The organism is Wolbachia endosymbiont (group B) of Horisme vitalbata (assembly GCF_964028625.1).
In the GTDB taxonomy this organism is placed as follows: domain Bacteria; phylum Pseudomonadota; class Alphaproteobacteria; order Rickettsiales; family Anaplasmataceae; genus Wolbachia.
In genome coordinates, this window is record NZ_OZ034797.1 from 115343 (window position 1) to 230685 (window position 115343).

At 33.6% G+C, this 115343-nt stretch carries 118 protein-coding genes, 3 tRNA genes, 1 rRNA gene and 4 pseudogenes (1 of these 126 cut by a window edge); 64 read left to right on the top strand and 62 right to left on the bottom strand.

Translation table 11 applies throughout. The features are described 5' to 3' along the window. A protein-coding gene (locus ABWU56_RS00645; RefSeq protein ID WP_353281591.1) for a TrbC/VirB2 family protein crosses the window boundary here: on the bottom strand, nucleotides 1-97 show its 5' portion. It extends 209 nt beyond the left edge of the window; 97 of the gene's 306 nt are visible here — the first part of the coding sequence; the start codon lies at nucleotides 95-97; the stop codon falls past the left edge of the window. Nucleotides 98-225: 128 nt separating this feature from the next. On the opposite strand from ABWU56_RS00645, the gene ABWU56_RS00650 reads away from it, so the two are divergent. The 4 genes from ABWU56_RS00650 to ABWU56_RS00665 all read left to right on the top strand — a co-directional run bounded on the left by ABWU56_RS00650 (nucleotide 226) and on the right by ABWU56_RS00665 (nucleotide 5808). After that, the gene (locus tag ABWU56_RS00650; RefSeq protein ID WP_007302309.1) at nucleotides 226-1041 is read left to right on the top strand and encodes a YihY/virulence factor BrkB family protein; all 816 of its coding nucleotides are present in this window, start codon (nucleotides 226-228) and stop codon (nucleotides 1039-1041) included. Continuing rightward, on the top strand, nucleotides 1028-1792 hold the full coding sequence (locus ABWU56_RS00655; protein ID WP_353281592.1) for an SDR family NAD(P)-dependent oxidoreductase: 765 nt from the start codon (nucleotides 1028-1030) through the stop codon (nucleotides 1790-1792). Before ABWU56_RS00650 ends, ABWU56_RS00655 begins: the two co-directional genes overlap by 14 nt. 109 nt (nucleotides 1793-1901) lie before the next feature. Continuing rightward, complete coding sequence (gene carB / locus ABWU56_RS00660) at nucleotides 1902-5189, top strand: carbamoyl-phosphate synthase large subunit (protein WP_353281593.1); 3288 nt, start codon at nucleotides 1902-1904, stop codon at nucleotides 5187-5189. Between the two features lie 271 nt (nucleotides 5190-5460). Beyond that, on the top strand, nucleotides 5461-5808 hold the full coding sequence (locus ABWU56_RS00665; protein WP_064085518.1) for a diacylglycerol kinase: 348 nt from the start codon (nucleotides 5461-5463) through the stop codon (nucleotides 5806-5808). 6 nt (nucleotides 5809-5814) lie between these two features. Here ABWU56_RS00665 and ABWU56_RS00670 read toward each other — a convergent pair whose 3' ends face one another. The 3 genes from ABWU56_RS00670 to ABWU56_RS00680 are packed head-to-tail and all read right to left on the bottom strand — an operon-like array spanning nucleotide 5815 to nucleotide 10640. Then, nucleotides 5815-6768 (bottom strand): RluA family pseudouridine synthase, encoded by a 954-nt coding sequence (locus tag ABWU56_RS00670; protein WP_395460862.1) that lies wholly within the window; start codon nucleotides 6766-6768, stop codon nucleotides 5815-5817. After that, the gene (locus ABWU56_RS00675; protein WP_353281594.1) at nucleotides 6768-8576 is read right to left on the bottom strand and encodes a coiled-coil domain-containing protein; all 1809 of its coding nucleotides are present in this window, start codon (nucleotides 8574-8576) and stop codon (nucleotides 6768-6770) included. Before ABWU56_RS00675 ends, ABWU56_RS00670 begins: the two co-directional genes overlap by 1 nt. 45 nt (nucleotides 8577-8621) lie before the next feature. After that, nucleotides 8622-10640 carry a ComEC/Rec2 family competence protein gene (locus ABWU56_RS00680; protein ID WP_353281595.1) on the bottom strand — a complete coding sequence of 673 codons (2019 nt, stop codon included), beginning with the start codon at nucleotides 10638-10640 and terminating at the stop codon, nucleotides 8622-8624. A 96-nt stretch (nucleotides 10641-10736) separates the two neighbouring features. On the opposite strand from ABWU56_RS00680, the gene ABWU56_RS00685 reads away from it, so the two are divergent. Together ABWU56_RS00685 and ABWU56_RS00690 are read left to right on the top strand one after the other, a co-directional pair. Then, nucleotides 10737-10813, top strand: a tRNA-Met gene (locus tag ABWU56_RS00685). Nucleotides 10814-11177: 364 nt separating this feature from the next. Then, nucleotides 11178-11441 (top strand): hypothetical protein, encoded by a 264-nt coding sequence (locus ABWU56_RS00690; protein WP_264375198.1) that lies wholly within the window; start codon nucleotides 11178-11180, stop codon nucleotides 11439-11441. A gap of 426 nt (nucleotides 11442-11867) precedes the next feature. Here ABWU56_RS00690 and tmk read toward each other — a convergent pair whose 3' ends face one another. Further along, on the bottom strand, nucleotides 11868-12461 hold the full coding sequence (gene tmk / locus ABWU56_RS00695; protein WP_010403811.1) for a dTMP kinase: 594 nt from the start codon (nucleotides 12459-12461) through the stop codon (nucleotides 11868-11870). 102 nt (nucleotides 12462-12563) lie between these two features. Between tmk and ABWU56_RS00700 the strand changes: the two genes are divergently transcribed. The 3 genes from ABWU56_RS00700 (at nucleotide 12564) to ABWU56_RS00710 (ending at nucleotide 16113) form a co-directional block, all read left to right on the top strand. Continuing rightward, nucleotides 12564-13136 carry a thioredoxin family protein gene (locus tag ABWU56_RS00700; RefSeq protein WP_064085908.1) on the top strand — a complete coding sequence of 191 codons (573 nt, stop codon included), beginning with the start codon at nucleotides 12564-12566 and terminating at the stop codon, nucleotides 13134-13136. 5 nt (nucleotides 13137-13141) lie between these two features. Continuing rightward, nucleotides 13142-14860 (top strand): monovalent cation:proton antiporter-2 (CPA2) family protein, encoded by a 1719-nt coding sequence (locus ABWU56_RS00705; RefSeq protein ID WP_353281596.1) that lies wholly within the window; start codon nucleotides 13142-13144, stop codon nucleotides 14858-14860. A 92-nt stretch (nucleotides 14861-14952) separates the two neighbouring features. After that, nucleotides 14953-16113: an aspartate kinase gene (locus ABWU56_RS00710; protein WP_264686885.1), complete on the top strand. Its 1161-nt coding sequence runs from the start codon at nucleotides 14953-14955 to the stop codon at nucleotides 16111-16113. 15 nt (nucleotides 16114-16128) lie between these two features. Here ABWU56_RS00710 and recF read toward each other — a convergent pair whose 3' ends face one another. Then, nucleotides 16129-17208 (bottom strand): DNA replication/repair protein RecF, encoded by a 1080-nt coding sequence (gene recF, locus ABWU56_RS00715; RefSeq protein WP_353281597.1) that lies wholly within the window; start codon nucleotides 17206-17208, stop codon nucleotides 16129-16131. 8 nt (nucleotides 17209-17216) lie between these two features. Continuing rightward, nucleotides 17217-17684: a thioredoxin-dependent thiol peroxidase gene (gene bcp, locus ABWU56_RS00720; protein WP_010403789.1), complete on the bottom strand. Its 468-nt coding sequence runs from the start codon at nucleotides 17682-17684 to the stop codon at nucleotides 17217-17219. A gap of 63 nt (nucleotides 17685-17747) precedes the next feature. On the opposite strand from bcp, the gene gshB reads away from it, so the two are divergent. After that, complete coding sequence (gene gshB / locus ABWU56_RS00725) at nucleotides 17748-18674, top strand: glutathione synthase (protein ID WP_353281598.1); 927 nt, start codon at nucleotides 17748-17750, stop codon at nucleotides 18672-18674. Here gshB and ABWU56_RS00730 read toward each other — a convergent pair. Further along, the gene (locus ABWU56_RS00730) at nucleotides 18659-19681 is read right to left on the bottom strand and encodes a UDP-N-acetylglucosamine--N-acetylmuramyl-(pentapeptide) pyrophosphoryl-undecaprenol N-acetylglucosamine transferase (protein ID WP_353281599.1); all 1023 of its coding nucleotides are present in this window, start codon (nucleotides 19679-19681) and stop codon (nucleotides 18659-18661) included. The two genes, gshB and ABWU56_RS00730, sit on opposite strands and share 16 nt — an antisense overlap. Nucleotides 19682-19754: 73 nt before the next feature. Here ABWU56_RS00730 and ABWU56_RS00735 point away from each other — a divergent pair, with 73 nt between their 5' ends. Then, a complete protein-coding gene (locus ABWU56_RS00735; protein ID WP_214303140.1) occupies nucleotides 19755-20114 on the top strand; it encodes a hypothetical protein in 360 nt (119 codons plus the stop codon). 1 nt (nucleotide 20115) lies between these two features. Here the strand turns inward: ABWU56_RS00735 and lpdA are convergent, their stop codons facing one another. The 5 genes from lpdA to der form a co-directional block, all read right to left on the bottom strand. Further along, on the bottom strand, nucleotides 20116-21501 hold the full coding sequence (gene lpdA / locus ABWU56_RS00740) for a dihydrolipoyl dehydrogenase (RefSeq protein ID WP_353281600.1): 1386 nt from the start codon (nucleotides 21499-21501) through the stop codon (nucleotides 20116-20118). A 612-nt stretch (nucleotides 21502-22113) separates the two neighbouring features. Then, entirely contained in the window at nucleotides 22114-22992 is an 879-nt protein-coding gene (locus ABWU56_RS00745; protein WP_264376007.1) for an aminoglycoside phosphotransferase family protein, read from the bottom strand. Next, a complete protein-coding gene (locus tag ABWU56_RS00750; RefSeq protein WP_264376006.1) occupies nucleotides 22980-23471 on the bottom strand; it encodes a disulfide bond formation protein B in 492 nt (163 codons plus the stop codon). Before ABWU56_RS00750 ends, ABWU56_RS00745 begins: the two co-directional genes overlap by 13 nt. A gap of 93 nt (nucleotides 23472-23564) precedes the next feature. After that, nucleotides 23565-24605: a hypothetical protein gene (locus ABWU56_RS00755; RefSeq protein ID WP_264730083.1), complete on the bottom strand. Its 1041-nt coding sequence runs from the start codon at nucleotides 24603-24605 to the stop codon at nucleotides 23565-23567. A gap of 132 nt (nucleotides 24606-24737) precedes the next feature. Then, on the bottom strand, nucleotides 24738-26063 hold the full coding sequence (gene der / locus ABWU56_RS00760) for a ribosome biogenesis GTPase Der (RefSeq protein WP_264376004.1): 1326 nt from the start codon (nucleotides 26061-26063) through the stop codon (nucleotides 24738-24740). Between the two features lie 135 nt (nucleotides 26064-26198). Between der and ABWU56_RS00765 the strand changes: the two genes are divergently transcribed. The 3 genes from ABWU56_RS00765 to ABWU56_RS00775 all read left to right on the top strand — a co-directional run bounded on the left by ABWU56_RS00765 (nucleotide 26199) and on the right by ABWU56_RS00775 (nucleotide 29672). Further along, entirely contained in the window at nucleotides 26199-27023 is an 825-nt protein-coding gene (locus ABWU56_RS00765) for a hypothetical protein (RefSeq protein WP_353281601.1), read from the top strand. Nucleotides 27024-27147: 124 nt separating this feature from the next. After that, nucleotides 27148-28674 carry an acyl-CoA carboxylase subunit beta gene (locus ABWU56_RS00770; protein WP_010403701.1) on the top strand — a complete coding sequence of 509 codons (1527 nt, stop codon included), beginning with the start codon at nucleotides 27148-27150 and terminating at the stop codon, nucleotides 28672-28674. A gap of 740 nt (nucleotides 28675-29414) precedes the next feature. Then, entirely contained in the window at nucleotides 29415-29672 is a 258-nt protein-coding gene (locus tag ABWU56_RS00775) for a hypothetical protein (RefSeq protein ID WP_264682518.1), read from the top strand. A gap of 15 nt (nucleotides 29673-29687) precedes the next feature. Here the strand turns inward: ABWU56_RS00775 and ABWU56_RS00780 are convergent. Continuing rightward, a protein-coding gene (locus ABWU56_RS00780) for an IS630 family transposase (RefSeq protein ID WP_265028085.1) occupies nucleotides 29688-30549 on the bottom strand; the annotation gives its coding sequence in 2 pieces (ribosomal slippage) (nucleotides 29688-30225 and nucleotides 30224-30549; 864 coding nt in all). Between the two features lie 47 nt (nucleotides 30550-30596). Here ABWU56_RS00780 and ABWU56_RS00785 point away from each other — a divergent pair. Next, nucleotides 30597-31010, top strand: coding sequence for a hypothetical protein (locus ABWU56_RS00785; protein ID WP_353281602.1), 414 nt, complete (start codon nucleotides 30597-30599; stop codon nucleotides 31008-31010). Here ABWU56_RS00785 and ABWU56_RS00790 read toward each other — a convergent pair. Beyond that, nucleotides 31007-31770 (bottom strand): IS5 family transposase gene (locus ABWU56_RS00790; RefSeq protein WP_353281091.1). Its coding sequence is split into 2 segments (ribosomal slippage): nucleotides 31007-31416 and nucleotides 31416-31770, totalling 765 coding nucleotides; the frame shifts between segments, so codons are not numbered across the junction. The two genes, ABWU56_RS00785 and ABWU56_RS00790, sit on opposite strands and share 4 nt — an antisense overlap. Nucleotides 31771-31786: 16 nt before the next feature. On the opposite strand from ABWU56_RS00790, the gene ABWU56_RS00795 reads away from it, so the two are divergent. From ABWU56_RS00795 to ABWU56_RS00805, 3 genes are all read left to right on the top strand, one after another. After that, nucleotides 31787-32356: a hypothetical protein gene (locus ABWU56_RS00795; protein WP_353281603.1), complete on the top strand. Its 570-nt coding sequence runs from the start codon at nucleotides 31787-31789 to the stop codon at nucleotides 32354-32356. Nucleotides 32357-32421: 65 nt separating this feature from the next. Further along, a complete protein-coding gene (locus tag ABWU56_RS00800) occupies nucleotides 32422-32676 on the top strand; it encodes a hypothetical protein (protein WP_353281604.1) in 255 nt (84 codons plus the stop codon). A 320-nt stretch (nucleotides 32677-32996) separates the two neighbouring features. Further along, nucleotides 32997-33170, top strand: a complete 174-nt coding sequence (locus ABWU56_RS00805; RefSeq protein ID WP_179943622.1) for a hypothetical protein — start codon at nucleotides 32997-32999, stop codon at nucleotides 33168-33170. 141 nt (nucleotides 33171-33311) lie between these two features. Here ABWU56_RS00805 and ABWU56_RS00810 read toward each other — a convergent pair. Next, a tRNA-Thr gene (locus ABWU56_RS00810) sits at nucleotides 33312-33384 on the bottom strand. A gap of 19 nt (nucleotides 33385-33403) precedes the next feature. On the opposite strand from ABWU56_RS00810, the gene ABWU56_RS00815 reads away from it, so the two are divergent. Genes ABWU56_RS00815 through pdxH form a run of 3 tightly spaced genes read left to right on the top strand, consistent with a single transcriptional unit; the run spans nucleotide 33404 to nucleotide 34937 of the window. Continuing rightward, a complete protein-coding gene (locus ABWU56_RS00815) occupies nucleotides 33404-33547 on the top strand; it encodes a hypothetical protein (RefSeq protein ID WP_264685792.1) in 144 nt (47 codons plus the stop codon). Next, entirely contained in the window at nucleotides 33513-34328 is an 816-nt protein-coding gene (mutM, locus tag ABWU56_RS00820) for a bifunctional DNA-formamidopyrimidine glycosylase/DNA-(apurinic or apyrimidinic site) lyase (RefSeq protein WP_353281605.1), read from the top strand. The genes ABWU56_RS00815 and mutM overlap by 35 nt, the downstream gene beginning before the upstream one ends. A gap of 15 nt (nucleotides 34329-34343) precedes the next feature. Beyond that, on the top strand, nucleotides 34344-34937 hold the full coding sequence (pdxH, locus tag ABWU56_RS00825) for a pyridoxamine 5'-phosphate oxidase (RefSeq protein ID WP_006014087.1): 594 nt from the start codon (nucleotides 34344-34346) through the stop codon (nucleotides 34935-34937). Between the two features lie 107 nt (nucleotides 34938-35044). On the opposite strand, the gene ABWU56_RS00830 is transcribed toward pdxH, so the two are convergent. The 4 genes from ABWU56_RS00830 to trmD all read right to left on the bottom strand — a co-directional run bounded on the left by ABWU56_RS00830 (nucleotide 35045) and on the right by trmD (nucleotide 38418). Further along, nucleotides 35045-35842: a phosphoribosylformylglycinamidine synthase subunit PurQ gene (locus tag ABWU56_RS00830; RefSeq protein WP_019236865.1), complete on the bottom strand. Its 798-nt coding sequence runs from the start codon at nucleotides 35840-35842 to the stop codon at nucleotides 35045-35047. After that, nucleotides 35839-37092: a PstA family ABC transporter permease gene (locus ABWU56_RS00835; protein WP_353281606.1), complete on the bottom strand. Its 1254-nt coding sequence runs from the start codon at nucleotides 37090-37092 to the stop codon at nucleotides 35839-35841. Before ABWU56_RS00835 ends, ABWU56_RS00830 begins: the two co-directional genes overlap by 4 nt. A gap of 253 nt (nucleotides 37093-37345) precedes the next feature. After that, the gene (gene rplS, locus ABWU56_RS00840) at nucleotides 37346-37723 is read right to left on the bottom strand and encodes a 50S ribosomal protein L19 (RefSeq protein ID WP_064085768.1); all 378 of its coding nucleotides are present in this window, start codon (nucleotides 37721-37723) and stop codon (nucleotides 37346-37348) included. Continuing rightward, complete coding sequence (trmD, locus tag ABWU56_RS00845) at nucleotides 37720-38418, bottom strand: tRNA (guanosine(37)-N1)-methyltransferase TrmD (protein ID WP_353281607.1); 699 nt, start codon at nucleotides 38416-38418, stop codon at nucleotides 37720-37722. Before trmD ends, rplS begins: the two co-directional genes overlap by 4 nt. Nucleotides 38419-38483: 65 nt before the next feature. Here trmD and purC point away from each other — a divergent pair, with 65 nt between their 5' ends. Then, a complete protein-coding gene (gene purC / locus ABWU56_RS00850; RefSeq protein ID WP_264377528.1) occupies nucleotides 38484-39206 on the top strand; it encodes a phosphoribosylaminoimidazolesuccinocarboxamide synthase in 723 nt (240 codons plus the stop codon). Here the strand turns inward: purC and purM are convergent. Next, a complete protein-coding gene (gene purM / locus ABWU56_RS00855; protein ID WP_353281608.1) occupies nucleotides 39203-40240 on the bottom strand; it encodes a phosphoribosylformylglycinamidine cyclo-ligase in 1038 nt (345 codons plus the stop codon). The genes purC and purM overlap by 4 nt on opposite strands. Before the next feature lie 137 nt (nucleotides 40241-40377). Here purM and ABWU56_RS00860 point away from each other — a divergent pair, with 137 nt between their 5' ends. From ABWU56_RS00860 to virB9, 3 genes are all read left to right on the top strand, one after another. Next, nucleotides 40378-40653, top strand: a complete 276-nt coding sequence (locus ABWU56_RS00860) for a hypothetical protein (protein WP_012481935.1) — start codon at nucleotides 40378-40380, stop codon at nucleotides 40651-40653. Next, complete coding sequence (locus tag ABWU56_RS00865; protein ID WP_264683417.1) at nucleotides 40638-41003, top strand: histidine phosphotransferase family protein; 366 nt, start codon at nucleotides 40638-40640, stop codon at nucleotides 41001-41003. Before ABWU56_RS00860 ends, ABWU56_RS00865 begins: the two co-directional genes overlap by 16 nt. A 240-nt stretch (nucleotides 41004-41243) precedes the next feature. Then, entirely contained in the window at nucleotides 41244-42029 is a 786-nt protein-coding gene (gene virB9 / locus ABWU56_RS00870; RefSeq protein ID WP_007302273.1) for a P-type conjugative transfer protein VirB9, read from the top strand. A 7-nt stretch (nucleotides 42030-42036) separates the two neighbouring features. Here virB9 and ABWU56_RS00875 read toward each other — a convergent pair whose 3' ends face one another. Both ABWU56_RS00875 and mraY read right to left on the bottom strand, forming a co-directional pair. Next, nucleotides 42037-42630, bottom strand: coding sequence for a ribonuclease HII (locus ABWU56_RS00875; protein WP_213863879.1), 594 nt, complete (start codon nucleotides 42628-42630; stop codon nucleotides 42037-42039). A gap of 5 nt (nucleotides 42631-42635) precedes the next feature. Continuing rightward, entirely contained in the window at nucleotides 42636-43616 is a 981-nt protein-coding gene (mraY, locus tag ABWU56_RS00880; RefSeq protein WP_264375220.1) for a phospho-N-acetylmuramoyl-pentapeptide-transferase, read from the bottom strand. Between the two features lie 157 nt (nucleotides 43617-43773). Between mraY and ABWU56_RS00885 the strand changes: the two genes are divergently transcribed. After that, on the top strand, nucleotides 43774-44760 hold the full coding sequence (locus ABWU56_RS00885; RefSeq protein WP_353281609.1) for a hypothetical protein: 987 nt from the start codon (nucleotides 43774-43776) through the stop codon (nucleotides 44758-44760). Between the two features lie 68 nt (nucleotides 44761-44828). Then, nucleotides 44829-45392 carry a DNA-3-methyladenine glycosylase gene (locus ABWU56_RS00890; protein WP_010403621.1) on the top strand — a complete coding sequence of 188 codons (564 nt, stop codon included), beginning with the start codon at nucleotides 44829-44831 and terminating at the stop codon, nucleotides 45390-45392. Between the two features lie 200 nt (nucleotides 45393-45592). Here the strand turns inward: ABWU56_RS00890 and ABWU56_RS00895 are convergent. After that, nucleotides 45593-45820, bottom strand: a pseudogene (locus ABWU56_RS00895) (IS5/IS1182 family transposase); the annotation flags it as partial. A 149-nt stretch (nucleotides 45821-45969) separates the two neighbouring features. Continuing rightward, a complete protein-coding gene (locus ABWU56_RS00900) occupies nucleotides 45970-46989 on the bottom strand; it encodes an Mrp/NBP35 family ATP-binding protein (protein ID WP_010403618.1) in 1020 nt (339 codons plus the stop codon). Between the two features lie 79 nt (nucleotides 46990-47068). Here ABWU56_RS00900 and ABWU56_RS00905 point away from each other — a divergent pair, with 79 nt between their 5' ends. Then, on the top strand, nucleotides 47069-47305 hold the full coding sequence (locus tag ABWU56_RS00905) for a hypothetical protein (RefSeq protein WP_353281610.1): 237 nt from the start codon (nucleotides 47069-47071) through the stop codon (nucleotides 47303-47305). A 74-nt stretch (nucleotides 47306-47379) separates the two neighbouring features. Beyond that, nucleotides 47380-47931, top strand: coding sequence for a hypothetical protein (locus ABWU56_RS00910; protein WP_353281611.1), 552 nt, complete (start codon nucleotides 47380-47382; stop codon nucleotides 47929-47931). Nucleotides 47932-48010: 79 nt separating this feature from the next. On the opposite strand, the pseudogene ABWU56_RS00915 reads toward ABWU56_RS00910, so the two are convergent. Beyond that, nucleotides 48011-48392, bottom strand: a pseudogene (locus ABWU56_RS00915) (IS4 family transposase); the annotation flags it as partial. A gap of 388 nt (nucleotides 48393-48780) precedes the next feature. On the opposite strand from ABWU56_RS00915, the pseudogene ABWU56_RS00920 reads away from it, so the two are divergent. Continuing rightward, a pseudogene (locus ABWU56_RS00920) lies at nucleotides 48781-49008 on the top strand (ankyrin repeat domain-containing protein); the annotation flags it as partial. Nucleotides 49009-49110: 102 nt separating this feature from the next. Here ABWU56_RS00920 and tyrS read toward each other — a convergent pair. Continuing rightward, the gene (tyrS, locus tag ABWU56_RS00925; protein WP_264336526.1) at nucleotides 49111-50373 is read right to left on the bottom strand and encodes a tyrosine--tRNA ligase; all 1263 of its coding nucleotides are present in this window, start codon (nucleotides 50371-50373) and stop codon (nucleotides 49111-49113) included. A 230-nt stretch (nucleotides 50374-50603) separates the two neighbouring features. After that, nucleotides 50604-50921, bottom strand: a complete 318-nt coding sequence (gene rsfS / locus ABWU56_RS00930; protein WP_353281612.1) for a ribosome silencing factor — start codon at nucleotides 50919-50921, stop codon at nucleotides 50604-50606. Nucleotides 50922-51049: 128 nt separating this feature from the next. Here rsfS and ABWU56_RS00935 point away from each other — a divergent pair, with 128 nt between their 5' ends. Genes ABWU56_RS00935 through ABWU56_RS00945 form a run of 3 tightly spaced genes read left to right on the top strand, consistent with a single transcriptional unit; the run spans nucleotide 51050 to nucleotide 52908 of the window. Beyond that, nucleotides 51050-51649 (top strand): hypothetical protein, encoded by a 600-nt coding sequence (locus ABWU56_RS00935; RefSeq protein ID WP_353281613.1) that lies wholly within the window; start codon nucleotides 51050-51052, stop codon nucleotides 51647-51649. After that, the gene (locus tag ABWU56_RS00940; RefSeq protein WP_264682555.1) at nucleotides 51642-52130 is read left to right on the top strand and encodes an RNA pyrophosphohydrolase; all 489 of its coding nucleotides are present in this window, start codon (nucleotides 51642-51644) and stop codon (nucleotides 52128-52130) included. Before ABWU56_RS00935 ends, ABWU56_RS00940 begins: the two co-directional genes overlap by 8 nt. Then, nucleotides 52120-52908, top strand: coding sequence for a TatD family hydrolase (locus ABWU56_RS00945; RefSeq protein WP_010403563.1), 789 nt, complete (start codon nucleotides 52120-52122; stop codon nucleotides 52906-52908). Before ABWU56_RS00940 ends, ABWU56_RS00945 begins: the two co-directional genes overlap by 11 nt. A 5-nt stretch (nucleotides 52909-52913) precedes the next feature. On the opposite strand, the gene mdh is transcribed toward ABWU56_RS00945, so the two are convergent. The 7 genes from mdh to ABWU56_RS00980 are packed head-to-tail and all read right to left on the bottom strand — an operon-like array spanning nucleotide 52914 to nucleotide 56698. Then, the gene (gene mdh / locus ABWU56_RS00950; RefSeq protein ID WP_353278833.1) at nucleotides 52914-53858 is read right to left on the bottom strand and encodes a malate dehydrogenase; all 945 of its coding nucleotides are present in this window, start codon (nucleotides 53856-53858) and stop codon (nucleotides 52914-52916) included. A gap of 3 nt (nucleotides 53859-53861) precedes the next feature. Beyond that, nucleotides 53862-54437 (bottom strand): NADH-quinone oxidoreductase subunit C, encoded by a 576-nt coding sequence (locus ABWU56_RS00955; protein WP_353281614.1) that lies wholly within the window; start codon nucleotides 54435-54437, stop codon nucleotides 53862-53864. Between the two features lies 1 nt (nucleotide 54438). Further along, complete coding sequence (locus ABWU56_RS00960; RefSeq protein WP_264330817.1) at nucleotides 54439-54942, bottom strand: NuoB/complex I 20 kDa subunit family protein; 504 nt, start codon at nucleotides 54940-54942, stop codon at nucleotides 54439-54441. Next, nucleotides 54933-55286 (bottom strand): NADH-quinone oxidoreductase subunit A, encoded by a 354-nt coding sequence (locus ABWU56_RS00965; protein ID WP_006014410.1) that lies wholly within the window; start codon nucleotides 55284-55286, stop codon nucleotides 54933-54935. Before ABWU56_RS00965 ends, ABWU56_RS00960 begins: the two co-directional genes overlap by 10 nt. Before the next feature lie 17 nt (nucleotides 55287-55303). Further along, complete coding sequence (locus ABWU56_RS00970) at nucleotides 55304-55672, bottom strand: HIT domain-containing protein (protein WP_006014413.1); 369 nt, start codon at nucleotides 55670-55672, stop codon at nucleotides 55304-55306. A 6-nt stretch (nucleotides 55673-55678) separates the two neighbouring features. Then, nucleotides 55679-55960 (bottom strand): hypothetical protein, encoded by a 282-nt coding sequence (locus ABWU56_RS00975; protein ID WP_010403548.1) that lies wholly within the window; start codon nucleotides 55958-55960, stop codon nucleotides 55679-55681. Nucleotides 55961-55963: 3 nt separating this feature from the next. Next, nucleotides 55964-56698 (bottom strand): hypothetical protein, encoded by a 735-nt coding sequence (locus ABWU56_RS00980; protein ID WP_353281615.1) that lies wholly within the window; start codon nucleotides 56696-56698, stop codon nucleotides 55964-55966. Between the two features lie 184 nt (nucleotides 56699-56882). Between ABWU56_RS00980 and ABWU56_RS00985 the strand changes: the two genes are divergently transcribed. Further along, nucleotides 56883-58259: a UDP-N-acetylmuramoyl-tripeptide--D-alanyl-D-alanine ligase gene (locus ABWU56_RS00985; RefSeq protein ID WP_264336529.1), complete on the top strand. Its 1377-nt coding sequence runs from the start codon at nucleotides 56883-56885 to the stop codon at nucleotides 58257-58259. A gap of 33 nt (nucleotides 58260-58292) precedes the next feature. After that, nucleotides 58293-59258: a complex I NDUFA9 subunit family protein gene (locus tag ABWU56_RS00990; RefSeq protein WP_064085471.1), complete on the top strand. Its 966-nt coding sequence runs from the start codon at nucleotides 58293-58295 to the stop codon at nucleotides 59256-59258. Nucleotides 59259-59266: 8 nt separating this feature from the next. On the opposite strand, the gene ABWU56_RS00995 is transcribed toward ABWU56_RS00990, so the two are convergent. From ABWU56_RS00995 to rpmF, 4 genes are all read right to left on the bottom strand, one after another. Then, a tRNA-Arg gene (locus ABWU56_RS00995) sits at nucleotides 59267-59340 on the bottom strand. Nucleotides 59341-59482: 142 nt separating this feature from the next. Continuing rightward, on the bottom strand, nucleotides 59483-60439 hold the full coding sequence (locus tag ABWU56_RS01000) for a beta-ketoacyl-ACP synthase III (protein WP_353281616.1): 957 nt from the start codon (nucleotides 60437-60439) through the stop codon (nucleotides 59483-59485). After that, nucleotides 60432-61469, bottom strand: coding sequence for a phosphate acyltransferase PlsX (plsX, locus tag ABWU56_RS01005; protein ID WP_264682563.1), 1038 nt, complete (start codon nucleotides 61467-61469; stop codon nucleotides 60432-60434). Before plsX ends, ABWU56_RS01000 begins: the two co-directional genes overlap by 8 nt. A gap of 8 nt (nucleotides 61470-61477) precedes the next feature. Then, nucleotides 61478-61660 carry a 50S ribosomal protein L32 gene (gene rpmF / locus ABWU56_RS01010; RefSeq protein WP_029237672.1) on the bottom strand — a complete coding sequence of 61 codons (183 nt, stop codon included), beginning with the start codon at nucleotides 61658-61660 and terminating at the stop codon, nucleotides 61478-61480. A gap of 234 nt (nucleotides 61661-61894) precedes the next feature. Between rpmF and ABWU56_RS01015 the strand changes: the two genes are divergently transcribed. Both ABWU56_RS01015 and ABWU56_RS01020 read left to right on the top strand, forming a co-directional pair. Beyond that, the gene (locus tag ABWU56_RS01015; RefSeq protein ID WP_029237671.1) at nucleotides 61895-62677 is read left to right on the top strand and encodes an MlaE family ABC transporter permease; all 783 of its coding nucleotides are present in this window, start codon (nucleotides 61895-61897) and stop codon (nucleotides 62675-62677) included. Continuing rightward, a complete protein-coding gene (locus ABWU56_RS01020; RefSeq protein WP_010405332.1) occupies nucleotides 62670-63371 on the top strand; it encodes an ABC transporter ATP-binding protein in 702 nt (233 codons plus the stop codon). The genes ABWU56_RS01015 and ABWU56_RS01020 overlap by 8 nt, the downstream gene beginning before the upstream one ends. 259 nt (nucleotides 63372-63630) lie before the next feature. Here ABWU56_RS01020 and ffh read toward each other — a convergent pair whose 3' ends face one another. The 8 genes from ffh to rseP all read right to left on the bottom strand — a co-directional run bounded on the left by ffh (nucleotide 63631) and on the right by rseP (nucleotide 74948). Then, on the bottom strand, nucleotides 63631-64974 hold the full coding sequence (gene ffh / locus ABWU56_RS01025) for a signal recognition particle protein (RefSeq protein WP_264374535.1): 1344 nt from the start codon (nucleotides 64972-64974) through the stop codon (nucleotides 63631-63633). After that, a complete protein-coding gene (locus tag ABWU56_RS01030; RefSeq protein WP_353281617.1) occupies nucleotides 64959-66518 on the bottom strand; it encodes a proton-conducting transporter membrane subunit in 1560 nt (519 codons plus the stop codon). Before ABWU56_RS01030 ends, ffh begins: the two co-directional genes overlap by 16 nt. Nucleotides 66519-67145: 627 nt before the next feature. Next, the gene (locus ABWU56_RS01035) at nucleotides 67146-67550 is read right to left on the bottom strand and encodes a hypothetical protein (RefSeq protein WP_353281618.1); all 405 of its coding nucleotides are present in this window, start codon (nucleotides 67548-67550) and stop codon (nucleotides 67146-67148) included. A gap of 85 nt (nucleotides 67551-67635) precedes the next feature. Then, nucleotides 67636-70449, bottom strand: coding sequence for an FAD-dependent oxidoreductase (locus tag ABWU56_RS01040; RefSeq protein WP_353281619.1), 2814 nt, complete (start codon nucleotides 70447-70449; stop codon nucleotides 67636-67638). 45 nt (nucleotides 70450-70494) lie between these two features. Next, on the bottom strand, nucleotides 70495-70926 hold the full coding sequence (gene fabZ / locus ABWU56_RS01045) for a 3-hydroxyacyl-ACP dehydratase FabZ (RefSeq protein WP_353281620.1): 432 nt from the start codon (nucleotides 70924-70926) through the stop codon (nucleotides 70495-70497). A gap of 4 nt (nucleotides 70927-70930) precedes the next feature. Further along, nucleotides 70931-71491 (bottom strand): OmpH family outer membrane protein, encoded by a 561-nt coding sequence (locus tag ABWU56_RS01050; protein ID WP_264682578.1) that lies wholly within the window; start codon nucleotides 71489-71491, stop codon nucleotides 70931-70933. Continuing rightward, on the bottom strand, nucleotides 71492-73825 hold the full coding sequence (gene bamA, locus ABWU56_RS01055) for an outer membrane protein assembly factor BamA (RefSeq protein ID WP_353281621.1): 2334 nt from the start codon (nucleotides 73823-73825) through the stop codon (nucleotides 71492-71494). It lies immediately after the preceding gene. A gap of 7 nt (nucleotides 73826-73832) precedes the next feature. After that, the gene (rseP, locus tag ABWU56_RS01060) at nucleotides 73833-74948 is read right to left on the bottom strand and encodes an RIP metalloprotease RseP (RefSeq protein ID WP_064085479.1); all 1116 of its coding nucleotides are present in this window, start codon (nucleotides 74946-74948) and stop codon (nucleotides 73833-73835) included. A gap of 99 nt (nucleotides 74949-75047) precedes the next feature. Between rseP and ABWU56_RS01065 the strand changes: the two genes are divergently transcribed. Continuing rightward, the gene (locus ABWU56_RS01065; protein ID WP_010404229.1) at nucleotides 75048-75314 is read left to right on the top strand and encodes a succinate dehydrogenase assembly factor 2; all 267 of its coding nucleotides are present in this window, start codon (nucleotides 75048-75050) and stop codon (nucleotides 75312-75314) included. Here the strand turns inward: ABWU56_RS01065 and ABWU56_RS01070 are convergent. From ABWU56_RS01070 to ABWU56_RS01080, 3 genes are read right to left on the bottom strand one after another with little or no spacing between them, the layout of a single operon-like run. Next, nucleotides 75292-75609, bottom strand: coding sequence for a cell division protein ZapA (locus tag ABWU56_RS01070; RefSeq protein WP_010404232.1), 318 nt, complete (start codon nucleotides 75607-75609; stop codon nucleotides 75292-75294). The two genes, ABWU56_RS01065 and ABWU56_RS01070, sit on opposite strands and share 23 nt — an antisense overlap. Nucleotides 75610-75652: 43 nt before the next feature. Then, complete coding sequence (locus ABWU56_RS01075) at nucleotides 75653-75931, bottom strand: HU family DNA-binding protein (protein ID WP_010404234.1); 279 nt, start codon at nucleotides 75929-75931, stop codon at nucleotides 75653-75655. Nucleotides 75932-75950: 19 nt separating this feature from the next. After that, the gene (locus ABWU56_RS01080) at nucleotides 75951-77603 is read right to left on the bottom strand and encodes a 30S ribosomal protein S1 (protein ID WP_264375979.1); all 1653 of its coding nucleotides are present in this window, start codon (nucleotides 77601-77603) and stop codon (nucleotides 75951-75953) included. Between the two features lie 103 nt (nucleotides 77604-77706). On the opposite strand from ABWU56_RS01080, the gene trmB reads away from it, so the two are divergent. Continuing rightward, a complete protein-coding gene (trmB, locus tag ABWU56_RS01085) occupies nucleotides 77707-78351 on the top strand; it encodes a tRNA (guanosine(46)-N7)-methyltransferase TrmB (protein ID WP_063631013.1) in 645 nt (214 codons plus the stop codon). Between the two features lie 208 nt (nucleotides 78352-78559). Here trmB and ABWU56_RS01090 read toward each other — a convergent pair whose 3' ends face one another. After that, nucleotides 78560-79081, bottom strand: coding sequence for a pyrimidine dimer DNA glycosylase/endonuclease V (locus tag ABWU56_RS01090; RefSeq protein WP_006013204.1), 522 nt, complete (start codon nucleotides 79079-79081; stop codon nucleotides 78560-78562). 130 nt (nucleotides 79082-79211) lie between these two features. Further along, complete coding sequence (terL, locus tag ABWU56_RS01095) at nucleotides 79212-80609, bottom strand: phage terminase large subunit (protein WP_264730039.1); 1398 nt, start codon at nucleotides 80607-80609, stop codon at nucleotides 79212-79214. A 68-nt stretch (nucleotides 80610-80677) separates the two neighbouring features. Here terL and ABWU56_RS01100 point away from each other — a divergent pair, with 68 nt between their 5' ends. Next, nucleotides 80678-81790 carry an alpha/beta hydrolase gene (locus ABWU56_RS01100; RefSeq protein WP_353281622.1) on the top strand — a complete coding sequence of 371 codons (1113 nt, stop codon included), beginning with the start codon at nucleotides 80678-80680 and terminating at the stop codon, nucleotides 81788-81790. 689 nt (nucleotides 81791-82479) lie between these two features. Here ABWU56_RS01100 and ABWU56_RS01105 read toward each other — a convergent pair. After that, nucleotides 82480-83799, bottom strand: coding sequence for a hypothetical protein (locus ABWU56_RS01105; RefSeq protein ID WP_353281623.1), 1320 nt, complete (start codon nucleotides 83797-83799; stop codon nucleotides 82480-82482). A gap of 12 nt (nucleotides 83800-83811) precedes the next feature. On the opposite strand from ABWU56_RS01105, the gene ABWU56_RS01110 reads away from it, so the two are divergent. Next, nucleotides 83812-85224 carry an IS4-like element ISWosp2 family transposase gene (locus ABWU56_RS01110; protein ID WP_264686125.1) on the top strand — a complete coding sequence of 471 codons (1413 nt, stop codon included), beginning with the start codon at nucleotides 83812-83814 and terminating at the stop codon, nucleotides 85222-85224. A gap of 91 nt (nucleotides 85225-85315) precedes the next feature. On the opposite strand, the gene ABWU56_RS01115 is transcribed toward ABWU56_RS01110, so the two are convergent. The 8 genes and pseudogenes from ABWU56_RS01115 to purE all read right to left on the bottom strand — a co-directional run bounded on the left by ABWU56_RS01115 (nucleotide 85316) and on the right by purE (nucleotide 94952). Beyond that, nucleotides 85316-85699, bottom strand: a complete 384-nt coding sequence (locus ABWU56_RS01115; RefSeq protein WP_353281624.1) for a hypothetical protein — start codon at nucleotides 85697-85699, stop codon at nucleotides 85316-85318. Nucleotides 85700-85904: 205 nt separating this feature from the next. Continuing rightward, a complete protein-coding gene (locus ABWU56_RS01120; protein WP_253307293.1) occupies nucleotides 85905-86852 on the bottom strand; it encodes an IS110 family transposase in 948 nt (315 codons plus the stop codon). A 204-nt stretch (nucleotides 86853-87056) separates the two neighbouring features. Next, nucleotides 87057-88469, bottom strand: coding sequence for a hypothetical protein (locus tag ABWU56_RS01125; protein WP_353281625.1), 1413 nt, complete (start codon nucleotides 88467-88469; stop codon nucleotides 87057-87059). A 372-nt stretch (nucleotides 88470-88841) separates the two neighbouring features. Next, a pseudogene (locus ABWU56_RS01130) lies at nucleotides 88842-90304 on the bottom strand (DegQ family serine endoprotease). Nucleotides 90305-90307: 3 nt separating this feature from the next. Further along, the gene (gene hflC / locus ABWU56_RS01135) at nucleotides 90308-91180 is read right to left on the bottom strand and encodes a protease modulator HflC (RefSeq protein WP_010407101.1); all 873 of its coding nucleotides are present in this window, start codon (nucleotides 91178-91180) and stop codon (nucleotides 90308-90310) included. A 2-nt stretch (nucleotides 91181-91182) separates the two neighbouring features. Beyond that, nucleotides 91183-92208 (bottom strand): FtsH protease activity modulator HflK, encoded by a 1026-nt coding sequence (hflK, locus tag ABWU56_RS01140; RefSeq protein WP_264375971.1) that lies wholly within the window; start codon nucleotides 92206-92208, stop codon nucleotides 91183-91185. A gap of 414 nt (nucleotides 92209-92622) precedes the next feature. Next, the gene (gene mutL / locus ABWU56_RS01145; protein WP_353281626.1) at nucleotides 92623-94452 is read right to left on the bottom strand and encodes a DNA mismatch repair endonuclease MutL; all 1830 of its coding nucleotides are present in this window, start codon (nucleotides 94450-94452) and stop codon (nucleotides 92623-92625) included. Further along, the gene (gene purE, locus ABWU56_RS01150) at nucleotides 94452-94952 is read right to left on the bottom strand and encodes a 5-(carboxyamino)imidazole ribonucleotide mutase (protein ID WP_007302433.1); all 501 of its coding nucleotides are present in this window, start codon (nucleotides 94950-94952) and stop codon (nucleotides 94452-94454) included. The genes mutL and purE overlap by 1 nt, the downstream gene beginning before the upstream one ends. An 862-nt stretch (nucleotides 94953-95814) precedes the next feature. Here purE and ABWU56_RS01155 point away from each other — a divergent pair. The 11 genes from ABWU56_RS01155 to ABWU56_RS01205 all read left to right on the top strand — a co-directional run bounded on the left by ABWU56_RS01155 (nucleotide 95815) and on the right by ABWU56_RS01205 (nucleotide 101500). After that, entirely contained in the window at nucleotides 95815-96111 is a 297-nt protein-coding gene (locus ABWU56_RS01155) for a helix-turn-helix domain-containing protein (RefSeq protein ID WP_064085421.1), read from the top strand. Between the two features lie 60 nt (nucleotides 96112-96171). Beyond that, a complete protein-coding gene (gene rpoZ, locus ABWU56_RS01160) occupies nucleotides 96172-96564 on the top strand; it encodes a DNA-directed RNA polymerase subunit omega (RefSeq protein WP_264682592.1) in 393 nt (130 codons plus the stop codon). Between the two features lie 29 nt (nucleotides 96565-96593). Further along, a complete protein-coding gene (locus ABWU56_RS01165; RefSeq protein ID WP_010404268.1) occupies nucleotides 96594-96839 on the top strand; it encodes a monovalent cation/H+ antiporter complex subunit F in 246 nt (81 codons plus the stop codon). Between the two features lie 6 nt (nucleotides 96840-96845). Next, nucleotides 96846-97118: a monovalent cation/H(+) antiporter subunit G gene (gene mnhG / locus ABWU56_RS01170; protein ID WP_012481981.1), complete on the top strand. Its 273-nt coding sequence runs from the start codon at nucleotides 96846-96848 to the stop codon at nucleotides 97116-97118. Nucleotides 97119-97129: 11 nt separating this feature from the next. Next, nucleotides 97130-97654: a DUF4040 domain-containing protein gene (locus tag ABWU56_RS01175; protein ID WP_010404272.1), complete on the top strand. Its 525-nt coding sequence runs from the start codon at nucleotides 97130-97132 to the stop codon at nucleotides 97652-97654. Next, nucleotides 97647-98066 carry a Na(+)/H(+) antiporter subunit B gene (locus ABWU56_RS01180; protein ID WP_010404274.1) on the top strand — a complete coding sequence of 140 codons (420 nt, stop codon included), beginning with the start codon at nucleotides 97647-97649 and terminating at the stop codon, nucleotides 98064-98066. Before ABWU56_RS01175 ends, ABWU56_RS01180 begins: the two co-directional genes overlap by 8 nt. Continuing rightward, entirely contained in the window at nucleotides 98063-98365 is a 303-nt protein-coding gene (locus ABWU56_RS01185; protein WP_010404276.1) for a cation:proton antiporter subunit C, read from the top strand. The genes ABWU56_RS01180 and ABWU56_RS01185 overlap by 4 nt, the downstream gene beginning before the upstream one ends. A 139-nt stretch (nucleotides 98366-98504) precedes the next feature. Next, nucleotides 98505-100403 carry an RNA polymerase sigma factor RpoD gene (rpoD, locus tag ABWU56_RS01190; RefSeq protein ID WP_264376177.1) on the top strand — a complete coding sequence of 633 codons (1899 nt, stop codon included), beginning with the start codon at nucleotides 98505-98507 and terminating at the stop codon, nucleotides 100401-100403. 616 nt (nucleotides 100404-101019) lie between these two features. Next, on the top strand, nucleotides 101020-101166 hold the full coding sequence (locus ABWU56_RS01195; protein WP_236607939.1) for a GDSL family lipase: 147 nt from the start codon (nucleotides 101020-101022) through the stop codon (nucleotides 101164-101166). Between the two features lie 13 nt (nucleotides 101167-101179). Continuing rightward, nucleotides 101180-101323 (top strand): hypothetical protein, encoded by a 144-nt coding sequence (locus ABWU56_RS01200; protein WP_029237693.1) that lies wholly within the window; start codon nucleotides 101180-101182, stop codon nucleotides 101321-101323. Nucleotides 101324-101347: 24 nt separating this feature from the next. Then, nucleotides 101348-101500, top strand: a complete 153-nt coding sequence (locus ABWU56_RS01205; protein WP_029237694.1) for a hypothetical protein — start codon at nucleotides 101348-101350, stop codon at nucleotides 101498-101500. Between the two features lie 532 nt (nucleotides 101501-102032). Here ABWU56_RS01205 and ABWU56_RS01210 read toward each other — a convergent pair. Beyond that, on the bottom strand, nucleotides 102033-102650 hold the full coding sequence (locus ABWU56_RS01210) for a hypothetical protein (protein WP_353281627.1): 618 nt from the start codon (nucleotides 102648-102650) through the stop codon (nucleotides 102033-102035). 153 nt (nucleotides 102651-102803) lie between these two features. Between ABWU56_RS01210 and ABWU56_RS01215 the strand changes: the two genes are divergently transcribed. From ABWU56_RS01215 to ABWU56_RS01270, 12 genes are all read left to right on the top strand, one after another. Then, nucleotides 102804-104306: ribosomal RNA gene (locus tag ABWU56_RS01215) — 16S ribosomal RNA — on the top strand. Between the two features lie 102 nt (nucleotides 104307-104408). After that, nucleotides 104409-104786: a succinate dehydrogenase, cytochrome b556 subunit gene (sdhC, locus tag ABWU56_RS01220; protein WP_010407125.1), complete on the top strand. Its 378-nt coding sequence runs from the start codon at nucleotides 104409-104411 to the stop codon at nucleotides 104784-104786. Then, nucleotides 104783-105148, top strand: coding sequence for a succinate dehydrogenase, hydrophobic membrane anchor protein (gene sdhD / locus ABWU56_RS01225; protein WP_064085698.1), 366 nt, complete (start codon nucleotides 104783-104785; stop codon nucleotides 105146-105148). Before sdhC ends, sdhD begins: the two co-directional genes overlap by 4 nt. 76 nt (nucleotides 105149-105224) lie before the next feature. After that, nucleotides 105225-106472 (top strand): hypothetical protein, encoded by a 1248-nt coding sequence (locus ABWU56_RS01230; RefSeq protein ID WP_139686622.1) that lies wholly within the window; start codon nucleotides 105225-105227, stop codon nucleotides 106470-106472. A gap of 109 nt (nucleotides 106473-106581) precedes the next feature. After that, entirely contained in the window at nucleotides 106582-107883 is a 1302-nt protein-coding gene (locus ABWU56_RS01235) for a sugar phosphate nucleotidyltransferase (protein WP_353281628.1), read from the top strand. 116 nt (nucleotides 107884-107999) lie between these two features. Beyond that, nucleotides 108000-109229, top strand: a complete 1230-nt coding sequence (locus ABWU56_RS01240) for a lipoprotein-releasing ABC transporter permease subunit (RefSeq protein WP_264686921.1) — start codon at nucleotides 108000-108002, stop codon at nucleotides 109227-109229. Further along, complete coding sequence (locus ABWU56_RS01245; protein ID WP_264686922.1) at nucleotides 109222-109953, top strand: hypothetical protein; 732 nt, start codon at nucleotides 109222-109224, stop codon at nucleotides 109951-109953. The genes ABWU56_RS01240 and ABWU56_RS01245 overlap by 8 nt, the downstream gene beginning before the upstream one ends. Beyond that, the gene (locus ABWU56_RS01250) at nucleotides 109950-111170 is read left to right on the top strand and encodes a tetratricopeptide repeat protein (RefSeq protein WP_353281629.1); all 1221 of its coding nucleotides are present in this window, start codon (nucleotides 109950-109952) and stop codon (nucleotides 111168-111170) included. Before ABWU56_RS01245 ends, ABWU56_RS01250 begins: the two co-directional genes overlap by 4 nt. Before the next feature lie 166 nt (nucleotides 111171-111336). Continuing rightward, nucleotides 111337-112209, top strand: coding sequence for an ATP synthase F1 subunit gamma (atpG, locus tag ABWU56_RS01255; protein ID WP_353281630.1), 873 nt, complete (start codon nucleotides 111337-111339; stop codon nucleotides 112207-112209). An 18-nt stretch (nucleotides 112210-112227) separates the two neighbouring features. Beyond that, the gene (locus tag ABWU56_RS01260; RefSeq protein ID WP_353281631.1) at nucleotides 112228-113562 is read left to right on the top strand and encodes a TldD/PmbA family protein; all 1335 of its coding nucleotides are present in this window, start codon (nucleotides 112228-112230) and stop codon (nucleotides 113560-113562) included. A gap of 174 nt (nucleotides 113563-113736) precedes the next feature. Beyond that, complete coding sequence (locus tag ABWU56_RS01265) at nucleotides 113737-113988, top strand: cold-shock protein (protein WP_064085705.1); 252 nt, start codon at nucleotides 113737-113739, stop codon at nucleotides 113986-113988. Between the two features lie 34 nt (nucleotides 113989-114022). Then, a complete protein-coding gene (locus tag ABWU56_RS01270; protein WP_010404320.1) occupies nucleotides 114023-115249 on the top strand; it encodes a DEAD/DEAH box helicase in 1227 nt (408 codons plus the stop codon). Nucleotides 115250-115343: the final 94 nt, after the last annotated feature.

Consider the following 115343-nt stretch of genomic DNA (forward strand, 5'->3'; position numbering starts at 1 on the left):
AGCTCACTATTTTACATATCACTGCTGATGTTTCATCAGCATGTACATCAAACGCAAAGGAAAGAATTAAAGCTACAAGTAGAAGAAAATTTTTCATTATGCCTCCGTATTTAACGCTGGATTATCTATCATTTTGATTAAATTTAAGTAAATGGTGAGGATTTTTTGCTTAAAAGTATGCTTTATTTCATTTAGAATACTTTTCTTAGTTTATTTATATTACAAGTGCTACAGAAATTTTATAGTATCGTTTATTGCCTTTATCGTGCTTTAATTGACACAATTTATAATGATGGAGTGGAGCACGCAGGGTATCTATCATTTTTAATCCTGTTATCAATATTTCCTTTTCTTATTGTTTTAATAGCCATGGCATCAACGTTCGCAAATTTCTTAGATCAATACAATGTCGGCTGGGCATTTATTATTGATAACATGCCACAGGATATTTTATCATCTTTGATGCCACGTATTAGGGAGATAATATCAGGCCCTCCGCAAAGCTTATTAACCTTGGCAATTGTAGGCGCTGTTTGGACTGCCTCATCGACAATTGAAGGATTTAGAACGATATTGAATAAGGCCTATAAAGTTCCGGTTTCATCGCCTTATATATGGAGAAGGGTGCTCAGTATATTACAATTTTTAGTAATTACGCTTGTTACAACTCTGACTATAGTATTTTTTACATTAGTGCCAATGTTAATTGATTTTTCTTACCAAGGGCTAAGTTATACTAGATATTTACTTATTGAGTTTGTGCTTTTTACTATAGTATCTTGGCTATATTTTACATTGCCAAACATAAAACAAAACTTATCAGACGTATTTCCCGGATCTTGTGTGGCTGTTATTCTTTGGACGATCTCTGCTTCAGCTTTCAAGCAATACTTAAAAGCTTCCTTTGACCAACTGAATTTGATATATGGAAGCTTAGGTGGTGTGGTAGTATCATTACTATTTTTTTATGTGCTAAGTTTGATTTTTATATATGGAGCAAAATTTAATTTTCAGCTAAAATATTTCAATGGATCTTGCTAAGGAGAAAGAAATGGGTGACTTAGAAGGTAAAATAGCTTTAATTACCGGAGCTTCAGGTGGAATAGGCTCTTCTGTTGCAAAAAGATTTGTAAAAGAAGGTGCATGTGTGATTCTAATTTCCAGATCTCTTGATAATCTCAAACCACTATATAATGAAATTGAAGAGCTTAAAGAAGGCTCTGTGAAACTAATTCAGCTTGATCTTTTGGACTTTGAGAGCGTAAAAGTACTGCCAAACATGATAGAAAGCCTGAAATTATCAGAATCTGGAGCACTTGATATATTAGTTGCGTGTACTGGAGTTTTAGGAAAACTGAACCCCATTCACGACTATGAAGTTGAAGAGCTACAGCACGTAATGAATACAAATTTTACTGCCAGTTGGTACTTACTAAAAAACTTAGATCCAATACTAAAAAAATCTAATGCTGGAAGAGTGATATTCATGACCTCAGAAGTGACACTTTCTCCTTCCTCTTATCCATACTGGATGCCGTATGCTGCAAGTAAAACTGCACTAGAAATAATGGTGCAGATATATGCATCTGAGACAAAACATACGAGTTTGTGCGTAAATGCTGTGTATTCGGAAGGGCCTGTCGATAGTGAAATGTACAAGCAAGCATTTCCTGGAAAAGATACATTCGAATTAGTGTCACCTGATAAATTAACAGACAAATTTGTGGAGCTTGCTTCTAACGATTGCAGCGTATCAGGAAAAATCTTGCCATTAAGTAAATCTCTTGAATAAGTTTGTACACTTTTTAATTACCTATAGTTCTTAGTCTGAACTCAATAAAAATTCACATATACAGGAAAGACTGGTAACATTACTTTGAATAGAAACTGTTATTGTAATTATGCCAAAACGCACAGATATAGAATCTATATTAGTAATAGGAGCAGGCCCAATAGTTATAGGTCAGGCATGCGAGTTTGATTATTCCGGAACGCAAAGCTGTAAAGTATTAAAAAGTGAAGGTTATAAAGTCATTTTGGTTAACTCCAATCCTGCAACTATAATGACAGATCCTGAATTCTCTGATGCAACTTATATTGAGCCGGTACTGCCTGAAATCATAGAGAAAATTATAATCAAAGAGATGCCAGATGCAATATTGCCAACAATGGGCGGGCAAACAGCACTCAATTGCGCAATAAAACTTGCAGATGATGGAGTGTTAGACAAATACAACGTAGAATTAATAGGGGTAAATAGAGAAGCAATAAAAAAAGCAGAGGATAGAGAGTTATTCCGTAAGTCCATGGATAGAATAGGACTGAAATACCCCAAAAGTATCATTATAAAAAATCAAGAACAAATAAAAGAGGCTTTGGACTACATTGGATTACCAGCAATCATCCGCTCATCGTTCACCCTTGGTGGTGCAGGTAGCGGCATAGCATACAATAAAGAGGAGTTTTTCAATATTGCAGAAAGTGCTCTCAAAATTTCGCCAATAAATGAAGTTCAGATAGATGAATCAATTATCGGCTGGAAGGAATATGAAATGGAAGTTATCCGTGACTGCAAGGATAACTGTATAATAGTGTGTTCAATAGAAAATGTTGATCCAATGGGAGTGCACACCGGAGATAGTATCACAGTTGCTCCTGCTTTGACTCTGCGTGATGCTGAATATCAACAAATGAGAAATGCATCTATAGCAGTGCTGAGGGAAATTGATGTTAGTGCCGGTGGTGCAAATGTTCAGTTTGCAGTGAATCCTAAAGAAGATGGAAGCCTCGTTGTAATTGAAATGAATCCAAGGGTTTCTCGCTCTTCTGCACTTGCCTCAAAAGCAACAGGCTATCCTATTGCAAAAGTTGTCACTAAACTTGCTATTGGCTATTCGCTCGATGAAATACGTAACGACTGTGCTCCAATAATACCAGCAGCATTCGAACCAGTGATTGATTATATCGTCACTAAAATTCCTCGATTTGAGTTTGAGAAATTTAAGGGGACAAATTGTGAATTATCAACCTCCATGAAATCAGTGGGAGAAGTGATGTCAATCGGCCGTACTTTTAATGAGTCACTGCAGAAAGCTTTTCGCTCACTTGAAACAGGGCTCACGGGACTTGATGAAGTGTTTTCTGAAGACACAGATATTAAATCTCAGTTAGCAAAATTGCTGCCAAACAGATTACTGATTGCTGCTGACGCAATGCGCCACGGAATTAGCATAGAAGAAATAAATTCGATTACAGGTTATGATTTATGGTTTTTGCAAAATATACAGCAAATTATATTAGCTGAACAAAAAATCAAGGAAAACGGCCTTCCTGAAACTGCATATGAAATATTAGAGCTGAAAAAAATGGGCTTCTCAGATGCAAGGCTCGCAAAGTTAAGTAATAGACCTACCTCTGTCATCCCAGCTGGGATCCAAGAAAAAAATAGGTGGATTCCAGTGTCACGCACTGGAATGACATCAGAGCAAATTGAAGCAATGAGGAAAAAATTTGGTGTTAATCCAGTTTATAAACGTGTAGATACCTGTGCAGCTGAATTTGAATCGAGCACTGCTTATATGTATGGATGTTATGAGGGAGACATTACAAACAGGACAGAATGCGAAGCGGACATTTCTGACCGAGAAAAGGTTGTCATTTTAGGAAGTGGTCCAAATCGCATTGGTCAAGGTATTGAGTTTGATTATGCATGCGTTCATGCAGTTTCTGCCACCAAAGAAATGGGATACGAAACAATAATGATTAACTGCAATCCCGAAACCGTTTCAACTGATTATGATACCGCTGATCGTTTATATTTTGCACCACTCATTGCAGAGGATGTGCTTGAAATACTAAGTAAAGAGCAAGAAAATGGCACACTAGTTGGTGTAATAGTTCAAATAGGTGGTCAAACGCCTTTAAAATTAGCCAAAGTGCTGAACGAAAGAGGTTTTAATATCTTGGGTACATCTTTTGATTCTATTGACCTTGCAGAAGATCGCATGAGATTTAAAAATCTTGCTTTGCAACTTAATTTAAAACAACCTGAAAATTCTATCTGTCATTCAGTGGAAGAAGCGTTAATCAACGCAGAAAAGGTGGGGTTTCCATTAGTAGTGAGGCCATCCTATGTCCTTGGTGGTCAGTCTATGTCAATTTTGCATGATATTGATAGCTTCAAAGAGTACGTCCTGAATCACACTAAAATCTTTGAGCATGGTTCGCTGCTTCTTGATAAATTTTTAGTCAATGCAGTTGAGGTTGACGTTGATGCTGTATGTGATGGGGAAAGAGTTTTCATTGCAGCGGTTATGGAGCATATTGAAGAAGCTGGTATCCACTCTGGCGATTCAACATGTTCAATACCGACAAATACATTGAGTGACGAAGTAATAAAAGAGATCGAGCTCCAAACTGAGAGAATAGCATTAGCATTAAAAGTGAAAGGTCTGATAAACATTCAGTTTGCTGTTCAAGAGAGTGATGTATACATACTTGAAGTGAATTTAAGGGCTAGCCGTACAGTTCCTTTTATTTCCAAGGTAATCAATATTCCTATTGCAAAGCTTGCCACTCAGGTTATTTTGGGTAAAAAATTGAATCAGGAAAACAAGCCTTTCAATCATTTTGCAGTTAAAGCTGCTGTTTTTCCATTTACGCGTTTTTCGGGAATTGACACTTTACTTGGTCCTGAAATGAAATCAACAGGAGAAGTGATGGGAATTGACTTATCTTTCGGAGCTGCACTTGCAAAAGTGCACATGGCTGCAGGATACAAGTTACCAACAGAAGGAACAGCTCTGGTTTCAGTAAAAGATGATGATAAAGAGTATATATTGCCTGTTGTACGAATGTTGAAAGAACTGAGTTTTGAAATATATGCCACCAAAGGCACAGCTTTGCATCTGAACAATAACGGCATTGCTGCAAAAGCTGTAAATAAAGTGAGAGAAGGCAGACCCCACATAGTTGATATGCTCAAAGATGGAAAAATAAATCTAGTAATCAATACTTCAAAAGGTGTGAAATCAGTCTCAGATAGCAAAGATATCAGGAGAACTGCTATTTTGCAAAATATAGCTTATAGCACCACAGCTTCTGGGAGTAAAGCGTTAGCGCTTGCAATTCAATATGTAAAGAATAGCAAATTGGAAGTGAAATCATTACAGCAGATACAAAATATTTAAATATCAAGACTATAATAAATTATTACTTATTTCAAAATGAGGATCGTGTAAGCTAAGGAGAGAGAAATTTAATTAAAGGATTTTTGTGTCAGTATCAATATATAACTGCCTTGAGCGTTTGTTGAAAGGCTTTGTACTAATTTTCTTGATTCAAACAATATGCTAGACTTTAACTTAAAAATCTTTGTAAGTGATCACGACTGAAAGGTGTTTTCATGCATTTTTTACCTGAGTGCAATAAGTGTAATTCATTGAGTTTCCAAAATTGATAATGAAGAAAAGCATTACTCGTCTAATAAAAGCAATTCAATACTCCTGTGAAGGAATAAAATCAGCTTTTGTATCAGAAGTTGCGTTCAGACAGGAGTTACTGCTTTTTATAATATGTGTTTCAACTTTGTTTGTTTTAGATGTAAGTAATTTAGAACGTGCAGTAATGGTAAGTAGCCTATTTTTGGTGTTAATTGTAGAAATTATTAACACTGCTTTTGAAACAATAATTGAGCGTATTTCCAGTGAACAACATATACTTTCAAAAAAAGTGAAAGATCTAGGTAGTGCAGCAGTTTTTCTCTCATTAATTAACTTCTTGATAACATGGATGATAATATTGATATGAATGTTGTTAAGATATATTTTCAAATTCACCGATTAAGACTTGCATGTCTTGTGGTAAATCAGAAACAAATTCTATATATTCTTTACTTTTTGGATGATATAAGCCTAGCGTGTGAGCATGTAGTGCCTGTCTATTGAAATTACGGATAAAGTCAGAGTTTTTAGCATGTTTTTCACTTTTACTACTATTTTTTCCGTAAACTTGATCACCAACTACAGAATGTCCTATGTGGCTCATGTGTACTCGAATTTGGTGTGTTCTGCCTGTCTCTAAAGTACATTTAACCAGGCTTGCTTGCCCTATAATTTTCTTCACTGAATAATGAGTGATTGCTAATTTACCTGCTGTTTTTGTGACACACATCATTTCTTTATTACTGCGTTTTGGAGCAATATGGGTTTTTACTGTTCCTTGCAGATTAGGTAATGCTCCCCAAATTACTGCTAAGTATTCCCGTTTTATTTTACGATTTGATAGCAGTTCAGACAAGAAGCTGTGGGATTGTTCATTTTTTGCAATTACCATGAGTCCACTAGTATCTTTATCAAGCCTGTGAACAATTCCTGGTCTTGTATTTATATATGGAATTTTGCCAAGGTGAGCGATCACTGCATTCAGGAGTGTATCATTGTTTGTTCCAGCACCTGGGTGTACTGTTAATCTACTTTGTTTACTCAGAACTATAATGTCCCCATCTTCGTAGATGATATCAAGCTTTATATTATAGTTAGGTTCAATTGATGTGGATATGTCAGGTTGAACGAGATGTACTATATACTCTTCACCTGGTTTTACTATGTGGTCATTATTAATTATCGGCGTGCCAAGTAATGTTACCCGCTCATCTTGTATCAATCTTTGTGCTTTACTGCGTGATATGTTACACTTTTTAGCTATGTAAGTATCTAGCCTTAATTTTTTTTCGTCACTATTAACATTTAAGGTTATATCTATGGTCACTACCCTGCGCAAGCTACTTTGAATGCTGCATGAACATCTGGATTCACAAAATCAACTTTTGTACTAGGTTGAATTTGAAGGCCGTCTTGTTTTTTAATATGGCAAATTGTTTGAGAGCCATCTTTCCAGTAAATTATTATTTTATTATCAAAATCCCGTAGCGTTAACTCCCTCTTTTCTTCTTTTTTATCTTTTTCTTCTAGCTTAATAGACTCTAATAAATAATATAGAAAGTCACTTGCTTTGCCGTTAACTTTTTTTCTCCATTCATCCATTTTTTCTTGTTCAGATAATTCTTTTTCCAATTTTGCATTTTCTTGCTCCAGCTCTTTCATCCTTTTTTTTGATTTTAATAATCTATGTTTTTCTATTGCTTTTTTCTCTTCATCTCGCTGTTTTTCAAGAGAAGTAGCAGTAATACTGCCTTCACTGCTATTAGGTTCATTTGATTGAGTCTGTTTATTCTTTAATTCTGCTAGCTCATCTTTTACTTTTTTTAGTTCTTCTTCTAATTCGTTCTTTATCTTTTCCGCTTCTTCTTTTTGTTTTTCCAATGTATCTATGAACTCACGATCATCGCTAATTGTTCTTTCTCCAGATTGAAAAAAGCCAACTAATCTGCTTGGTTCAAATCGCTCAACCTTATCTTCAGCGATTTTAATAGTATTCTCTAAACTAGAAAAAATGCTTTCAATTTTTAGTGAATTTGTTCTTTTTGCCAGCTCTTTAGCTTCGCTTAAAATGACCATCATTTCCTTACGCAACTTATCTAAATCTTTTTTGATGTCTCCTCTAATTCCTTGTAGATGAACAAGTGTTTCTTGAATTTCATCATTTGCAGGTTTTAGAAGTTTGCTATCAAGTAGATCTTTAGCTTCATCTAAGCGCTTATCAAATGAGTCAACAATTTTATCTGTAAAATTAGTCAAGTGCTTATCTAGTAATTTTATTAATCGAGATATTGGATCATTTTCTTCCTCATCTTTTGTCTTTTTTTCCATTACCGATACAAAACCACCTCTTCTGCATGGAAAGAGAATATCTAAATTATTAAATTTTTTAATAATATTATGATTATTGTTTATCTCATTGGTTTTTAGCTTGCTGAATGTTATACATATTCCAACGATAGCAATGATACTAGCCAGTACAACTGGAACCCATTCCAAAGCCTGAATATTGGCAAAGCTCAATCTATTTTGTATTAACGCACCAACTATAATTACAGCACTAATTACATATGGTATGGTAAGAAAAATGGCCTTATTTTTATTCTCTTGTATTTGATTATCTAATATTTTTTTCTGATTTTCAGAAATTGGCAAAACTATTGAAAAGTTTGCTTTTTTGGAATCTATAAGACTTAAATTTGGTTTTATCTCTATTTTCAGAGCATTTTCAGCGATTTCACTCATCTCGTTGTCTTTGCCACCTCTAATTTTATTATTTATTAATTCCTCTATCAACTTTTCTCCTTCTTTTATCTCCTGCTTATGCATATATCTCATAGCAGAAGAGGCTACAAAAGTTGTTAAAAGAATAATAGAAACCAAAGTGTAAATTGGCATGAATGTTGGGTTAAAAATATCTGTAATAAACCTTAGATCATTATGGGTTATTATTATTGCAGCTACATAAGCCAAAGAAAATTGAAGCCAAATATTTACAATCGCTATGGGTAGAGTGTTACTTACAGAATATTTCTTTGTTGCACGCCATAACCTAGGAAAAAAACCAATAGCATCATCTATTTTGGCAAAATTATGATCTACTTTAACATTGAAAGGATTTGTTGTATCTAAAGGCATAAATTTCCTTACATCCTAATTAAGTAATTATATATAAATGATACTTTAAAAACAAGTTTTTGGCTTATGCCAAGGACGATTAGAACGCACTTTACTAACGTTTACGCCACTATTTGTTAGCCAAATAGAATGTGTACCATATACTTCTAAATCAGAATACTTGATGATTTTAGTATTGCAAGCTGGGTGATTGAATTTGCTTAGCTGAATTACTAGATCGACATTGTTACAATTTTCTAAAATATCTTCTCTTTTGTGAGCTAGCAACACTGACTTATTATTTCCTTTATTATATATACAGCCATAATCATTACATTTTAGCCTTTTGTTTGAATTACTGAATTTAGTATGATTCACAATTTGATTCTGCCCGTTTTGCTTTGCCCACGTTTTGACAACAAAATTTCTGTTTTTTCTAGTAAGAGAATATAGTAAATTGTCACCTTCTTTTACAGCAAGATTATCAGCACTGACTAGAATATCAGGAGTTCTATACATAGCGCTAGAGAAAATACCTAGCAGAATAAAGAAAATTCCAAAGAAACGCCAATTCCTTTCCCACAGGCACAGCCACAATAACCCAAGCGTTATTATAATGATCGATGATGCAGGAAAAGTGCGAATAGGAATAACCAGATACTGAAGATTAGCTATTGCATTTGTTATATATAAAACGCTGTCAATTGGGCGTTCCATGAGAGGCGTTATAATCCACTGAGTACCTAAAGGAATCAATAAAACATAGATTATTCCAAGTGGAATAATAATGAGTGTAACTATTGGTATAGCAACTAAATTTGTGATAATGCCGCTGATTGAAAAATAATTAAAGTTGTATATTGTGTACGGAACCGTTGCTAAACTTGCTATTATTGAGCTGATCATTATCGACACAAAATATTTTATTATTTTTAAAAATTTGTTGGCATTGATCTGATAGCTGGCAACTAGTGCCAAAACAGCAGAAAATGACATTTGAAAACCTGGCTTTAAGATTGCTTCTGGCTCCACTATGAGTATCACCGAAGCAGCAAACGCAATTGCTATTAATCCTCGATATTTCCTTTCTATGATTATTGCAACAAGTACCAAGATCACCATGATGTAGGCACGCTGAGCAGAAATTTGCATACCGGTAATCAACAAATAAAAGGTAGTTGGCAAGATAGTAAAGAATGCAGATATTTTTTTAGTGTTATATTTAAGAGTCAAAGTTTCAGATATTGCAAATAAATTACGGAATACTATAAAAAATAGACCAGCAACAAACGATAAATGTAAACCAGATATAGCGAATAAATGTGCTATACCTGAATCTCGTATCGCATTCATAGTTTTTTGATCTATCCCGTCTTTTTTGCCAATTAATAATGCAGAGATTATGTCCGCGTGTGGCTTTTTGGTATTTTGCTGTAGGTTTTCATAGATATATTGACGGAAAGATTCTATATACTCTTGAAATTTTCTTGCTTCAGCCTTTTTGTACAGGACTATTTTGCTTGTTGCAAAGCCTGTTGCACTTATTTTCTGATAATATGCTATTCTTGCAAAATCATATGCATATTCCGAAGGCGCAATTTTTGGAGGAAAGAGTTTTGCTGATAATTTTACTTGATCCCCTATTTTAATGCCTTCTTCCGCTTTGGTTTTAACTGATATTCTGATGTTATCCAGCTTGAACTTCGTGTTTTTTATTTCATAAAGCAAAAATTGTTTATATGAGCCCCTATCGTTAATATCCTTCACTGTAGCAACAATATCTTTCACATACCTTTCCTTATCAAGAATGTGAGTATTAACTGAATCTGTTCTGAATTTGCTGGCTGTAAATCCTATGAGCACTGCAATTAAAGAAATGCATAATATTGCGTATTTCCTGTATAATATTGCAATCAGAATTAGTATAGGTGAAAGCAAGAGAAAAATAGATATAGTGAAAGCACAGCTTGGTTCAAAATTTAATGAGAAATAGGTTAAAATTCCTGCACACTGAAAAACAGGGAACCACAATATCAAGTTATATTTTTCATTGCACAGATTGTTATGTATATAATTTACTATCATGTTAAGAAAGGTTAATAGATATATAAATATATGTAATAGTGTGATTTTATTCTTTTATTTATTATTATTACGCATATAATAATAAATAAGCAACGACGCGGGATGGAGCAGCTCGGTAGCTCGTCAGGCTCATAACCTGAAGGTCGTAGGTTCAAATCCTACTCCCGCAACCATCTTTCAATTGTACAAAAATCGCGATTTCTCTTATTATAATAGCAATGGTATTTCTGACTCAAAGCTTGTTTTTGACCTGTAGGCTCAATCGCAACATTCAGTAAAAAACTTAAGGTATTTATTGGTGAATTACATTAAATTATAGTGGCTGCATGTCTTTTTTATTTTTTCTACATTTAGCCAAATCACGCTTGTTAGTACATTATCAATTTAAATTATTAAAACTCGCTATTCGGGACTTCTTTTGCCTTTTTTCTATTTGGTTGGATGATTTTATAAATTAATTAAAATATTCATAATATTGATTTCTTATCACAACAATGCTATTATTAAGCTAATATTACTTTTAGTGAGGTATGAGCAATGGTTGATGTGGCTTTTATTGGCGTAAATACGGTTATTGATAACGGATACAGAAGAAAAATAAAACTCGTTATGTCAGGGTTATTTTTAGCTGTATCAGCAGCAACTGCTATCTGGTTTATCTTTCCTGGATCGCAAAATGTACTTGCTCCATTCTTGCTTCCAGCTATATTCCTTCTCTTGACTCTGTCTATGGGATATTATACGTTTCTTTTTGGTTGTGAGAAAAAATCTGTAGTAGAAAATGTTCTAGGTATCTGCTGAGTCAGTTAAGAGAGTGCGTTGCCAAGACGAGATCGAATCTTTGCTAGCAAAAACAAGAGATATCACAAAAAATAAGTTTTGTAACATACTTTTGTTTTGAGGATCGTATCAAAGCGCACAAACTTGCTTTATATGTAAGAGAAATTGATAGCGTTGCATCCTCGATAAAAGACGAGGATCTGTTAAATCACTTTGATCAATTTTTTACCATAACTGAAGTAAGCAATAAGAATAGTAGAAATGAGCTAATTAATCGCGCAAGAATATATAGAACAATAAGTGAAAAACCTAAAAATGAAATACAAAGTTTTTTAGCTAATCAAAAAGAGAGTCTTTCGTATGAAATAACGTCACCTAAAATTGATAATTTTTTACCACAGGTTAATGCAGTAACTGTTTAGGTTAGCAAAAGTTCAATACGTATAGCTAAGTCTTTGCAATATCAATAATTTCATTGTGTACATGATTATCACTTTTTTTTTCAATTCCAGTAATAACATTACATCTATTAGATTCTTTTATAGCTATTTCTTGAAATCCTTTTCGAATTTTATGATAGAAATCAATGCTCATTTCTTCATACTTATTTTTATCCTTTGCTCTGCTGAGTCCAACTTGAACATCAATATCTAAAATAAATGTGATATCTGGATATTTAATTTCCACTAATTTGTGTAAGTCTCTTATTAGACTCAAGTCAACACCTAGTCCATACCCTTGATACGCAATAGTTGAATCGATAAATCGATCACAAATAACTGTCTTTCCCTCTTTAAGAGCTGGCAATATTAATTTTTTCATATGTTCGTGCCTCATCGAGATAAGCAGCAAGAGTTCAGAAATAGGATCAATATTATCCTTAAGTAGTAATCCTCTTATTTTTTCTGCAAAATCAGTACCACCTGGTTCTCTAGTCAATACGACATTATTTTCACCGTGAATTTGCTTGAAATAATTTGCAAGTAACTCAGACTGTGTTGTTTTACCAGAACCATCTATTCCTTCGAAGGTTATGAACATAAATTTTATAATTACAATGCTAAATGCAAACAGTGTACATAGAAACCATTTGACATTTAAGCAATAAGATCATAAATTATGGTATACAATTCTCTATGAGCTATGGTTACGCTAGACACTCCTAAGATAGATTTAGACTTTACTGCAAAGAATTTCAATCTCCTGGGAGTGGATAACAAATATTATACATTAAGTGACTGCTATGGGGAAAATGGTCTCATTGTAATGTTTATATGCAATCACTGTCCTTACGTTCAATCAATTATTAGCAATCTAGTAAGCGATGTTAATTTGTTGAAAAAAGATTATCAGGTAAACACCGTTGCAATCATGCCAAATGATGTAAATGAGTACCCAGAAGACTCCTTTGAAAACATGATTAATTTTGCCAAGGAAAATCAGTTTACATTTCCATATTTGATTGACAATAATCAAGAAGTAGCTAAAGAGTATGGTGCTGTTTGTACCCCTGATTTTTTTGGCTTTAATTCCAAACTAGCCCTCTGCTATCGCGGGCGTTTTAACAACACAAAAAAAGAGAAAGTTCAAAATTACGAAGTAGGAAGTAGTGATTTATTTCAAGCCATGAAATTTATTGCAGAAACTAGCAATCCTCCAGTTGACCAAAAATCAAGCATTGGTTGTTCAATAAAATGGTCTAATTCTACAGGTTAAATATTATGCACAGCGGCTCTCAGCATTTGTTTGATATTATAATTTTACTCTCTGCTGCTGTGTTTATAGTCATAGCGTTTTGGAAAATGAATATTAGCCCAGTACTTGGTTACTTTGTTGCAGGTGCATTGATTGGTTCTCATGGATTTAATCTGATACATTCAGTTGAAGTAATGGATAACTTTGCAGAGTTTGGCGTAGTTTTCCTATTGTTCATTATAGGTCTTGAATTGACATTTGAACGCCTTATCGCTATGCGTAGGCATGTGTTTGGGTTTGGTTCCCTTCAAGTTATAGTTACCATGATAGCAATATGGTTCATTGCTCTTGCCTTTGGAGTAAATACAAACATGGCAGCAGTTATTGGTGGTGGACTTGCACTATCCTCAACAGCAATAGTGTTGCAGGTTCTGCAAGAAAAGGGTTCTCAAGCAAGCCAAGTTGGTAGATTGTCAATAGCAGTGCTACTAATGCAGGACTTTGCAGTGGTACCTCTAATAGTATTAGTGCCCCTGCTTACTGGCAATTCTGAACACAGCTTAATAAGCTCGTTGGCAGGCTCATTAGTGCAAGCAGCTATTGCATTGGTGTTGATATTTGTAACTGGTAGGTTATTACTGAGGCCATTGTTTTCGGTTATTGCCAAAATGGAGAGTAATGAAATCTTTATATCAACAACACTTCTGATAATATTAGGATCAGCATTTATTACTGAACAATTTCATTTATCAATGGCATTAGGCGCATTTGTTGCTGGGTTACTAGTTGCAGAAACAGAACACAGGAATTCGGTAGAACATGCAGTATTGCCATTTAAAGACTTATTTCTTGGTTTATTCTTTATGACTGTTGGCATGTCTATTGATATTGACCTTTTACTCAATAAGTTACCACTCGTTACTTTATTATCAATTATCCTTATCGTTTTAAAGACGTCCATTATATATACATTGTGTAGATTTTTTGGATTTAGAAGTGCACCTGCAATACAAGCTGGATTACTGCTTGCACAAGGCGGTGAATTTGCATTTATTTTATTCCGTTTAGCAGATGAATTAGATGTACTATCAAGTGAAATCGCTCAAGTGCTTATGATGGTAACTACAGTAACTATGGCTTTTACTCCTCTTTTATCGGGAATTGGAGACTGGATAGCAAATTCATTTAGCACTGAAAAAATAATACTAGACGATGAAGCAATCGAAACAGACACACAAGACCTTTATAATCACGTAATAGTTGCTGGATTTGGTAGAGTGGGATATATGGTAACAAAAATGCTTACTGCAGAGCATTTAAGTTATGTTATTGTAGATATTCAATCAAAAATAGTAAAAGAAGGAAAAAATGACAGTTTTCCTATATATCTTGGAGATGCTACAAGATATGAAATTTTAAAATCAGTAGGAATAGAAAGAGCTCAAGCTCTTGTGGTTTCGATAAAGAACGAAGTTACTATAAAGAAAATAGTTTCTCTAGTTGCAGCAAATTTTCCGCATGTAAATATTATAATACGTTTGCCAGATTTGAATAATGTGGAGGTTTATAAAGATCTAGGGGCTAGTAAAATTATTCCCGAAACATCTGAAATTGGATTGCAGCTAGGTGGAGCAGCATTAAGTTTAAGTGGAATTAGCGAAAGTGGAGTTACATCTTTAAAAGGTAAATTTAGAAAAGGCAACTACAGTATGTTAAAAGAACTTGGTAATGATAAAGATGAATAGCCCTATATCACTTTAATTAGTGACCAGAAAAAACACATTTAATTAAACAACTGTACTCTCTAGAAAGGTGAAAAATTGACCTTATTGTAACTATGAACAAAATAATCATAAAAAAATTTGGTGGGACTTCACTAACTGACTTAAATCGAGTTGCAAACCTGATAAAAAATGATATTGAGAAAGGTTGTAATGTAATCGCTGTTGTATCTGCTGCTGCAGGATTCACTGACCAAATGGCTTTTCAAGCTAGGCAAATTTCAAATTTAAATTGTAGACAAGAGTTATCAGAGTATGATGTTCTCCTTTCAGCAGGAGAACAGATCTCTTGCGCATTATTAGCTATCACTCTTCAATCTATCGGAGTTAATGCTAAATCATGGCTCGCCTGGCAGTTACCAATTGTAACGGATAATTTTTATTCTGAGTCTAAAATAAAAAAGATAAAAATTGACCATGTAAAAAGATCTTTTGCTGAGGGTTATACTGCTGCAATCATTGCTGGTTTTCAGGGTATACACGATGATAGAATCACTACTTTTGGTAGAGGAGGATCTGATATCTCAGCAATTGCCTTTGCTGTAGTCTTTGGTATTAGGACTTGTGAAATTTTTACTGATATTGATGGAATATATACAGCAGACCCAAAAATTGTTCCAAGGGCACGCAAGCTTAAATCTATCTCTTACAATGAAATATTGGAGATGTCGTCATCTGGTGCTAAAATATTGCATAATCGTTCAGTACAACTTGCAATGAAGCATAATATTAAGGTGCAGGTGTTATCCACTTTTGAGGAAGTAGAAGGCACTACAGTACTACACGAAAAAGATGTACTGGAAAGATACTTAATTACTGGAATAACTTATAGCACTCACGAAGCTCTTGTAACTTTTACTAACTTTGCAAATACTCTGGATACTTTAAGAGATATAGCAGGAGCAAACGTTAAAGTTGACATGATACATGGGTCAAGCTTTTTGATTTCTAAATTTGATGTTGATTTAATGAAAAAGTTATTGAACAAAAATGAAAATTATGTCGTAAACAATAATATAGCTAAAATTTCAATAATTGGTATTGGTGTTATGTCTAACACTGAAGTGATGTACCGCACACTCAAGGTTTTAAGCGAAAAAAAGATAGAAATACTTGCTGTCACAATGTCCGAAATCAAGATCAGTATAGTTGTTCAAAAAAAACACGCTGAGGCTTTAATTAGAGATTTACATACCGAATATGAGCTTGATGTATGACAGCACGCTTGAAATTTATTTACTTGATAATTCAAAAAACTTGAAAGAGCAAAGATAGTTATTGAAATTATCTTGATTTACATCGGTTATCCAAGTTTGACATTGAATGCTTAACACCTCCTCCATTAACACCTTTCTGTAATCTTTATCCAGATGCGACATTATATCGTCAAGCAGAAGAAGAGGTGCTTTATTGTAGTAAATACACCTTGCTTTTACACTGGATAAGATGATAGAAAGCAGTAATAGCTTTTGCTCTCCAGTAGAACAAAGATTTATTGGCATGTCCCCTTTTTGGCAAAAAACCCGAAAATTATCATTATGTACAGAAAAGGTTACTCTACCAGTTAATGAGTCTTTTTCTCTGTTTTCCTTTAGACGATTCTGAAAATATTCTGCAGTATCGTTCAAAGTTAGCTGACTGCTAAATTTCAAACTTGCCTTTGGAAAAAACTCACAAGAATGGTTATCAATTGTGCCCTGTAGTATTTTTAAAACAGACAAACGCATACGTAAAATATCAACTGCATTGGTAGCCATGACATTTTCAAGGCTAGAGAGCCAATTTCCGTCTAAAATATTCTCTCTAAGCAGTTTACTTCGCTCATGTTTAGCTTTCCTGTATTTCATATAGCAATAAGTGTAATTTTCTTCAAACAGTGAGACGATACGGTCTAAAAATTTTAATCTGTCGCTCGGAGAATTAAGAAGAATATAGTCCATTTGTGGAATGAGCCATATTACATTGGATATTCTATACAGAGATGAATAACTTGATTGTGTTTTTCCATCAATTTGTATTAATTTCTTATTAAGATTCTTTCCTATACCAATTGAGTTAAGCTCTGCTCCATTGAAAAAATCATAATACACTACCCAACTTTCATTACTGCGCCTATTTTGCATCTCATTGATTTTTGCTTTTTTCATTCCGTTGCTTTTAGCAAGCAATGAGATTGCTTCAAGTATATTAGTTTTTCCAATACCATTTTTGCCAGTTACTACAACTGGTCTATCATCTAAATCCAGTTCAAAGTTTGAATGACTACGAAAGTTATATAATTTCAGTTTTTTTATATAGCAATGGGTAGTCATTCTTTAATTTATATTCTCCTTACTTCTTCTAGAACCTCATCAACATGTCCACTAACTTTTACGTTTTTCCAGATCTTCACTACTTTACCTTTTTTATCTATTAAAAAAGTAGTGCGCTCTATTCCCATATACTTTTTGCCAAACATGCTTTTTTCTACCCAAACACCATATTTTTCCAACATTTCAGCATTTTCATCAGAAACTAAAGAAAATGGCAAAGAATATTTTGCTTTGAAGTTAGCGTGGCACTTAACGCTATCTTTTGATACACCAATTATCACTGTGTCAAGAGAAGAGAAATTTTCTATTTTGTCTCTAAAGCCTTTTGCCTCCATTGTACAGCCCGGAGTATCGTCTTTAGGATAAAAATAAAGGACTACATTTTTTTTATCAAAAAATTCACTCAGCGATAAAATTTCGCCAGAATCTGTTGGCAAACTAAAATCAGGTGCATTATTTCCTACTGTTAATTCCATACTTTGCTCCATTATTAACACTTTTATGGTACTATAGTATATTGTAATAGGAAGGGAGGATAAATGAAAGTAGCTTTTCAAATGGATGAAAATATAAATTTTGAAACTGATACTACATTTGCATTAATAAAAGAAGCGCAGAGGAGAAAGCACGAAATTTTTGTCTATGTTCCTAATAATCTAGCACTCAAGTTAAATCAGTCAATTGCTCTTGCTCAGAAAGTCAGCGTTGATGATTTTGGTTTTACTTCTAAAGAAGATGTAACTATAGATTTGAATGAAATGGATATCATACTTATCAGGCAGGACCCACCTTTTGATATGCGGTACATTACAACAACCTATATCTTAGAAAAGACTACTGCGTTAGTAATAAATAATCCAACAGAAATAAGAAACTGTCCTGAAAAATTAATTACTTCACTATTTCCAGAGCTAATTCCTCCAACTTTGATCACTGAAAATATATCGATGATTAGAAATTTTTGTCACGACTATCAGGATATCATCTTGAAACCACTATATAGCTATGGAGGAAATGACGTAATAAGGATACAGGACAAAAATAGTATTCAAGTAGTAGCAGAGCTCATGGTTGCAAAATATGAATGTCCTGTAATTGCACAAGCATTTTGCAAGAATATAGACAGAGACAAGAGGATACTATTGCTAGATGGTAAACCAATAGGAGCAATGAAGCGAGTTCCAAAAGCTAGCGGAGAAATTAGAACAAATATGCGGCTTGGAGCAAGTTTTGAATCTATTGAAATGAATGATAGAGACACTGAAATATGTAATAAAATTGGTCCTGAGCTAAAGAAAAGAGGGCTAATATTTGTTGGTATTGATATTATAGATGACTTCCTGCTCGAAATTAATACTACCTCACCTACGGGAGTAGTTTATATCAATAAGTTGTATAGTAAATCACTAGAAAAAGAACTATGGGATGCATTTGAAAAAAAAGCAATTCGTCAACTAAGTTCTTGAGCTATTGCCTTAATAAATTCAGTAACTCCATTCCTTATTCTTGTTTTCTTAGTATTATTAGCCATATCACGCAATTTTTGACAATTTTGCAATAAATCAACTAGCAACTCTCCTAGATTCTTTTTCGCGTTACTATTTTGCTCAACTATTACAGCTGCTCCCGAATCTTCAATATGTTTTGCATTATAAAATTGATGGTTATCTTTTGAGTGAGGATAAGGAATATATACAGCAGGACGCTCAGCAAGAGTAATCTCTGCTATTGAAGTTGCCCCCGCTCTGCTAATTACCAAATGAGCATTGGCCAGTTTATTTTCCATATCATCGAAAAACTCACTTAACTCACAATCAATTCCTTCATTTTTGTATAGACTCTTGACCTTGTTTATATTTTTCTTCGTACATTGCTGCGTTACTCTAATCCTCTCTTTTACTTCAACAGGTAGATCACAAATTACGCTGCTCACTACATCATCAAAAAAATTTGCACCCTGACTGCCTGCTATTATTAACACGTTTAAAACTGTTTCAGCTCTAGAATAGCCTTGTGCTTCTATATCGACAAAATTTCCTGTAAAAACGCATTTACTACCTTCTGCATACTTAGTCTCTGGAAAGCTAGTTGCAATTAATTTTGCACTCTTGAAAAAGAATCTATTTACTCTCCCTAAAACTATATTTTGTTCATGTAAAATTATAGGTATAGAAAAAATCTTTGCTGCAAAAAGAGTTGGAAAAGAGGCGTAGCTACCAAAACCAATGATTAGCTTTGGTTTTAATTTTCTTGTTTGATACAGTGCTAATACACAACTATACATTAACAAAAAGAGAAACTTCAATTTGTTGCCACTTGGCTTGCACAATGGTAAAATATAACTTTCTATATTGATGGTTTTTTGATCAGTGAATAATATACAATTGTGCCCTTGTACCTTTAGTGCTTTTGCTAAGGTTATAGCTGGAAAAACATGCCCACCTGTACCGCCTGTTGCTAGAATAATAGTCATCTGTAAGTAGTAATTTGATAATAGATTGTTAATTATTTTTTAATACTTTGCATGTAAAATTTTATCAAGCTTTATGATAGTTGAGTTAAAAATGCCTAAAAGTAGTGACAGTAAAAAAGAATCTAACGTAAAAAATAAGCCTCAAGAGCAAAGCAGAAGCGGAGGTTTATTAAAAAACATAATAAAAGCTCTTTTTAACTCAGTTGTTGATCTACCTCAGCAAGAACAACTCAATAAAAATATTGATAGACAACAAGGTTTAGACAGTAAAAGAAAAAGCCCAGAGGATCTTAATCAGGAAAAAAAGCTTGAAGTGAAAGAAGCAGCTGAAGGGTTAAAAGAAAAGTTAGAAAAATCTGATATTGGTAATCAATCTATTAGAATTGAATCGCCTAATCAGGATAATTGTAGCTCTAAAACAATGGATCGTTAGCTTAACTATTTAACGATTCATCATCTGCAGCAAGTACTGATTCGTGTATAATTTCCGAAATAGTTGGATGAGGAAAAATCGTAGATTTTATGTCGCAGTCTGTTCCCTCTAGTTGCTTTGCAAGAGCGAAATTGCTAATTAACTCTGTTACTTCCGCTCCTATCATGTGAGCTCCAAGAAGTTCGCCTGTTTTTTTGTCTATAATTGTTTTCACTAAACCTTCAGTTTCACTTAGTGCAATAGATTTACCATTAAAGTTGGAGTGAAATTTTCCTACTTTTATATCGTATCCACTTTTTATTGCCTGTTCCTCAGTAAGGCCAACGCTTGCTACTTGCGGATGAGAGTAAGTGCAATTTGGTATGCACTCTTTTTTTAACTTATGAGCATTTTTACCGGCAATTTTCTCAACACAGATTACAGCTTCATGACTTGCTTTATGCGCTAAACATGGGGGACCAGCTACATCACCTATTGCATACACACTTGATTCACTTGTTTCATACCACTCATTCGTTTCAATGAAACCAGAAGGACTCAACTTAATTTTTGTATTTTCTAAACCTATATTTTCAGTGTTTGCTTGCACGCCAACTGCAACAATCACCCTATCAAATTCTTTGCTCTCACCACTACTTAGTAACACTTGAGCAAAGTCTTTATTTTTAGTCAAAGCTTTTACGCTACTGTTTGTATATATTTTTATCCTTTGTTTTGTGAATATTTCTTGTGCTAAATTTGAAATATCTTTATCTTCCAGCGGCAAAATAGTGTCTTTTACTTCTATAATTGTTACATCAACTCCCAAAGTACTATAAAAACTTGCAAACTCTATTCCTATCGCACCAGAACCTATGATTAGTAGAGATTTTGGTAACTTCTTTGGAGTCATAGCGTGCTGCGCATTCCATATTAAATCTCCATCTACTTCGATTCCAGGAAGATTTCTTGCCCTTACACCTGTTGCTAAAATGATATGCTTGGAAGAAATTTCCTCCTCCTTTTTGTCATTAAGAATTTTTATAGTACGATTACCTGCAAGTTTACCGAAGCCTTGATGGACTTTGATGTTATTTTTTTTCATCAAATACCCAACACCACTTGATAGCTTGCCAACAACGTTCCTTGAATATTTCACCATTGATTGTATATCAAAACTTGCATCCTTTACTTTTATGCCAAATTCTTCTGATCTTCTTATTAATCTATAAATTTCAGATGCTCTAAGTAGCGATTTTGTTGGTATACATCCCCAATTTAAGCATATACCACCCAAATTTTCCTCCTTTTCAACAATTGCAGTTTTAAGTCCAAGCTGCGCCGCTCTAATTGCTGCTATATAACCACCAGGACCGCTGCCTATAACTGTAATATCATACTCATTCATCAGTTTTCTTCGTATGCAAAAGACTATATATAACAGATGGAACCCGTATGATCAATGCTCAGGTGCATAGAAGCGGCTTGACAAACCTTCCCACTTTTCTTCTTATATCAATAAGAGTATTTATCCTTGTTTTTAATCTCTGCAGATTTAACAACAAAATTCAGTAAAAAACTCAGATATTTATTGGCAAATTACATAAAATTATAGCGGCTGCATGTTTTTTAAATTTTTTCTACTTCAGCCAAAACACGCTTGTTAGCACATTATCAATTTACATTATTAAAACTCACTACTGGGGGATTCTTTTGCCTTTTTTCTATTTGGTAAATTTCTTAATATTTGTAGCTAAAATTTCAGGATGTCATTCCAGCACTTCTTATTACCTGTTCTGGATCCCAGTATCTGGGCACTGGGATGACAAAAACATAAGATGACACCGAAGGGGCTACTCGCATCTTTTTAGCCCAAATCACAATGTTCGTACAGCTGTGACTAGTATGATACCTTCCTTATACAAAAAATTTTTTGATAAAAAAACTGGATTTCAATACTGAGATTACATCCTTTCTAGTGGAGATTGCTCTCAAATCACAATGTTCATACAAATATACTTTATGAATTGCGTTTATAATCTCTAAACACTTCATTAATAGTGTGCCAAGCTTCGACAGCGTTCGTGTTTGTGGTAATATCAGCAAGAGCCTTCCATAAAGCCCAGGCACGGCCACGAGTCCAAGTGCTAGCATCCAACGGAAGCATTGCACGGAAGATTTTTCGGCTTTCTCCTCTAAGCAGCGTCCAAGCAATCATTAGATCGCAAGCGGGATCGCCGATCCCCAATCCTCCAAAATCAATGACGGCACTCAATTTTCCTTCTTGCACCAATAGGTTGCCAGCGCTAACGTCACCATGGACCCACACTGGCAAACCTTTCCAAGCGCTTGCTAGCGCTGCTTCCCAGAGCTCGATTGCAGCATTGGCATCTATTCTATCTTTTAGAACGGCAATTGCTTGCTTTGTCTCAGCATTATAGGTTGTTAGTACCCCTCCACGATAGAAATTATGTGGTCCGGGAAGAGGCCCATCTGTAGTATCTATGCGTTGTAAAGCAGCGAGAAATTGAGCAAGGCTGGTTGCAAAGTCATTCAGATCTGCTATGTGCACAGATGCAGCGGTGTTGCCATCAATCCATTGGTAAATAGACCATTGCCACGGGTAACCCTCACACGACTCTCCCATTGCCAAAGGCTTTGGAATTGAAAGTGGCAGTAAAGGTGCCAACCTGGGTAACCACTTTTGTTCCTTTTCCACCTGCATTGCATACTTTGCAGCGCTTGGCATACGCACAAGCATGTGATCACCCAGACGAAATGTTCTATTGTCCCATCCACCGGGCACGATTTGGCAGATAGATAGATCTTTAAATTGCGGAAACTGGGTGACAACTAAGCGGTGTACAAATGCAGCATCTACTCTTGCTACTTTTTGCACCAATTGTGCCTTAAATTTCTTTCTTTACAATATATCCTACCTGATACAAACAGGGCTACTATAAGATAAATAAGATTCCATGTTGCTAACGAAACACCAAAAATATAATGAGGTCTGTCACAAGACGGAGAGTAGTTAGGGTTTAATAGATTATTTCTTAGCTCTTCTATGCTAACGTTACCACTTGCTTGCTCTGTACAGCCTAAAACATCATGAAATAAGTGGAGTTCAAGACCTACATGATAAAAAGATATTATTGCACCAATGAGATAGCTGCAAAACATCGCATAGATTAGGATTTTGTTGTCTTTGAACATATACGCAACTGCAAGTAGCCCTGTAACATAGTAAACTACTCGCTCGTATATGCATAACTTGCATGGTAGCATATTGAAGAAATACTCTAGCACATATGCAAAAATCAGAGCAGCGGCACTTGACAGCAAAAAGATTATAGAACTGTTATTTACATCTGACATAGTTAATGAATTACTACAATATCTGTGAAGAGTCAACTCTTGTTTGACAACGTTTCATGTAACGATAGAACACTAAGTACTATGTTACCACTTTTACACCCTATACATATGCTCGCCGTTGTATATTGGTTCAGTAATCAGCCCTTTCATATCAGTTGCAACTCTAGTATCACTATCTATTTTTGCAATCTCTTCTTTAGTATACAATTCATCCTTGTTTTTCGTCCAGCTATTGTCATATTGAATATCAACTTCTCCTCCATTGGTTTTAAACCCAAATGTTTCTTGCATAAGCAATCTTGCTTCTTCCAAACGTCTATTGTAACGTTTGTTAGAATCTTGATAGCTAGATATAAGAAGAAGAACGTCATTAGAAAGAGTGAAATATACTATCTCTTCCATAATTTTGTAAATCTCATGTTCTGATAACTTAAACAAAGGATAATCTTTTTGAAACTTATTCTTTACTTCATTGTAAATTTCCATAATTTTTACTCTACCAGCATCGCTTAGAGCAATGATAGCATTTTCAATACTTGCTATACCATCATAGTCATAACCTTTTCTGTCATTTTCAGCAACCAAAAAGCCATGCACAGCCTGAATCTCACCAACTTTCTTATCTTCTTTAGGTAAGATATCAAAATCAAAATAGATCATAGGAGACTTCAGTGCTAACAACATAAATATACGCATACTGTCTATCTCAACACCAAAAGATAATCTTTTACTTTCTGGAATAGAGTATAGATCTTTGAAATATTGAGATACATTGTATAAAGGACATTTAGATAGTTCTGTTTTCTTATTTGGTTGTAAGTGAAAGCTGAATTCATACTCTCCTAAATCCAGCTCATTAAAATCTATAAGTTCTATATTTTTGTTTGGGTTAAATTTTCTGTTTGATATTTTATTCTCCAACTCTTTACGTTGCGTAGGAGTAAAACCAGATCCATTTATTACTAACTTCACTACACGCGTATCTTCTCTTTTTGCCCATTCGCTCAATCTCTCCAAATATTTTTCTGGAATCAGGTATCCATATTGCCTTGGAAGCCACTGAAATACTAAAGGTGTATCAACCGTGAAAGTATGTGGAGATCCAGGCCTTAAATCTTGTCCTTTATAATTCATAGCAAAAGTACTAAACAAGTTAATACTTTACTATATAATATTAATTTATCAACTACTTATTTAAGTAATATTATTTACTTATTAAGAATATTAATAAGATAAAAAACTATATTATTAATAAAACAAGATTACCTACTTTACATAGGGATTCTTATTCTTTTTCAAAAGCAATCTGACTGGTACGCCTTCAACAAAGAAGTTTTTTCTAAGACCATTAGTCAAATAACGTTTATAACTCTCATCAACACTTTCCGGGACGTTGCATACCAAAGAAAAAGCTGGAGGTTTGGTGCCAATTTGAGCAATATACTTCATTTTAATCTCTCTACCTTTTATAAGTGGGTGAGAATGTTTTTCCACAGCATCTATTAGCCAATTATTCAGTTTTGCAGTGCTGATCTTCTTGTTTAAGGATTCACTCACTTCAAGACACTTATCTATCACATCACCACAGCGCATACCTTTCAATGCAGAAATTGTTACAGTTGGCACTTCCAAAAATAACCGAGTCACTTCCTGTTGTTTGACAAATTTTATTAACTTACTTCTGTCATCCTTACCTATTAAATCCCACTTATTTAAAACAATGATAATTCCCTTCCCCCCTTTAATTGCAGCTTCAGCAATTGATAAATCCTGCTGCTCAACGCCAAGCAAGGAATCTAGCATTAAAATCACTACATGAGAGCGCTTTATTGACTCTATACTTTTTTCAACAAATCTTGATTCTAAGTTATCAACAACATTTGCCTTTCTGCGGATTCCCGCAGTATCGATGAGAGTGATTAATTTCCCATTATGGTCGTATGAAATATCCACAGAGTCACGCGTGGTACCAGGTTTTGAGCTTACTATTAGTCTATTTTCTGCAAGTAAACTGTTTAAAAAAGTTGATTTTCCAACGTTTGGGCGACCGATGATTGCAATCCTCAGTCTAATGGACTCACTTTCAGGCAGCTCAGTTTTTTTGTTAAAATCTTCAATAACACCAGCTAATACATCATAAAGATCAATCATACCAAGATTATGTTCGGCTGAGATATACACCGGACCTATGAAGTTGAAGAACTGCAAATAATCAACATTTTCCGATTTATGACTTTCGCATTTGTTTGCTATTAGTATTACAGGTTTGTTCGTTTTTCTCTTCAGCCACTTTGCAAACTCTTTGTTCTGCTCGTTTTGCACTTTTGCATCAACAAGAAAAAAAATTACATCTGCGCTTAATAAAGAAAACTCTATTTGTTCAATAACTTGTAGTGAAAAACTGGTTTGGTCATTCCATCCTCCTGTATCTATAACTTTAAACTCTAAATCACTAATTCTTCCAATTCCTTCACGCCTATCTCTCGTTACTCCTGGAATGTCACTAACTACCGCTGCTTTTCTTCTTACTAGCCTATTAAATAGAGTTGACTTGCCTGCATTTGGAAGGCCTATTATGACTATTTTCAGCATAGTTTAAGAGCGTATTTTATACATAGTAAATTATAATCAAAATTTTTTAGTTTAACTATTGACTTGATAGATTATATACCTATCCTAAAATTAGCATATTTTATCTTAAGTTTATTATGTAAAATTGGAGGCGCTATGCATAATGCAAATGAAACTTTAATAATGAATTTCGATCAAGTTGCTCAATTAACTCCTAAAATTTATAAATTAGGGACACCTTATAACAACAGGACACGTATATATAACTATATAACTTTAGCTAAAGCATTGGAGAATCTCAATGATCCATCCTGGTCACATGAAAATAAGGAGCTTTTTTTGAGTGACAATGATGAAGAAACTAAGAAATTTCTGAGTGTAATTCGAAAAGGAATTGCTGAATATACAGGTAATGATTCTATAGATGTGAGGTTGAGAGGAAAAGAAGATAAATCATTTACTGCATGGGTATCGTTAAAAGAAGGCAGAGGTGAGTTAAAATTTGATAACTCATTTCCTGGTAAAGCCTTAAAGGATAGTAATCCAAAAATTGGAGCTTTTACATTTGTATCTCCAGAAGATAAAAGGTTGGTGCGTGTTTCACAAAGTGATGATGGTGTAAGGCTTTATCAAATACTAAATGAGTCTTGTATAATTAAATTTAACTGGAAAGTGGGTGATAGAGATTGCAGTATTGCTTTAAATATTAGTGAAAATGGTAACGTATTTTGTACTGATTTAAGTGATAATATAAGTCCTGAGGACTTCGAGGAAAACAAAGCTGTAAAAATAAAAATTGGCTATTATGAGAATAAGAAGATGGATAAATATAATGACATGACTCTAGCAAAATTGGTCTCATTGGCTTCAAACTTACAAGGAATTGAAAGAGAAGTTATAACAATTAATCCATCAACAGGTGTAACAAGTGCAAGTGCACAGAATGTTAGTGAGTCTCAGCATTCTCAAAATATTAAATAGAAATTGCTAGCGCATTAATTATCGTACACATACACCGTTGCATGCAGCAACGGTGTATGTGTATAATCAATAGGATTTGTAAGCTCAATAAAGTTTACAACCAATTTGAAAGTTATTTTACTACATGCAAGACTCTGAAATACTAGAAACTCTAAAGATCAAAACATTAGAAGCCGAAAAAGGAGGAGGTCCTGATAGAGTTAACAAGCAACATGAAAAAGGAAAGCTAACCGCTAGAGAAAGGCTGAGTATATTGCTCGATGAAAATTCATTTCAAGAGTATGATAAGTTTGTGAAGCATCACGCAACTGATTTTGGCATGCAAAATGCTGATTTTTTAGGTGATGGAGTTGTAATTGGCCATGGTACTATTTATGGCAGAAAAGTTTTTGTTTATTCTCAGGATTTCACTGTCTTTGGTGGATCACTTGGTGCATCACATGCAAAAAAAATATGCAAAATTATGGATATGGCAATTAATGCCAGAATTCCAATTATCGGACTAAACGATTCTGGTGGAGCCAGAATCCAAGAAGGAGTAAATTCCCTTGCTGGTTACGGAGAAATTTTTCAAAGGAATGTAAATGCATCAGGCGTTATACCACAAATCTCTCTAATCATGGGCCCATGTGCTGGCGGTGCAGTTTACTCTCCAGCGCTAACCGATTTTATTTTCATGGTAAAAAATAGCTCATACATGTTTATAACCGGACCAGATGTAGTGAAAAAAGTTACATACGAGAACGTAAGCCACGAAGATCTCGGTGGAGCAAAAATTCATACGAGCAAAACAGGAGTAGCAGATTTTGCATTCAATAATGAAGTTGAAATGCTACTAGAAATGCGAAAATTCTTCACCTTTTTGCCAGCAAATAATCAAGAGTTGCCAAAAACTGTACCAATCTGCGACTTAATTGATGATGTTGATGAATCTTTGAACACTCTAGTTCCTAGTAATCCTAATACTCCTTATGATATGTATGAACTCATTGAAAAGGTGTGTGATGAAAGGAAATTTTTTGAACTAAAACCCGATTTTGCTCGTAACATCATAATTGGCTTTGGCAGAATTGGAGGAAATACTATTGGTGTTGTTGCAAATCAACCTATGCACCTTGCAGGATGCTTGGATATTGACTCTTCAAGAAAAGCTGCAAGGTTTGTAAGATTTTGTGACGCATTTAACATTCCCATCATCACACTTATTGATGTTCCAGGGTTTTTACCTGGCACGAATCAAGAATACAATAATATAATACAACACGGAGCGAAACTGCTTTACGCTTACGCTGAAGCGACCGTGCCGAAAATTAGCCTTATCACTAGAAAAGCGTATGGTGGTGCATATATTGTTATGAACTCAAAGCATTTAAAAGGTGATATAAATTATGCTTGGCCAACCGCTGAGATAGCTGTAATGGGCCCTGAAAGTGCAGTTGAAATTATATTTAGGCATGAAAAAGAACAGCAAACGTTAATCAAAGAATATAAAGAGAAATTTGCTAATCCATTTTTTGCTGCATCACATGGATACATTGATGACATTATAGTGCCAAGTAAAACAAGGCATCACTTTCACAAAGCATTAGAGCTACTTAAAAACAAGAAAGTAGAAAGAATATGGAAGAAGCATGATAATCTTCCTTTGTAACTTTCCTCTCAGTCTTTATTGTAAGGTCTACAGTGCCGTTACACCAAGTTGGATTACCAATAACGCTAACTTTTGGGTTCCTTTTTTCTATAATATATTCTTATAGCTAAAAAATTACTTCCGCACATTTTAAATCTGATTATAACTACAATTAGAGATACTTTTAGAGCTCAAAAATTTATCTTTGTCTGCAGACTTTTTTTATTAAACTCATAAAAAAATGTAGCGTATCCTCTTCAGCGTATGTGGGTGCATACACACATACTTAATTTCTGTCGTATGTGCACTGCATTTTTTTCTAATCTTTTTTTCATAGGGGGATTTTATGTTCAGAATTCCAGATACTTGACCTTTACTTTAGCTAATAAAAACCAACTGGTACCTGCGGTTTTTATAGCCTCAAAATTTCAATCAAAATTCAACTATCATTCAAAGAAACTTATAGTTATTCTTAGTGTTATTACTGTAGTAACAGCGCTATGATGATAAGAATATGGAATCCTTTATAACTTTCTTCTCAGTCTTTATTATAAGGTGTTCAATAATATGGGAAGAGTAAAGTTTTAAAGAGATAATTAAAATTATCCTTATCACCTACTTAGCAATAAATTATATTTGCTTAATCGTAATTACTTACACTTCTTCAATGTCCTGTTTTATTTATGGCAAACATTAAGCTTAAAAATGTACACAGTCTATTAAATTATATTGTTTGTTTTTTCCTTATATACATTCAGTATATGCATTCTGCTATTGCTTTAGATAACTCTTCATCACATTTAAAAAACTTACCTGATTTTTTACCTTTTAGAAAACCTTTTGATAATATAGAAAAAATTATTAGAACTGACGATTTTAGAAGTTTTGATCTTGATAAAAGAAATAAGCTTTATACCAATGCTCATAATAGTATCAGTCTTGTAAATATTATTAATAAAATTATCTTAGCTCAAGATAACTTATTCATACTAGAAAGTAAGCCGTATAATATAGTATAGCTCTTCTCATAATAGTCAGAATAAAAAAGCAGAATCAACAGCTTGACGGAAAGACTTAAAAATAGGGATATTTTTTCTAGCTCTGTTCTTTATAGCAAACCACTGATGCTCAATTTTGTTAAAGTCTGGAGAATATGGAGGAAGATAAAGAATTTCAGCACCAACTCCTTTAGCAAGATTATCTATTTTTTTAGATTTATGAAAAGTAGCGTTATCAAGAATTACAGTTTGGCCAGACCTTAAAATTGGAGTTAAAAACTGCTCAAACCAAGCCTCGAAAACATCCTTATTGCAATATCCTTCAAAGGTCAATGGAGCAATGATTTTCTCTTTATTTAGAGCTGCAATCATACTGACCCGCTGAGCTTTTTTACCTGATTTTAGTGAATGAAACCTCTCTCCTTTTCTGCAGTATCCGTATGGGTAGTCTTCTGTATTATCTATTCCAGATTCGTCAATATATACAAGATTTTCATGACGTTTTGTTGCTATAACCTTTGAAAAGTGAGCTCGCTTCTCTTCATTTCTTTCTTTATATCCGTAGGTCTTTTTTTCTTGTAAATCCAATATTTTTAAGTGCACGGTGAATCGTTTGTCTACTGATATTGCCCCAGAGTTTAGCCATCTCTGACTGAGTTTTGCCACCATGGTTTTTTGCAAATTTGGTAAAAACATTCCAGTCAGTAATTTTATGGTTATATCCTACGCTTCCAGGCTTTTTTGACTGAAAATCTCCCGTTTCCTTACGTCTTTTCTGCCACTCATATAGAGTTGTTTTTCCAATTTTAAATCTCTCGGCAACATTTGCTCTACTTTCTCCTTCATCCAATGCTTCCATTGCTTTTTTCCTTAAGTCGTAACTATACGCTGCTGGCATACAAACCCCACTACCATAAATCCATATCTTAACTTGTTTGGATTATTATGAGAAGAGCTATACTTGTTGATAATCCCAATCTTAGTAGAACTACAGGTGCTGCAGGAAAGGACTATGTAATTATTGAGGGAAGCTTAAAAAAAAATATCAAAGATTATACTAGAGTGATATCACATGAATTAATTCACAGATATATAGGACATATAATAGAGCAAGACAGCGATAAGAAAAATGAAATAAAATATAAGTGGTTTTTTGAAGGATTTACGGAATTTTATGGAGTGAAAACCTTACTTGACACGAAACTTATTGATAAAGATGAGTACTTAAAAATAATTAATATTAGTTTAAAAGAGTATTTTAATTCTTTAATACCTAATATTGATTTCGAAAAAATAAATCAAAAACATTTACTTGATCAAAGCATAAGTATGCTAAGAACCTGTCTTGAAAGGAGTTAATTGGCTAATTTAGTAAGCATAGAAGTAATCATATTAAATAAGATATTGTTTTTTGAAGTAAGAGGAGAATGTTCGTAATCCTTGCTCATGCGTCTAAAATTGGAAAGCCAGGCAAAGGTTCGTTCTACAATCCAACGTTTAGGAATAACTTGAAATCCTGTATCAACCAATTTCTTGGTAATCGTTAGCAAACATCCAGTTTCCAACAAACATCGATTTTGTAATTTACCTTTATACCCTTGATCAGCAAAAAACCTACGTAATGTTGGAGCTTTGCATTTAGCTTGAACAAAAAGATTGGTAGCACCATCACGGTCCTGAATGCTTGCGCTGTGTACTTCTGCAGTAATTACAAGACCTAGTGTATCTACAATAATATGACGTTTTCTACCCTTTATTTTTTTACCGGCATCATATCCTCTTGATCCCCTTTTTGAGTCGTTTTCACTGATTGACTGTCAATTATACCTACTGAAGGTGTTTCATTTTTGCCAACCATTTTTCTTACCTCTTTTACTAGCATGTCATGTATTTTTTTCAATTTTCCATTATTACGCCACCTGAGAAAATAGTCATACACCGTTTTCCATGGAGGAAAATCTTTTGGTAGCATTCTCCACTGGCAACCACCCCTCATTATGTACCTTATTGCATTAATAATTGTTCTTATGTTATGTTTTCTTGGTCGTCCTATCGCTCCTTGTGCAACATAGGGCTCTAAAATTTCCCATTCCTTGTCACTTATATCACTTGGATACAACTTACCCTCCTATTTTTTGCTTACCTCATCATACTCTTTTCTTCATTACCTTTCAAGACAGGTTCTAAGCTATAACAAAGGTTTTATCCTTGCAACAATAATTGATGAGAAATTAAATGAGGTTAGTAATGGAAGGTATAACTTATTGACTACTATAAATAGTATAATAAGTGAAATAACTTCAAAGAAAGTTAATTTTAATGTTGACTTATTTGCAAGTCATTTAAAACATTACTTACCAGAGTCTTTTATAAAAGACATCATAGCCTCTATAAGAGATTCTAGCATACTTCTCAGTTTGTTACCTAGTAGATTACTCAATAAAAATTTAACTTTCCAAGATACTGATAAGTATAGTGATATATGCTTTAACTTAACCAGAAGTCTAGAGCTACAAAAAATACGTGGGGTTAAATTAGGTAGTGATTGCCATAATATGGGACTCAAGAATGGTCAAGAACTAAAGTGTTATAGTATTGACTTTAATAGTGGTAATATTAAGTTAAAAGTCCTTGAAAACAAGATACCGAAAGTTATACATTTGAAAGCAAATAAAATGACGAGTAGCATTCCAATATATAAATAGCTCAGATAAATGCTTGACAAAAGCTATAGTAAACCTAGACTTTGCTATTTTAAGGCAAAATAATTATGGTAAACAATAAAGAAAAACAAGTGGATTTATTATTAGAGCTTCTTAGCGCTAATATCGGTCAAGTTAGTAGTAGTGTCATACTTAAAAGAATAGAAAAGCTTTCAGATAATTTTCATGGTAGAAATAATCACAATAGCCATTGTCAGTTTGATAGAGATGGTGGAGGGCATGGTAATATATGCTGGGCAGATAAGATAAAAGAAGACTTAAGTAAAATTAATAGCGGAAAGGGTAAGGAAGTGTCCAGGTAATTTCCACGATAGAAGTAATTACTTTAAGCACAATAGTTACTGTCAATTTGAATGTGAGGTATGTTAGTGAAGGCTGGTGTTATACTTAAAACTATAGAAAGGTGTAATATTAATTGCACCTACTGCTATTATTTTAATAAAGCTGACCAATCGTGGCGCAATCGAAAGCCTCATATATCGATGGAAATGATTGATAAGTTCAATGATCTTATTTCTCAAGGAGAACATGTGTCCCTCATAAATTTGTCGAATATAACATCAGCAATACTAGTTGGGCTAAGTTCTTATCAGATAAATTTTTTAATAACTTTTTGAGTGATATGGAAAACAGGCCTGATGATTGTAAGCAGTGTTGTTATGAAAATATTTGTGGTGGGGGAAGTTATGGTAACAGGTTTAACCCTGCCAACGTAAGTTTTAATAATCCTTCAGTATATTGTGAGGGATTTTTGGCAAAGGATTATACAATTTCTTTTAATGCATGGATTTTCTAAAGAAAAATTACGGCAGGTATTATTGAATAGTGATACTGAAAAAGCAGCTTAATGGTAGTGTATAAAAGGTATTTACTAGACGTTTTTCTATAATCTAATTAGCATCTAGAGGATTGACTTTATGAATATCGTCCTCTAAACTGCCGTTACCAAGATTCGAACTTGGGACCTCGTCATTACCAATGACGTACTCTACCACCTGAGCTACAACGGCAAGTTCACGTATTATGATAATGAATAACATGAAAAAAAATAAGGAAAAAGAAGAAGAGAGAAAAAGATTGGCAAAAGCTTTAAAGCAAAATATTCTAAAAAGAAAAAAACAGCAACAGAGTAGACAAGATGCCAGAACTCCCAGAAGTGGAAGTCATCTCTAACTTCTTATTTGATAAAATCAAAAATAAGAAAATAAGTAATGTTACAGTCAATAATTGGAATTTGCGTGTACCAATAACGAAGAATATGGATGATTTGCTAAAGGGCAAAGTTATAAATGATATCAAGCGTAGAGGTAAATATATAATCTCGAATATAGATGCTAGTATGGCTGTAATCATACACCTTGGCATGAGCGGAAAGCTTATATATGCTGAAGACAATCAAGCACAGAACAAACATGATCATGTGATATTCTTATTTTCTGACAACACTTCACTAATCTTTAATGACCCAAGAAGGTTTGGATTAGTGATTGTTTTAAACAGAGAGCAAGAACTAAATTTTTTTAATAACCTAGGAATAGAACCCCTCACGAATGAATTTGACGGAAATTATTTACAGAAGTTGCTAAAGAACAGAAAAGCAAATATCAAATCAGTATTAATGAATAATAAGCTAATAGTTGGCGTAGGTAACATATATGCTTCTGAGAGCTTATTTAGAGCTCGCATATCACCACTTAGGCTAGCACAAGATTTAACATATATAGAGTGCGAAAAACTTGCTATCGAAATAAAAAATACTCTGAGTGATGCAATTGCTGCTGGTGGTTCAACACTGAAAGATTATGCACAACCATCTGGATCTGCTGGATACTTTCAAAATAACTTTTACGTATATGGTAAAGTGCAAAAACCTTGCAGAATCTGCAACAATATCATAACACTTATACGACAAAATGGTCGTAGCACTTATTTTTGCAATGCATGTCAGAATTAAATTTTATTTTTGCATATGACACTCTTACCTGAAAAAGATCCTTTTGATTTGTTCTCAAAGTGGTATCAAGAAGTACTTAATTTTCCGTGTAAAGAGTCAACTGCAATGACGCTAGCAACGTGTAGCAAAGACTGCATTCCATCTGCAAGAGTGGTATTACTAAAGGAATATAGTAAAGAAGGTTTTGTGTTCTTTACTAACGTAAACAGTAGAAAAGGAAAAGAATTGACTGAGAACCCCAAAGCTGCACTCGTATTTCATTGGACAGAATTTTCTAGACAAGTACGAATTGAAGGAGAAGTTAGGCTTCTAAGCGGCAAAAAGGCTGACGAATATTTCTCTTCTCGAGCACGTGATAGTCAAATTAGCGCGTGGTGCTCAAAACAATCAAGAGTTCTGAAAAATTGGCAAGATTTTGAGCAGGCTATAGAATTGAAAGAGAAAGAATTTCACAATACACAAGTTTCTCGTCCTGACTTTTGGGTGGGATTTTGCGTAATCCCAAAGGTAATTGAATTTTGGCAAGAAGGTGAATATAGGAGACACACTAGATTTAGATATACTCTTGTTGAGAAAAGCAATTGGAAAGTGGAACAATTATATCCCTAACGTTAGAGAAAGCTACTCTGCAGATCAAAGATAAGGATTTATTGTCATAACAAGGAAAGTAACTTTTTATGGCTTAAAAACTTGTTGTATGTAACGTATTGTAATACTTACGCAAAATATTTTAGTGCATTCTCAAATATGAGCATTCCATCACCATATTTTGGCATAGCCACTCCTGAACGTTTACATTTTTCTTTTTCAAGAGGCCAGTTGTCCTGCTGAGTAAAAAATATTCCTCTCTCTGGGTGAGGCATTAAAGCTAAAACTCTTCCACTTTTATCTGATAAAGCTGCCAGGTCGTATATAGATCCGTTTGGATTGTAAGGAAATTGTAAATTTGCATAGTCACCATTTTCATCAACGTAACGCAGTGCAACGGAATTATTTTCAATCAATTGATTCAAAGTATCTTGATCCATAAAAAATTTGCCTTCCCCATGAGCAATAGGGAGATATAGTTCACTCAGGCCCCGTAGCCAAACAGAATTACTCTGCGGATTAACTCTCACTCTAATCCAACGACATTGGTAATTACCTATATCATTAGAGGTTAAAGCTAGATTAGAGAATTCTGGAACTAATTTTACTAATATCTGGCAACCATTACATATCCCTATAATAAGCTTATCCTGAGATAAGAAATTTTGAAATTCGTCTAACAAGTTGTTTTTTATACGCAAAGCAAATGCATTACCAGCACCAGTATCATCACCATAGGAAAAACCTCCTGGAATTGCAAGTATATTGCTTAATTTCAGTTCACTTGGATTATCTATAATATCATTAATGTGAACGATTTTTACTTCAATATTATTAATACCAAGCTTTCTGCTGCATTCCATAAATGCAAATGCAGTTTCTTTTTCGCAATTTAAGCCATAACCAGATAGGATTGTAATTTTCATGAATCAAAAAACTCGAACTTTCTTTTTACAAAATTTGCTATTAAATTCAAAGCAAATAGCATTAACAATAAAGCTATAATTGCAATGGCAGCAAGCTCAATAAATGCAATTTCAGGACTACTTGACCATATGTATATTTGTACAGGTAAAACAGTTGCCGGATCGAAGAAGGATGTAGGTGTATCAGCAATAAATGCTACCATGCCTATCATAAGTAAAGGGGAAGATTCGCCTAAAATCCTTGCAATTGCAAGCACTGCACCATGTATTATCCGTGGCAACGCAATCGGTAAAGAGTGATCCAATATCACCTTGATGTGAGGTGCACCTAGCGCAAACGCTGCATCTTTTATTGCAATAGGAACGTTTGTAAAGGCATTTTTTGTTGCAATAATAATATTAGGCAGCATCATAAATGAAAGAGTCATCCCGCCAACAAGCGGTGAAGAACGGGGTAAACCAAATATGCCCAAGTAGAGAGTCAGTCCTACCACACCAAATATTATCGAAGGCACTGCAGCAAGGTTATTCATGCTAATTTCTACAATACTGGTTATTAGCCTATTTCTAGGCATAAATTCATAAAGACAGATACCTGACATAATTCCTATTGGCAATGCCAACGCTAAGCATACTATAATTGTCATTAATGAACCGATAAATGCCCCTAAAATCCCTGCATTCTCAGGCTCACAAGAATCAGACTTAAGAAACAGAGACTTATTAAAAAATTTTCTTACTCTTCCCTTCTCTTTTAACCAATCAAGTAATTTAGCATAATGATCATTCAAACATTTATTTTTATATAGTGAATTGATCACACTCGATGCGGTAAACCAAATCTCATATTCACCACTATCTTTTACTTTCTTACGAAAAAATTTCTCTAGTTCTTTGTAAGAATTACGACTTAAAATTTCGTCACTGTCTTTAAAGTCAATTCCTTCAAACACTTTATGTAAAGAGTTATTGAGTAGTCTAATGGACTTATATCGTAAATCACCAGGATTATTAGTTAAAATAAGATCAGCATTTATTTCAACTGGCAATAAAATTTTCGTTACTGTTAAAGCACTGTAAGAGTTAACTAATATACTTAGTAATATACATATAGGACACCCAATTGAGACAATCAGTGCTGTAAAAGAGCAAAAGCATAAAATGCTGTTCTTTTTATTTTTTCTTTTTACACGAGCATGTACGCGCTTAGATTGAAGTAACTTAAGGAAGTTTTTCTTTATTATACCCATTTACTTTTCTTTACATGAGGATTTGAAAAGACTTTCCCCTTTTTCCAGTGCTTGACACTGAGATCTAACAGGCTTTGCCTGCAAATAATTTTTATATTTTCCATGAAAGCACAAACCAAAAGGAGAATCTGGATCCCAGTGTCAAACATTGGGATGACACCACAGCAGGAGGCAAAGTACAGTTGTGCGCCACACACTGGGATAATAAGAGAGAGTTTTGAGATGATACAATTGACATCACTCCCTATTGTATCTACTTAGATTTTTTTTTAACATAAGTAGTACGTTCTTTGATCCTTGCAGCTTTCCCAAATAGCTTGCACAGATAATATAATTTTGCTCTACGGACCTTTCCCTTTCTTATCACTTGTACTGAAATTAATGCAGGAGAGTAAACAAAAAATTGTGATACTATACTTTCTCCATGACTTACCTTTCTAACTGAAAAAGAAGAGTGTAATCCACGATTTCTTTTTGATATACATACGCCCTCAAATATCTGTATACGCTCACCCGTACTATCAACTACCTTAAAAGTGACCTTCAAATCATCGCCAGGACAAAAAGCTGGCATCTCTTTGGCTAACCTTTGTATTTGTTGTTCGTTAAATTTTTCAAGTAAGTTTGTCATTTATCATCTCCATTCAACAATTCAGGTCGACGTTCCTTTGTTCTAACATATGACTGTTCCCTTCTCCAATCACTTATTTTTCTGTGATTGCCAGACAAGAGAACCTCAGGAACTTTGTACCTACTCCACTGCTCAGGCCTAGTATATTGAGGATATTCAAGCATACCACCACTATAACTAAAACTTTCTTCAGTAACGCTATCGGAATTACTTACTACACCTGGAAGAAGCCTAACGCATGTATCAAGAACTACCATTGCAGCTGGCTCACCTCCCGAAAGTATATAATCTCCAATACTTAACTCATAAGGAGTATACACATCAATTACTCTTTGGTCAACACCTTCAAATCGACCACACAATATTGTTACATGAGGAATTTCTGTTAACTCCTTTGCAATGCTCTGATTAAATTTTGTACCAGATGGAGTCATATAAATAAATCTAGTATTTTTATGAGCAGAAAGCACATTATCAACTGCATTACCAATCACATCTGGGCGCATAACCATCCCTGCTCCACCTCCGTATGGAACATCATCCACAGTTGAATGTTTATCTTTTGCAAAAGAACGAATATTTATTACTTCAAGGTTCCATATTTTTTTTTCTAACGCTTTTCCGGCAAGAGAATAGTTCAAAAACCCGGGGAACATTTCTGGAAATATGGTTAACACTGTAACACTAAACGTCATTAGCAAATTTGTAGTAAACTAAGCAGCAATTTGATATTATCTTATAGTATACAGCTAAATCAATCATGTCACTGAATAAAACGATATACGAAGGTAAAGCCAAAGTCATTATTGAAACTGAAGACTCATCAACTGTTATACAGTACTTTAAAGATGATGTTACAGCGTTCAACAAGGAAAAATATGAAATTATTGAGGGCAAAGGAATAATTAATAATCATGTTAGTGCTTTTATCATGGAAAAGCTTGAAGAAGCAGGAATTAGCACGCACTTTATAAACACTTTAAACGAAAGAGAACAGCTAGTCAAAAAACTCAAGATAATACCTCTTGAGATAGTGGTTAGAAACATTGCAGCTGGCAGCTTTTGCAAACGTTTTAATATCAAAGAAGGTGAGACACTTACATCTCCTATAATCGAGTTTTTTTACAAAAATGATGACCTAGCCGACCCAATGGTGAATGAAAATCACATACTATATTTTGGTTGGTTATCCCATAAAGAAATGGAAGAAGTTAAAACTACAACTTTAAAGATCAACAAAATCTTAGTCGACCTATTTTCAAATGCAAATATATATTTAGTTGATCTCAAGTTAGAATTTGGCAAATTGATAAACAACAGCACTAAAATCATTTTAGCCGATGAAATCAGCCCTGATAATTGTAGGCTATGGGATAAAAATACGCATAAAAAGCTAGACAAAGATGTTTTCCGTTTAAATCTAGGAAACTTAAAGGAAGCATACTCAGAAGTTGCAAAAAGACTGTCAGTAAAGTTAGACTAACTAAATACTACTCTATCAAGTGGAGGGTTACATGCCTCATCAAGTTTTCCAATAATCTCAATTTTTTCTCCACGCTTTTGGAAATGGCTTTCCACATCCTTGATATTATCGGGATCTACAATCAGTACTATACCTATGCCGCAATTAAATGTTTTTAACATTTCTCTCTTTTCTATTTTGCCTTCTTCTTTCAGCCATAAAAATATATCTGGCCATTTCCAAGAATTAATATTTATGTCTACAAATAAATTTCCTGAGAGAATTCTTGGAATATTGTCTATTAACCCGCCACCTGTTATATGCGCAATGCCTTTTACCTTTGGCATAATAGGCAACAAAGAATCAACATATATCTTTGTTGGCTTAAGTAATATTTCACCCCAAGATTTATTATTCCATGGAGATATATCATTATAATTTATACCTAAGCTTTTAAAAATATGGCGCACCAAAGAAAATCCATTTGAGTGAATTCCATTTGATTCTAAACCAACTACACAGTCACCTGCTTTCATTATACTACAATTTGGAAGAATTTGCTTTCGATCAACAACACCAACCACAAACCCTGCAAGGTCATAGTGATTATTACCATACATTCCAGGCATTTCTGCAGTTTCTCCACCAACTAATGCTATTTTAGATTCCTTGCACCCTTCTGCAATGCCCTGGATTACAGACAATAAAACGTTTTTGTTTAAAACGCCTGTTGCAAAGTAATCAAGGAAAAATAAAGGTGTTGCTCCTTGTGCAAGTAAATCATTTACACACATTGCAACTAAGTCTATACCTATAGTATCATGCTTATTCACCTCTTGAGCTATTAATAGTTTTGTGCCCACTCCATCAGTTGAGGAAACAAGTACTGGATGGTCGTATTTCTTACTCAGCGAAGAAAAGTCAAACAATGCAGAAAATGATCCTACTTCACTAATTACTTCTTCTCCTTTAGTCTTTTCAATAATAGGTTTAACTTTTTTTATTAGTTCATTATATAGTTTAAGGTCTATTCCAGATTTAGCATAAGTATTCATAACGCCTTCATAAATCTTATAATTATTAATACTACATTAATGCTTTGACACAAAAAGCGCAACGAAACTTTCTCTTAAATTGACTACTACATGCCTACCAATATAGGGTTAACTTAAATCATTTATACTTTTATCCAATGAATAAAAACATAATGTTAATAACAGAGTGCCTATCAGGACGAATTCTTCATGATTTTGCTAGTTCTATGCAAGGAATAGTGGGTGGATTGGAAGAGCTTGAAGAAAACAACCCTAATATGCAAAACGAAGCATTGTCATTGCTTAAAGAAAGCTCCGATGATTTAATATATAAATATAAAGTTATGAAGCAAGCGTATTCTCATTCATCAGATAATTGCAGCTTTGTTAAGACTAAATCCAATATAGAAAATTATTTATTAAAAAAAAAGTAAAGCTTCAGTGGAGAGTAAGTGAATGTCCTACAGAAAACTTAATTGAAAAAATAAATAAGATAATTTCCAATATGGTGATAACTATAATCAGTGCAGTGGCACAAATTGAATTAGTGTCTATTTTACTGACTAAAACAGAAGATAAAACACTACTCACTATAAAAGTAGTAAATGAACATAAATCAATAAGTACATTATTAGTGAGCAAATTAACAAAAAAAAATGATATTCGTTTGGATACAAAAGACATTATTATCTATATGACTTCTTTACTGTTAGAACAGTATAACACTCAAATCAATTGCACTTGTGAAAGTAATTCACTGAATATAGGCTTAACTATAACTTGAGGTGGCTTCATATTTCATAAAAAGGAATCGATACTATAAATTTGAATCTTGGATAAGGAAAGGAAAAATTTTGTGGAGTAACTTAGACATAAAATCTGTAGTTTATTTAACACTCCCCTTTTTCCTGCAGTAATGAATTATTATGAAGCTTGCATTTTCTGTCGCTTACTACTGGGATAGCTTAACAGTTGCAGTGCATGTCTATCAATGATAAAATGAAGATCAGTTTATTTTGATACTATGATTAGGGTACTCTTTGTTGCACTATTATTTTTTTGTGGTGGTTATGCACTTGCAAAACAGGAACCAAGACCAATAGCTGGTGATAACCACATAAAGGTAATGAATTATAATCCACAGGCTATACATAAGTACACGGGCTTTTATGGTTATCAATCCAGCATATTGTTTGAGCCAGGGGAGGTAATAGAGAGTCTTTCAATGGGTGATGCAACCGGTTGGCAACTCCTTCCTCAAGGTAATAGATTATTTATTAAGCCTATAGATGATATTGCCGATACTAATGCAACTATAATTACCAATAAAAGAGTTTATTATTTCGAATTTCATGCTGAAGAAGCAAACGGGCTAGATGATCCAAGGTTAGCATATGAAGTAAGGTTTCTTTATCCACTGTTCAACAGTGATGAAATTTATTCAACGAGTAACGGTGATATTCTAGAGCAAGCTAGTCATACCACTATCCCTGATATAAGTGATATTGAGGTTATAAAGAAAGGCTTGAATTTTAACTATTCCATCTCGCACGTTAAAGGCAGTCAATCAATAATACCAATTAAGGTTTTTGATGACGGAAAATTTACATATCTACAATTTAATAAAATAAACTCTGATTTCCCGGCAGTTTTTATGGTTGATTCTGCAGGATATGAATCCTTGATAAATTTTCGTACAGTTGATGACTACCTGATAATTGAAAGAGTAAGCTCGGTATTTACCTTAAGAAACGGATCAAGCACAGTCTGCCTGTTTAATGAAAACATACCTTTCAAAAAAGGTAAGTGATTAAAGGCTATAGTATTCTTATAGGTGCAAAATTCTTTCTATGGTGCTTCGTAATTCCATGAAGGCCAATAGCGCTGAGGTGTTCTTTTGTTCCATATCCCTTATTTTTATACCAATTATATTGAGGATGTTTATTATGCAATTCTTCCATAAGCCGATCTCTTGTAACTTTTGCAACGATTGAAGCAGCTGCGATTGATATACTTAAGCTATCACCATTCACTATAGATTTTACTTGCCATTTTACTTCAGGTGGTTGATTACCATCAACTAGCACATAATCTAGTTCTAGATTCAAGTTTGCCAACGCACGTTTCATTGAAAGCTTTGTTGCTTGCAAAATATTGTATGAGTTTATTTCTTCTACGCTTGCCATTCCTATACCAAATTTTGCAACAGACGTTATTTTTTCGTATAGAACTTGCCTACACTTAGGGGTTAGCTTTTTTGAGTCGTTTATTCCATCAATAACCGTATCTCTATCAGTAAATATTACAGCTGCAGATATCACTGGACCGGCAAGCGGACCTCTTCCAACTTCATCTACTCCTGCTATAATTCCTGATAATGTATCTTCTAATGTGAAATCTGGATATTTCATAATTCCTATAATAAGAAAGTTAAAGCAAAAATCGAACAAGCAATAGAAATTATCCAAAATTTTATAACTATTGTATTTTCTGACCACCCTTTCTTTTCAAAGTGATGATGTATTGGTGTCATAAGGAAAATTCTTCTTCCTGCTCCATATCTAAATTTTGTATATTTAAAATATGATACCTGAATAATCACAGATAAAGTCTCTATTACAAAGATTATTCCAATAACGGCAAAAAGCATTTCTTTTTTAATTAGAACACTAGTGAGTCCTAAAGCTGCACCGATTGATAGGCTTCCAACATCACCCATAAATATTTTTGCTGGATGTGTGTTAAACCACAAGAAACTTAAAATAGCTCCTATAAATGCAATGCAGAATAAAGTAATGTTTACATCTGTCTGAGTGATGTATGCAATTAGCCCCAAAAAAGCAAAGGAAGTAATGGCTTGAGTTGCAGCAAGGCCATCTAGGCCATCTGTAAGATTCACAGCATTAGAAGAGCCGACAATTACAAATGCAGCAAACGGAAGATATAGATAGCCAAGGTCGATTGCTACTTCTCTAAATAGAGAAATTTTTGTAAAACCTTCAGCAGATTGTAGCTTAAGTATAAACATACAGACCAGAGTAACGACAAACTGAATAAGTATTTTGGTTTTTGCACTTAAACCTCGGTGGTGATTTGTCTTCAATTTTAAATAGTCATCAATAAATCCAAGTAGAGCAAAAAATAGAGTTATAAATACCAGCAATGAAATTTCTGGTGTTAATTGAGTCCAAAGCAGGATTGGTAATAAAGCAGAAGTTAGTATTATTATTCCACCCATAGGTGGTATATTCTTTTTTGTTATTAAATGACTTTCTGGTCCATATGATCTGATTGGTTGTCCATCTTTACTTATCTTTTTTAGAAGTTTTATAAAATAGGGAAAGAGAATAAACCCAAAAATAAATGAGATAAAAAACGTCTTTGTAGATGAGATCACCTGCCTATTCAAAATTAACTAGATATTATACCAAAAGCTTTACCTAATCTCAATTTATACCTTTTTATCAGCTCATTTTATTTGGAGTAAATTTAGTTATTGATTAGTTATAGCAAAGTTTGCATACTGATATTTAGTTAATGGTAAGAGGTAGCATATGTTAGATTATATTAAAAAGCTTTTTTGGGCTACTACAGTACCTGATAATGAGAGTAGAGTTAAAAGTTCTTACACGCATATAGTAGAGAAACCTTCTTTTGGTGATGCAGCTTCAAAGTTGAGTAAGGAAGAAAGGTCAGAAGAGCATCTTGTTCTTCTAAAAGGTAAAGGCAATAGCTCTGGTACAACTGTAACAGAAGGATCGTCTAGTATTCAGAATGCAGTATCAGGCAAGAACAAGCGTGAATATATTAAATTAGACAGTGATGAAGAATGGGATAAATTCTTTAAGTTACAGAATGATCCAGACACTAATACTACGAACAAAGAGCCTTTTTCTCCGAAGAAAGGAGAATCTCACTATCATGGCAAAGAGATCATAGGTAAAATTGCTGACCAAATTAAAGCAGAGATATCTGAAGGTATGAAAAATCATACTATAGGGTCCATAATGATAAAAGAAGGCAAAAGGGAAGGGAATATTGTTTATCCTACCGTGAGAGTTGTGCTACATGCCAATAAAGAAGGAGTAGATATAGCTAAACTTCTAGGCGGTAGTATATGTAAAGAGTATGGTGTAAGAACAATTACATTTTGTCATCCTAATCAAGAAAAAAAGAGAGGGGCATGTTGCTATATTAATAATGATAGTGATAATGAGGAAAGAGTTTATGAAATAATTAGTGGGTTATATGAAATGACTTTAAAGTGGTATGTTGATGGAAGAGAATGCAAAGTTAAAGTTAACATTGATGGTAAGAATGGTGTAACTCTCCTTGAAGGCAACGGTGTTACTGCAGAGCAGTTGCGTGCAAATAAAGAAGTCAAAATAGGTAAGAGACGTGAGCCAAAATCTTTATATGAAGCGTTAGTACCGCAATTGCAACAAAAGAGCTCTGAATCAGTCAAGGTTTTACAGCAGCCTTCAACAGATGTAACAAATGTGACAACAACACCAACTTCTACTTCTCAGAGATGCTCTTGACTAAATAAATAAGAAAAAGCAAAAATAGTATAACTTGCTTACAAATGTAAGTAACTTGTACTTCTATGATGAATAACACAATATTACCAAGAAATTTCTATGAACGGCCAACTTTAACCGTAGCTGGGGAGCTGCTAGGGAAGATTCTGAAATTTTCTAATTTTAGTGGAATAATAACTGAAGTTGAAGCGTATATAGGAATGGATGACCCAGCTTGTCATGCAGCAAGAGGCTATACTAATCGAACCTCAGTAATGTTTGGTACGCCAGGGTTTTCGTACGTATATTTTATATATGGAATGTACTATTGTCTAAATATTGTAACAGAAGCAGAAGGATTCCCAGCAGCAGTGTTAATACGAGGATTAAAGCTCACTGAACCGCTTGAAGCAAATTTAGGCGGGCCAGGCATACTGTGCAAAAAATTAAACATTACAAAAGAACATAATAAACAAGACCTTACTATAAGTCATGAATTTTGTCTCTATGAATATCACCTCAAACCAGATTATGTGTGCACTCCAAGAATCGGAATTAGTAAAGGCAAGGAGAAATTTTGGCGATTTAAAAGTTGCGTTTTAGCAGAAATGCCTAAAATCACACTCAACAATAAATATAGACCTCCTGCATAAACTAGATAAAAAGGCAAATAGCCTTTTATGTTTACCAACAATAGACTTCTTGGATAACCTAAGGATATTTTTTGATCTTCTATGGGGGAGTTAAACATTCCCTTTTTATAAAACTTTTGCATACTCCTATTTAACTTTAATAGCTCTTTATCTTCCTGAAATCTGGATGTTTTATCAATGCATCTTCTATTCAGCCGTTAGCAAGAACTTTCACTTATTCCATAGCTTTGCACTATATGGAAATATGTACGGTATTTACACAAATATTCGAGTGCTATTAATAAATATATTTGGTTTTCCTCCTCTTGCCTTTTTCTTGGCCTCTTCCTCTATTAAAATTTCTATTATTTTTCCAATGTTTTTCTTTTTACTCCTCTTAGTCTTCGAAGCTTCTCTTCATCAAGTTTACTTACCTGCTCAAAATTTATACCTTCCCTAATATTGCTTCTACTACTTGTTTCTTAAGTTATCCAAGAAGTCTATTGTCTGTTCAGATACGAGGTAGCTGCTGCCATTTGAAATATTTTATTCACCTAAAATTACATTCTACCTATTTTAAAAGTAGTTTAAAAAAACTTTATAGACTGCATACAAAAGACCTAACATCTTTAGCAATGCCTTCATAAATCCTTACTAAATCCTCACTTAGTATTGAAGGATTTCCACAATCAGAAGCACTACATATTTGCGGATCTAGAGGAACTCTGCTCAAGAGTTTGACTCCCAGCTCTTCAGACATTTTTTTTGCACCACCTTTTCCAAATATGTGTATTTTTGAATTATCTTGAACAAAATAGCTCATATTTTCCACAATGCCGATAATTGGCACGCTGAGCTTTGTGAACATATCATAAATTTTTTGTGCATCGATTAAAGCAAGCTCCTGTGGAGTTGAAACTATTATTGCTCCAGTTAAACTAAAATTCTCCATCAGACTTAAATGTACATCGCCAGTGCCAGGCGGTGTATCAATGATTAAATATTCTATATCAGACCACCTTGTTCCCATTAGCAAATTGTAAAGTGCTTTTGTGATCATAGGTCCACGCCATATTACTGCGCGGTCCTTATCAATAAAATAGCCAATTGAAATAGTATAGAGACCATGTTTCTCTATAGGCATTGCTTTACCACTCTGTATTTCTGGTTTTAATTTCTCAGTGCCCAACATTTTAGGAATCGAAGGACCATATATATCTGCATCAACTAGCGCAACTTTATGTTTTAATTCTGCTAACGAAAGAGCTAGATTTAGTGCAACTGTCGACTTACCCACACCTCCTTTACCAGAAGCAACGACAATTATATTTTTCACTCCTTCGATATGAAGTTTAGCTTTTTGTTGCCTAGCTTGTTTTTGACCAGTAGCAACTACAGTAACCTTTCCTACTCCCGGTATCGCCTTAACAGCTTGCTCACAATTTTTTCTTAATTCTTCATTTGGCTCAGTAACTTCAAGAGCAAAAGCAACATCTTTACCCTTAATAACAATTGAGGATACTACACCAACATTCTTACCACTTTTCTTCTCTATAACCTTTTTTAGGCTCTCTCTTACGATTTCCTCATTAACCTGTGTAAATTTTTTCCAGAACATATGATGAAATTTTTTCTATTGGTGTATACTAACATAGAATAATTAAACTGCACTGACTTTAAAGCGAGGTTACAAGAATATGCTAAATGATAACAACTTAACACAAGCACAACGAAATTTGCATTTAAAGTTGAAAAAGGTAATATCAAATGGTGAGGAAATTGGTAATATCTTGAAAAGAGCCTCAGAGAATGATTTACTAAAAGTTCTTACAATAGGATATACTAAACGATTTCCAAGAGGTGGGGAACGCACTTTAATACTGCTTAGCCTAGCTATACATAGAGACAATAATGAATGTGTTAATTCTATTTAGAACAAGCTCAAAACAATGGTATACTACAAGATATTCTTACTGCTCCAAATATTATAAATTATCAAGATGGTTTGATGTACAACTTAACATCGCTTAGCTTTGCCATACATTACAACAAGGAAAGATATGTTGATGTTATTTTAACAAAAGCTCAGGAAAATGGTATATTACAAGATATCCTTGCTTCTAGAAATATTGTACAGTATTTAAATATTATAGCGTATACTTTAACGCCACTTAACTTTGCTATATATAAAGGCAATAACAAGTGTATCAATTCTATTTTTATACGAGTTCAAAATAGTGATACACTACGAAATATCCTTACTTCTAAAGATATTGTGCAGCTTCCAGGCGTGACGTATGTCATTAAACCATTTGCCTTTGCTATATATAAAGGTAATAATGAATGTATCAATTCTATTTTAATACGAGCTAAAAATAGTAGCATGCTACAAGATGCATTTACTGCAGTAAGTACTGTACTGTTTCCATATGGTAGATATACTTTGAATGCTTGTGAGCTAGCTGTAGTTGTTAATGAGAACAATGCTAGTATTAGGACTGCATTAGATAATGTATCTATTTCTTCTAGGTATGTTAGAGAAAATAGCAAAGTTAATTAATTTCTTAAGTAACTCTTTCTTGCAAGTACTACTTTTTTATGTATCTGTTCAGGCAATGGCGTTAACTTAAGAGAATAAATTAGCAAGCTCTCCTAAAGACATGATGGCGTTTAGGCTTATCTACTTTATTGCGGCTATACAATCTTCACGTTAACTTTAGTGCGTATTTTAAAAAGGGCTTGAAAGTTTTTTGGTGCTAATAAGCACCTGATAAAGTTTCTGTCTCATTACACCAAATAAAACTGAAAAATTTAAACAATACTCAGCAATTTGATCTGGGTTCCAAGGCTCTTGTGCATCACACATATGAAGTATTGCACATGACCAAGTTTGCACAAAATTCTTGTTTCTAAATTTATCCCAGAAAAATTCTCTAATTCTCCTTCTACTTTGAGTCGTTTATAGCACTCCTCTATGTGACACCTTAATAGATAAGCTTTACTGATATCTTCTTTATTGAAATAAAATAGAAACCAAAGGTCCTATTTTTCACAGTATTTTACTCCTTAACATCTTTCCTTAAGTTAACGCTATTGGGTTTTGTTGCATCGCTATCTACGATGAATAAAAGATAAAATGTAGAATATCAATAGCTTATTATTCTAGCATTTATAGTAAGGACAGTCAGTAAATATCTAAATTTAAGTAAAAGAAGTTTTACTATCATTCACTAATCTAGCTAGAATTCAAGAATTTCAATGCTTTAGCTATTTTAAGTAGAATTAAATTTACTAGTACAAACAATAAATTACTATTCTTAAATTTGATCAGATTGATTGCAAAAAATAAGATTTTCAATAAGCTGCTTGTATAGTTAACCTTTCATAGATAGTGATGCAACAAAGCCCCGGTGGAGTAACTGCATTATTAGGTACTGCTATATCTATAGCACTTTTTACAGCCGGAGCAATTACAGCTGAGTTAATACCTATAGTTATAGCAGTAGTTGCAATTACAGCAACAGCACTAATAGTTGGCAATGCTATATATAAATTGTCAAAGCCTGATACTCAAGTTGATAAACCAATCTTAGCAAATCGACAGCAAGAAACTGCTAGCGATAGTAGGATTGCCTAGCGATTCTGCCACAGTGTCAGCTGCTTCAATGATATCCATTTGTTCCTATAATTATCTTTTCTTGGCTACCTTATTTTGCTATTCTGCTGAACAGAGACAAATTTACTTTCTTACTTCACTCACTAAAATTTTAATATGGCGTTTCTTTCCTGCAGACAATTTTATGAATGACTGATCTTTGAAGCTCTCAGAATTTATTATATAGTTAACATCATTTATAGTATTATCATTAACTTTGCATCCATTGCCCTGTATTAAACGCTTTGCCGCGCCTTTTGAAGGTTCAAAACCGGTGTCATGAAGCAAGTCTATCAGGAGTATGCCATTTGCAACTTGTTCTCTTGTGATAGTGTAACCAGAAAGCAATGAACTGTCTTCATTTTCAAAAGCAGAGATTGCAGCAGATCGTGCAAGTTTCGCTTCTTTACAACCGTGACATATTTTTGTCACTTCTGTTGCCAAGACCTTTTTTGCTTCGTTTGTTTCTTGATCCTTCAAGGACTCTAGTTTTTTAATTTCATCAATTGATAAATCAGTGAAAAGTCTCAAAAAACGACCAACATCTTGATCATCAACATTGCGAAAATATTGCCAGTAGTCATAGGGCTTTAGCATGCTACCATCAAGCCATACTGCTCCACTTTCAGTTTTGCCCATCTTTTTTCCTTGTGCGTTTAATAAAAGAGGTGTGGTAAGACCAAACAGCTCAGGTAAATTTAACTTTTTGCCAAGTTCAATTCCGTTTACTATATTTCCCCATTGGTCTGACCCTCCAATCTGGAGACGACAGCCATACTTTTTATTCAACTCGACAAAATCATAGGCTTGTAACAACATGTAATTAAACTCGAGAAAGCTTAGATTTTGCTCCCTATCTAGCCTAATTTTCACACTATCAAAGCCTAACATGCGATTTACAGAAAAATGTGTCCCTATATCACGCAAAAAGTCTATATATTTTATGTTATCTAACCAATCTGCGTTGTTTACTATGATTGCACCAGTTTTTCCATAATCGAAAGATATCATCTTCTCGAGGGTTTTCTTTATACCAAGTATATTTTGATTGATATCTTCTATCGGCAAGACGCTTCTTGCTTTGTCTTTACCAGATGGGTCACCAATTTTTGTTGTGCCACCTCCAAGTAGAATTATTGGCTTATAACCGAATTTTTGTAGGTGACGGAGCATCATGATTTGAATGAGACTGCCAATATGCAAACTTGGTGCCGTACAATCAAACCCAATGTATGCAATTATATAATTATCTTGTGATAATAGCTGGTCTAACCTATCAATGTTTGTACATTGATATAGGTATCCTCTTTCTTGAATGAAGTTTAAAAACTCGGATTTATGTTTCATAATATGTTATTTTGTGTGTAAACGGTGTTGTTAACGATGGCGTCATTCCAGTGCTTGACGCTGGAATCCAGTTTATTATGAAATTTCATCAAAAATGTTGTATAGTGTGCTCGTTTATGATTAAGTTTTCTAGATTCCAGTGTCAAGCACTGGAATGACACCACCAACTTCATAAGGGTTGCCTTCAAAATTACAACATTTGAGCAAGTGTATACCAGCTACCTGGATAATCAATTCCATAACTCTTCTATCTTATAATATTCTCTTACTTCTGGCCTGAATAGGTGAACCATTATACCTTGAAAATTCACAATCACCCAGTTACCTTCATCCATACCTTCTACATCTATTTTATCATATTGCTTGAGATTTTTCATCACGTGCTCAGCTAATGATTTTACATGGCGGCTCGAATCACCGGATGCAATGATCATATATTTTGCAATGACAGTTTTATTCTGCACATCAAAAGTAACTATATCTTGACCTTTGTTTTGATCTATTATATCTACAATCTTACTTTTTATTGATTCTGTATCACCATTCATTATTCTAAATTATATAATTTATCTGTAATGATACACTCAAAATTTCTGAATATGAACTATTTTTGATATGTTTCTAGTGTAACGTTTATAATACATATATTTGTAATATATGATAGTTTTCTGATGGTATGGTCATTTACTTAATCGGATTTCCGGGTAGTGGCAAACTTACGATTGCAAAAGAGCTGTGTAATATTATTGATGGGGTGATAGTAGACAATAACCTGTTTAATAATATTATATTTGATATGATTGATTTCAGAAACGCTGAGGTTACAAGTGAAATATGGGAAGAAATTTTTGTGATTAGAGAGAATATGTTAGCAATATTGGAAAAATACCATATAGAATCAAAGCATTATATATTTACAAACGAATTGATAAAAGGTGATTCCTATGATCAAAAAGTATATAACTCAGTGGTGAATTTAAGTAAAAAAATGAACGTGGAGATTCTCCCTGTGGTGTTATATTGTAATAGTGGAGAACTAGTAAAGCGCGTTCAATTAAAGGAAAGAGAGCAGGAGAGAAAAATTACTGATTCAGATTTTGCTATGAGAAGAATTAAAGGAAAGAAACTATTTGTGCCTCAAGGTTCACTTGAAATTGATAACTCAAACTTAAGCGCAAAAGAAGTTGCAAAAAAAATTGTTGAAAAAATGAATAGTAAAAAAGTAGTTGGAACTTCTATGATAGATAATTTAGCAACAGAGAGTATTTGTGATTAGTGAGGAGAAAGAGTATCGCCCTTGTGTTGGCATAATGCTATTTAACAAACAGGGGAATATTTTTATTGGAAAACGCTTTGATAGTGACTCTTATTGGCAGATGCCGCAAGGGGGAGTTGACGATGGTGAAGAGCTAGAGCAGGCAGCGCTACGTGAGCTATTGGAAGAAGTTGGTACTGATAAAGCAGAAATTGTGGCTAAAAATAAAGAGTGGATACACTATAACTTACCTGAGGAAGTTATACCAACATGCTGGAATGGGAGATATTCTGGCCAAAAGCAAAGATGGTTCTTAATGAAATTTTGTGGGAAGGATAAGGATATTAATATTAACTATACTGATCATCCAGAGTTCAAAGAGTGGCGTTGGCAAAATGTGGATGATTTGGTAGCCAGTGCCATACCGTTCAAAAAAGAAGTTTATAAAAAAGTGATAGAAGAGTTTTCTTCTATCATAAAAGGATCTATTTATGATAGTTGATTCTCATTGTCATCTAATTTATTTTTCTGATGATGAAATACCAAAGGTAATTTCAAGAGCAGAGCAAAATGGTGTGAGAATTTTGCATAACATATGTATAAGCATTAATGATATCCCTAAATTATTAAAAATCTCTTCATCCTATGATCAAGTCTACTGCTCCGTTGGTATACATCCGCTTGATACTAATGTGGAAAAAGGTGAGTGTATAAATGCTGATGAATTGATTGAATTTACTAAGGGCAAAAAGGTAATTAGTATCGGTGAAACCGGATTAGATTTTTATAAATCTGATAACAAAAGCAATCAAAAAAAAAGTTTTGCATCACATATAGAAGCGGCAAAAGTAACAGGATTACCTTTAGTTATTCACACTAGAAATGCTGATAGTGAGATGATTGATATGTTAAATTCAGAAATGAAGAAGGACGCTTTTAGTGGAGTAATGCATTGCTTTGCTTCTTCTAAAGAGCTTGCTTATAAGGCTATGGACTTGGGATTATACATTTCATTTTCTGGAATTATTACTTTTAAAAATGCGAACTTACTAAGAGAAATTGCACAAAATGTGCCACGTGAGCGTGTTTTAGTTGAAACTGATGCACCTTATCTATCTCCTGAGCCTTACAGAGGAAGAAAAAATGAACCGGCAATGGTGAAATATGTTGTGAATTGTTTAGCAGAATTATGGAATGAATCGCCGGAACAAGTAGCAAAAATAACTACAAATAATTTTTTTAGACTGTTTTCGAAGCTTGAGCTCAAAGAAATTCTATAGGGCAATTAATTTAGCTGACAGAGCTCTTTTACTGCACTTACAGATTTATAAAACATCTCTTGTTCACTATCGTTCATTTTAACTTCTAGAATTTTCTCAACTCCATTTTTGCCAATAATAGTAGGAACACCAATGAATAAGTCTTTCACACCATATTCACCATTAAGATAAGCAGCGCATGGTAATATACGCCTTTTATCTTTTAAGTATGATTCTAGCATGCTTATGGCTGAAGATGCAGGAGCATAGTATGCAGATCCAGATTTAAGTAGATCAACTATTTCTTTTCCACCATTACGAGTGCGCTCAACTATTTCATCAACTTTTCCTCGCGTAATCAAACCCATCTCAATGATTTGGGTAAGTGGAATGCCAGCAATTGAAGCATAATTGATTAGTGGTACCATAGTGTCACCATGTCCTCCAAGCACAAAAGCAGATACATCTTCGACAGAAATATTTAACTCACTTGCAAGAAAATAACGAAAACGAGCAGAGTCAAGCACTCCTGCCATACCAATAATCATATTAGTTGGCAGGCTTGAAGATTTGTATACTACTGAAACCATAGCATCTAAAGGATTGGTAACCACTATTACAAATGCGTTTGGAGAATGTTTTTTAATATTTTCCCCAACCTCTTTCATTACTGCAGCATTAGTTTGCAGAAGGTCATCTCTGCTCATTCCAGGTTTTCTGGCAATGCCAGCAGTTATTATAATTGCGTCAGAGTTTTTTATATCTTCATACCTATTTGTACCAGTAATATTGACATTAGATCGATCAATAGGAGATGATTCTGTAATGTCAAGCGCTTTACCTTGTGGTATTCCATCGCTGACATCAAGCAAAATAACATCTCCTAGCTCTCTTAGTGCAATCATATGGGCAAGAGTCCCACCGATATTTCCTGCACCAATCAAAGATATTTTTTTTCTTTGTGCTGTCATTTTCTACTCCTTTATATTTACTTTTGTGGCTTTACTACCTTCCCAAGGGGATAAGCTGTCAAACATACGAAAATCTTGTGGTAAGTCTATAGGATTATATACAACCTTTTTTGCCTCTATATCGTATCTTACTTCCTCGTAGCCAGTGAGAGGAAAATCTTTTAACATTGGATGACCTTTGAATCCATAATCCGTTAAAATCCTACGTAAATCTGGGTGATCAGAAAACTCTATTCCATACATATCAAATACTTCACGCTCAAACCACGAAGCTGCGTTAAATATATTTGCTACACTTAGAGGTATATCACCTTCACATAACTGAAGCTTTATGTGCACTCTGATATTGTGTACAACGCTGAGCAAATTGTATATTAGCTCGAAACGTTTTTCTCTATCTGGGTAATCAACTCCAAAAACGTCAACTAATAATTCAAGCCTACACTTTTCATCATCACGTAGAAAGAGTAAGTGATTTTCAATGTCATTCAAAGCTGAATATATTACAATAGTGCCATCATTTTTCTGAATACATTCACATTTAGTCTTTTTTTGTATGTATTTTGCAGTTTTATCCATGCTATATATTTTTAGTTCGTTTTATTTTATTTTGTAGACATAGCATTCCATATAGCAACGCCTCAGCAGTTGGAGGGCATCCAGGAACATACACATCAACTGGCACAATTCTATCGCAACCACGGACTACTGAGTAAGAATAATGATAATAGCCACCGCCATTTGCACAACTTCCCATAGAAACGACGTATTTGGGATCTGCCATTTGATCATAAACTTTACGCAATGCTGCTGCCATTTTATTAGTTAACGTGCCAGCAACAATCATAACATCTGCTTGCCTTGGGCTTGCACGAAAGATTATGCCATATCTATCAAGATCATAACGACTGGATGCAGTGTGCATCATCTCTACTGCGCAACATGCAAGACCAAATGTCATTGGCCATAATGAACCAGACCTTGCCCAGTTCATTATATAATCTATTAAATCGCCAAATTTAGTGATAAGAAAACCTTCTTTTTTGTAACGATTCCAGTCGCCATTAGATAAATTTACTTCCATTCCAACGCACCTTTACACCACTCATAAATAAAGCCTATAGTAAGTATTGCAAGGAATATCATCATAGACCAAAATCCGCAATAGCTTATTTTAGATAAAGAAACGGCCCAAGGGAAAAGAAAAGCAATTTCTAAATCGAATATTATGAACAATATTGCAACTAAGTAAAATTTTATGTCGAAACTTTTTCTGGCTCTTGATAAAGGATTAAAGCCACACTCATATGTAGAAAGCTTTTCACCATCTGGGTTACTGACTGCAAGAAACATAGGTAATACACCTAAAGTAAAGGATACTACAATTGATACACAGATAAAAATTAATATGGTTAAATATTCACTCATTTAAAAAACATATAACACTATGAATTTACATGCTTTCCTAATCTTTTACCACCTAAAATATGTATGTGAAAGTGCGGTATAACTTGCTCTCCATCTTTACCGTGATTAGTAACTAATCTATATCCTGTTTTTTCTAAGTTATATTTATGTGCTATTTCTCTAACAGTTTTAAAAAAACTTACTATTTCCTCTTCGGAAGCTTTCAGAACAAAATCATCGTATGAAACGTATTGAGCTTTTGGTATAACTAGAATATGAACTGGTGCATCAGGATACTTATCACGAAAAGCTAGCACATTTTCATTTTTATGTATTTCCTCATAAGACAACTCACCTCTTAATATCTTAGCAAAAATATTAGTGTCATCATAAGCTGTACTACCCATACTTTATTAAATTCCTGGTCCTCTTCTATTTTGCTTATGATTTGGTGTAGAAGGTGGGCTTATTGCTGCTTCGCTAGAAGCATCTTCAAGACTTGAAACGTCTTTTAGCTGTATATCTTGTCCACGCAAAACTGACCCATAGTCCATTTGGTGTCTTTTTGAAAACGTTTCTATTCTTTTTGCCCTTCTTGCAGCAATAACTTCTGGTTGTAAATGATACATATCTCCAGGAACAGTTAGGCTATGATACCTTTCCTCTATTTTAACTTCTTTCATAACACTCTCCATAATTTATTTCCCCCTACCTCTTATGCTTTCGCAACTTTCAAAATCTTGTTTAATAGCTTTTTGCCAATTATTTAAAATTTTCTCTGATGACTTTTCTTTACCTATATACCTTATAACTTCTTGTGACTGTTGCTTTTTACTATCGTATCCACTATACAACTTTTCTGCAATATCATACAACAACTTTCGGTCTGTGTGAACTTTAAACTCTCCACCAGTAATTTTTGCCAAATTTTTGAGATCATAATCAATTTTATTATAAATTCCTTCAAGAGCGTACTTTTTCATTACTTTTTCGTCTATACCTGGATTTTTATCTTTTATTTCTTGGATAATCTTCTCAACATCAACTTCAATTACAATTTTGTTTTCTTCTCTAAAAATAGTTATATTTGGCAGATCTTTCCTTATTTTATCTAATTTCTCTGGACTCAAGTAAGGTATATCCCCCGTTAAAGTTCTTGACGCTAAAAAACTTACCTTACCTTTTTCTTGTTTTGTTATTTGTATGCCAAGGTACTTACTAGCTTCTGTGGTTTTTATAGGTGGGTCATATTTCTCTTCTTCTTTAGGTACATCACTCACAGCCTTTTTTAATGAAACTTTAGCATCATGCTTCATTTCATCAATTGAAGCAAACGGTTTCTTTATAGGATAAATAAGTGCTTTAGGCACAAGAAAAAACACGCCTTTTATCTTAGCCAAAATAGACTTTTTATTTGACTCATCTTTTGCCATACATACCTCCAAGTCACTTTCTACAATCAGATAGTAAAATACACCCAATTATAGACGAAAATATTTAAGCTTGTATATCTATTATAAGATGAAATTATAGAGATAGCAATCATTATTTGTACATTACCAAAGTATGTAGTATTTTTGCTGCTTTTCTTGTTCAAATTACCTTTAAAGATAAATTATGTTAAAATGGAACGCAAATAATATTATCGATGCTACTGGCGGAAGAGGGGAGGGTGTTTGTAATTCGGTATATAGCTCAAATATTTCAACGGATACAAGAAGCATAAAAAAAGGCGATTTATTTATTGCTCTCAAGGGAAAGAAATTTGATGGGCATGATTTTCTACATGAAGCATTTTTAAAAGGAGCTGTTGCTGCGGTAGTAAGCGAAGATAAATATAGAAATTTTCCTCTAATTATTGTGCAAGATACTCTAAAAGCTTTGCATAATATGGCATCATATTACATTAGAAATGTTCTTGTTAATGCTAAAGTTATTACAATTACAGGTAGTGTCGGGAAAACGACTACAAAGGACATGCTGCACACTGTTCTATCGCAATATGGAGCGTCTTATGCAAACAAAGATAACTTGAATAATAATATAGGATTACCTTTTACTATTCTAAAAGTCCCAAAAAACTGCCAGTACTTAATCCTTGAAATGGGAATGAATAGAGCTGGTGAGATAAAAGAGCTATCGAAGATTAGCAATCCGGATATTGCAGTTATTACCAACATCGAACCTGCGCATGTTGAAAATTTTTCATCTCTACTTGATATTGCGCAAGCGAAGTTAGAAGTCCTATGTGGTATGAAAAATAATGGTACTTTGATTTTGAACAAGGATAATAAACATTATGATTATCTTTTATCAAATGCTGACAGAAATGTAGTGAGCTTTGGTAAGAATGAAAGTGCTACTGTTCGTTTGTTAGACCTAATAAGAAACGATAGCGGTATAAATTTAAAAATTAAACCGCACAACGGTCAAATTATAAACTGTAATTTACGTTTGCGGGGTGAGCATTTTACATACTCTGCATTAGTTGTGACAGCAGTTGTGCAAAGTCTAGGACTTGATTTATCGAAATTACCACTAGCACTTGAGAATTTTACTGTAACAGAAGGTAGAGGTAATGTTCATCAAGCTAAATACAATGGAAAATTAGTACATTTGATTAACGACTCCTATAATGCTAACCCTACTTCAATGAAGGCTGCAATAAGAACTTTAGGTACATATTCTAATTTAAGAAAAGTGGCACTACTCGGCGATATGTTAGAACTTGGTAATGAAAGCATAGTATTTCATACAGAATTGCTTGACTCTATAGTAGAACAAAATGTGAATAAAGTTCATACAGTTGGTAAATTTATGTTAGAATTGAATAAACTTTTACCGGAGAATATAAAAGGCATGCATTTCGATGATTCTAACCAATTGAAAAGTAATTTAGCTAATATTGTTCAAGGTAATGATGTAATTTTAGTTAAAGGTTCTCATGGAATGAGAATGGACCTTATAGTGCAGGAATTCACAATAGAATATTAAATAAAACTATTGTATTAATTTAAAGTTAAGTTATTGGAAGTTTTAACTGTGATAAAACGTATAGTTATTTTTGGTGGAACGGGATTTATAGGAAAACACATCGTAAGACGCTTGGCAGCGGCGGGGTATTTAATAAGAATATTTACTCGTGATCAGGAAAAAGCTGCTTGTCTAAAGTTATGTGGCAACTTAGGGCAAATATCAATACTTGAAGGAGATTTTTTTAATGAAAAATCAATTTTAGAAAGTATGGAGGGGTGTGATGTTGTTATAAACTTAGTAGGAATATTATATGAAAAAAGAAAATACGATTTCTATACAGTTCATGTTGGAATAGCTGAAAGAATAGCAAAAGCTGCGCAAATAAAAAATGTATCCATGATGATACATTTTTCTGCCATGGGAATAGAAAATGATAAGTTATCAAAATATGCCCAAAGTAAATTGAAAGGTGAGAAAGCTGTAGCTTCGGCGTTTCAAGGAGCAATGATAATTAAGCCCAGTCTTGTATTTGGTAAAGAAGATAATTTCTTTAATAAATTTGCAAGATTAGCAACAATTCTTCCTTTTTTGCCGTTGATCGGTAGTGGAATAACGAAGTTTCAGCCGATATGTGTAACAAACTTAGCTGAAGTGGTATACCGTATTATCAGCTTTAATAAGCAAGATAAAAAAATTTATAATATAGGTGGATCAAAAGTTTACTCTTTTAAAAGCTTATTAAAGTTTATTCTGAATGTGACTAACAGAAAGTGTCTACTGATCAATGTACCTTTTCCAATGGCAAGATTGATAGCCTTTTTCTTAGAAAGTAAAGTTGTTTCTGTGCTGTTAAAACCTATAACTGGAGATGCAAGCCCTATACTTACTCGAGATCAGGTGAAAGTTATGATGAGTAGTTCAATCGAAAAGTCAGATGATCTCGAAACAATGAAAATTAGACCACTAGCAATTGAAAATGTGGTACCAGAATACTTGAAAATTTATAGAAAGCATTGATAGAAGAATGTGCCCGGTAGGATTCGAACCTACGACCCACAGCTTAGAAGGCTGTTGCTCTATCCAACTGAGCTACGGGCACACATCATATATAAAATGCTTCTTAGTACACGTGAAGTCAAGTATTTCTTGTGAATATAATGTTTGTGATAATATCTCAAAACTTTGTCAGTACAGCATGTAACGATAAAATTGAGAAAAAAGAAGCGTGGGTAATAGGAAGTCTAATAGCGCAGTAACACAGAACCCCAGGCTAAACCTGCACCTATTGAAATCAGCAATATCAGATTTCCTGACTTTATTTTTGATTCTTGTACTGCATAGTCTAAGGCTAGTGGAATTGACGCTGCTGAGGTGTTTGCATGCTTATCAACTGTATTAATTACTTTTTCTATAGGAAAATCTAATTTCTTTACTACTGCTTCAATAATGCGAATGTTTGCTTGATGGGGAATTAACCAGTCAATATCAGTAATCTTCAAACTATTGCATTTTAGAGTTTCCTCTACTGAGGCTGTTAATTTCTCTACTGCATGTTTAAACACTTCTCTTCCATTCATAAGTATCTTTCCAGAATCACGAGTAGAGGATATTCCTCCGTTTGTACATAATAAGTCCACATTGCCATCAGAGTGTAAGTTTGTTGATATAATGCTACTGCTACTCATTTCTGATTTCATTATCACTGCACCAGCACCATCACCAAAGAGTATACAAGTTGACCTATCTTCCCAATCAACAATCCTAGACATTATTTCAGCACCAATAACAAGCGCGTATTTAATTCTATCGTTAGACTTTATAAGTGAATCAGCAACTGTAACTGCATATATAAAACCAGAGCATGCTGCCTGTACATCAAAAGCAAATGCGTTTTTACACTTTAATTTACTTTGTATAATCGTTGCACAGCTAGGAAAAGTTTTGTCAGGTGTTGTTGTTGCAACTATGATCAAACCAATTTCATCTATTGAAATTTTCGCTTTTTCTATAGCATTTTTCGCTGCATTAACAGCTAAATCTGACGTTAGTTCTCCTTCATCTGCTATATGTCTTTGAACTATTCCTGTTCTTTGCCTTATCCATTCATCGTTTGTTTTAACTATCGATGCAATTTCGTTATTACTCAAAATTTTTTTTGGTAGGTAAGAACCAGTGCTCAATATGAAACTTTTATTCAATATGACTTACCCCGTTAATTATCTTCTGGTTTAAATTTTCACTGATTGCATTTACTGCAAATTTTATAGCGTGAGCAAAAGAAATAGCATCAGAATTTCCGTGGCTCTTTATAATGATACCATTTAGCCCTAAAAACATAGCTCCACTTCTAATTTTAGGATTAAAACGCTCTAATGCTTTATTTAGCTTGGATTTCAACAATATGCCGACAAGCATTTTTGTCATCCATGAATTAAATACTTCCTGTTTTATTAGACTGATAAAAGTACCAGCAGTTGCCTCAGCTGTCTTGAGCATTACATTACCAACAAAACCATCAGCAACAATTACGTCTATATTACCATCTAAAAATTCACTTGCCTCTATATATCCTTTGAAGTTAATACTTGGAGCATTTTTGAGTAACTCAAAAGCTCCTCTTACTGAGTCAGTACCTTTCACTTCTTCTGTACCAATGTTTAGCAAAGCGACTTCAGGATTTTCAACTTTTAATGCTATTTTTGCAAATATACTCCCCATTAATGCAAATTGAAATAATGAGTCAGTATTACAGTCAACATTTGCACCAAGATCAAGCAATGCAAAGCTTTTTGTCTTAGTTGGACAGACAGATGCAATAGCAGGACGATAGATATTGGGTAATGTTCCTAAAATAAATCTGGAGATAGCCATCAATGCTCCAGTGTTGCCTGAAGACACCATTCCAAAAGCTTTACCTTTTTTCACTGCTTCAACAGCTGCCTTCATACTTGAATCTTTGCGATGTTTCAGTGCAAAAGAGGGTTTATCATTTGGAAGAACATTATCAGAGCAATGGGTAAATTCGGAGTTATCGATTACTTTTTTGTATTTTGAAAGCAAAGGAGATATTTCTTTCTGATCTCCATAAATATGAAAAAAAACTTCAACACCTGGATCAACAAGATTATCCAAGAAAAAACTAGCACCCTGAATTACGGAAAGAGGTGCAAAATCCCCTCCCATAGCATCAAGTGCGATAACTATGTTGTTGTTGACCGTGGGTAACATATCATGAGTTACTCCGCCTTTTGTTTAATGAAAACACGTTTTCCTTTGTAACTATTGTCAACTGCTATGTTGTGAGGCAACATGAATTCTCCAGTTGTTGCACATACCACAATATTCTTAGGCTTAATAGTATGATGAGAACGATGCATATTACGCCTTGACTTTGACTTTTTTCTCTTCGGAACTGCCAAAACTTACTCCAATTCAATTATATAACACAATTTATTAGTAGCATGTTTTTTACAAGAAGTAAATAGCGAAATAAGTAAGGTTTTCTTATACAATTCAGTCTTATGAACTTAAACTCAAGCATTTTGATCAAAGTATATTGAACTTAAGATATATCTTGACTATACTCTGCGATAGAGTTAATAAAAATTTTAATAAAATCAGTAAAACTAATTTTTAGCTAAGATAAATGCAAAGTGAGTTCCTTTGATGTAAACAGTGTTAGAATAATCGGTAGATGCTTTATCAACTTTCTGTTGAGGCTTGGTAACGCATTTGTGTTTTTTATTCAATCTCTATACCACTGCTTTGTGCCACCGTATTATTTTAGCAATGTAGCAAAACAAATTATAGAGATAGGCTTTTTCTCTTTACCAATTGTTGGGCTCACTGGAGTTTTTATAGGAGCGGTGATAGTTTTACAAAGTAGCTTAAGTGGTCTATTGATTAATCAAGAACAAGTAGTACCTAAGCTTGTTACGATCACTATCATTAAAGAGTTAGGGCCAGTTTTGATTAGCTTAATAATGGTAGGAAAGGTTGGGTCCTCAATTGCAGCAGAAATTGGCACGATGCGCATCACTGAACAAATAGATGCACTTACAACTTTGGACATCAATCCTTTCAAATATTTAATTGCACCAAGAATTCTAGCGTCAGTTATAGTATTTCCAATACTTACAGTATGTGCAGATCTAATAGGAATATTTGGAGGGTATGTCACCGCAGTCTTTGAATTTAACCACAATTTAAATATATACATAAAATATACAGCTCAATTCTTTAATATAAACGATTTTGTTGTTGGGCTAATGAAAGCGACTGCTTTTGGGGCTATAATTTCTGTTTCAAGTTGTTATTACGGTTACCATTGTAGAGAAGGTGCACGAGGAGTAGGTGTTGCTACAACATCAACTGTTGTTTTTTCGTCCATATTGATCATTTTAGCAAACTACTTGATTACTTTGATACATGTATAGCCCCATAATATCAATATTGAACCTAAGCTTGTCTTTTGATGATAGAACGATATTAAACAACATAAGTTTTAATATATCGAAGGGGGAATCATTAGTCATACTTGGCGGCTCAGGAAGTGGTAAATCTGTATTAACAAAAATAATCATTGGATTGCTAAAACCAGACTCAGGGTCTATTAAAATAAATAGTGAAAGCAAAAATAAATTTGGAGTCTTATTTCAAAATTCTGCTTTATTTGACTACGTTACAGTGTGGGAAAATATATCTTTTAATTATAAAAAGCGCTTTAATATCAGCGAAAAGGAGGCAAAACAGCTAGCAATCGAGAAGTTAAATGATGTTGGACTGGAGGAAAGCATAGCAGATATGTTTCCAATCGAGCTATCAGGCGGAATGAAAAAAAGAGTAGCACTTGCAAGGGCGATTGCGCACAATCCAGAAATTATTGTATTGGATGAGCCAACTTCAGGATTGGACCCAATTATGTCAGATATGGTAAACGAGATAATAATAAAATTATCTAAAGACTTTAACCCTACAATTATCACGATTACACATGATATTCATAGTGCATTTAAAATAGCTGATAAAATAGCAGTATTATACGAAGGGAATATTATCTACCACGGAACTGTCCAAGAAATACAAAATACTAATAACGAATATATAAAAAAATTCATTCATTATATATAGCTATAGGTTTACAAACGATATTGTGAATGCCATATCTACCCTAACTTGAGCTACTGACAATTGTCGTTCTGTTACTAGTGTAGTGCCACGGTGGTATGGTGTGTTAACTATAAAACAACGCATTAAATATAGCTAAAGTAACTTATATCAACTTTTATTATTATGCCAATTCCAACTGCGGAAATTTATTGAATTTGTTACTTCACTACTCAACAGCAATTACAACTGATGATTTTATTTCATTCTACTACCTGCTGATTTATTTTCTGCTCAGCATATCCATTAAATCAGATTCTTTGAGTTTATTATGATCAACTTTACTGAATTTATTCACCATAGAGCTCATTTGATTATACTGCTTAATTAGAAGATTAACGTCAGTTACACTTGTTCCGGACCCCTTAGAAATTCTAAGTCTTCTTTTGCCATTTAAAATATCTGGATTTTGCCTTTCTTTTTCGGTCATTGAGTTTATGATGGCTATATATTTTTTCACTTTATTGTCGTCTGGCACACTGCTACTTAGCTTTTTTGTGAATGAACTAGGGATGAATTTCATTATGTTGCTAATGCCATCCATTTTACTCAGAGTTTTTAACATTCCCACTAGGTCGTTTAGGTCGAATTTACCCTTTTTTACTTTCTTTTGTAACTTATCAATTTCTTCCTGACCAACAATCTCAGCAGCTTTTTCAACCAATGATACAACATCACCCATGCTAAGTATCCTTTTTGCAATTCTATCGGGATAAAAATCATCGAGGTCACTTAATTTTTCACCACAAGCAATAAATTTAATTGGACAATCGGTGATCATTTTCATAGAAAGAGCAGCACCACCACGTGCATCACCATCAACACGGGTGAGAATAATGCCGGTTACACCTATTACCTCATTGAATGATTTGGCAATGTTGACCGCATCCTGGCCTATCATTGCGTCGGCTACTAAAATAACTTCTGCAGGTGAAGCTATTTCCTTTACGGCTTTCAACTCATTCATCATATTATTGTCAATATGAAGCCTGCCTGCGGTGTCTAGTATTAATACATCATAATTATCGTTCTTTGCTGCTGCCAGTGCCCTTTTTGTAATTGCAATAGGCTCCTCATTTATTACTATAGATAAAGTTTGTACGTCTATCTGTTTACCCAGCACCTCAAGTTGTTTCTGGGCAGCCGGCCTATAAATGTCTAAAGAGGCAAGCATCACTTTTTTCTTTTGCTTTTTTAGCTTTAAAGCAAGCTTTCCTGAGGTAGTTGTTTTACCTGCACCTTGTAAGCCCACCATCATAATCACAGCAGGGGGTTTAACTGCTAGATTTAAGTCACTTTTCTCTGATCCGAGAACTGCAACTAAATTATCCTGCACAATTTTAATTATCATTTGTGCTGGAGAAACACTTTTTATGACTTTTTCCCCAATCACTTTATCTTTAATGTCGTTGATGAATTTTTTTGCAACTTCAAGTGAAACGTCAGCTTCAATTAAAGCTATACGTATTTCACGCATGGCAAGATTAAAATCATCTTCAGAAATGATCGACTTTCCTCTCAGTTTACTAAATACAGAATTTAAACTTTCAGTTAACGATTTAAACATAATAGCATTAGTAGAATACTCATTAAAAAGAGAGAAGAAGCTGAAACAAAACTTACTGAGTTATAACTTATCACTTCTTTAAGTTTAGTAATATTATTAAAGTATAAATTAGTAAGTGAATTAGTCAAGTTTTGCAGTACGTTGGCAGACATTTCTCTCACTTTAAAGACCAATTGATTGAACAGCAAGACAATATAGGGTACGAAAGCTCTAAAAATCCAATCAATATCCATTTTAAAATTTATTCTTGGGTAAAATAACTTGCGTAAAGGAATAAACAATAAAGTGGTACATAATAACAAATTAAATTGCGACAAAATATTTTTTGTGTTGTACACAAAATCGAAAATCGAAGGGTTATTGTAAATAGGCAAGTAAGGGTTGCCAGCAATTATACATATGAATGCTAAAATAATCATTGTTATTCTACCTTCTTTCCCTTCTGAAGGTTTGGACTTGCTTTTAGCGATAAATATGTAATAGAAAAACTTGAGCCCCACGCTTAAATAAAGCAGTAAATTTAGAATCTTGTATAAATTTTTATACACTTCTAAATTAGCACCACTTGCTTCAATCTCGGCTGTAATGTATGATTTGCTAATAAATCCAACGGTTCCAGGAAATGCAGCCACTGTGAATATCGCAATTATAGCACACATGCCTTCGACTGACATCAATTTACCCACTCCATTAAAACTAATTGTTTTTGTCCGCGAAATAATCGCATTGCTAACCACAAACAATAATGATTGATAAACAAGAGAGAAAATTATGTGTAGCATCAAAATTGGTGTTGCCTTTTCCGAAGGGCTGAGTAAACCTCCTGCAATAATCAGCAAGCCCATTTGTCCTACAACATTATAGCATAGAAATCTACGAATATTTTGCTCAAGAGAAGCAAATATAATGCTGTAAATTACAGTGATGGCGCCTACAAGTGCTAATATTTCAGTACAATCTTGCCATAGGGTGTAAGTGTGTAAAAGCATCACTAAAAAAGAGACTTTAGTGGTAAATAAAGAGAGATATGTAGTGCCATGTAGTGATGCAGCAGGATATGCATCAACAACCCAAAACGAAAAAGGAAAACAAGCGCAGTTTATCAATAAACCCAAAATTATCAGGTTAGTGCTTTGAAGTGCCAATCCTGCTGTCAATATAACTCCAACCAAAAAGTGTACACAAGCGTACCTTATTGCAGATCCACTATCTCTACAGCTAGCTGCGATAATAAAAAATGCACTGATGGTCATTAATTCAAAGAATATTATAACCAACATTATCTGCTTGGATAAAATTGCACAGAGTGAGCAGGTAGTATAAGCAAAAAAAGATAGCATCTCTGAAAAAGTCAAATTTTGTGTTGGTAGAACAGCTAAAAATGCAACTGATAAAAAAGATATTAGTACGATACGAAAAGATAAATCAAAATTTAGAACTGGATGAGAGCAATTCAGTGTAGTACCTAAATTTTCAGGTAATATTAGGACTATCACTATTAATGTAGTCAACAGAAATAGCAATAAAAATTTATAAAGTTGCACAATGATGTAAAACAGTATGGTTTATGCTACCTCAACATACAAATAAAATCAATTTGCATATTAACCACTAGTTAAGCTAATTACCATATAATTATATCAGGGTTTAGAAGGTTATAGAGAAACCGGTCAGATTAGGTTTTTAATCTAATCTGACCGATAGCTTTAATAGTGAGGTAAGCTTTAATATAGCACTCCTAATTCACAGTGCTACACTCGTGCATAATTTATTTTTAATTTGTGCACGAGCGTTAGTAAATTATTTACTTTTTGAAATAAAATTTGGCATCAATTCAATATCCAGAACTTCAGTAAGTCTGATAGTTGAGAGTGATTTACTTTCTTTGTTTTAAGTATCTGCATAAATCTAATGGAGCTGCCAGTTTTCAATGCACTCATTCGACTTTTATGCTCTTCGCAATATTTGATTCTATTAAAGAATTCTTTGCTAATCTAGTCTTTAACGCTTTTTTTAGATACCGCCGCGGTGTCTCAGCATAGATTCCACTAACACGTAGCGGAATCTTAAATTGTTTTAGCTATAGATCCCTGTATCAAGTACTGTAATGACGGCATTCGAGTAGCGGACACTGGAATCAAGAAAGCTCTTTAGTAGCTGTATAATGAAAATTAGATCATAAAATCCTCTGACAGCATATTCTGTGTTTTACCGTCATCCATAACTGTGTAATCAATATCATATTTATCGAATTCATTGCGCATCCTAGTGAAATGTCCTTTATCATGATCCAAAAGAACACTTACGTATTTACAGCTATCATTAAAAAGATCATTATAAATTACTGGAGATTGAACTGTGTAGGATTTTGTACACTCATCTTGACCGTTATTATCTTTACAAAGGGACATTTTTCCTGTTTTGCCAGTATCATCTTTAGTAGAAATAAGAAACTTCATACCTACGTCTTCGTTTTTTGCTATAAACTCCTTACACTTTCTACTTTTTGCAGAACATGGTCCTATATCTATAGAGTAGCTTTCTTTTGGAAGTGTGAATCTTAACTTATGTGTCATAATACTACCTTAATAAAAATCATTATTATAGTATAGATTTATTAATAAATAATATACATTATGGTATAATTAGTACAAAATAGGTTTAACCAATCTCAGTAGGACTGCCAGTTGGACCCATAAGAATTATTTGTTCACCTTTTTTAAAACATTTACATAAATTAGTGGAACCGCCAGTTTCAAGCACAATAGTAGAAATAAATCCTTTTTTTTTGTCTACTTCAGTGCCGGTTACTGCTATACCTTCCATAGTGAGGTGAGTTTTTCTGCTATTGGTTTCAAAATTTTGCAACCTAAAGAATTGTCCAGGTTTAAAATTCTTTGCCGCAAGTGGTGCTTTGATCACTATTTCCACAACTTTGTCTGTTAAATATTGAACTTTTATAACCTTTGCAGTGAATTGCTCTTTGATTCTATTAAAGAATTCTTTGTTAGCTTGACGGAACAGCGTCACTCCAGCGCGTGACGCTGGCTGATGAGCTGTTTGGATCACTCCACTCAAAAGCTGAGAAATAATAGGGTAGCCGTTCTTAGCACTTGCCATAGCTTTCACGACGCTGCCACTATACGAAGGATGAAGATCACCAAAAAAGCTGATTGTTTTATTGCCTTGCTTATACACTAATATTCTATCTTTATTTTGCATTTTAGGAGAAAATATTGGGTCTATTTCTTTTCCTGATGAATTCAAATGAGTAAAATACCCATTACTTAATTTAAAATGCTTTTTATCTTCTGTTGCAATAACTGTATTTGGCTCAGTACCTGCTGCTATAAAAATAGAACGTGCTTTTATACGTTTGATTTCGCCGGATTTTGTGTCTATCAGTTTTATTGACTCAGCATGGTTATATTTATCTGTCACAACTTCAACTGGCTCTAAGTTTTCAATAAAGTAAATCCCTTCTGATAATGCGTTTTGCACCTCTTCGCTATTTAATCGATAACTTGGCGAGTCTTTCAGCTCTTTTCTATATACAACTTTCACTCCCCCAAGACTCTGCATTAACTCCAGTATTTTTGCTCCTCTATTCTCTTTTTTTGCTAATTCTTGCTCTTTTTGGATCAATTGTGCATGCGATATCAGCTCATTCGCAATTTCGTGCTCTTCTTCTGTCCAATCTTTTTCAACACAGTCCTTTCCATACTTATCAACTAATATCTCATAACGAAGTAGAAATTTTTCTACTTGAATTGGATAATACGCTAAAGCTTCAGTGGCAGTGTCAATCGCAGTAAGCCCAGCCCCTATTACAACTATCGGCATACGAACTTGCAGACTTGCTATAGAATCAAATTTAAGAGCGCCAGTCAGTTGTAACGACATAAGAAAGTCAGATGCCATACGCACTCCACGAGCTAGTATATTCTTTATTTTGATCATTCGTGGCTTGCCAGAGCCAAGTGCTAGGGCGATGTGATCAAAACCCGAGTTGAACGCGTCATCAACATTAATCGTGCCACCAAAACGAATACCTCCATAAAGTGCGAAATTCTCACGTCTTTCCAGCAAAAGTCTAATGATTTTTAGATAATTTTTGTTCCATCTAGAGGTTATGCCATACTCTGCTACTCCACCAAATCCACCAGCTGTGCGTTCACTTAGTTTTTCATGCTCGAAATCTTTAATTAGCTGAAAATTATCGATCAAAGGTTCAATCTTTAGTCCATCAATGGCGATAACGTTATGCCCATCGTTTAATAAATGATGAGCTAAATTAAAACCCGCAGGACCAAGCCCTACAACTAGGACGTTTTTTCCTGTGTTTCCTTTTGGCAATGGACGCTGAAAATTTAAAGGATTCCAACGGCTAAGCAGAGAATATATTTCAAATCCATACGGTAAAATGAGCACATCATCTAGAATCCTTGTTTCAATCATTGGCACATTTACAGGCTCTTGTTTCTGATATATGCATGAGTTCATGCAATCATTGCATATTCTGTTCCCAGTAGCTGCACATAAGGGGTTATCTATTACCACAATTGCAAGGCTTGCTATGCTGTACCCTTCGCTTTTCACCAGATTCATTTCTGATATTTTTTGTTCTAGTGGACAGCCGTGCAATTCAACTTTGAGTGGGGACTGTTTAAAGGTATTGTCGTTATTACTTAGCCCCTTTGAACAACTGTCCTTATTTTGCTTATGACAAAATATGCAGTAATGAGCATTATCCAATGCTTTATTCAAACTCACCTTTTCACTTGTCAGATCAAAACCATGTCGTCTTTTTGTTTTGCTTGAATACAATACCTCAACTTCGTCTACTTCTTTTTTGAAGAACGATACGAGATTTTCGTGATCAATTTTTCTGTGAATACTAAAAAGTATACTCTGTTTATTTTTCACTCTCCACGCTGCATATTGCGCTGCAAGTTCTATTTCTTCTTTGTGATCCTCTTTATTTTCCAACCAACGCATCACCTGCTCAGCAAAATTTTTTTCTGTTGTTGGTAGGGCAAGAAAGCGATTTAATTTGCTGGTAACATAATCAATATCTATATCTGCTATATCAGTGTACTTCTTTAATGCATAGCGTTGAACAAATAACCTTTTACACTTATATATTGCAGCAAAGTCGTTGTGCTTTTTCTTTAGCTCCTCTGCTTCTTTTCCAATATTAAAAAGTTTTGCAATAAATTCATCAAGTAAATATGAGAGGTCTATTATTAACTGACTATCTGTCATTTGAGAGGCCAACATTGGTTGTTCTATGGATCCCAGTGTCAAGCACTGGGATGACATCAAAGAAGAAGCTGCTTTTTCTCTTGCTTCAATTAATGAACAAAACAAGCTTTCATCGCACGATTTTATATAATCTAAAAACGTCTCATCTAATTTTATTAATCCACTACAAGTGTATAAGTTTGAAAATGAGATTTTGAAATTCAGTTGCATTGTTATACTATACAGTGTACATACTGTTTCTTAGAGATGAAGATTTTATTTGTCTTGCAGTCTTGCTAAGATTGTTGCTTCTGCAGCTTTTTCTTCCCCAACATATGCAACACACTCAAATTTGCGTGCACCCAAACACGCATTTTTTATATTGGATTGAAGAACCAACGTGTCCCCTGGAATAACTGGTCTTCTGAATTTTGCGTTTTCAATAGACATAAAGTAAACAACTTTATTTTCTATTGTTTCTTTACCGAGGACACATATAGCAGATGCCTGAGCTAAAGACTCAACTATCAAAACTCCTGGCATTATCGGATGGCCAGGAAAATGACCAATAAAAAATTGCTCGTTGAAAGTCACATTTTTGATTGCTTTTATACTTTTACCAGGTTCGCATTCTATAACCCTATCTACTAAGAGAAAAGGATAAGAATGTGGTAGTATTTTTATAATATCATTGATATTACATTGCATAAGCCTACTCAATGCTTTGCAAAGCAAATTCAGGTATTTCCTTGTTTACATTTTTTAATACCACATCCGATAAATCGACTTCATCCATGGAGTATAAAACTTGATTCTTTTTTGAAATAAATAGTACTAAATCTATATTGTTTTTTTCTGCCGTTCTTTTAGCAACTTCTTTTATCTTGTTAAAGACACTTTCTACTGCTTCTCTATAATTTTCTTCTAAATGTGACATTTTCTTAGCGTAATTATCCCTAACGCTTACAGTATGCTTACTAAATTGTTCTGTCTTTTCTTTTTTTGCTTCCTCTGACAAAAGGTCAAATTCTTCTTTCGATGGCTTAAATTTTTCTAACTCATTTTCAAATTCTTGCTGTAATCTAGAATTCTGCTCCTTTATTTGTTGTTGTATATTTTGCAGAGCCAGAGATTCGTTGATAACTTTGTCACTATCAATAATGGCAGCCTTTGTATTAAGCGTGCTCTGAGGTTGATACCCTACAAACTTATACCCCACAAATAAGGAAATAATTAAGGCAATAACTGATGTAAATAACTGTATATATTTCATTTAAATCCCCGCTTCAATAGAAATTTTAACGTTTGGTGATGGTATTATATCATAAGTTTCCTTTACTAAGGGAAACCCAAAATCTAATCTAAGTCTACCAAAAGGAGAGGGCATTGAAAAGCCAAAACCTGGTGATACTCTTATAAGCTTACTATCGTAATATTTTCCACTATATATCTCCTTTTCATCTAAACCAAAAAGTGTTGCGTAGTCAACAAATAGTGAGCCTTTGATACCAGCATAGTCGTATAATTTAGATAGTGGAAAATCTACTTGCTGTGTTAAATTAAAATAAGTTTTGCCTCCCAATGAGCTTTTATTTTTGTCTTCTGCTCTTGGTCCAATGCCGGAAAGGTCAAATCCTCTAATTTCATTACCACCTTTAAAAAAGTGCTGGCCAATATTTAGCTCTTTATCGGTATAAGAGAAAATATGACCTGCTGCTATTTTAAAGCGCAATGTTATATCATCATCAATTTTGCTTAGTATAGGGCGTGTATAAAAAGACAAAAACTCAGATTTTAGGAAATTTACATTTCCTCCCAATCCTGAAATATCCTGATTTAAGCGCAATAAATATCCCTCTTTAGGAGTATAGAGGTTATCCAGTTTATTGTATGATAACGTATATCCCACTGATGAAACCTGATACTCACCTTCTTGATCTCTTATTATCTCAGAGATATCCTCATCTTTTCCACTCTTATTGTCCATATGTATATGGTTATATTTATAAGAATAGCGAATAGAGTTGGTTAGATTTTCTAAAATTTTATAAGATAATTTTACTGTTCCTCCCCAGTCACAAGTATCAAAAGTGGTGTTTGGCTTATCTTGTTTTTCATAAAATATACCTACGCCTAATGACGTATCAGAATCGTTAAAATTATTTTCAATAGCGTCTATACTAGTAGAAAGAACATATTGACTTTTTTCAAGAGCAAAAGATACCTCTTTACCACTACCAAATAAATTACGATCTGTGAAATCGGTTTTAACAAATACTCCACCAGGAAGAGACATGCCACCTGTTAAAGATAACGAGGCAGTTCTTTTTTCTTTGACATTTAAATCAAGATTTACTGCATTTTCATCCACTATATAACTATTTATTTTTACTGTTTCAAAAAAATCGCTATATATAAGTTTTCTACGTGATTTTTGAATCTCAGATGTGTTATATGCGTCGCCTTCTGCCATGCTAAGTTTTCTTCTAATTACTTTATCTAAAGTGCGGTCATTGCCATCAATAGTAATTTGGTTTATATAAATCTTTTTACCTGGTAGCACTTTGTAAGTTACATCCACAATATTGTTATGTTGTGTATATTCTGGATTAACTTTTGCAAATATATATCCTTTTTCGTTTAAATGTTTACTTATTTTTTCTGCTGTATTGTTAATTTTAACTCTATTAAATATTTGATTATTTTCCTCTTTGATAAATTCTAATATTTCTTCCCTTAAACTTAAATCCTTAATCTCAGTTTCAATATCAACTTCATTATTTCCAAATAAGTATTGCTGCTTTTCATCAATCAAAAAAGTTAACTCTATTTGGTTGTTATTATCAACCTCAACAATTGGTTGGATATTATTTTGAATATATCCCTTAGATGAATAGAAGCGATCAAGCAGTTCTGTGTTAATCAGTAGATATTGAGGTGAATAATGAGTTCCGTTTTTAAAAATGGCTCTAAATAACTTACTAAATATATCATTGCTATGCCTTTTGATAACTTGCTCTAGCTCATTTGCTGAAAAGTTTTTATTACCTATGAATCGTAAACCCTTAATTTTAGACGTTCTTCCTTCTTTTATCTTAAAAATTAGGTTTATCCTATTGCTACCAAGCTTATCTAGCTCATATGCAATTTTAACACCAATTTTACCACTGTTCCTATAAAGAGTAGCTAGATTTATTAAATCGTTTTGTAATTTTGTTTCAGTGAAAATAGTTAGTGATTTTGACTGGATAACGTTATTTAGCAACTCTTTACTGTTAAATAACTTATTGCCTTTCAATATTACTTTGTTAATCAATGGATTCTCATGAATTTTTACTACTAAGTTTTTTTCATCATCGATATAGGCGTTAATACTAGCAAATAACTTTGTTTTGTATAAATCTTTTATAACTGAATCTACATCATCATCATTTATATGACTACCTGGTTCTAATTTTGTATAAAACCTTATTGTTTGATCACTTACTCGCTCATTGCCAATATACTTAATATTTTTTATCTGTACTTTTTCTTTATTTTCTAGAGCAACAAGTAGAGTGGGAAAAGAAATAAGTATTATTATTAGTATGTGAAATAACTTTTTCATATGTATCTTAAAAAAGATGCCTAATATCATTTGTGATTGCAACTGCCATCAACAAAAACAGTATGGTAGCACCAAAAGTGACTGCATATTTTTGATATTTCAAACTCAAATCTCTACGTATAACTGCTTCTATAATATAATGAAATAAATGCCCACCATCTAGTAGTGGTATTGGCAGCAAGTTAATTGCAGCTAAATTAGCTGAAATAATTGCCATAAAATATAGAACCATCATAAGTCCCTTTTTAGCTGATTGCCCTGAATATTTTGCAATTTTTATTGGCCCACCTATTTCATTTATACTCCTTTTACCAACAACAATTTGAAAGAGTGCTTTGATTGTTAAACACATAGTGTGGTAGGTTTCATTCACTGATAGGCTAGCAGCTCCAAGAAAAGATGACTGTTTTAACCCTATCATATTAATTGAGGTAATTCCTATAGTTTTTCTTTCTATTATGTTACCAAAGACATCTCTATCCTCAACTGTAAACGGAGTTAGAATAGTTCTGTACTCTTCGTTATTTCTGCTATACTTAATTTCTATTCTTGTTTCAGGATTGGACATTATCACGCGTGAAATATCTTCAAAGTATTTTATTTTGTACTCATTGATCTGTGTAATAGTGTCACCTGGTAATAGGCCAGCTTGCTTTGCTGCACTTTCTTCAATTACATTACCAATTACTGGTGGAGTACGATAATAACCTGCCACGCTGAAAAATATTGTGAAAGCTATAACGGTAAATATCATGTTTGCAAAAGGCCCTGCAAAAACTATTGCTGCTTTTTGATATCGAGGTTTTGTATGGAATGAGTATAATTTTTCTTCTTCAGTTAATTTTTGTTGATCAACAGGAACGCTTGCTGCATTAGTATCCCCTAACATTTTAACGTAGCCACCCAATGGAAAGGCACTTAATTTCCATCTAGTTCCAGACTTGTCGTTAAAACCAAAAATTTCAGGACCAAAGCCTATAGAAAAAGATTCAACTTTAACCTTGCATGCTTTAGCGACAATATAATGCCCACATTCATGCACGAATACTATGATAGAAATTATTAAAGAAAACGATAAAAAATAATATATTCCAGCGCTAAGTTGATGAGAAATTAATTCCACCTATGTTTTAAATCTTAATCAAACGTTGAGTATATTAAAATGCGCCTTGCTTGACAAGTATTTAGTTTAGTCTTTAAATTAAAAAAAAGTTTAATGACAATGATAGATATCTCCTTATTAAGAAGAAAACTGATGTATAGGAGTTGGCATAGGGGTTGTAAAGAAACTGATATACTTTTAGGGCATTTTGCATTGAAATATCTTGATAAATTTTCCTTAAGTGAACTAATTGAATACGAAAAAATAGTTGATCTTGATGATTGCGAATTATATTGTTACATCACTCGTAAGAAACTTCTCCCCCCTGATTTGAGTAGTGAGGTAGTCGATTTGATTGCTTGCTTTAATCACTTATGCACCCAATAATCTTGTTTACCCTATCTAATACTTCAGCATATTCTACTCTTTTTTCCTCCCTATACTTTTTGCATTCTTGATTTATTTCGTCTAATCGCTTTGTTAATTCTAAAATTTTGTCTTCGAGAGTCAATGCTGCAAGTAAGAAATTTAATGCATCTGAGCCCTTACCTCCAGTTCTTTGAGATATGGAGCTAACTAGCTTGTTGAAGCTATTAGCAAGTTGTAATAAATGGTCCTTCTTTTTACTTTCGCAAGATATTTTATATGTGTTATTATGTATAACTATTTCTACTACTTGCATATGATGCTATATTGTACAACTTTCAAATTTACAATATAGATTTTTATTCATTTATCAAGAGGGATAACTTTTTACTGCTACGAAAATAAGTTTTAAAGTATTGATGTTTTGCAACCTTCTGTGACGTCAAATTACTTGCTTCTTTCAAGTTATAGCTTCTAATTGAAAAAGAACCAAACCCCCTGATTTCAACTCTATTATGATATTTCAACGTGTTTGAAAACACTCGAAAGAAACTATCAACTATGTCTGCTATAATGACCTTATCTAACAAAAGGTGTTTTTTTGCCACTTTTGCTATTATATCAGATTTCGTTGCCATTTATATGAAGCACAAGAAGTTATTTGGCAGATAATATTATATTATATTTTTCAACACCTACTACTTCAACTTGTATTTTTTCTGATATAGAAAACTTTTTATTTTCTGGTAAATGCTCTTGATCTACTAAAAGGGTTACATTGTTCTCAACCTCAACGATTAGACCATTTTCCTCTCTCTTACTTACAGTAACCTGAATTTTATCCCCTACTTTAACTTTCTCTATCAGTTCTTCAAGAGGATCATACTCTATTTGCTTTACTCCAAGATAAATTCTTGTCCGATCTACGTTAGCCCTTATCACTTTTGCTTCTATTTCATCACCTACATTATACTTTTTTATCTCATCTGAATTGTTTTTCGACCAACTTAGATTTTGCATATAAATTGTTCCTTCTACGTCCTCAGATATCTCAGAATTATCAAAAGTCACAGATATTTGTGAACCATTGTTGCTTTTAACTTTACCAGAAACAATAGAACCAAGAGGATATTTATCAATAAATACTTGCCAAGGATTCTCTACGCACCTTTTTGTGCTTAAACTCATCTTATTTTTAATAATGTCAATACCGAGAATTTTTACATCCACTTCTTGTCCTATTGTTACAAAACTACTGATTGGTAAATTACTCTTGCTCCAAGTTATTTCTGATGAGTGTACCAAACCCGCAATCCCAGGTTTAATCTCAACAATGAATCCACAATCTTTTATACCCGTTACACATCCTTTGTGTACGCTGTTAATTGGACATTTTGACTCTAGATCTTGCCAAGGATTGTCTCCTAATTGTTTTACACCCAGGGAGATTTTTCCATTTTCTCTATCTATTTTTATAATTTTAGTTTTTATATGCTGACCATAAGAAAAAATTGCAGATGGATGACTTACATTACTCCAAGAGATATCTGTAATATGTAGCAGCCCATCTATAACTCCCACTGTATCTGATTCATGAATGCCAACAAATGCACCGTAGTGAGTGATGCTTTTTATTTTGCCTTCTACTACATCACCTTCATTTAAAGATTCTAAAAACTTAATTTTTTCACCAGCATGCAATTTCTCTAATACCAGCTTTCTTGATACTACAATATTCCCCTGCTTCTTATCCATTTTAAGCACGATGAATTTTTGTTCAGTTTCAATAAGGTGATTAGCATCTTTTATTTGCTTCAAATCCACATGACTCAGCGGTAAAAACGCACTTATTCCATCACCAAGATCAACAATAAAACCGCATTTAATTGAGCGTTTAATGATTCCTGTTACTTCATCTTTTGTAACTGCGCTTTCTTCCAATTTATTCCATTTTTCGTCTCTGATTGCTTTCTCACGACTAAGAACAACATTACCATGGTAATCTTCAATTCTCTCAACATAAACTCTAATTTTCGAGCCAACAGTGATATCATCATTACAACTGAGCTCCTTAATCAGAATTCTTCCGTCTGACTTTAAACCAACATCAACCACAATATCATTAGAATTTCTTCTTGTGATTATACCTTCTACCACATCTCCTTCTTTGATTTTGTTAGCAAAAGAATCTTCACAAAAGTCATTGTCTTGATTATCAAATTGATCTTGAAATATCTCTTCTATGAACCTATTTGATGATAGCCTCTTGATAGCAACTGTACTTTCCATACCTTTTAATTTTAACTTCATTAGAACTCATATATTATATAATATTAATAATTAGTGACAAGTAAATTCTCATTAATTCATTTCGAGAATTGTTTAAGCTATAAAAGATTAAGTTATGTAAGATATGTTATCTAGGAATAATAATTGGATTAGGTCATTTTCCAGAAGATCTAGGTTGAAGTTGAATGTTTTGGAGAAGTATTCTATTAAAAACAGCAAGGAATCTATAAAAAAGATCGTAGACTTACAAAAAAGAATACGAGTAGAAATAGGTTTCGGTAATGGTGAAAATATGCTCCATCAGGCATTCAATGAATCTGATCTATTATTTATAGGATGTGAGCCTTATTTAAAGGGGGTCTCTTCCTTGCTAAAAAGCATAGAAGCACACAGCATAAAAAATATTTTAATATGGACAGAAGATGCAAGAGAATTAATTGTCAATTTTCCTGACCACAGTGTTGAAAAATTCTTTATTCTCTTTCCAGATCCATGGCCAAAAAGAAGTCACAACAAAAGACGGTTAATTAATACGGAATTTTTAAATTTATTAGCAAAAAAAATACTTGTCACAGGTGAAATATTTATTGCAACTGATCATCAGGATTATGCAGAGTGGATAGAGTTACATATAAAGCAGTGTAATTTTTTAACCTATAAGGAAGATAGTTTTGCAAATTATACCCCAACAAAATACCACAGAAAAGCGCTAGAATATCAGCGTAAAATAAAGTTTTTTAAAGTAAATGTTATATCTAAACTGACTTAGATTTACCTCTGCTTGTTAGTACAGATGTGTACATGACACTCTATAGTGCAAGTAGCCTACCATATACTGGGAATAACAGTTTACTGAATTCTTTAATCTCACAAATAGAAAGATCAATAAACTTGATAAACATCAACATTATCAGCCAGCATTGCTTTTGCAACTTCAATTCTACCTTTTTTATGATCGGTTTGGATAATTTTATAACCTATAGCATTTTGTCTAGCAACCAATCTGGTGCTTCTCTACCTTTTTCCCACTTAGCAAATCTCATCTTTTCTTTTAGGTAATATTCTCTATATGCTTCTATTGGGTTACTACATTTATATCGATCAGGTAACGCTTGTGTAAAAGCTTGTATATCAGCTGATCGAAATATTAGCAAATCCTTGTTATTATCGCACCAATCTATAACTTCTTCGGATTTATGCGTTCTTTTGTATCGCAAGCTATATTCTATACACAATTCTTTTCCATGTTTTATTAACCAATCAAAGTTTCCTTTTGATTGTCTAGCCCATAAAGAACAAGGATGGTTTTTGTGAGTAAGTTTATATGGAACTTCTATATTCTGGTTTGTAATGCTGACTAAAGGATTTGGCTCTTTTAATGCTATTGAAAAAACACTGCTAAGCAATTGAGCAGTTTCTAGCGGCATTTTTACTATGTGCTTATCGCATAACATTTGTGCTGCAGTTACAGGATTTTCGTCTAATATAAAGATATTCATCTAAGCACCCAGAGATAGAATTTTTGCGTAGTATTTATTTCAATAAACCCTAAAATATCATTCAGAAAATGGATAAGTTAAATAAGCTCAGTTAAAAAAATTATACACAATTCCGAGGAACCTTTTCAAGCTACAATGAACGTATAGCTACCACTCTAGCAATATTATTTCTCACCCACTGAAGATATTGCACGGTACTGTCTACTTGATCGTCGTGACGGATTTCTGGAAACATTAAAATCTCATACTCAAAGTCGCTAAGCCATACTGCTTGGTTAGGGAGAAAAACCCGCTCAGATTCTATAATTGGGACAATTCGGTGAAATCGAGTTAATTTGTCATCATGTGGTACTATTTGAATAATAGGTAAATCACTGTTTTTCCTGAGCTCCTGAACCAATTGCTGACCGCTTGCTTTTGCTTCGATTAAAATTGCGTGTGGCTTCCACCTTGCAGCCAGCGATAGAACTTTCTCTTTAAGTTTTGGATATTCAAGTTTTGCGCGATATACATCGAGTAAATAGAATGTATTATCTACTTTTGTCCAGGTAGTGCAGACACTAAAGTCACTTGTATTGTTTGTTGAAATTGCAGTATCCCAACTTTGTGTTACATGCAAGAGGCTATCAGGAAAATTTTTATAGCGCTTCAACCACTCTCGTTTAATTATAGCACTTGAAAGTGGTAGAGGGTTTTGTTGGTATTGAGCAGCAAAACCATAACTCCCAAGTTCAGCTTTTATCATCTCAATTTCTTCTTTTCCTTCAGTTAGGGAATACAACAATTGACCTTCTTTTCTTGAGTATATTTCCTGTTCATGCTCTGGAATATGATTATTAACTGAATAAATAATCTCCTTATCTTCAGCTATTATTGGTAAACAGACATGATGCCATATGTTTCTTGGTTTACAGAGGAGGTGACCAGTTAAATCTTCTAAATGGAGTCTGTGCATCACAAGAACGATAACTCCTTTTTTTCTGTCGTTGAGCCTGGTTACTAAAGCCTGATCAAACCAGTTTGCAGCACGCTTTCTAAATGTTTCGCTCAAAGCTTGTGCGGGACTTAGTGGATCATCCACGATAATGAAATCTCCACCTTCACCGGTTAATGTTCCTCCAACTGATGTTGCAATTCGACATCCTCTTTGCACTGTTTGAAATTTATATTTAGTGTTTTGATCTTTGCATAATTCTACTTTCGGAAATAGCTCTCTATACCAATCAGATTGCATTATGCACCTTGTATCGAGTGAGTGCTTTTCGCTGAGGAGCCGAGAATAACTTGCAACTATTATTCTTGCAGTTGGCTGATTTCCAAGTATCCATGCGGGCCATGCAACACTTACACAAATGGACTTCATTGAACGCGGCGGCATATTGAATATTATTCTTCTTGCTTCACCAGCGCTTGCTGCTTCAAGCCTGTCTGCTATGACTTTTATATATTGATAATCATTATACTCACACCCCGGCACTACCGTTTGAAAGCATAATTCAATGAATTTGAGAAGGTTTATATTGTTCATAAATTAAGGTTTGTTGATTTTTTTAAGATTTTGTTGTGTAATTAAACCAGCATAGTGAGAGTTAAAATATGAAAGAAATAAGAGAGCAAACTGAGAGAGAATTTATAAAAACTCAAAACGGGATAAAAATAGAGACAATTACGCTTCTTGGTAAAAATCAAAACAATAATCGAGGTGAAAAACATCTGATATACTTTATTGGTGGAAATAGAGCGTTAAGCCCTGGTAAAGATTATTCCCAAAATTGGAATTGGGCCACAGAGCAAGGGATAACTGTACATCTTTTTAATTATCCTGGACTTGGTTTAAGTAAAAACAGTTCATTGATACGTAGCAATAGAGTTAAATCTGGTATAGCAGTTGTAACTAACTTATTGGAAAAAGGTATAAAGCCAGATGATATCATATTGTTTGGAGACTGCCTAGGTGGACATGTGGCTGCAGAGGTTCATAAAAATTTTAAGTATAAGGATATACATTTAAGATGCATCGTTAGCAATGCTGCAAGTTCACTTAAACAAGCTTCTCTTTATTATTTTGGATTCATAGCAAAATTAAAAATTTTTCTTGCTCCGATAATCAAATTGGTACTAAAGATTTTTGGCTGCCACTGGAAGACATATAAAATCGTAAATTCAATTACTCCTTATACAATGTACTTTAATCGAGAGGGAGATAAAACGATAAAACAGCCAGCGCAACTTGCAACAGAAATAGAAAAAATAGATCAAAGCGGTAGAAGGAAAGATTATCAAAAAAAAGAAATATTTGAAGATTTTGAGGAATATGAAGGCTTTTTTAAGCAGCATATAATATTAAGAAAAAATGATGAGTGTATTGATTCGAAAAAAGCTGATAAAGATATACATAAATTGCCAATTACGTGTTTAAAGTCTTCCAACAAAACTGATTACACTTTTCCTGAGTTGATTAGTTTATATATTCACATTACAGATGAATATTTTTCTAAACGTGGCTCATTAAATAATGAGGAGAAGGTTAAAGCATTTAAAGAAAGTAAATTTTATAAAGATTTTTCAAGCTGCAAAAATTCAAAGGACTTTTTGCATAATTACATGAAGAAGCAAGAGCGTCCTTCGATGTCATTTCAGCATGTGATAATAGAATCTGGGGAAAAAAAGACCTTTCTTAACAAGTCAAAGAAGGCTAGTTGCTCTTAACTTGACGCGTATACTTTCTTCAATATTTTAGCCATCTGTATCTGTTCAGATGCATGCAAATATTGAAACCAGTGTTTCTTTTCTTATCATCCGAGTACTGGGACCCAGAAGACTCAGGTAATAAGAACTAGATTCCAGCGTCACGCGCTGGAATGACACCGTCATAAACTGCTAGGCCTTCATAATGTCATTCCAGTCCTCATAGTGTTTATCCCGGCCTTCATAATTTCATCCCAGTGTCCTCTTTCTCTTATCATCCCAGTACTTGATACTGGGATCCAGATGCATGGCTAATGCTGAAACCAATACTCCCTTTTCTTGTCATACGAGTACTGGGACCCAGAAGACTCAGGTAATAAGAACTAGATTCCAGCGCCACGCGCTGGAATGACACCGTCATAAACTGCTAGGTCTTCATAATATCATTCCAGTACTGGGATCCAACTAAATTGGTGAACACTTTACAGCATTTTTGATAGAAAGAACTAGATGCCAGTGTCAAGCACTGACCATTTTTTCCTTAAGTTTTTGCAGCTTGCGTTCTATTACAAAACCACCGTGGTACTAACGAGTGGCAAAATGGTAGCGAATCTAAACTAAAAAGAATACATTTTTACACTGCTTGAAAGTCTACTCGATTCAATTTTAAAAACAATTATTGAAACAATTATAATATACTTTGTGCGTGGTTAAGATAGCTCTGGAATAGTATAAAGAACTATGTCATCATTGAAGAGAAATTCATCTGTTGTTTTGTACTCTTTATTAATTTTATAAGAATCATAAACATCGTAATCTGCTTTTGTATGGTAATCACAATATTGAAACTTACCCTCTTTATTGAAAGAGCCAAATTGATCAATTAATGTAGCCATTTTCTTACCTTTTCCACTTTTTGTTAATTCAAATACATCAGCTGGGCAGTGGCCTGAAGAATCTTGATTAGTAGTTCCTTTTGCAATAAAAAAAGATGGTTTATCGTTAAGCAACTTGCAGAAATTTGGCTTATATCCCTTTTTCATATAGTTTAAACTTGTATACTGGTATTCATCTGGAACATTTGAGTATTGAGAATCATACTTTTTATGTTCAAAAAACTCATTACCTAAGAAATTACAAAACGTTAATTGATAATCATCATTACTACTGGACTTGACTACTTTAAGATAATGAAAGTCTCTAGGAATTTTTATCTCTTCTTCTGTAACGTGATTATGTATGACCAATTGGTCATCAAGCATGCAGTAACCTATTTTTGGTAAAGTAGCTACAAGCTTACCGTTTAACATGATATCTGCTTGATAGATATTATCCGATAATTCTTTTCCCTTTTGCAAAGTAAAATTCTGCCCTGCCTTAGCTGGTGCACTGCATTGCTCAGTTTTAGTTAAGTTTTTTATTATTGTTGATATCTCACTAATTTCTAATATATCATGTTCATTTTTTGTGTATTGATACTTATAGCAACTACCATCTTCACATACTGGAAGACATTTTCCTTCTTCATCTGATATATAGATATAATCACCTTCTATTGTAAAATAAAGTCCACCTTTTTCTTCTTGAATTTTTTGTAGTACTGGGTCATTTTCATCGTTAAAATTGATAAAATTGAGCATTCCAATAAAATTATTTCCATCATCATCACTCATTATGAGTTCAATAACAAAATTATTACTGTCTTTTATGTACTTACGTGAAATTAACGCTTCTTCTACTAATTTAAGCTGTTTTATAATATTATCTTGATTCTCGCCTATGATAGCTTTTTGTTCTATAATAAAGTCCGTGCCATTTAATTTCAGAGGTGAGTTGTTTGTAAATAAAACTATCTCATCACCCTGCTCCTTTAACTTTAAATCATTAATATTCCCTACTTCAACTGTACCAATATGTGAAGAAACAGTATTAACATTACCATTTTCCTTTACTATGTAATATCTTACTATTACCCACAAATATAAATGGACATAAAAATAAAGTATTACAACATTAAAGTTTGCAAACATTGAGGGTAAAAAATGGCAAACAGGAATAATGAATGGGCTGAAAATGAATTTGGAGATGCTGTACTTGGAGATAAAAGGTTAACTGACCGATTAGTAAATATTGCTGATAGTTTTACAAGTTTACCTGAAAGCTCAATCAATCAGGCGTGTGGAAGTTGGTCAGAAGCAAAAGCAGCATATCGTTTTTTTCAAAATGAGAACGTGAAAGAAGGCGATATTCTAGCTTCACACGTTGCTAAAACAGTTGAAAGAACAAAAGCCCATAAAAAAATTTTTGTGATCCAAGATACAAGTTATATTTCATACACAGACCATGAAAAAACAAGTGGATTGGGAGTTATTACAAGAAAACATAGTCAAGGTATTATAATGCATACAGCTCTAGCTGTTAGTATAGAAGGTTTGGTACTAGGGATACTAGATCAAAAAATTTATTCAAGACCTGAAGAATCTGAAAACATAAAAAAAAAGAACAATGACAGTATCCGCATTGAAGATAAAGAGAGTATAAAATGGTTAGAAACTTTAAGCAACACAAACAACATTATTGATTCAACTCAAACTGAGACTATAACTATATGCGATAGAGAAGCAGATATATATGAGTTTTTTGAGCTTGCACATAATCTTAATTCGGCAGTGTTAGTTAGAGCTTCCAAAGATAGGGCAGTAAATAGAAAATCTCGATATCCTGAAAAAGGTGAGCAGAAGTTATGGGAATTTATTAAATCCTCTCATTGTGCAGGTACGGTAAAAGTTGAAGTTCCTGCAAAAGATAATAAGCCAAAAAGAACAGCACATTTGGAAGTTAGATTCGGAAAGTTTATTATGCATCCATCTAAGAATAGTATTAGGCATAAGAAAGAAGAATTACTTAAATTACCACACTATGCAGTTTACGTTGTTGAAAAAGACTTTCCTTCTGAAACAAGTCCGCTAGAGTGGATGCTTTTAACAAATCTTCCAGTCAATACCTTTGATGAAGCTGTTGAAAAAGTTAGGTGGTATTGTCTTAGATGGAAAATAGAAATATTACATAAAATTTTAAAATCTGGTCTCAAAGTTGAAGAATGTAGGCTTGGAACAGCAGAAAGGTTGATGCGATATTTAACAGTAATGAGTATTATTGCTTGGAGAATTTTCTTTATTACAACAATTGCAAGAACTGATCCAACATTACCGTGTACTACCTTATTAGCCGAAGAAGAATGGAAAGTTCTATATGTAAAAATACATAGAAAACCATGTTCAAATGCAACTCCTACTATAAAAGAAGCTGTTTCATGGGTTGCTCAACTTGGAGGACATTTGGCTAGAAAAAATGATCTAGAACCAGGACCCATTACTATTTGGAAAGGATGGAGACGTCTCTTTGATCTAGCAGAAGGATGGCGACTTGCTCACGAACTTTATATTTGTGGGTAATAGTAAGATGTAATATGCAGTGGGAAGTTTAATCAATTTTTTATAAAGCGGATTTTTATCGTCTATTTTAAATATATGTTTTTCCATGATATTACCTTAAATAACCAATAACTTGCTGATTAATGGTACTGAGGCTACTAGGAGGAGCAACATAACTCATAAAACTCCTTGGCTGCTCATTATCTGCCACTATTTTTTCAGTATTAACGAAAGCTCTTTTCTGCTCATTTAATCTTTTTTCCATATTATCTTTAAAAATAGCCAAACATTTACCGGTTTGTTTGTAATTAGGGAATGATTTTTTCGCAGTTACACACAAGAACTTCAACAACTCGTTATGATTTTCATCATTAAGTAATGACTTATTGATAATGGTTGACTGCAGTTCCATTGGATCAAAATTTAGACTTCTCTTTGAAATGCCACATTTCACAGCTGTTGCTCCTAATACTTCTTCAAATTGTATTACAATCAACTATGTTTTTTAAAAATTTTTTTATTTGTGTAATTTTGCAAATTATATGGGTAATAAAAACCCGCTTGTCATAGAAATAGGATCCTATATCAAACAGCTACCACAGCAATTTTTACTTAAGCCAATGAATATGTGAATAAGTACTTTAAGTCTGTGTGAACGTACTTATTCACAATATTCATTTCAGTTACTGCTGTGTAAATTTTTAAATATGCAAATTAAATTCTTCTTTAAGTCTTGTATTAGCAATTACTATAATTTTGCGCATTAGTGCTGTTATAGCCACCATCTTCTTCTTACCACTTTCAACAAGCTTAGAATAAAATGCACCAAGTACAGATTTGGACTTTGCGGCAGCCATAGCAGCTGTAAAGAGCTTTGAACGAACGTTACTTCTACCACCTGTAATCCTTCGGTAACCAACAGCTTTACCACTTTCTTTTGGATGCGGTGCAACTCCGGCAAGACTTGCTACTTCTTTTCTGTTTAAGTAACCAAGCTCTGGCATTAAACACAAAAAATCTTGTGATAACTTTTTACCTATTCCAGGAACTGTTTTAAGGATTTTTTGGCGTTGTTGTAATTCGCAGCTTTCATCAATAATCTTTTGTATGGTATTATTGAGTTCGTTTATTTGACTATTGAAAAACTCAATGGTCTTTTGACAGCTTTCTTTTATATGATCATTTTCCGGTGCCTCTAGTCTGCATTTTTCTTGAGCTCTCATTTGCGTAATGTCATCACGACGTTGACAAAGTGCAGTCAAGGTTGATTGTTCTGTAGAGGTAGGTACAAATAAAGAGAGAGTTCTATGGCGTTCAAATCCATATTGAGCAAGAGCTCTTGCATCTGATCTATCAGACTTTGCTAAAGTTCCGTGAGATAAAATAAAGCTTTTTACTTTACGAGTATTAGCTCGATGCACAGCAATATTTTTGTCGGTAAGAAAATGTGATAAGCCAAGTTCATATTTCCCTGTATTTTCTAAAGTCACTAAAGAATTAGGTAGAATATCTGAAAACTCTTGAAACAATTGTTGCCAACCAGAAGCATTATTATCAAATTCGACAGCATTCTTCTGTTTGTGAATTGCGACGACATTTTTAAATTTTCCGATATCAATGCCAATAAAATTTTGATAAGATGTAACCATAATAAACCTCGATAGTTTTAGTGAATTTAAGATTGTAAGCGGGTGCATATATATGTCCCAAACAACTATTCAAACGTATCGAGAGATAGGGCTAGTGTACCTTGATACCGACGGTTGTAATACCAATTTCTTCTCGGTTGCACATGCCCGTGATAGCCCTATTCCTAGTGAGCAGGGTTATCTTTCTCTCTTATCTCTTTTATATCACGTTTTTAACTTACAATCTCCTCTCTCACCTTTTAGACCTTGAGAACCAGGCTCACCTTTCCAACCCCTTGGCCCACTCGTTCCACTTTCACCTCGCACACCTCTATCACCCTTTATACCTTTTGTTCCATCTATACCTGGCTTACCCTGAGAACCAGATTCTCCCTTGTTGCCTTTTGGACCCAAATGGCCTGGTTCACCTTTAGGACCACGTGCTCCAGTGCTACCTACAGAACCTTCTGGACCAGGAAAACCTCGGTCACCCTTATCACCTCTGGAACCTTGTTTACCGTGGAACCCCGGTTCACCGGGTGCACCGGTATAACCTAGTTCGCCCTTTTGTCCTGGAGGACCTTGTATACCTTGAGGAGCAGGCTCTCCATCGAAGCCTCTATCACCTTTTTGTCCCCTTTCACCTGGCTCACCTTTAGGACCTTGTACACCAGTACGTTCTAATCTGTCTATTCTGCGTTTTAAAAGTTCAATTTCTGTTTCTAAATTTATATGTTCTTGAATATTCACATCAACCTCCAAAAAGTTATCGAAATTTTCTAAGTTATAATAATAAGGATATGGACCTGGTCTATTGTCGTTCTCATACCCAAAAGAATTAGGGTTAAAATTATAAAAATTTTTGCATGTGCTATTTTCATACGATATGCAACCAACATAACTATTGCCTAACTTTTTTACTGCGAAATAGGTATCTTGTGCTTTCAAGCTCTCCATTTCATGAAAAGGGAATAGCTGGAATATATTGTCTATACGAGTAAATGCTGAAAGGATATTATTCAATATGCCAACTTTTCCACCAGTTAAATTATATACCTGAGCGCTCCTATATAATTTGTATATATTTCTTGATTCTTTAAACAAATAGTCTCCTATTTTTATTTTGAGTCTTTTATCAGGTGAACTTTTAAGATCTTCCAAAATAAGACTGACATTTTTGCTACTAATTATGTCTTTTGGATCTATTAAAACCTTCCTGTTTTCTAGCAGTTCATAATAAATACTACAGCTTTCACGATTATATGCGTTAACATAGAAACCATCTGTGTAACCATGAGGTATACGATCAATAGTATCTATCATAGTATTTTTGCCATCATAGTAATAATAATAAGGTTGATCAGAGGTAGTAACTAAAGCGAATTTGTAATCATTTCCTACCCTTTCTAGCTTTAATTGTGGCCATTCAGATAAGTCGTTTAGTATACTTGCCACGTCATGCTTCAAATCCCAAATTTGAAAGTGCAGACCAATATTGTTGTCGATGATAATGTAAGATACACTAGGCAGGCTAAATGTTGTTTTGTTATTTAATCTTATTTGTGCAGGTACCCTACGACCAATTCTATTATTACAATCGTTTTGTGGAATATCTTCTTTTTCTAGTTTAAAACGCATCTCCACCTCCCTTTGCGATTAGATATAGTTAATTTATGGGTATTAATTATTGATTAATAATGATGATAAGTAAATATGATTATGCTTTATACTAATTTAGTTATAAACTAATTTGTGAAAGAAAGTTATTTTTTTACAACTGAGCATAAAAATGCTTTATATTATCGAATTTCTTACCACTCCAGCTCTTTCATCTTATAGATGATGATGTTCCAGTGCTTGATACTGAAATCTAGTTCTTCCATAATCTCGTTGGAAACGTTTTCAGTATAGGGATAAATTTTATTAATCTACAGAAAAGCCCTCACCCTTAGGGTAAAGAAGCTAGTTAAATTTGTCAAGCAATTTTTTCATGACCAGCTAGATAAATAGCTACTTCTTCAATTTGATTGAAGTAAAAAACTGGTTTCCATTGCGGTAAATAAGTAACATTACTGAATCTTTGCCGTCTTTCTTTACTGCTGAATCAATTTGTTTTTGAAAATCATTAGTATTTTCAATATCGATTCCATCTAGTTGAATAATTATATCACCTTTCTTAATAACCGTAGTGTAGAATTACTACTACTGTCTACACTAGTAACTACTACACCCTTTGTGGGTGCATTTTTTTTTAGTTCTTTTGGCAAATTTGAAACGGTTAAACCACTTATATAACTAGATGTTGATTTATTTTCTTCTTGATTATTACCTGAATCATCATTTGTAGATTCCTCGATTGCAACCTTGATATTGACTTCTTTACCTTTTCTAAGTAACTTAACCTGTACTTTCTTTCCGGGCTCAGTTCGTGAAACCATATGAGGTAATTGCGTCATTCTATCAATTTTTTTGCCGTCAAACTCTAATAGTATATCACCTACTTTGATTCCTCCTTTCTCTGCAGGACTGCCCTTTACTACGCTTGCAACTAATGCACCTTTGATATCTTTTAAACTCAAGGATTCAGCAAATTCTTTTGTTATAGGCTGAACTTGCACGCCAAGCCAACCATGTTTTATTTTTTTACCACTTTTTAATGTGTCAATAATTGAAATAGCTAGATTAGATGGTATAGCAAAGCCTATACCCACGTTACCGCCAGACTCAGATGGGGAATAAATAGCAGTATTAATACCTATAACTTTTCCATTTAGATGAAATAGTGGTCCCCCTGAGTTACCTCTATTAATTGCAGCATCAGTTTGAATAAATTCATTCATAGTACCAATACTAATGTCTCTAGATCTTGCAGACACAATTCCTGTACTTACAGAGCCACCCAAACCAAAAGGGTTGCCTATTGCAATAACTGTATCACCAACTCTTGCTTTATCAGAATTACCAAATTCAACAAAAGGAAGATCTTTATCAGAATTAATCTTAAGCACAGCAAGATCAGTTTTTGCATCATAGCCTAAAACTTCTGCTTTGAAATAAGTATTATCGTTCATAGTAACTGTAATATCTTGGGCATTTTTAATAACGTGATAGTTGGTTACTATGGTTCCACTTTTATCTATAATAAATCCAGACCCAAGTAACGTCACTTCTCTATTAATGCTAGGAGCTCTATCGAAAAATTGATCAAAATGCTCGAAAAATTCTCTAAAGTCATCAAAGAAATTATTTCTTGGCGTAAAGGGAATTTTAGTTCTACTGTTATTTTCTTGCTTAACTATTTGCTCACTTGAAATATTTACAACTGCGGGAATAAGTTCTTCCACTATATCAGCAAGCCCTTTATTACAACTACATACAGGATCTGCAACTGTTTTTGCAAACAGATTAGCATATGAAGAAAATGAAATTAAAAAATATGCAAATATAGATAAAATAAATGCTTTACTTTTCATAAACTATTTCCATCCCTTGTTCAAAATATCTAAGAAATTATTATTTGGTGAAAGCACAAATTTAGTATTACCCTCAGCAAATGATTTACTGTAAGCTTTCATAGAGCGATAAAAGTTAAAAAACTCTTCATCAACCTTGAATGCCTCATTATAGATTCTAGTTGCTTCAGCATAACCACGGCCTCTTATTTCATGTGATTCTTTTACTGCACTAGAGACAATTCCCCTTTTTAATTTATCAGCTTTTGATCTAATTTCTTGTCCAGCTTGTTCTCCTTCTGCTCTAATTTCTTTTGCTTCCTTTTCTCTTTCAGTTTGCATGCGGCGGAATATTGCAGAACTATTTTCTTCTGGTAGATCTGCTCTCTTAATTCTTACATCTATTATCTCTATGCCAAATTTTCCAGCTTCAGAATAAACTCCACGTTGAATTAATTGCATAACTTCTGATCTCTTTTCATTCAACAAACTAATTAATGAAAATCTTCCTATATTCTCCCTTATGTGAGCTTCTATGACAGGATATAATCTTCTAACTAGCCCTGATTCATTTTTCACAGTTTGATAAAAAGTAATAGGATCTATTATTTTATATTTTGCATAAGCATCTACTATAATACGCTTTTGATCTGCAGTTATCACTTCCCTTGGAGTTTTATCAGGACTTAAATCTAAAATTCTCTTATCAAGAAATTCTACGTTATTTATAAATGGCAATTTAAAATATAAACCACTGTCCCTAACATCTTTTACGACTTTACCGAGTTGTATAACTATTGCTTGTTTTGTTTCTTGAACAACGAAGATTGAATTAGATAAGGCAATCAATAATACAACAAATATAAAAGCAAAAACAATTTTTATATTACTACTCATGGCTATTTTCCTAAATTTGTAAGAGGTAAATAAGAGAACATACCTTTCAGATCGTCTGTTATAACAAACTTATCTACCTTGCTGAAAATATTTTCCATAGTTTCAAGATAAATACGATTCTTAACAAGAGAAGGATTTTGTCTATATTCTTCGTAAAGAGATAAAAAGCGATTTGCATTACCTTTTGCTTCATTTATTATTTCATTCTCGTATGCTTCTGCATCTAATTTTATCTTTATTGCTTCACCTTTTGCACGAGGTATAATATCATTACTGTAAGCGTATGCTTCGTTTATGGTACGCTCCTTATCTGCGCGAGCACTTTGTACATCCCTAAATGAGCTAATCACCTTTTCTGGTGGATCGATTTTTTTCATTTGAACGGATAAAATCTCTATACCCATTTGATATCCATCAAGAATCTGTTGCAATAAAATTATAGTATCTCTGGAAATTTCAGCTCTGCCTTGACCTTCGAGTGCAAAAGAGATCGTATTCTTACCTATTATTTCTCTCATAGCACTTTCAGCAGCATTTTTAACGCTAAAACCAGGTTTATAATCCCGCACTTTGAATAAATAATCTTTAGCATCCCTGACTCTCCATTGGACCTCAAAGTTAACGTTGACTATGTTCTCATCTCCGGTAAGCATCACTCCTTCACCACGATCTGTATCTCGCCCATAAGAGCTGCTTATCCCAATTTCTTCACGATTTACTTCTTTAACATTTACTTTAAAAACCTTACCAATAGGGTAGGGAAAGTGATAACGCAAACCAGATGTTTCTGTATTGGAATATTTGCCAAAAGTAAGTTCTATACCTTCCTCACTCGGATGGACAATATAGAAACCAGTACAAAGATAAAACAACAAAACAATAAAAATGATGAAATAAGGTTTTTTCCCTCTATTTCTGGTTAAGCCATTAAAAAAGCATCTTATATCAGACACAGCTTTACTTAAAATATCTTCATTACTTGAACCTGACGGTTTCTTTCCAAGATTCCAAGGATTACGCTCATCCATAAAAATTATTAATTGTATAACTAATACGCTGATATTACTTAATCTTATCAAAAAATGCAAAACTATTTTGTTTGCAGATTAATGATCGGAGTGAAGGATGTGATCATACACTTCCTTTTTCTCTATATGATATGGTCAATTCTACAGAATTTCTGGCTTTTTTTGAATTCTTTATTGTCGTTTTTGATAAGTATCTTTAGTTGTATATTAATTATTAACATAAAAGACAATGCCTGGGATTTAGGAAACTTAATTTTAATCAAGTAGCTGCATAATAAATCATCGTCAAGTAATAGAATGACATTATCTACTATACAAATTACCTGCAAATTGCAATGTTCGAACAATTGTGTATCTGAGTTTTGAGATGACGAAACTAGGGTTGTATAATCTATACACATTTGTGACAATTTCTTACCTTCGCTCAAATAACTTTTCAATATCGCTTAATTTCATTTCTATATAGGTTGGTCTTCCGTGATTGCATTGTCCAGAATATGGTGTTTTTTCTATTTGCCTCAACAACTCATTCATCTCCTCTAATTTCATCTTTCTACCTGCTCTAATTGATCCATGACAAGCAATTGTAGCTAGTATTTTATTTATTTTATCCTCTATAGGTAGAGTATCTTCTATTTCTATTAATCTATCCACTATATCAATTAGCATTTTCTTCACATCTATTGACCCTAAGATTGCAGGTATTTCTTTTACTATGATCGCATTTTCTGATTTAATTTCGATATCAAAGCCCATTTCGAAAAGCTTATCTTTATAAACTTCTATCATTTCCATACCGGCTTGACTTTTGATTTCAACCATTTCAGGCAAAAGAAGTTTTTGTCTTTTTATACTTGATTTCTCCTTTAAGCACTGGTATACTAGTCTTTCATGGGCTGCATGCTGATCTACTATAATTAGTTTGTCTCTTACCTCGGCAATAATATAAGTATTGTAGATTTGACAGTGTGCAAACCCAAGTGGATAGTCCCTTATTAGATCGGTTTGTTTCCTTTCCAAAATTGTAGTTTCTGCTCGTGGAGGAGATTTTTGCATACCAGTATAATCAAACGATTTTGAATGTTCTGATAAGCTTTTTGTCTCTATATTTGGAGAAGTAAATTCTCTCATTAACTGGTTTTCAAAAGGATCCGACCTTCTTCCATAAAATTCATTTTTAAGACTAGACCTACTAAAAGGATCTGATGATAGATGATTCGTTGTTGTTCCATTCTGGGCCAATACAGTTTCTGCAAGATCTATTCTCTTTGATAGCACTTTTATTAGCCCTCTTCTCACTATTTCATATATTAGCCTCTTGTTCTGAAACCTTACCTCTGATTTATTTGGATGCACATTTACATCAACTTGATCATACGGTATCTCTAAGTGCAGCGCTGCAAAAGGATATCTATTGCTTGGAATAAGGTCGTGATACGCATAACGAATTGCACCAATAAGTAGATTATCTTTAATTGGTCTACCATTAACAAATGTATAGATCTGAGTTGAATTGCTACGATTGACAGTAGGTTTACAGATGTATCCTGTAAGTCTAATGCCATCTTCTTCTTCACTAATTTGCAAAGAGTTTTCATGAAATTCTTCTTCTACTTCGCATAGCCTGCTAAATAATGAGGTTTGCTTAGCATACTTAAGAAGCTTCTTATTATCGGAGATAAGAGTAAACTCAATTCCATAATTGATCATTGCTAAGTTGTTTACAATATCAACAATGCTTTGTGTTTCTGCCCTTTCGGTTTTGAGAAATTTTAGTCTATTTGGTGTGGCAAAAAATAAATCTCGTACTTCAATATATGTTCCTATCGATAAAGGATAAGGAACAAGCTCTCCTATTTTTTCTCCCCCCTCATACCTTATAGACCATGCTTGATCTGCTTTGCTTGCCTTAGATGATAATTTTATTCTGCTTATTGCTGCAATTGAAGGCAAAGCTTCTCCTCTAAAGCCAAGATGCTTGATCTCTATCAATTCACTGTCACTCAATTTTGAAGTAGCATGGCGCATAAACGCAAGTTCTAAATCATCCTTTTTTACTCCGCTACCATCATCGATTACAGTAATGAGGTTACGCCCACCACTTTCTATCTTAATTTCTATCTCTGAGCTTCTGGCATCTATTGCATTTTCCACTAATTCCTTTACCACACTTGCAGGCCTTTCTATTACCTCTCCTGCTGCTATACGATTTATGGTTTTTGTATCTAAAAGAACTATTGCCATTATAATGTTGGTTTTTCTTTTACTGCTTTAGTTTGCCCCTCTCTCCATTTTTTTAATCTATCTGCAATTTCACTATTAGAAATCGACAATATAGATGCAGCAGTAATAGCGGCATTGCATGCTCCACTCTCTCCTATAGACATTGTTGCAACTGGAACACCTTTTGGCATCTGCACTATAGATAATAGACTATCTAGCCCATTTAATTGCTTGCTATGCACAGGAATACCGATAACAGGTAAATAAGTAAGCGATGCAGTCATACCAGGTAAATGAGCCGCTCCTCCTGCACCAGCTATAATAACCTTAAAGCCTTTTTCTTGAGCAGACTTAGTAAAATTAAAGAGTCTCTCTGGTGTTCTGTGTGCGGATATTATAAATACATCATGTGAAATTTCCAATTCTTTTAATAGGTTAATAGCATGCACCATAGTGCCATAATCCGACTCGCTTCCCATAATTACAGCAACATCCTTTTTCATTTTTTCTGTATTAGACATGATTTTATTTACTAACCAAATAGTATTTCAGAAGCAACAGATATTTAAATTAAATTACGAATATGATATAGCATTCTTATTAAATAGAAACTTTAAAAATTGAAATGAATCCCTATATTAAAATATAGAGGTATAAATTTCGGATATAAGGGTCTATTCATAATCTTTTTAGAAGCAAAGCGGTGGAAGCAAGAAGACGATTTGTAAGCTAGTATTGAATTTTGCTTATCACAATTGTCTACACTTTTCTATAAGAGTATTAGAGACTTACCTTTTGACAATACGGCAAAGATTTCTACAGTTACATCCTTTTATTTGTTTCTTTGCAATTACTTTTTTATATATGTTTCAAAACACTTTCTTTACTTTCGCTATGTTTTTTACTTCATTTATTAAAATAATCTTGCCATTTTGAAAACATTGTTGATTCACTGAAGCCACTTTTTAGGACCTGTAACACTATGTAAAATATATCCTAAATCTTCTTGATTTTGTTTCTTTCTACAGAACTCTACTCAGTTTTTCTCCTACTCATCTTGCTCTGTTTTCATGATTTACATACTCTATCTCCTGCTTTATTCCTTTCTTGAGATCATGTACAGTCTCTAAAACGAGTTTGTAAAATGATTATTTCTGTATTTTAAACTTTGCAATTTCAACTTATTCTCTTTAATAGTAAGTTTTTTACAAAATAATAGTTTGAAATTACTAGTATTTTGATAAAAATTATAGTCAATTTAAAATTTTGAGTATCAGTATATCATTATAGTTATTGACAAATTATATAATATTAATATATTGGTATATTAAATATTATGATATAATATTTAATAAAGCTAGTTGGTATGTGAGAGTAAAAATTATGGAAACAATATCATTAAACAATCTGGATAGTGAAGCAATAAAAAAAAAATTGCTGAGCATAATAAGTAAAATTATAGGAAAAAATACTTGGACTCAAGCTTGTGCGGCTGAGAAACTTGGTATTGATCAACCAAAGGTGTCACAAATTAAAAGTGGTAAGACAAGTGGTTTTTCTTTAGAGAGACTGTTAGGTTTTTTGAAAAAGCTTGATCATGAAATAACAATTACAATAACAGAAAATCAATCAGTAAAAGCTAAAGAAGAAAAAGTAGAATGTAGAATTGGATCTCAATAGATCCGAAGTTGACATCTTATTTTTTGTGATATAGTATAAAGTTTATCAAGGTAGTATTTTATGATTGAGTCTATTGTAGAAAAGTGTGTAGAACAGGTACACAACCGTTTTAAATTGGTTCTGCTAGCAAGTCAAAGAACGCATGATTTGAGTACAGGGGCAAGCGATCCCGTTGAAATGGTTAAGTTTAAAGATCATAAGGATACGATAGTTTCTTTATATGAAATAGCAGAAAAGAAGGTGAATACTCATGAGTTGTTTAACCTTTTGGTGAAAAGGTGCAAGGAGCACATGAAAGGAAACACAGATAATACTTATATTAATAGTCCAAGTAAGCTAGCAAATTTGTTAAATTTTTCTGATCATCAACTTAACACAAGTCTGGATGTAAGTCAAGAAAGCCACGATGATGAAATAGATGATCAAGATAGTGGTGAAGAAGTACCGATTTAGAAATCTGCAGAGGTTATAATAGCTTATAAATGATTAGTATTGCTATCTATGCGCTTTTGTTCTGTATGAGTGTAATGTTATGTTGTATAGTATTTAGGTCAAGTGATGTGTACAATAAGATTTTAGCATTCAATAGTTTATCAACACAAGTAGTTTTACTCATAACAGCAATATCGATTACTCTGAATGATTTTTTTTTAATTGATATAGCATTACTATATGCTAGCATCAGCTTTATATCAACTATAGCGCTAATGAGATTAATGTTGTTTTGATAATTTATGGTAGCATCCATTCTCATATTTTTAGGTGTTTGTTTAATAGTCATTTCAAGCGTAGGAGTAGTAGTATTTCCTGATTTCTATACTAGACTACATGCTGCAGGTATTGCAGATTCTAGTGGCGCAATGTTGTTGTTGATTGGTTTTGCTTGGCAAAATGAATTTTCAATCAATACTATTAAAGTTATATTATTGATTTTTATAATATGGATAGCCAATTCAACTAACAGTTATATTTTAGCGCGTACTTATTATAAAAGTAAAGACTATTAAAGAAGGTTAAGATGCTAGAAATACTGAATCTAATATTACTTTTGCTGTTACTCACGGTTACAGTTTTTATAGTTCTTTCGAAACATTTGGTTGTAAGTGCTGTTCTAATGTGTGTATTTAGTTCACTTATTGCACTTATGTACTTGATTATGAATGCGCCAGATGTTGCAATTACTGAAGCTTCTGTTGGTGCAGGATTGAGCACAGTCTTTACGTTTGCAGCACTCTCTTTGGTAAAGAATTACAAAGCAAATTTATCTCATAGCCCCACAACACTTTTTTTTATGTTATTTTTGACTGCATGTTTATCATACTTTATGATTCAATTACCAGATTTTGGCAGTCATAATGCTCCAGTTCACTTGCACGTTGCTCCTTATTATGTAGAAAATACTGAAAAAGCTATTGGTATTCCTAATATAGTGACAGCTGTTTTAGCAAGCTTTCGTGGCTATGACACATTTGGAGAAACTATAGTAGTTTTTACTGCTGCACTTTGTATAATGTTAATATTAGAAGAGAAAGAAAGTGATTAAAGATCCGGTATTAAGTGCAGTAACATTTTTGATGATACCTTTTATCATTTTGTTTGGTTTATACATACAGTTTCATGGTGACTATACTCCAGGTGGAGGTTTTCAGGCGGGAATAATTATTGCTTCTGGGATAATATTATATTCTATGTTATTTGATATACCTACAACTTTAAAAGCAATACCTTACTCTATTATCAAATTTACTAACGTACTAGGTATTTTAACCTATGGAGGAGCTGGTATTATAACAGTTTTATTTGGCCAAAATTTTTTATCCTATAGTATATTGTCAGCTGATAGTAGAACAGGTCAAAAATTGGGTATTTTCTTAGTGGAGCTGGGTGTATTGCTTACCGTCTCTTCTTCCATGTTAATCATATATATAAATTTTGCTCGCAAGAAAAAACAATGACTCTATATAATTATGTAGGCATTACTATATTAATGGTGCTAGGTTTCTATATCATTGTAAATGATAAAAACTTAATCAAAAAAATGATGGGATTAAGTGTCTTACAAGCATCTGTTTTATTGTTTTACATATCTTTAGGGTATGTAAAAAGTTCTTTACCTCCTATATTGACTTCAAATTTTCACTTATATACCAATCCTATACCTCACGTCTTAATGCTTACTGCTATAGTGGTTGGAATTGCAACATTTTCAGTTGGATTGTCCATAGTAGTAAGAATGGAGAGATTAGTTGATTAAGAAGAGTGTGAATAAATTGACAGTATCTTAAACTATATGAAGTAGCAAGTAACTATAAATTAAGAATAAAACTATAAGCTTGCTAATTGTAAGTTTATTTGATAAATAAGAAATAAAATTATAAACTGTAAAGGTAATGATGTCAACTATTAATGGTACGGAAGATAGGAAAAAGATCATCAAAGATCTTGTAACCAAAAGTATAAGAAAGGGCGGTTTTATCACTTTTGATGATATAAATGATAAGTTGTCAGATGAAAGTTTTCCACCTGATTTTATAGATGATACTATAGCTTTATTGCAAGACTCTGGAATTAACATACTCGAAAGTAGTGAAGATGAGGAAGAAGCTCCTTCTAATGATGATGGTAATAAGCTTGATGATGATGAGACATCGTTGAATACTACTACAACTTTAGTGCAAAATGATGATCCAGTAAGGATTTATTTACAAGATATGAGCTCTGTAAAGCTTTTGTCACGAGCAGATGAAATTAAGATAGCAAAAAAAATTGAATCTGAAAAGCATAACATGTTACGTGCAATAATTGAAACATCAGTGGCATTCAACATGATCAAAACATGGCGTGATGATTTAAGTGGGGGAACTTTTTTGCTGAGAGAAATGATAAATCTAGATGCAATTTATAACTCTGATTTCAATATGGTAGCCAAAGAAGAAAGTGAAGCTGAAGATGTTAAAGATTATGTTGATGATGAGGAAAAAGGCAACGATGAAAAGGGAAATGAGAGTGAAGATATAAGTTCAGCGAATTTAAACATTTCTGTTCTTGAAATGGAAAGTGATTTATTGCCAAAGGTTATCACAGCATTGGATGAGATCATTACTTTAACAAATGAAGCATTGGTATTGAAAAAAAATTCTAAAGATTTCTCTAATGAGCTAGAAAATTTATATAATCAAATATGGTCTGTAGCATTACAAATTCAGTTTAGTGATGCTGCTATTGCCAGAATTACACAAAAACTTTACGAAATAAATAGACTAATCACGTTTGAAGAAGCTAATCTTATTACTGAGGCTAGAAAGTACGATATTGATAGAGAAAGTTTCTATAATATTTATTGTGCTGTGCTTTTAGAGCACGAATTGAGCGAAATCAGTCTTTTAAAGAAGAATGAAAATCATTCCCTTTTTACAGGTGAATTAAAAAATAAATTCTTAAGGTTTATAAACGATAACTATGAATATATAGCTAGTGCCTTAAGAAATATTAAGAGTTATGTACAAGGAGATAAAGTACAAGAGTTTAAGGAGCTAATCAAGAGAATACAAAAACACGAACGAGAAGTCTCTGAAGCAAAGCAAGAGATGATAAAGGCTAATTTAAGGCTAGTGGTTTCAATTGCTAAAAAGTATTCAAAAAGAGGACTTGATCTACTTGACTTGATACAAGAAGGCAATATTGGTCTTATGAAGGCTGTAGATAAGTTTGATTACAAACGTGGATATAAATTTTCGACTTATGGTACTTGGTGGGTAAAACAATCAATAACTAGGGCAATACCTGAACAGTCTAAAGTAGTTAGAATACCAGTTCATATGGTGGAAATTATCAGTAAAATCAATAAAGCATTAAGAAAGATGACTCATGGAATGGGTAGAGAGCCAACATTAGAGGAATTAAGTATAGAATTGGCAATGCCGATAGAAAGAATACGTAAAGTTATGAAAATAGCAAGAGATCCAGTAAGTCTTGAAGCTCCAACAGGAAAGGATGATAGTAGTACCTTCGGTGATTGTATAGAAGATAAGCGAGTTTCTAAACCAGAGGATGCTGCAATACTTGCCGACTTGCGTGGCATTACGACCAATGTTCTTGCAACTTTAACACCAAAAGAAGAAAGAATTCTAAGGATGCGCTTTGGCCTTGGTAAAGATGGAAAGGAGCATACCTTAGAAGAAGTAGGAAAAATTTTTAATGTTACACGTGAAAGAATTAGGCAAATAGAGGCAAAAGCACTACGTAAGTTGAAACATCCAAGCCGTGCTAAAAAACTTAGAGGTTTCTTTTAAGGCAGAAGGGCTGCTCAAAAAATAGGTAAAATTCAGCCAAAGTTCTATAATTTTACCCTATTTTTCTTTTTTTATAGGCTTCATAGAGCAATATGATTAGATATTGAATGTTATGGCAAATGAAAAGAATAACTCTAATTCAAAGTGTAAAAATTTTTGTGTTCTGGGTGATAGTTTATCTGATAATGGTGTAATTATTGAAATTTTAATAACTTATCCTTTGTAAGAAACGTGAAACTTAATGCCCCTTTTTATTAAGGAGGATTTTTAGCAATGGCCTTACTGTTGTTGAATATGTAGCAAGGTATTTAGGTTTAGAAGAATTTAAGTCATCATGGAGATGCTCATTTTTTGATCGATACTATGAACAGTAAGGTCATAACTATGCGATTTTATATGCAACAGCATCTGAAATTCTTAACCCTATTTTTTCTTATTTCCTCAATAAATTTCGTTTAGTTAATCAGCTAAACGCAGTAATTAAACATCATCCAGACGTAGGTAAAGGAGATTTTATTTTTCATTATAATCGAGGAAATAATATTATGGGTGCCACTGCTTATAACAATGTTAAAGCAGAAAAAGTATTGAAATAAAGCGGTTAGTGAAATATGTAATGCATTTGGTTCTAAATGAATATGGTGTAAAGCATGTGATTGTTGCAAATGTGACTGAGGTTGGTTTGATACTAGCTTTAATAAAGACGAAAAGCAAGAGAGCTGGCTGCAAAGCTTACACAGAGTTTCAATACAAAATTAGCTAATGATTTAGATTATATGAAGAAAGGTGCAGATCTTGAAATAAAAGCATTCGATCTTAATTCTAAAATGAAAAGTATGCTTGGTAAATATAAGAGCAAAGGGTTAAATGATCGAGATGCATACCTATCAAACATCGTAGACCAGTTTGGGGGAGGGTGATTTGGAAAAAGTATAAAGATACTCTTGTTGATATTTAAAGGAAGGCTTGATACTTACTATAATTCTGGATGCAGCACAGAAATACTAAAGGATTATTTCTTTTTTGATTATTTTTATCCAACTGCAGAACCTTATTGTGAAGTTGGTAATGAAATGTATGAGTTGATAAAAAATTAGATTTCTTTTAAACATCTTTACGGTTTGTAGTAACTATCTGCGTAGCTGAATGGTAAAGGGAGGGGGGTAAACAAAGTAATCTAAAATATAGAGAAAATACAACGGTGCTTGATACATAGCTATTGCGATTTTATCCTCTTTTTGTCATTTTAGTGCTAGAATGACATTCTGCGAGTGAAGTTTATTCTTTGATATATTAACTATAAATATAGAGAAGTCTTACTAAATAAAAAGGTAAAAGGAACCTCTGAGTAGTGAAATTTTGACTCTATATTACTGTAAGTGGTGCTGTAATAATGTTCTAACAAGCGCGACTTGGCTGAGTATAGAAAAAATTTAAAAAACCGCTATAATTTTACGTAATCTACCAATAAACACCTAAGTTTTTACTGGATTTTGTGATTGATCCTACAGTCAAAAACAAATTTTGAGTCATAAATACTTTTAGTGCCATAATAAAATAGGGAGGTTTGTCAAGTAAAGTTCTTTATTTCATCAGATGCGCTGCCAAATTGTTATGCAAGCAAGTTTTTTAGTTTTCGTATATCCGAAGTAATTCTTGTGCATTGGCCTTGATTAGAGTCGGACATTCTCTATCATTTAATAATGAATGCAATATTTCAATTGCACCTTTAATGTCGTTACTGTGTATCTTTACTATAGCGATAGCTTCTTGGCTTGAATAAGGGTACACTGCATTTGATTCTAAATTACTAATTTTATCTCTATTTGTTTTTTCACCGCTGGAGTGAAGTAAGCTTATTACTTCTAAGTATTGTGCTAACTCACGCAAAACATCAGGAGCATCTTTATCGTCTGCCAAATCATTATAAATAATAGATGCTGTGTCTGTTGGCATTGAATCTGAGATATGATTGAATGCGCGTTCAAAATTTGCTAAATACTCCCAATTTGAATCTATTTCTTCTAGCAGTGACTTATTATCTTTTTTTAAGAATAATACTTCGTAAAACTTGTCACCTGCAGTTATAGATTGTTTTGTGTTATCAATGTTGCGCAATAAGTATAATGTGATGCCAACTAACATTGGCGCGAGTGCAAGCAGAAAGATGTATTTTTTCATGGTAATATTCCAAATAGTTATATATTTATACATTAATGCTTTTGATTTGCAAAAACATATTGACATAGTGATTATATCGCATAATAATATTCTTAGAGTTGTTTGAATAGTTGGAGATTAAAATATTTCTAAAGTAGAAATAAAGACAGCAGTATTAAGCTAAATTATTTTTTGTCGGATTTATCCGATGTACCCTCAACCTTTTATAGGTTGAAGTCTAAATTTGAGAGTTTGATCCTGGCTCAGAATGAACGCTGGCGGCAGGCCTAACACATGCAAGTCGAACGGAGTTATATTGTAGCTTGCTATGGTATAACTTAGTGGCAGACGGGTGAGTAATGTATAGGAATCTACCTAGTAGTACGGAATAATTGTTGGAAACGGCAACTAATACCGTATACGCCCTACGGGGGAAAATTTATTGCTATTAGATGAGCCTATATTAGATTAGCTAGTTGGTGGAGTAATAGCCTACCAAGGCAATGATCTATAGCTGATCTGAGAGGATGATCAGCCACACTGGAACTGAGATACGGTCCAGACTCCTACGGGAGGCAGCAGTGGGGAATATTGGACAATGGGCGAAAGCCTGATCCAGCCATGCCGCATGAGTGAAGAAGGCCTTTGGGTTGTAAAGCTCTTTTAGTGAGGAAGATAATGACGGTACTCACAGAAGAAGTCCTGGCTAACTCCGTGCCAGCAGCCGCGGTAATACGGAGAGGGCTAGCGTTATTCGGAATTATTGGGCGTAAAGGGCGCGTAGGCTGGTTAATAAGTTAAAAGTGAAATCCCGAGGCTTAACCTTGGAATTGCTTTTAAAACTATTAATCTAGAGATTGAAAGAGGATAGAGGAATTCCTGATGTAGAGGTAAAATTCGTAAATATTAGGAGGAACACCAGTGGCGAAGGCGTCTATCTGGTTCAAATCTGACGCTGAAGCGCGAAGGCGTGGGGAGCAAACAGGATTAGATACCCTGGTAGTCCACGCTGTAAACGATGAATGTTAAATATGGGAAGTTTACTTTCTGTATTACAGCTAACGCGTTAAACATTCCGCCTGGGGACTACGGTCGCAAGATTAAAACTCAAAGGAATTGACGGGGACCCGCACAAGCGGTGGAGCATGTGGTTTAATTCGATGCAACGCGAAAAACCTTACCACTTCTTGACATGGAAATCATACCTATTCGAAGGGATAGGGTCGGTTCGGCCGGATTTTACACAAGTGTTGCATGGCTGTCGTCAGCTCGTGTCGTGAGATGTTGGGTTAAGTCCCGCAACGAGCGCAACCCTCATCCTTAGTTGCTATCAGGTAATGCTGAGTACTTTAAGGAAACTGCCAGTGATAAGCTGGAGGAAGGTGGGGATGATGTCAAGTCATCATGGCCTTTATGGAGTGGGCTACACACGTGCTACAATGGTGTCTACAATGGGCTGCAAGGTGCGCAAGCCTAAGCTAATCCCTAAAAGACATCTCAGTTCGGATTGTACTCTGCAACTCGAGTACATGAAGTTGGAATCGCTAGTAATCGTGGATCAGCATGCCACGGTGAATACGTTCTCGGGTCTTGTACACACTGCCCGTCACGCCATGGGAATTGGTTTCACTCGAAGCTAATGGCCTAACCGCAAGGAAGGAGTTATTTAAAGTGGGATCAGTGACTGGGGTGAAGTCGTAACAAGGTAGCAGTAGGGGAATCTGCAGCTGGATTACCTCCTTAGGCTTTGTACGTAATTCACCATTTCAAATAATAGTGTCATTATGTACTATACTGCTGTCTTTACTTCTACTTTATTTTTTAATTTCTCGATAACGAAATTTTATGAGTAACAGGCCTCTTTCCCCACATTTACAAATATATAAAGTACAAGTTACTAGTTTTTTTTCTATTATGCATAGATTGACTGGTATCTTGCTATTTCTTTTATTAATCATACTTTCTTGGTATTTTATATTATATGTTTACTCCCCTAAGTTAATTATAGTAAGGTGCTTAAATGCATTATTGTTCACTCCTGTTGCTAAATTAGCTTATATCTTATGCTTTGTAAGCTTTATGTATCATTTTCTTAATGGTATTCGTCATTTATTGTGGGATGCTGGGCTTAATTTAGAAATTGCTAGTGTTTTAAAAAGTGCTATATTACTAACAATAATGCTATTTCTTTCTACTATGGCTTTTTTATTTATATTTATATGAGTCAATCTGTAAATTCAGTACATCATTGGTGGATCCAGCGTGTTTCTGCGGTGATTTTGTTATTTTTATTTCCTTGGTTTATTTACTCATTTTCTTGCACATTTTATGTTGATAGCCCTTTATCTTTTAATGAAAAATTATTTCAGGCTATTAATCATCCACTAGAGCTTTTGTTTTTTGTTATACTGGTGTTTTGCATTTTTTGGCATGCAGTTCTTGGAATGCAGGTAGTGTGTGAAGATTATATAGACAGAGTACCTCTAAGGATTTTTACAATTACATGCATGAAATACTTATCAAGCATTACTTATATAGTCCTTGCTTTTACGACTTTTTTCTTTTATAGGCATATTTTCTTGTAAAGTTGCCAGTTCTATGTTAATATATTATTAGTGTACTAGTTTTATTATTGAACTATAGCGATTTTGGTTTAGCAATATGTTAGAGACATTGAAAAAGTGGGGAATAGACCTTACGCTAAAGGTGAAGGATCTATTTAGTTCATCTGAGTCTCAAGTTTATGTCAAAGACCTTAGAAAGGTAATGATATATGAGGATGGACGAAAGTGTCAATATCCAAAAAATTATGATCAGATTGTAGATTCTGGGAGAGTTGTAAAAAAAAATGACAAGCTTGTAAAAGATAAAGACGGAAATCCAGAGTACCAGCTTATATATAATGAATACAAATTTGATCTAGCCTTGGTTAAGGAAATTGATAAAAAATCTTACTTTACTATTGACTTTTTAGTTAGTAAAGGTAGGCGTGAGGTTAATGATTATAGTAAATTTTATAAGCCATTTAAGTTTTCAAAAATAGATCTTGAAAAACACTTGCCGGTCTTTGAGGTTGATACTAAGTTACTTAGATTAACTAATTCTTCTTTTCTTGCTAAAAAAGGTTGCTTCATCAATGATGACACGGGAGAAGTTGATGAGAAAGATAGAGATGAAAAAGGAAGAAATGGAAAATTACTATACGCTAGTGATTACAAGAAGCTAAGCACCCATTTTTCAGAAATTAGAGATCAGGATGGTAATCTAGAGCTAGATAAAAGTCTTATATCTGTTTCTATCGTTTTTGCTACAAGCTTGGCTAAAGTTTGTACTAAATTGTTGACCTCTCTTCCTATAAAGTTAGGGGAGTATTTAATAAGCGAACAAAACCCAATTGCAAAGTCTTTTGGCTATCTTTTGTTCACTCCTGCAATGGCAGTAAAAAATTTAGTGAATATGGGAGCTACCATACTTAAGGCTCCAATTTTATTGTTTGTAGCAAATGAGAAAAAGTATGGTGATGCTTATCTTACTATGTGGAAACACCAATTGAAAGAATGTTGGAAAGAAGTAAAAAGCGACTTTAATGTTGTTACAAATGGGGAAAGGCCAAAGCCGAAGCAGAAGGATCATAAGCCACTTAGCATAGCGGGTACATGGAAAGAGCTTAACGCTAGAAAATCAGATATTGAAAAAAACTTAGAGAAGGGGTTGAGCAAAAATAGTGAAAGTATAGATAAATCTAGAGAACTAGGTGTTGGAGAAAGCTTAAAGGAAAAGTTGCAAAACAAAACTGATGAAAAAGTAGCTGCAGCCGTTAATCAAAAAAGCAACACTCCTCATATTGATAGAGAGATAGAAAGAAGACAAGACTCATCACGAAATGTAGGGACTCCATCACGCTCGTAGTCAACCATCACTTTAAATTACTTTTTACTTTAATCATCTCACAATAAAAACTTGCATGCATTTTGCCGTTAGTATAAGATATTAATCAAATAATTAATATCTTAATTAAATGCGCCCTGTAATACTGTGTGGTGGTAGTGGCAGCAGACTTTGGCCTCTATCTAAGCCAAAGCAATTTCAGAAAATATTTAGTCAGAATACTATGTTTCACAACACTTTGTTGAGGCTAAAAGGCGATTATATGCCACCCATCATTACCACAAATATACAATATGAGTCATTATTGATGCAGGAATTACATGCATTGCAGGAATATAAAGTAGTTTTTGAACCAGTTAAAATTGGGACAGCGGCAGCAATACTAATTGCTGTGCTTCTCTGCGATAGGAACGAGACAATCTTAGTTCTGCCTTCAGACCATTTTATAGGTGATTTGAATAGTTTTTATGTTTCTATTGAGAAAGCGTCTAAGCTAGCCTCTGAAACTGACTCTATAGTCACTTTTGGGATAAAGCCTCATGAATTCAATTCGGAATACGGCTATATAAATGCAGTATATGGTCAGAAAGGGAAATATCACATAGTAAAGAGCTTTATAGAAAAGCCTGAATATGAGCTGGACAATAATCATTATTGGAACTCTGGAATATTTGTGTTTAGAGCAAAACGCTATATAGATGAGATAAAAAAAATTGCTCCGACTCTCTATAATTTATGTTGTGAAAGTATGAAGCATTTTGTACCACGAGAGAGATTTCTGTATTTAGAACAGCAAAATTGTGCAGGAATGGGTGATACATCTATTGATCACCTAGTGATAGAAAAAGCAGAAAATATTGCAATGGTAGAAGCTAATTTTGATTGGATGGATATTGGTACTTGGAGTTCAGTTTTAGAACTGAGTAAGAGATTTAGTGAGAATTTAGTTTCATTTCAGCATGTAACAAAAGGAAGAGAGCCAGTTTTGATGACAGAAAATGATGAAAAGATTTTATTAGGTAGAGTTTATAAACGGCAAAATAAGAGCCTAATGTTGTTCATTAATAAAGTTAAAGAAGCAAAGCCAACAAGGAAAGAGATTAAGCCATGGGGATTTTATAGTGTGATTTTAATGGGTAAGGATTTTCTTATAAAATACCTTTTTATAAATCCACTGAGCTGCACTTCTAAGCAATTTCACCACTATAGAGATGAGTACCATATAATACTATCAGGGGTTGGATGCGTGAGTTTAGATGACAAAACATATGCTATAACAAAAAATCATGTAGTAGAGATTCCAAGGAAGGTGTTTCATAAAATTGAGAATAAAAGTACAAGATTTCCTCTTGAGATAGTTGAGTTTCAGGTAGGAAAGTTTTTATCTGATAATGATATAGTAAGATCGGACGATATATATGGAAGGTCTTAATATAGAATATTGAATATATTCTATAAGCTTGCTAAATTTAGACAACCTAATTTGAGGTAAAGGAAAAATTACAGTTATATGAAGCATAAAAAGTATGATATTTAAATCTTAGTATAATGTCTATTGCCTTTGAATTTACTATGGCTATTCGCTATTTGCGAGCAAAGAATTCTAGATTTTGCTCTATAATGGCCTTGTTTTCTATTATTGGTATTGCTCTTGGAGTTGCAACGCTAATAGTAGTAATGTCTGTAATGAATGGGTTCAGAGCAAAGCTGCTCGACTCTGTACTTGGCATTAATGGCCATATTAATGTTTACTTTGATAGAAGCATAAATTCAGATTACCACGCAGTGTTAAAATCTATTGAGAAAATCCCAGGTGTATTAAAAGCTACTTCTATGACCAATGATCAAGTAATCGTTGCAGCAAATGGTGGAATTGCAGGTAGTGTAGTTCGTGGTGTATCAGCTAAAGACTTATTTAATAACACTACCGTTACAAATAATGTGATTGTGGGTAATGTGGAAAAATTCGATGAAGGAGTAATAATAGGGGCACGATTGGCAGAAGCCTTGAATATTGATTATGGTGATAATATTATACTTGTATCTCCTGAAGGATTTGATGTATTGCTTGATGAAATGCCAAGAATGAAAGAATATAAAGTTGTAGCAATATTTGATATGGGTATGTTTGAGTACGATAATACCTTGATGTATATGCCCATGAAATCAGCTCAGGCTTTTTTTAATTATAAAGATAGTGTGAGAAATATAGAAGTGTTCATAGACGATATTGCTGCGGCTAATAAGCTAGCAAATGCTATAGTAGAAGAAACAGGAATGAAAGCTGAAAGTTGGCAATCTCAGCAAAGCCATTATGTTAATGCTTTAAAAACTGAAAGAAATGTGATGTTTTTAATTCTTACTTTGATTATAGTTGTGGCAGCATTCAATATTGTTTCAAGTTTGATGATGATAGTGCAAGAAAAGAAATCCGCAATTGCAATTATGCGTACGTTTGGTGCAACAAGTGGAAGCATTATGCGCATATTTTGTGCTTGTGGGCTATTAATTGGTTTTACAGGAACTTGTCTTGGCTCTGTTATAGGAGTTATTTTTTCTCTCAACATTGAAAATATTAGAGTGTTTTTAGAAAACATTACCAACATCAAGCTATTTGATCCTATGATATACTTTTTTTCAAGTTTGCCAGTGATATTAGTTTCTCAAGATGTAGTGAACATTTCTGCACTTGCATTGTTCTTGTCATTTTTAGCAACAATTCCTCCTGCATTGCAGGCAGCTGCACAAGACCCAGCGGAGATATTACGTTATGAATGATACTCGAAAAAAATGCATAGGTTGGTTCTTAATTATATTCTTATTTGTTAGCCATATTGCAATAAATAACATAATATTTTTCAAAATAAATCAGCAAGAAAGTGAAAATAGTATAAATGGTTTAACGGAAAAGATGGATGAACTTAGAGTATTGCTTGAAGTGAATCAATCTAGGGTAGAGAAAAGGATATTTGACTTAAAGAGAAATCTGCACACTCAATGTGAGCAAGGTGATGGTAGTTTAAGGCATAAGAACCTCGCAAAGTTGCTGCTACTTGTGATTAAGATGAAGAATTCGTTATTGCGAGAAGCCAAGTTTGATAATCATATAAATTCAATAAAGCCTTTGATATCAGAGCTTGACGATCCAGAGATAGAAAATGCAGTAAATGAATTGGAAAATTTGAAAGAGGTAGATACTTTACGCGGGTTGAAATTGTCTTTTGAGAAGAACATGACTGTTATTAACTACAATAAAAGTAACTTGTTTAAAAAAATCATTTCAAATTGGATAAAGATAGATGATCGTAGTGATCCACTCAGGTTAAAGCTTGCGGAAATTGAAGAATTAATAAGCGATAATGATTGGCAGAGCATAGCCACCGCAATAAGTGACTTAACATACCCAGAATTCAAACCATGGCTTAATAAATTGAATGATTTTATTGTAGCTTTCAAGAATACTTCAATAATATATCGTCACTTATTACAATACATCTCATGATTTATTTTATAATTTTTGCTTTTTCGTTTTTATTTGGCATATGGATCAAGGTAAGTGGTGAAGTAATAAAATTGGAATTAGGCAATTACACTATAAGTATTGATCTATATTTCGTTATTCTTGCTTGCATAGTCTTATTATTTTTATTGATTGCAGTTGCACGTTTTTGTTCTTCTATTTCATCAACATTTGCTAACATAAAAAATAGAAGAAGAAGTAGGGAAGAATTGCTTCTCTTTGAAGCTTTCTTTAGCTTAGACTTAGGTAATATAGAGAACACCAATAAGCTAATTAAAAATCTAAATGAAGAAAGTGATAAATTATCTTTAGTAAAGCTCTTTAATTCAGGTAAAACGGGAAATTACAGCTTTTTCAGCCATAATTTAACGAGTATTGCAAGTAAAAATCGCAACTTAGCTCTACTTCTGATAAATAAACTGATTATTCACCTAAAGCAAGAAAGGTTAGTCTTTCAAAAATTTATAGAATATTGCTCTAGTTCAATTAATGATAAAATTTTGTCTATTCCCTTTCAAATAGAGCATTGTATATTGCAAGAAGATTGGATAAATGCAATTTCAAAGTTAAAGGAAGCTATCAAATTCAATATTTTTCTTCCCTTTGATCGTAAAAAGATGTTAGCGGTTTTTTATTGCGCTTTAGCAAAGCAATACGAAAGTAAAGGAAGTTTTTACAAAGCTATAGATTATTTAGCTAAAGCACAAAGTTATTATGCAACTTTTCAGCCCATCAATTATTTAAAGGCAGAATTATATATCAAGCTTGAAAAAATCAGAAAAGCTTCCACAGTATTAGAGGAAGAGTATAGAGTAAATCCTACTCCTCAATCAGCTAGAATGTATATCAAGTTAAATAATAAAGGCGCTGAAAGACTATATAACTTACGCCCTGATTATTATTTTAGTTATTGCTTGCTTGCTTTGTCTTCAATTAGCTTAGGGAAATATGATCTTGCAAGTCAGCATTTAGATATTGCTATGAAAAAAGCTAATTACATATCAATCTACCTTGTTATGGTACAGCTCAAGATTATGTTGCAAGAGTATGATCAAGCAATTTATTGGTTAAACAGGATGGACTCAGAAGCTGTGCCTGATCCAGGTTGGAAATGTGCTGATTGTAATAAAGAGCTAAAGCAATGGGATTATAAGTGCTCAAGTTGCAATAGTCTTAATTGTATTTACATTATATTATAAGACTCCATAAGGTGTGATACTTTTACATCGAGATTGCTTTAATATAATCTTTATCTCAAAACAGTAAATCTGTGAGTTTCTTAGTTAGGTTTGACTCCAATGTCAAAAAAACTTGTTTTTAGACATTACCAGTTATATATTTTAATAAATTAGAATTATATACAAAATGAAGAGCTTAAAGGAATTATCCTTAAGAATTAAAAATATTAAGTCTGTGCAGAAAACCACGAAAATAATGCAAATGGTTTCTGCAGCAAAATTATTACAAAGCCAAAAGAAATTATCAAATTCAAAATTGCATATATCTAAGCTGCATAGCATTATTTCTTCACTAGCGCTATCAGCGGATCAAGAGTTACTAGCAAGAATTCTAAATATCAATAATGAAGATTCTTTCCTAGTATTTATTATTGCATCTGATCGTGGTTTATGTGGCAGCTTTAACTCCTCTGTTGTTAAATTCAGTCAGGAGCATATAAACAAATTAATTGCAAATGATAAGAAAGTAGAAATTATTTTTTTTGGTAAGAAAGCTTTTGAGACAGGCAAAAATAGATTTAATTCTAAAAATATCTTGAAGGTTGAAAATAGTAAGGGAATCACACTAAAGCGTGTGGAAGCCTTGGTTAGTGATATAGATCTAAGTAAATACAATAAAGTTAAGGTTTTTTACAGTAAATTCTATAATACCTTCATGCAAAAGCCAATATTAGAAACAATAAAACCATGGAGTAAAGACTCATTATTAATTGATAATTCTGTAGTTAGTCCTCTAACAGATTACAGCTATGAGTATGAACCACAAAATATTGAGTTTATTTTAAAATCTTTGACTCAAGATTATGTTACAGCTGCTCTTTATTCTGCTTTACTTGAAAGTGCAGCAAGTGAAAATAGTGCTAGGATGGTTGCTATGGAATCAGCAAACAGAAATACAAAAGAAATGCTAAATAAACTAGCATTACTTTATAATCGTTCTCGTCAAGCAGCAATTACAACTGATTTGATTGAAGTTATAGGTGGTGCAGAATCTTTATAGAAACTCAAGGAATGAAAAATGAATATATTAAATATTGCAGCAGATATCACTAAACTAATAAAAAAGCAGAATCAAGACGCAGAAGTTACAATATATGAAACTAATAAGACCTCGGTTTCTCAGCGTCTATCAAAAATTGAACAAATATCACAATCTAGAAACTGTACTGTCGGAATTAGAGCTATAGCAGGTAAGAACAAAGCTGCGTATATTTCCACAAACGATTTGAATAATCTTAGTAGTGCAGTGAGCCAAGTGGTGGAAATGGCAAAGAATGCCCAGGAAGATCCTTATATTAGTTTTGCTGTAGATGGCAGTAATTATATCTCTTCTGCAGATTTAAATATCTCAGATAATAATGTTGTAACAATTGATAAATTAAAAGAAATTACTGAAGCTACAGAAAATTCAGCTCTTGCACATAAAAATATTATTAATTCCGAAGGAGCTTCATCTTCACATACTTCAGTAAATACAGTATTATCAACCGTTTCTGGTTTTGTTGGTTCATTTAGTAAGTCAACTTTTGTTAATCAGGTTTCTGTTGTTGCTGGAGAAAAGAGTGAAATGAAAATAGGCTACGATTACGATGTAGCATGCAACTTCAGTGATTTAAAAACACCGGAGTCAATAGGGAAAGGAGCAGCAAAAAGAGCAATAGATCAATTGGGTTCATGTACAATCAGGACAGGCAAATTTCCGGTTGTTTTTGAAAAAAGAGCAGCAAAAGAGCTAGTAAAGAGCTTTGCTTCTGCCATAAATGGTAGCAATATTGTAAATAATAGCTCTTTTTTGAGAAATAGTTTAAATAATCAAATTTTTAATACTGAGATTAGCATTATTGATGACCCATTGTTACCAAGGGGTATAACATCAAGACCGTTTGACGGGGAAGGAATAATGAGCAGAAGAAATGAATTTGTAAAAAATGGAGTACTGCAAAACTGGATTTTAGATCTATATTCGGCTAGGAAATTAAACTTGGAAACGACCGCAAATGCAACTCGTGCAAGTAATGCTGCAATTATTCCTTCAGCTAGTAATTTCTATTTCAAAAATGGTAATAGATTGTTTAAGGAATTAATTGACGAAGTAAAAGAAGGAATATATGTAACTGATTTATTTGGTTTTGGTGTTAATTTAATCAATGGCGATTATAGTCAAGGTGCATGCGGATTTTTTATAGAAAATGGTAAAATAACGTATCCAATACACGAGATTACTGTTGCCGACAATTTGAAAAATATGTTTAGCAATTTAGTTGTTGCAAATGACCTAACTTTCTGTGGGCAGTTTAATTCACCAACGATTAAAGTTAGCGAAATGACAGTAGCAGGTTCACTTAGTGATTAAAAATTTTAGTTGCATTAAGTACAATAATTGTGTACTATTACTATGTAATGTTAAGAATAGACTATGGAGTATAGAAGTTTAGTTGCAGTAACTAAGCTTAAAGCATTCTAAATCGTAATTTCAAAGTTTTTCATCACATTAATAATATTAGTTAGTAGTTTAGGAGTTATCCATATGGAATTTGGTAATATAAAATGGTTTAATGTTGAAAAAGGCTATGGTTTCATCAAGCCAGAAGGTAAAGGTGAGGACGTTTTTTTACATGTTAGTACATTAGAACGTTCAGGAATAAGACCTGATGCACTTCGAGGAGAGGATAAAAAGGGAGGAATGAAAGGGGAAAGAGTAAGTTATGAGCTTAAAGAAGAGCGTGGTAGGAACGGAGAAAATAAAAAGTCTGCAATAAATTTAAGATTGGAAGATTAGTCTATCGTGAAGCTTTTTAATAGGGTAATGTATTGTGAGTAATTTTCATGAAATGGGGCTTCCAACTTTGCTTAGGCAAGCTCTAAGTAAAAATAATCTTTGTGTTCCAACCCCGATTCAGGTGCAAGCGATTCCTCTAGCTCTTCAGGGCAAAGATATTCTTGGGTCTGCTCAAACGGGAACTGGAAAAACCTTAGCGTTTGCTATTCCACTGGTTGCTAAATTGATGAATGAGCCAAGCATTGGTTCAGCTTTAGTCATCGTGCCAACCAGAGAGCTTGCTCATCAGGTAACAAGTGAGATAAGAAAACTCTTATCTCAAAGTTCTTTACTAAGAGTTGCTTTGTTGATCGGAGGCGAGCCTATTTTTAGGCAGCTAAATCAGCTTCAGAAAAAACCACAAATTATAATAGGTACTCCTGGTCGTATTATAGACCATATTGAGCGTAAAACTTTAGTTACTCGGAATGTTGGTATTCTTGTGCTTGATGAGACGGATCGTATGTTTGATATGGGCTTTGGAATTCAGATTGAAGAAATTATGAAGCATTTGCCTAAAATAAGGCAAAATCTTATGTTTTCTGCAACTCTTCCTGGAGAAATAGTAAAACTTACTGAAAAATATCTTAATCAACCAGAGCGTGTTTCTGTTGATTGCCAGGCTACAACTTCTGTAAAAATTAAACAAGAAGTTGTTTATGCATCAGAATCAGAAAAATATGGCAAGCTTGTTACACAATTATGTCAGCGCAAAGGATCGATCATTATTTTTGTTAAAACAAAGCGAGGAGCGGATCAGCTAGCTGACAAATTGCACAAAGATGACTATAGCGCTTTGGCAATTCATGGTGATTTAAGGCAGCACAAGCGTGAAAGAGTCATTGATTCTTTTCGTCGTGGCCGCAATCAAATCATGGTTGCAACAGATGTTGCTTCTCGCGGCCTTGATATTCCGCACATTCAACATGTTATCAATTATGATGTACCACAATCGCAAGCTGATTATGTTCATCGTATAGGTAGAACTGCACGTGCGGGAGCTGAAGGATTTGCATTATCTTTTGTTACACCTCAAGATAAGAGAAGACTGCCTGCACTAGCAGATAAAGAAGGAGAGCCAAATTTTGATTGTAGTATGCAATCTCAAAAACGTAACAGCAAAAAGATCTTTAAAAGGCCAAGTACGTTAAAGGCTAAATACGGTAGAAAAAAGATCAATGTATTTAAGAAGAAAAGCAGAGTACTAGAAAAAGCGTATTAATGTACTTAACTATTCTTCTATTCTTTAAAAGCTCCAGTAAACTTGCTGCAAAGTGAAGTGATTGGAGGATGGTAGAAAGAATATATAGCTAGCC

Bases quoted from the DNA above. Each gene is read 5' to 3' on its own strand.
- ABWU56_RS01240 (WP_264686921.1), top strand. From the start codon at position 108,000: ATGTCTATTGCCTTTGAATTTACTATGGCTATTCGCTATTTGCGAGCA.
- ABWU56_RS00665 (WP_064085518.1), top strand. From the start codon at position 5,461: ATGAAGAAAAGCATTACTCGTCTAATAAAAGCAATTCAATACTCCTGT.
- ABWU56_RS00755 (WP_264730083.1), bottom strand. From the start codon at position 24,605: ATGAATTATAAAGGACAAGATTTAAGGCCTGGATCTCCACATACTTTC.
- ABWU56_RS00860 (WP_012481935.1), top strand. From the start codon at position 40,378: ATGAATAAAAACATAATGTTAATAACAGAGTGCCTATCAGGACGAATT.
- ABWU56_RS00975 (WP_010403548.1), bottom strand. From the start codon at position 55,960: ATGGAGAGTGTTATGAAAGAAGTTAAAATAGAGGAAAGGTATCATAGC.
- ABWU56_RS01020 (WP_010405332.1), top strand. From the start codon at position 62,670: ATGTATAGCCCCATAATATCAATATTGAACCTAAGCTTGTCTTTTGAT.
- bamA (WP_353281621.1), bottom strand. From the start codon at position 73,825: ATGAAAAAGTTATTTCACATACTAATAATAATACTTATTTCTTTTCCC.
- ABWU56_RS01245 (WP_264686922.1), top strand. From the start codon at position 109,222: ATGAATGATACTCGAAAAAAATGCATAGGTTGGTTCTTAATTATATTC.
- ABWU56_RS00765 (WP_353281601.1), top strand. From the start codon at position 26,199: ATGCATAATGCAAATGAAACTTTAATAATGAATTTCGATCAAGTTGCT.
- ABWU56_RS01125 (WP_353281625.1), bottom strand. From the start codon at position 88,469: ATGCGTTTTAAACTAGAAAAAGAAGATATTCCACAAAACGATTGTAAT.
- gshB (WP_353281598.1), top strand. From the start codon at position 17,748: ATGAAAGTAGCTTTTCAAATGGATGAAAATATAAATTTTGAAACTGAT.
- ABWU56_RS01120 (WP_253307293.1), bottom strand. From the start codon at position 86,852: ATGGTTACATCTTATCAAAATTTTATTGGCATTGATATCGGAAAATTT.
- ABWU56_RS00785 (WP_353281602.1), top strand. From the start codon at position 30,597: ATGAGAAGAGCTATACTTGTTGATAATCCCAATCTTAGTAGAACTACA.
- pdxH (WP_006014087.1), top strand. From the start codon at position 34,344: ATGACACTCTTACCTGAAAAAGATCCTTTTGATTTGTTCTCAAAGTGG.
- ABWU56_RS01075 (WP_010404234.1), bottom strand. From the start codon at position 75,931: ATGGCAACGAAATCTGATATAATAGCAAAAGTGGCAAAAAAACACCTT.
- ABWU56_RS00775 (WP_264682518.1), top strand. From the start codon at position 29,415: ATGCATTCTGCTATTGCTTTAGATAACTCTTCATCACATTTAAAAAAC.
- ABWU56_RS01265 (WP_064085705.1), top strand. From the start codon at position 113,737: ATGGAATTTGGTAATATAAAATGGTTTAATGTTGAAAAAGGCTATGGT.
- ABWU56_RS01100 (WP_353281622.1), top strand. From the start codon at position 80,678: ATGAAAGAAATAAGAGAGCAAACTGAGAGAGAATTTATAAAAACTCAA.
- bcp (WP_010403789.1), bottom strand. From the start codon at position 17,684: ATGGAATTAACAGTAGGAAATAATGCACCTGATTTTAGTTTGCCAACA.
- ABWU56_RS00815 (WP_264685792.1), top strand. From the start codon at position 33,404: ATGAATAACATGAAAAAAAATAAGGAAAAAGAAGAAGAGAGAAAAAGA.
- ABWU56_RS01250 (WP_353281629.1), top strand. From the start codon at position 109,950: ATGATTTATTTTATAATTTTTGCTTTTTCGTTTTTATTTGGCATATGG.
- tyrS (WP_264336526.1), bottom strand. From the start codon at position 50,373: ATGAAACATAAATCCGAGTTTTTAAACTTCATTCAAGAAAGAGGATAC.
- purC (WP_264377528.1), top strand. From the start codon at position 38,484: ATGTCACTGAATAAAACGATATACGAAGGTAAAGCCAAAGTCATTATT.
- ABWU56_RS00705 (WP_353281596.1), top strand. From the start codon at position 13,142: ATGCACAGCGGCTCTCAGCATTTGTTTGATATTATAATTTTACTCTCT.
- ABWU56_RS01110 (WP_264686125.1), top strand. From the start codon at position 83,812: ATGGCAAACAGGAATAATGAATGGGCTGAAAATGAATTTGGAGATGCT.
- ABWU56_RS00955 (WP_353281614.1), bottom strand. From the start codon at position 54,437: ATGGATAAAACTGCAAAATACATACAAAAAAAGACTAAATGTGAATGT.
- ABWU56_RS00750 (WP_264376006.1), bottom strand. From the start codon at position 23,471: ATGTCAGATGTAAATAACAGTTCTATAATCTTTTTGCTGTCAAGTGCC.
- ABWU56_RS00965 (WP_006014410.1), bottom strand. From the start codon at position 55,286: ATGAGTGAATATTTAACCATATTAATTTTTATCTGTGTATCAATTGTA.
- rplS (WP_064085768.1), bottom strand. From the start codon at position 37,723: ATGACAAACTTACTTGAAAAATTTAACGAACAACAAATACAAAGGTTA.
- ABWU56_RS00690 (WP_264375198.1), top strand. From the start codon at position 11,178: ATGGTTGATGTGGCTTTTATTGGCGTAAATACGGTTATTGATAACGGA.
- trmD (WP_353281607.1), bottom strand. From the start codon at position 38,418: ATGACGTTTAGTGTTACAGTGTTAACCATATTTCCAGAAATGTTCCCC.
- ABWU56_RS00710 (WP_264686885.1), top strand. From the start codon at position 14,953: ATGAACAAAATAATCATAAAAAAATTTGGTGGGACTTCACTAACTGAC.
- mdh (WP_353278833.1), bottom strand. From the start codon at position 53,858: ATGACAGCACAAAGAAAAAAAATATCTTTGATTGGTGCAGGAAATATC.
- ABWU56_RS01105 (WP_353281623.1), bottom strand. From the start codon at position 83,799: ATGTTTGCAAACTTTAATGTTGTAATACTTTATTTTTATGTCCATTTA.
- fabZ (WP_353281620.1), bottom strand. From the start codon at position 70,926: ATGCAATGTAATATCAATGATATTATAAAAATACTACCACATTCTTAT.
- ABWU56_RS00935 (WP_353281613.1), top strand. From the start codon at position 51,050: ATGGTCATTTACTTAATCGGATTTCCGGGTAGTGGCAAACTTACGATT.
- virB9 (WP_007302273.1), top strand. From the start codon at position 41,244: ATGATTAGGGTACTCTTTGTTGCACTATTATTTTTTTGTGGTGGTTAT.
- mutM (WP_353281605.1), top strand. From the start codon at position 33,513: ATGCCAGAACTCCCAGAAGTGGAAGTCATCTCTAACTTCTTATTTGAT.
- hflK (WP_264375971.1), bottom strand. From the start codon at position 92,208: ATGGATGAGCGTAATCCTTGGAATCTTGGAAAGAAACCGTCAGGTTCA.
- ABWU56_RS00770 (WP_010403701.1), top strand. From the start codon at position 27,148: ATGCAAGACTCTGAAATACTAGAAACTCTAAAGATCAAAACATTAGAA.
- ABWU56_RS01200 (WP_029237693.1), top strand. From the start codon at position 101,180: ATGAAGAAAGGTGCAGATCTTGAAATAAAAGCATTCGATCTTAATTCT.
- sdhD (WP_064085698.1), top strand. From the start codon at position 104,783: ATGAGTCAATCTGTAAATTCAGTACATCATTGGTGGATCCAGCGTGTT.
- ABWU56_RS00905 (WP_353281610.1), top strand. From the start codon at position 47,069: ATGCTAAATGATAACAACTTAACACAAGCACAACGAAATTTGCATTTA.
- ABWU56_RS00945 (WP_010403563.1), top strand. From the start codon at position 52,120: ATGATAGTTGATTCTCATTGTCATCTAATTTATTTTTCTGATGATGAA.
- ABWU56_RS00900 (WP_010403618.1), bottom strand. From the start codon at position 46,989: ATGTTCTGGAAAAAATTTACACAGGTTAATGAGGAAATCGTAAGAGAG.
- ABWU56_RS00835 (WP_353281606.1), bottom strand. From the start codon at position 37,092: ATGGGTATAATAAAGAAAAACTTCCTTAAGTTACTTCAATCTAAGCGC.
- ABWU56_RS00805 (WP_179943622.1), top strand. From the start codon at position 32,997: ATGGAAAACAGGCCTGATGATTGTAAGCAGTGTTGTTATGAAAATATT.
- rpoD (WP_264376177.1), top strand. From the start codon at position 98,505: ATGTCAACTATTAATGGTACGGAAGATAGGAAAAAGATCATCAAAGAT.
- purM (WP_353281608.1), bottom strand. From the start codon at position 40,240: ATGAATACTTATGCTAAATCTGGAATAGACCTTAAACTATATAATGAA.
- ABWU56_RS01210 (WP_353281627.1), bottom strand. From the start codon at position 102,650: ATGTCAATATGTTTTTGCAAATCAAAAGCATTAATGTATAAATATATA.
- ABWU56_RS00985 (WP_264336529.1), top strand. From the start codon at position 56,883: ATGTTAAAATGGAACGCAAATAATATTATCGATGCTACTGGCGGAAGA.
- ABWU56_RS00885 (WP_353281609.1), top strand. From the start codon at position 43,774: ATGTTAGATTATATTAAAAAGCTTTTTTGGGCTACTACAGTACCTGAT.
- trmB (WP_063631013.1), top strand. From the start codon at position 77,707: ATGTTATCTAGGAATAATAATTGGATTAGGTCATTTTCCAGAAGATCT.
- atpG (WP_353281630.1), top strand. From the start codon at position 111,337: ATGAAGAGCTTAAAGGAATTATCCTTAAGAATTAAAAATATTAAGTCT.
- terL (WP_264730039.1), bottom strand. From the start codon at position 80,609: ATGAACAATATAAACCTTCTCAAATTCATTGAATTATGCTTTCAAACG.
- ABWU56_RS00730 (WP_353281599.1), bottom strand. From the start codon at position 19,681: ATGACTATTATTCTAGCAACAGGCGGTACAGGTGGGCATGTTTTTCCA.
- sdhC (WP_010407125.1), top strand. From the start codon at position 104,409: ATGAGTAACAGGCCTCTTTCCCCACATTTACAAATATATAAAGTACAA.
- hflC (WP_010407101.1), bottom strand. From the start codon at position 91,180: ATGAGTAGTAATATAAAAATTGTTTTTGCTTTTATATTTGTTGTATTA.
- ABWU56_RS01230 (WP_139686622.1), top strand. From the start codon at position 105,225: ATGTTAGAGACATTGAAAAAGTGGGGAATAGACCTTACGCTAAAGGTG.
- ABWU56_RS01260 (WP_353281631.1), top strand. From the start codon at position 112,228: ATGAATATATTAAATATTGCAGCAGATATCACTAAACTAATAAAAAAG.
- ABWU56_RS00875 (WP_213863879.1), bottom strand. From the start codon at position 42,630: ATGAAATATCCAGATTTCACATTAGAAGATACATTATCAGGAATTATA.
- mnhG (WP_012481981.1), top strand. From the start codon at position 96,846: ATGGTAGCATCCATTCTCATATTTTTAGGTGTTTGTTTAATAGTCATT.
- ABWU56_RS00830 (WP_019236865.1), bottom strand. From the start codon at position 35,842: ATGAAAATTACAATCCTATCTGGTTATGGCTTAAATTGCGAAAAAGAA.
- ABWU56_RS00680 (WP_353281595.1), bottom strand. From the start codon at position 10,640: ATGATAGTAAATTATATACATAACAATCTGTGCAATGAAAAATATAAC.
- rsfS (WP_353281612.1), bottom strand. From the start codon at position 50,921: ATGAATGGTGATACAGAATCAATAAAAAGTAAGATTGTAGATATAATA.
- der (WP_264376004.1), bottom strand. From the start codon at position 26,063: ATGCTGAAAATAGTCATAATAGGCCTTCCAAATGCAGGCAAGTCAACT.
- ABWU56_RS01185 (WP_010404276.1), top strand. From the start codon at position 98,063: ATGACTCTATATAATTATGTAGGCATTACTATATTAATGGTGCTAGGT.
- ABWU56_RS01040 (WP_353281619.1), bottom strand. From the start codon at position 70,449: ATGCAACTGAATTTCAAAATCTCATTTTCAAACTTATACACTTGTAGT.
- ABWU56_RS00960 (WP_264330817.1), bottom strand. From the start codon at position 54,942: ATGGAAGTAAATTTATCTAATGGCGACTGGAATCGTTACAAAAAAGAA.
- ABWU56_RS01165 (WP_010404268.1), top strand. From the start codon at position 96,594: ATGATTAGTATTGCTATCTATGCGCTTTTGTTCTGTATGAGTGTAATG.
- ABWU56_RS00980 (WP_353281615.1), bottom strand. From the start codon at position 56,698: ATGGCAAAAGATGAGTCAAATAAAAAGTCTATTTTGGCTAAGATAAAA.
- recF (WP_353281597.1), bottom strand. From the start codon at position 17,208: ATGACTACCCATTGCTATATAAAAAAACTGAAATTATATAACTTTCGT.
- tmk (WP_010403811.1), bottom strand. From the start codon at position 12,461: ATGTTCATAACCTTCGAAGGAATAGATGGTTCTGGTAAAACAACACAG.
- ABWU56_RS00675 (WP_353281594.1), bottom strand. From the start codon at position 8,576: ATGCCTTTAGATACAACAAATCCTTTCAATGTTAAAGTAGATCATAAT.
- ABWU56_RS01080 (WP_264375979.1), bottom strand. From the start codon at position 77,603: ATGAAGTTAAAATTAAAAGGTATGGAAAGTACAGTTGCTATCAAGAGG.
- ABWU56_RS01070 (WP_010404232.1), bottom strand. From the start codon at position 75,609: ATGCAAGTAGTAGAAATAGTTATACATAATAACACATATAAAATATCT.
- ABWU56_RS00890 (WP_010403621.1), top strand. From the start codon at position 44,829: ATGAATAACACAATATTACCAAGAAATTTCTATGAACGGCCAACTTTA.
- ABWU56_RS01175 (WP_010404272.1), top strand. From the start codon at position 97,130: ATGCTAGAAATACTGAATCTAATATTACTTTTGCTGTTACTCACGGTT.
- ABWU56_RS00910 (WP_353281611.1), top strand. From the start codon at position 47,380: ATGTACAACTTAACATCGCTTAGCTTTGCCATACATTACAACAAGGAA.
- ABWU56_RS01065 (WP_010404229.1), top strand. From the start codon at position 75,048: ATGATAGATATCTCCTTATTAAGAAGAAAACTGATGTATAGGAGTTGG.
- ABWU56_RS01035 (WP_353281618.1), bottom strand. From the start codon at position 67,550: ATGACACATAAGTTAAGATTCACACTTCCAAAAGAAAGCTACTCTATA.
- lpdA (WP_353281600.1), bottom strand. From the start codon at position 21,501: ATGAATGAGTATGATATTACAGTTATAGGCAGCGGTCCTGGTGGTTAT.
- carB (WP_353281593.1), top strand. From the start codon at position 1,902: ATGCCAAAACGCACAGATATAGAATCTATATTAGTAATAGGAGCAGGC.
- rpoZ (WP_264682592.1), top strand. From the start codon at position 96,172: ATGATTGAGTCTATTGTAGAAAAGTGTGTAGAACAGGTACACAACCGT.
- ABWU56_RS00800 (WP_353281604.1), top strand. From the start codon at position 32,422: ATGGTAAACAATAAAGAAAAACAAGTGGATTTATTATTAGAGCTTCTT.
- plsX (WP_264682563.1), bottom strand. From the start codon at position 61,469: ATGTTACCCACGGTCAACAACAACATAGTTATCGCACTTGATGCTATG.
- ABWU56_RS01195 (WP_236607939.1), top strand. From the start codon at position 101,020: ATGCATTTGGTTCTAAATGAATATGGTGTAAAGCATGTGATTGTTGCA.
- ABWU56_RS01155 (WP_064085421.1), top strand. From the start codon at position 95,815: ATGGAAACAATATCATTAAACAATCTGGATAGTGAAGCAATAAAAAAA.
- ABWU56_RS01235 (WP_353281628.1), top strand. From the start codon at position 106,582: ATGCGCCCTGTAATACTGTGTGGTGGTAGTGGCAGCAGACTTTGGCCT.
- ABWU56_RS00735 (WP_214303140.1), top strand. From the start codon at position 19,755: ATGATAGTTGAGTTAAAAATGCCTAAAAGTAGTGACAGTAAAAAAGAA.
- ABWU56_RS01090 (WP_006013204.1), bottom strand. From the start codon at position 79,081: ATGAATATCTTTATATTAGACGAAAATCCTGTAACTGCAGCACAAATG.
- ABWU56_RS00700 (WP_064085908.1), top strand. From the start codon at position 12,564: ATGGTTACGCTAGACACTCCTAAGATAGATTTAGACTTTACTGCAAAG.
- purE (WP_007302433.1), bottom strand. From the start codon at position 94,952: ATGTCTAATACAGAAAAAATGAAAAAGGATGTTGCTGTAATTATGGGA.
- ABWU56_RS01050 (WP_264682578.1), bottom strand. From the start codon at position 71,491: ATGAAATATATACAGTTATTTACATCAGTTATTGCCTTAATTATTTCC.
- ABWU56_RS00970 (WP_006014413.1), bottom strand. From the start codon at position 55,672: ATGGGTAGTACAGCTTATGATGACACTAATATTTTTGCTAAGATATTA.
- ffh (WP_264374535.1), bottom strand. From the start codon at position 64,974: ATGTTTAAATCGTTAACTGAAAGTTTAAATTCTGTATTTAGTAAACTG.
- ABWU56_RS00655 (WP_353281592.1), top strand. From the start codon at position 1,028: ATGGATCTTGCTAAGGAGAAAGAAATGGGTGACTTAGAAGGTAAAATA.
- mutL (WP_353281626.1), bottom strand. From the start codon at position 94,452: ATGGCAATAGTTCTTTTAGATACAAAAACCATAAATCGTATAGCAGCA.